Raw genomic sequence first — 115,343 nt, 5'->3', positions numbered from 1 at the left:
CCCGGCGGGGTCCGCGAGGTCGGCGTCGGCCGGGCAGAGGAAGACCGCGCCCACCGGCTCGTCACCGACGGGGGGCGCGGCGGCGTCGGCCCGGTGCCTGCCGGCGCCGGAGGGGCGCTGCACGGTGACCGCCGCGCCGGCGGCGGTCAGCTCCGCGACCAGGCCGGCCAGGTCGGCGCCGGCCGGGGCTACGCCGGCCAGGTCGGCGCCGGCCGGGGCTACGCCGGCCGGGAAGCCGGCGGGCAGCAGCCGGAGCCGGCCGGCGCCGTGCGCGCCGACCAGGTGCCGGGCCAGCGCCGCGCCGGTCGCGGTGTCGGCCCCGGCGATCAGGGCCGGGGCGGCCGGGTCGACGACCCGCGCCGGCCGCGCGGGGGTCCGCGCGGCGACCGGCCCGAGGACCGGGTGCCGGGCGGTGCCGGCGCGGAGGGCCACCTGCGCGGCACCGGCGTCCACGGCGGCGGGCAGCAGGGCCAGCGAGTGGGGGTCGGCGTCGGCGTCGACCAGCACGACCCGGTCCGGGTATGCGGCCTGGAGGCAGCGGCCCACCGCCCAGGCGACGGCGGCGGCCGGGACGAGGTCCGGGTCGTCGGCCAGCTCCGGGGTGGACGCATCCACGGCGCCGGTGGTCAGCAGCACCAGCCGGGCGGCGTCGGACCGGTCGTCGTCGAGCCGGTCGGCGTCGGACCGGCCGGCATCGGACCGGTCGGCATCGGACCGGGCGCGCAGCCGGTCGGCGAGGCCCACTGGGGCGCCGGGGTCGGCGAGGTCCACCGGGGCGGCGTCGGTGAGCAGCAGCGTCACGTCCGGCACGTCCGGGTCCCGGAGCAGGGCGGCGAGGTCGGGGTACGCGTCGAACCGGTCCCCCGACGACGCCGCACGCAGCGGCTCGACCAGTGCCTCGCCGCCCGAGCCGACGACCGCCCAGCGGCGTGCCGGAGCGGGGCCGGCCGGGTCCGCAGCCGGGTTCGCAGTCGGCTCCGCGGCCCGGTCCGCCGTCGCGGCGGGAGCGGCCGGCGGCACGGCGGTCAGGTCCAGCGGTCGCCAGGTCACGGTGCTCAGCGGGTCGTGGTGGCTGCCGTTGACGGCGCGCAACCGGGCCGGCCGGTCCAGCAGCAGCCGCCGGGTGACCTTTCCGGAGGCGGTGCGCGGCACCTGGCCGATCTCGTACAGCTCGTCGGGCACCTTGTAGTAGGAGAGCCGCTCCCGGCAGGCCGCGTACCCGGCGGCGGGGTCGAAGCCCTCCGGCCCGGGGACGACGAACGCCACCGGCACCTCGCCGAGCACCTCGTGCGGCCGACCGGTGACGGCCACGTCGGCGACGCCGGGCACCGAGCGCAGCGCTTCCTCCACCTCGGACGGGTGGATCTTCTCCCCGCCCCGGATGATCAGCTCCTGGTGCCGGCCGGTGACGAACAGGTTGCCGTCGGCGTCCCGGCGGGCCAGGTCACCGGTGCGGTACCAGCCGTCGCGCAGCGCGGCGGCGGTCACGTCGGGCAGGCCGTGGTACCCGAGCATCACGCTCGGCCCGCGTACCCACACCTCGCCCTCGGCGTCGACCGGGACGTCCACGCCGGTCTGTGGGCTGACCAGGCGCACCTCGACGCCGGGCACGGGGCGCCCGCAGGAGCCCTCGACCCGGGGCGAGTCCGGCCGGGTGATGGCGATCGAACCGCAGGTCTCGGTGCTGCCGTACGCGTCGAGCAGCGGCGCGTCGAACACCTCGTCGAACGCCCGGCGCAACGCGCCCGTGGTGATCGCCCCGCCGACCAGGCACATCCGCAGGGCCGGGGCCCGGAAACCGGTGTCCCGGGCGGCGGCGACCAGGTGGTGGTACATGGCCGGCACCCCGGCCAGCACGGTCGCCGCGTCGGAGTCGACGGCGCGCAGCACGTCGTCGGCGGAGAACCCGTCGACGAGCCGGGCGGTGGCCCCGACGGCGGTCACGCTCAGCACGCAGCCGATGTGGGAGAGGCTGTGGAACAGCGGCAGCGGCCACACCACCCGGTCGTCGGGGGTGAGGCCGGGAATCGGTACGTAGCAGGAGGCGACCGACCACAGGCAGGTGCGCTGGGTGGACAGCACGCCCTTGGGCCGGCCGGAGGTGCCCGAGGTGTAGAGCATCCAGGCGACCTCGTCGAGGCCCAGGTCGTCCCGGGCGTCGACGGAGGGCTCGGCGTCGGCCAGGTCCCGCCAGGCGGCGACGCCGTCGGGCGCCGGGTCGTCCCCGACAACCCAGACCCGCAGGTCGGGGCGGTCCGCGCGCAGCCGCACGAGCTGGTCGAGGTGCTCCGGGGCGACGACCACCAGCACCGCGCCGGAGTCGTCGAGCAGGTGGGCCAGCTCCGCGTCGGTGCTGCGCGGGTTCAGCGGTACGCCCACCGCGGCGGCCCGGGTGACGGCGAGCCACGTCTCCACCGTCTCCACCCGGTTGCCGAGGCAGAAGGCCACCCGCTCGCCGCGCTCGACCCCGGCCGCCGCCAGGTGTCCGGCGAGCCGACGGGTTCGTGCCGCCAGATCGGCGTACCCGACCGCGCGGCGGTCGTCGCGGAACGCGACCTTGTCCCCGAACCTCTCGGCGTGGGCCCTCAGCAGATCGGGCAACGGCTGGACCAGGTCGCTCCGAAGCATGTCACCACATTCCGTCCGTCGGCGAGATTCCTCATCCGCGGCGTAGACCTCGCTCGCCGTAACGGCCCAAGTCTTCCGAGCGCCCTGCCGACCACCTACCCCTGTCACCCCCTAAGTCGTCCCCAGTTCCAGGGCCGATCCGCTGGCGGGACGCGCCGCGGGCCGATGATGGGGCGACCCCCGCAGACCGTCGTGCCCGTGTTCCGTCCGCCGTCAGTCGAGGTGCCGTCGTTGGAACGCTCGTGGTTGTTCACCCACCTGGCCGTGCCGGCCGGCGGGTGCCCGGACGCGCGGGTGGCCGAGCTGCTCGGGACGGTGGTCGCCGAACTGGTCACCGCCACCCGCCGGGCCGACCCTCGGGCCGACTGGTTCTTCGACCGGGCCGGGCCGCGGCTGCGCCTCGGCTTCCACGCGACCGGCGCCGGGCTCGACGAGGTTCGACGGCGGCTGCCCGCGAACGACCCGGCGGCCCGCCCCACCGACCCGTACGCGGTGCGCGACGCCGCCCGGGGCGGCCCGCTCGCGCACGCGGGCAGCGACGTCGCCCTGGCCCTGCTCGGCGGGGACGTTCCCTGGCTGGCCGGGGTCGAACTGCCGCTGGCCGTGGCGCACCTGCGGCACCTGACCGGGCTGGTGCCGCAGGCCGACCGGCTGACCTTCCTGTTCCTGCACTGGCAGGACCGTGGCCGGCTGCTCACCGGCACGCAGCGGCGGGACCTGGCCGCGCAGGCGGACGCCGGGGCGGAGAAGATCGTCCTGGCGGCCGGTGACCTGCCGCTGACCGGGGAGGTGGCCACCGCCTGGCGGCGGTACCTGGACCGGGTGACGGACGTGCTCGGCCGGGACCAGTCGGTGCTGACGCCGCCCGGTTTCCTGCTGGCGCAGCACGCCCAGCTCGCCCACGAGCGGTGGGGCATCGGGCCGGACGTCGACGCGCTGGCCGCGCTGGCACTGCGGCTGTCGATGATCCGGGACCACGGTCGGGGTGGTGCCGGTGGTGGCGGAGCGGGAGGCCCTGGTGGCAGCCGCCCGGTGGCCGCCACGGTTGCGGCGACCCCGCCGACGCCCGCCCGCCCCGCCCCCCGCCCACCCCGCCCGCCGGCCCGTAGAGGAGACAGCAGCCGCATGCGCCCGACCCACACCGACCGGCCCGCTCCCGCCGACACCGGCCCCGCCACGCCGACCCGGATCGACCGTCCCGCTTCCGACGCCGCCGCCGCGCCGACCCGGATCGACGTGCCGCTCGGCGAACGCGCGTACCCGGTGCTGATCGGCCCCGGGGTGCGCCACCGGCTGCCGGCGGAGGTGGCGCGGGTCGGCGCGCGGCGGGTCGTGGTGGTCTCGGCCCGGCCGGCACAGTGGACGCCCGACCCGGGCGTGCCGCACCGCGTGGTGCCGGCGCGCGACGGCGAGCACGACAAGAACCTGGCCACGGTGGAGCAGCTCTGCCGGGCGTTCGCCGAGTTCGGGCTGACCCGCGCCGACGCGGTGGTCTCCTGCGGCGGCGGCACCACCACGGACGTGGTCGGGCTGGCCGCCGGCCTCTACCACCGGGGGATCGCGGTGATCCACCTGCCGACCTCGCTGCTCGCCCAGGTCGACGCCAGCGTCGGCGGGAAGACGGCGGTGAACCTGCCCGAGGGCAAGAACCTGGTCGGGGTGTACTGGCAGCCACGCGCCGTGCTCTGCGACACCGAGCACCTGACGACGCTGCCGGAGCGGGAACTGCGCAACGGCTACGGTGAGATCGCCCGGGCCCATTTCATCGGCGCGGGCGACCTACGCGGCCGGCCAGTCGCCGAACAGATCGCCGCCTGCGTGGCACTGAAGGCCCGGGTGGTGGCCGCCGACGAGCGCGACTCGGGGCTGCGGCACATCCTCAACTACGGCCACACGCTGGGGCACGCGCTGGAGCGGGCCACCGACTTCGCGCTCCGGCACGGCGAGGCGGTCGGCGTCGGCACGGTCTTCGCGGGCCGGCTGGCCGGCGTCCTCGGCCGGATCGGGTCCGACCGGGTGGCCGAGCACCACGACGTGGTGGCCGGCTACGGCCTCGACACCGCGCTGCCGGCCGGGGTCGACCACGACGAGCTGATCGCGCTGATGCGGCGGGACAAGAAGGCGACGGCGGGCCTGTCCTTCGTCCTGGACGGCCCGACGGGCCCGGAACTGGTGACGGACGTGGCCGAATCGGCCGTCCGCACCGCCTTGCAACAAGGCAGGACACCGCGTTGACCCATTGGGTTGTGCGTGGCCCCTGGTCAACCCCATAGGTCGACCGCCCCGCCCCTGCCTGTCGCCGGCCTTCAAAGACCTTGGAAGGAAACGGCCCCGCTGGGGGCACTTTTCTTCCAAGATTCACCGCATCTGACCTTCGTCGACCAGTCCGTTACGGGCAGCGATTCCCAGAGAGATCGCACCCGTCGAGGAGACTGGTCCGAGGCTAAAACTCCTTGACCGCCGGGACGCCGGTCGGGTGTGCTCAGGCGGCTATTTCCTGATCCCACTCCAGGCCCTGAGGTAGCTTGTCAGACAAGGACGTCTCGATGAGCGACACACCGCATCTCGGTCCCGTGCCCCAGCGCATTCCGGTCGAGCCGGAACTGGTCAGTCGGCTCGTCGCCGAGCAGTTCCCCCAGTGGGCGGCCCTCCCGGTCAGGCCCGTGGCCGACGGCGGCTGGGACAACTGGACCTTCCACCTCGGCTCCGGGATGTCGGTGCGTATGCCCAGCGCATCCGAGTACGCCCTGGCGGTCGACAAGGAGCACAGGTGGCTTCCGGCGCTCGCCCCCCGACTCCCACTGCCCGTCCCCACCCCGGTGGCGAAGGGTGCCCCCGGCGCGGGCTATCCCTTCTCATGGTCGATCTACTCGTGGCTGGACGGTGAGCCCGCGAGCCCGGACCGCATCGCCGACCCCGTCCGGTTCGCCGCCGACCTGGCCGACTTCCTGTCGGCCCTGCAAAAAATCGATCCCGCCGGCGGCCCCCGCCCCGGGCAGCACAACTGGTACCGGGGCGGCTCGCTGCGCACCTACGACGGGGAATTCCGACGCGCACTCGCGGCGTTGGATGGCCACGTCGGCGTGGACCTGGCCGCCGAGATCTGGAAGACGGCACTGAATGCGCTCTGGGACGGAACGGAAACCTGGTTCCACGGTGACGTCGCCCAGGGAAATCTCCTGCTCGACGACGGGAGGCTAACCGCTGTCATCGACTTCGGGACCTGTGGCGTCGGCGATCCGGCCTGCGACCTGGCGGTCGCCTGGACGTTACTGACCGTCGACGGTCAACAGGCGTTCCGGGAGCGGCTGTCTCCGGGCGAGGAGACCTGGGCGCGGGGGCGCGGCTGGGCCCTCTGGAAGACGCTCGTCACCTGTGCTCGCGCCTTGGAGAGGGCCGACGAGCAGGCCGCGACCGCACAGCGCGTCCTCGACGGAATCTTCGCCGAGTACCTGGCGGACGGCCGGCCCGCCGCACCGGAGGCGGCAGGCCCGTAGACCTGGACGCGAGCGGCGTACAGCGAGCCGGTCCCTGCTGACTGGTGAGCACTGTGCGCTGGCTCCATCGCCCCAGGCCGCACCCGTTCACCCCGGCCGACGGGGTCGGCCTGGTAGAGGCGTGGGCAGGCGCAGGTCGGTGCTCGACGCCGTACCGGAAGTGCCACCTCCACCGAACCAGTGATCGACGCCGGCCCAGAGGGCAGCGGCCATCAGCCCAGGGCCCCGGCAAAGCCGTCAGGTGATGCCGAGTCAGGGCCTCGGCAAGATCGTGAGGGTCTCCGGCTTGGCAGGTCCCAGGGGATACGTGCGCTACCGACATCGTCGGCCCCTGCCGGGTCGGCCTTCGCCGGGTCGGCCCCGTCGGCGAGCCGGTCGAGGTTGGTGCGCGCGGCCGGGGTGCGCGGCCGGTCCGCCCTCCGTCGGGTCGGGGTGCACGCCGTCGGGTCGGTCCACCCTCCGTCGGCTCCCTTTGGAGCTGCCCCGTTTGCGCTACCGATGGAGCGGGCGCGTAAACGGGGCAGCTCCAAAGGGGCCGACAGGCAGGTCCCCGACCGGATGCGGGAGGCAACCGTCCGGCCGCCACCCGGACTGCCCGATGCGCGGGGCGGCATGGGGCAGCGTGGCGGCGACCTCCCGGAGCATTCGCGGGAGCAGAGACAGAGACAGCGCAGGACCGGCGAGACCGTGACCAAGGCCCTGGCCCTGGCCCTGGCCCTGGCCCTGGCCCTGGCCAGGATCTCGGATCATCCTCAAGGAGCGGAACAGGAATCCCCCGGAGGGTGGATGAACCTCGGGCGGGAATCGGACGCCGCGACGTTGCCGGGGCCCCGGCCATCAGCCCGACTTGGGCCACCTCGTACGTTCGGTCGACTGCGTACGACGATCGGCCATTTCCATGTACGCGCGTCTATTCACGGCGACTATCAAGTACGGATGGCCAACGAAGTAACCGTTCCTCTGTTGCCCTGCGCTTCCATCGAGGAGATCGCCGCCTTCTACCGGGTGCTCGGTTTTCGCACCACCTACCAGCAGCGCAAACCCAACCCGTACGTGGCGTTGCAGCGTGAGGACCTACACCTGCACTTCTTCGAGATCGCGGGGTTCGACCCGGAGCAGTCCTACGACTCGTGCCTGGTGTTGACCTCGGACACGGGGGAGCTCCACCGGGCCTTCGCGGCGGGCATGCGGGCCGCATACGGCAAGGTGCTGGTCTCCGGGACGCCGCGGATGACCAGGCCCCGGGCGCGGAGGAACTCCGACGGGCTGAGCGGGTTCAGCGTCATCGACCCGGGTGGCAACTGAGACCGCAGCCGACCTGGCCGTAGCGCTGACCTAGGGCTGGCCGAAGTCGGCCTACCTCGCGCCGGAGACGTGGCCGTGCGTGTCCGGCGCTTCGACATACGCCCCCGCCGCAACCGCGCGGGTCAGGGGACCAGGGCCGCCGGGCAGTACGCCAGCAGGTCACCCGGGGCGTGCGCGACCACGTCCGGCTCGGCGGCCAGCAGGGCTGCCACGTCCCCGCCGTGCCAGGTGGTGGCGACCGTGGTGGCCCCGGCGTCCCGGCCGCTGAGCAGGTCGATCACCGCGTCGCCGACCATCATGGCCTGGGCCGGCAGCACGTCGAGGTGACCGAGCGCCTGGAGCACGATGTCCGGGGCGGGCTTCGGGCGGGCCACCTCGTCGGAGCCGATCACCTGGTCGAACAGGCCCAGCACGCCGAGCGTGTCGAGCAGGGAGCGCGCCCGGGGGCCGCTCTTGCCGGTGGCGATGGCCATCCGGATGCCCCGGGCACGCAGTTCCTCCAGGGTCTCCCGGACGCCGGGGAACAGCGGCACCAGGTGGGCCATCCGGTAGCTCTCCCGGACGAAGGGCTCCTCCATCGCCAGGGGCAGCCCCATCAGCCGCATGATGTCCGGGAAGTACCGGCCCATGTGCCGGTTGTACTCCTCGAACGGAGCGGGCCCGCCGCCCACCACCTCCGCGTACGCGATGCTGAACGCCTCGCGCATGACGGCCGAGCTGTCGACGATGACGCCGTCGAGGTCGAACACGACCGCGCGGATCGGGCCCTGGGAGGGCGGCGGCGCGAGAGACACGTCGACCGGTGCGAGGGACACGTCGACGGTGGACGGTGGTTGGCTCATGGCTGCTCCCCGGAGCGAGTGAGGTCGCCGGTGGTTCTCACCGGTCGCGATGGCCCGCCAGCGCGTGCTCCCGCTCCGGCTCTGTGTGCCGGGCGGAGCGGTAGATCCGTTCGATGATGTCGATGGTCCGCCGTGCCTCGGCGGCGGCCGCTCCCCGGCTGGCCGGGTCGGCGAGCAGCCCGGGCAGGGCGTCGAGCTGGCGGTCGTACTCGGTGCCGATCGGTTCGGCGGGCAGCGGCAGCGGGACGGTCTCGCCGTCGCGGGTGCGGGTCAGCGTCGCCGTGGGCTCCCGGTTCGGGCTGAACCCGAACGTGCAGCGCAGGGTGGCCGACCCGGTGGCGCCCTGCACGGTGATGGTGGTGCGGTCGAGGGCCTCGTGCGACGCCCAGCAGGCGTGCAGGGCGACCGACGCGCCGCCGTCGGTGAGCAGGAACCCCCGGGCGGTGTCCTCGACGTCGCCGCGCGACCGGCCGCCGGTCCCGGCCTCGCTGCGCCAGGCGGCGTGCGCGGCGCTGTCGTTGACGAAGTCGTCGGAGACGCTGCCGATGGCGTGGCTGACCCGGGTGTCCGGGCCGAGCATCGGCAGGACGGTGTCGAGCAGGTGCCAGCCGAGGTCGACCAGCGCGCCGCCGCCGGAGAGGTCGCGGCGGGTGAACCAGCCGCCCGCGTCGGGCACCCCCCGGGCGCGTACCCAGGCCACGTCGACGTGCCGGACGGGGCCCAGGCCACCGGCCGCCTCCGCCAGCGCCCGGACGTCGGCCCGCCACCGGGCGGCGCTGCCGGCCAGCAGCACCGCGCCGCCGCCGCGCTCCGCGTCGGCGAGCAACTCCGCCTCGGCGGAGGTGAGGCAGACCGGCTTCTCCAGGAACACCGGTACGCCCCGGCGCAGCAGCCGGGCGGCGATGGTGGCGTGCAGGTGGTTGGGGACGGCCACCACGACCAGGTCGACCGCGCCGATGGGCAGGTCGTCGACGTCGGCGTACGCGAAGGGCACCGCGTGGGTGTCGCGGGCGGCGTCCCGGACGGCCGGCTGCGGGTCGACCAGGGCGGCCACCTCGAAGGCCGGGTGCGCGGCGAGCCGGGGCAGCCAGATCTCCCGTCCGGCCCAGCCGAGGCCGGCCACCGCGACCCGGACCGGACGGTCGGGCGCGGCGGCCGGGGGCAGCCCGGTCATTCGGCGAGGATGTCGGCCAGCACGGCGGCGATGTCGTGCATCTGCTGCTCGGTGCCGAGCAGGGTGCGGTGGTGCAGCCAGACGCAGTCGGAGTGGATCTGCTCGACGTTGGGGCAGCGGGCGGCGATCGCCTCGATGCTCTCGTCGGGGGCGCCGGCCTCCCAGAAGCCCTCGCACCGGTAGATGGCCCGGAACGCCACGAACGCCGGTACGCCCCGGGCGATGAGCGCGTCGACCACGGCGCGGCGGCGTTCCAGGGTGATCCCCGGGATCCGGAACATGGCCATGTAGTGCGGGTTGCGGTCGGTGCGCGGGTCGATGCCCTGCGGCAGCACGCCGGGGATCTCGGCGAGCAGGCTGGCCAGCAGCGGCCAGCGCTGCTCGCGCACCTCGATCTGGCCGTCGAGGCGGGCGAGCTGGGCGCGCAGCACGGCGGCGGTGAACTCGCTCATCCGGTAGTTGGAGCCGGTGGTGCGGTGCAGGTAGTCCCGGTCGGTGCGGGGCCGGCCGCAGCTGTGCACGAGGAAGGCCCGCTCGCGGGTCTCCTCGTCGGGGAAGAGCACCGCGCCGCCCTCACCGGCGGTCATCAGCTTGCCGTTCTGGAAGCTGAACGCGGCCACCGAGCCGAGCGCTCCGGCCCGCTTGCCCTGCCACTGGGCGCCGTGGGCGTGCGCGGCGTCCTGGAGCAGCGCCACCCCGGCGTCGGCGGCGACCTTGTCGAGCGCGTCCATGTCGGCGAACTGGCCGGCCATGTGCACCGGCATGATGACCTTGGTGCGGTCGGTGATCGCGGCGGCGACGGCGGCCGGGTCGACGCAGTAGGTGTCCAGGTCGACGTCGACCGGCACCGCGACCGCGCCGAGGCGCTGCGCGGCGAGCGACGACGAGATGAAGGTGAAGGCGGGGACGATCACCTCGGTGCCGGCCTTGACGCCGAGCACCTCCAGGGCGACCTCCAGGGCGTGGGTGCCGTTGGTGACGGCGAGCGCGTGCGGCGTGCCGTGGTACGCGCCGAACTCCGCCTCGAAGGTGTCGACCTCGCTCCCGCCCATCCGCCACCACTGACCCTGTTCCAGGGCGCGGACCAGGCCGGCTCGTTCCTCGTCACCGAACTGCGGCCACTCGGGGAACTCCGGCACCGTCGACGGCTGACCACTCATGACTTCCCACTTCCCAATCCAGGAGGACCAGCGGTTCCCGACCGTCCCGCGGCGGCTTCGCGCATCCCCGCGGACCCGGGCTCGCCCGCCTCGGCGGGCCTGCGCCGGTCGGCCGGTCGAGCGGGGACGCCGCCGTGGATCGGGCAGCGTCATCGGCTCGCGGTGGACGCTAACCGACCCGGCAGGACGCTCACCTCCCCTAACAGCCCCTACCCACCCCTTAGTTCGACGGCGGGCCGACGGCCGTCGGAGCGGGCGGGGCCGGCGACGTAGTAAGACTGCGGGGAATCTGTCACCGGCCCGGCGGTGGCCAGCCGCGCGAGGTGGCCGTACCCGGGCGTTCCCCGCGAGGTGAGCTGTGCCCGACGTGCTGCTGTTGAACGGTCCGAACCTCGGCATCCTCGGCCGGCGCGAGCCGGAGATCTACGGCACCGACACCCTCGCCGACATCGAGCGGGCCGTCGGCGAGGAGGTCGCGGCGCGGGGCTGGGGGGTGGTCGCGGTGCAGCACGACTGCGAGGGCGCCCTGGTCCGTACCGTGCAGGAGCACTACGACACGGTGGGCGCGATCGTGAACCCGGGTGCCCTGATGATCGCGGGCTGGAGCCTGCGCGACGCGCTGGCCAACTATCCGCGGCCGTGGATGGAGGTCCACCTGTCCAACGTGTGGGCCCGGGAGAGCTTCCGGCACGACTCGGTGCTCGCCCCGCTGGCCAGCGGGATCATCGTCGGGCTGGGCTCGCTGGGCTACCGGCTGGCCGCCCGCGCGCTGGTCGCCACCCTCGACTGAGGACGCCGTCCGGGTCGGCCCGCCGCCGCGCGTACCGGCCCATCCGGCCGTCCGGCCGATAGGGTCGGCCGGGCTCCGACCCCTCTGAAAAGGAAGAAAACGTGCAGATTCCCATCATCGTCCTCAGCGTCATCCTGGCCACTGTCTTCGCCGCGCTGGCCTTCCCCAAGCTCACCGGCCAGGCGCAGATGCGCGAGCGGATGGCCCACCTCGGCGTCTCCCCCGGGCTCACCAAGGTGATCGGCTATCTGGAGCTGGCTGCGGTCGTCGGCCTGATCCTCGGCCTGTACTGGTCGCCGGCCGGGATCGCGGCGGCGATCGGGCTCACCCTCCAGATGATCGGCGCGGTGATCTTCCACCTCCGCGCCCGGGACCCGATCGCGGTGGCGGCGATGCCGGCCGTGTTCGGGCTGGCGGCAGCCGCGGTCGCGGTGCTGCACGTGCTGCGGGGCTGACCGCCGGTGCCGGAGCGGACCGACACCGCCGTGCTCGGGGTCGACATCGGGGGCACCAAGGTCGCGCTGCGGGCCGAGCGGGCCGCGTCCGCGCCGGGGACCGAGCGGGGCGCGTCCGCGCCAGGGACCGAGCGGGGCGCGTCCGCGCCGGACGTCGGCCCGGGGGCGTACGGGCAGCTCGGGGCCGCCGCGTCGCGGGCGTACGAGCGGACGCTGACCTGGCCCGGCGGCGGCGCCGAGGCGGACGTGGCGGCACTGGCGGACGCGGTCGACGCGCTGCGCGCGGAGTCCGGTTGGCGGCTGGCGGCCGTCGGGGTGGCGATGCCCGGCACCACCGACCCGACCGGCCGGGTGACGGTCTGGCCGGGCCGGCCGAGCTGGGCCGGGCTGCGGCTCGACAAGGCGCTGCGCCGGCTCTTTCCCGGCAGCCGGACCGCCTGGGCCGACGACGGTGACCTCGCGGCGCTCGCCGAGGCCCGGCACATCGGCGCGGACGACGTCGTCTACCTCGGGGTGGGCACCGGGGTGGGCGGGGGCGTGGTGCTCGGCGGACGCCCGCTGCCCGGGGCCGGCCGGGGCTCGCCCGAGGTCGGGCACATGGTCGTCGCCGTCGACGGGCCGCGCTGCGACTGCGGCCGGCACGGTTGCCTCCAGGCGATCGCCTCCGGGCCGGCCACGCTGCGCCGGGCCGCCGCCGGGCGGGGAGCCGCGGTGAGCTTCGCCGAGCTGCGCGACGGGCTGGCGGGCGACCGGCCGTGGGCCCACGACGCGGTCCGGCCGAGCGGTACGGCGCTCGCGGCGGCCGTGGTCAGCCTCGGCGAGTTGGTCGACCCGTCGGTGGCGGTGCTGGGCGGCGGGTTCGCCGCCGGGCTGCCGGGCTTCGTCGGGCTGGTCGAGCGGGAGGTGGCCCGGTTGGCCCGGCCCGGTCGAGCGGCGCCGGTCGTGCGGGCCGCCGCCCTGGGCGGGCTCTCCTCGCTGCACGGCGCCGTGGCGCTGGCCCGGAACCTGACCGCGCCCTGCCGCGCCTGAACCCGCCGCTGCCGCCGTCGCTGGCCCCGTCGTGTCCGGGCTCGTTGTGTCCGGGCTGGCCCCGTCGAGCGGCCCGGCGGTGCGCCGGTGGCGCGCTGCGCGCCCTGCTCGGGCCCGACCCCACCCCAGCACCCCGCGGGTACGCGCCGACGCGAAGATCACCGGCCTGTCCGACCTGCGGGGCCGGCGGGTCTCCACGGGCTCTCCCCGGTCGGGCACCGACGTCATCGCCGGTCGGCTGCTCATCGGCCGGGATCGACCCGGAGCGGGACGTCCGCCGGGCCCGGCTCTCGCTGCCGGACACCGCCGCCCGGATGCGGGCCGGCACGCTCGACGCGATGTTCTTCTCCGGCGGGCTGCCCACGCCCGGCATCACCGACCTGCTCGCCGCCGCGCCGGGCAGGTTCCGGTTCCTGCCGATCGCCGACCTGATCGAGCCGCTGACCGCCGTGTACGGGCCGGTCTACACCACCACCGACCTGCCGAAGGAGGCGGATGGGACGCCGGGGGCGGTGCCGCCGGTGGCATGGGCCGGCGGCATGGGCCGGGCGGCTGCACGTTGCGGCTGCCTGCGGGGGGAACCCCGCCGCACCGCATGCGACCGCCCGGCCCGCCGGCTCACGGGATCGTCACCCCGTACGCGGCCAGGATCTCGCTGATCGGCTGGTAGTAGGTGGTGCCGCCGCTGGTGCAGTTGCCGCTGCCGCCCGAGAGGATGCCGAGGATCCGGCCGGTGGCGGCGACGTAGAGCGGGCCGCCGCTGTCCCCGGGCTCGGCGCAGATGTTGGTGCGGATCAGCCCGTGGACCGAGCCCTCGGCGTAGTTGACCGTGGTGTTGAGGGCGGTGATCGTGCCGCACCGCACGCCCGTGGTGGAGCCGCTGCGGCAGACGGCCAAGCCGATGACCGGCGTTGCGGTGCCGGTGACGGTCAGCATCCCGGGGTACGTGTAGACGGCGCTCGGGTGCGGGATCGTCGACGAGGTGTAGCGGACGATCCCGTAGTCGTTGCCGGGGAAGCTGGTGCCGGTGCGGGACCCGAGGGCCGTCGTGTTGGCGCTATCGGCGTACCAGGTGGTGGCGGTCGACGTGCAGTGGCCGGCGGTGAGGAAGTAGTACGTGCTGCCGCTGCGGACGTTGGCGCCCAGCGAGCAGCGGCCCCCGCCGCCGCCGGCGTAGATGGCCTGCCCGCCGGCGATCAGGGTGCTGAGCCGGCCGGGCTCCCGGCGGACCACGGCGTCGGTGCCGGCCAGCCGGGTGCGCAGCGCGGCCAGTTGGCTCTCGCTCACCGTGTCGTCCACCGCGACGGTGGTCCGGCCGGTGGCCGGGTCCACGGCCCACGCGGTGCCGGCCGGAGCGGTGGCGGCCATGGCGATCGACGCGGCGGCGACCGGAGCGGCGGCTGGAGCGGCGGCCCGGGCGACCGCCGGTGGTGCAGCCAGGGGGACGACGAGCAGGAGGGCGAGCAGGGGGAAGCGACGCATTCGAGCCTCCATACATCGGTGACAATGGATGCTTTACAGCATCCGCGTCCCGCCCGCCCGGTTCAATACGCCAAACCGGGTCGATGCGTCGAGGGCTAGCGGCCGATGGCCAGGTACCGGGCCTCGGTGGCGTCCTTCTGCGGCCTCCACCACCACTCGTTACACCGGTACCAGTCGATCGTCCGGGCCAGCCCCTCGGGGAGGTCCGGGTGCCGGGGGCGCCAGCCCAGCTCGCGCCGGATCCGGCCGCTGTCGACGGCGTACCGCAGGTCGTGGCCCGGCCGGTCGGGCACCGTGTCGTAGTCGTCGACCGGCCGCCCGAGCAGCGACAGCGTCAGCTCCAGCAGGGCCCGGTTGCTCCACTGCGCGCCCGAGCCGATCAGGTACGTCTCCCCCGGCCGACCGTCCGCGACGATCCGCAGGACCGCGTCGTTGTGGTCGTCGACGTGGGTCCACTCGCGGACGTTCTCGCCAGTGCCGTAGAGCTTCGGCCGCCTCCCGAGCAGGACGTTGGTGATCTGCCGGGGCAGGAACTTCTCCACGTTCTGGTACGGCCCGTAGTTGTTCGCGCAGTACGAGAGGGTGGCCCGCACCCCGTACGCCCGGACCCAGGCCCGCACCAGCATGTCGGCCGCCGCCTTGGTGGCCGAGTACGGGCTCGACGGGTCGTACCGGCTGTCCTCGGTGAACCGTTCCGAGCCGTGCAGCGGCAGGCTGCCGAACACCTCGTCGGTGGAGATGTGATGCAGCCGGCGGTCGTGCCGGCGCACCGCCTCCAGCAGCACGAACGTCCCCTCCACGTTGCTGCGTAGGAACGGGCGCGGATCGTGCAGCGAGTTGTCCACGTGGGACTCGGCGGCGAAGTGGACCACGACGTCGCAGTCGCGCACCAGGCCGTCGACCAGCTCGGCGTCGCAGACGTCGCCGGGCACGAACCTGATCCGGTCGGCGACCTCGGCGAGGTTGGCCCGGTTGCCGGCGTAGGTGAGCGCGTCGAGCACCGTCAGTCGGCCGCCCGGGTCGGCCGCCAGGGCCCGCCGGACGAAGTTCGCCCCGATGAAGCCGGCGCCGCCGGTGACCAGCAGATGAGCCATGCCGTGACGCTAGCCCACGCCCCGCCCCGACGGCGGAGGTCACCGACCTGGCCGGCACGAACCACCGGCGCCGGCTCACGCGGCACTGGCCGACTGCTGACGCCGCCGGGTCGCGAAGAAGAGCGCGGCGGCTTGCCGGACGACGGTGGGCCGCCGCGGGTCGACGGCGACCTCGCGGAGCAGTTCCCGGTTCACCGTGGCGGCGGTCAGCGTGGTGAGCAGCGCGAAGCACTCCTGCCGCACGTCGCGCACCGGCGGCGGGCCGGCGACGTCGACCGCCGGGCCCGGGCGGGGCGACCAGTGGGTCAGCAGCGCCGCCAGCACGTCCGAGCGGACCACCGGGCCGGCGGCGCCGCCCGCAGCCAGGTAGTGCCCGGCGGCGACCGCCCCGGCCGGGTCCCGCGCCACGTCCCGGAGGAACCCCGGCGCGACCGTGGCCCGACTCATCGCCCACAGCCCGACTCCCCGCTGGGGGGTGCTGGTCATCGCCGTGATCCAGCGCTGCGCGCTCCAGTCCCGGGCGAGCGGGCCCGCCGCCAGGTGCTCGACCAGGCCGGGCCAGGTCGCGGCCAGCGCTGCGGACGCCGGGGCCGGCCTGCCCGCCGCACCTGACCGGGCGGTCGGAGCGCGGCCGGCCCCGGCGTCGGAGAACAGGCCGGTGGCGAGCAGGACCAGGCGCACGTGCCGGTCCCAGTCCGGCAGCACCCGGTCCGGCTGGTACGGCGCCTGCCCCGCCGACCAGTCGACCACCGCCGCGACCGGGTCGACGCCGGTCACCACGGCGGCCGCCGCCACCTCGACCAGCTCGGTGTGGCGTTCGGTCAGCCAGTCGGCGACCGGCCCGCCCCGCACCGCCCGGCGCAGCGCGTCGCACGTCGCGTCGAAGCTGGCCCGCCCGCCGCCGAGCAGGGCGCCGACGAACCGGTCCAGCAGCACCGCCGGTTCGGCCACCGGGTCCGGGCCGGCCAGCCCGGCCTGCCAGACCGCGGCGGCGATGGTGGCGGTGAGGGGGTTGCGCAGCGCGGGGCGGGCCCGCTGGTGGTCGACCCAGCTCAGAAAGCGCCGCGCGGCCACCGCGTTCGGGAACCAGCGGTGCGCGAACCGCCCGACGTCCGGGTCGGTGAACGGCGCCAGGTGGTACGCGGCGTACCCGGGGCCCAGGACCGCCAGCTCGTTCTCCGCGAGCTGGCGGGTCGTCACCAGGACCCGCCACGGCCCGGCCCCCGGCGCGGCGCGGGCCAGCGCGGCGAGGCGGTTGAGCACCTCCGCCCGGTCGTCCGGGTCCGCCACCGCGTCGACCCCGTCGACGCAGACCAGCCACGTCCGACCCGGCGCGGGCTCCCGCGCGAAGTCCAGGCCGGGCACCAGGTCGCGGTACGCCTCGGCGAGCGCGGCGGGCAGCGGCTGGTGCACCAGCGCGGTCGCCGGCAGGCCCACCACCACCGGGCCGGCAGGGGTTTGGCGCAACCGCCCCCGCCCGGCGAGCCACCACCGCGCCGAGCTCGCGTACGCCTGCCGGACCAGCGCCGACTTCCCGCTGCCCGGCTCGCCGATCAGCAGCACGTGCCCGGCGCCGGTGAGCAGCGAATCGACGGTGACGGGGCCGGCGGCGGGGTCGAGCCGGGAGACGACCCGGCGGGCGACGTACACCTCCGACAGGGGGCGGACGTACCCGCCGGCGATCCGGTGCGGGTGGACGATCGCCCCCTCCGACTGGGCCCTCCACAGCGGGTTCAAAGCGGCCCACCAGCCGCGCCCGCGCCGGCCGCTCAGGTGGCGGCGGACCGCCAGGATCGCGGCGGTCAGCGCCAGCAGCCCGCTGACAACGCTGGCCACCTTGTCGGAGTAGTCCCAGGTCACACGCCCACCCGGGCCGGTCCGCCCGGCGACTCGTGGTAGGCGCCGCACCCACCGCAGTACGGGCGGGTGTGCAGTTCGCCGCAGTGCTCCCACGGCGGCACCCGCTGCTCGGGGGCCGGGTGCGGCCGGGGGCCGGACCGGCCCGGCGCGTCCCCCGCCCCGCCGGACACCCAGGAGGACGTCTGCGGCGCGACCGCCGCGGAGTACTGCCAGCGCCGCAGGTCGACGTGGGGCTTGAGGCGTACGTCGCCGACGGCTGCGTCCCGCACGTCCACGATCCGGTCGAGCTGCCGCAGCTTGTCCTCGTGGCCGCCGGCGTGGGCGAGCGCCACGGCCCGCCCGAGGTGCTGCTCCGCGTCGGTGAGCCGGCCGACGCCGGCCGCCGTCAGCGCCAGCCGCACCTGTTCGGCGTACCCCTGCTGGTGGGTGTAGTGGGCGACGGTCTCGTGCACCCGGGAGAACAGCTCGATCTCGTCGGTCCACTCCACGTCGACGGGCACCTCGGCGGTGCCCGGGGCCGCGTCGACCCACACGCCCAGCCAGCCGATCCGCCGCCGTGCCTGCGGGGTCATCGGGTCCACCTCCAGTGCGACGTGGTAGTCGCGCCGGTCTGCCGGGCTCCACGCCCCGACGGGGAAGTCGGTGGTGAGGTCGCCGGCGGCCACGCCCCGGCCGGTGAGGTCGGCGATGGTCGGGTACACCTGCTTGACGAAGCGGATCCGGGCCAGCGCGCTGGTACGCACCCGCAGCCGGGCGTCGGCGGTCCGGCGGGCCAGCGCGCGGTCCAGCACCGCCGCGAACTCGGCGGCGAGGCCGTCGAGGTCCTCCACCGGCACGACGGGGTTGGCGCCCAGCGCGTCGGCGATGCCGAGCAGCTCCGGGCCGTCCCAGTCGTGCACCCCGTCCGCCGAGCCGATGGCCCGGCAGTCCACGGTGAACCGGCCCGCGCAGGCGTCCACCGCCGCCCTCAGCTCGGCGGGCCGCTGGGACTCGTTGCGGCCGTCGGTCAGCAGAATGGCGTGCCCGATCGCGTCGGGCCGGGTTCCGAGCAGTTCCCGGGCCAGCAGCAGCCACTTGCCGATGGCGGTGCCGCCGTGCGGCGACGCCCTGCGTACCGCCCGCCGGGCCGCGGCCCGGGTGCTCTCGTCCGAGACCGCGAGCCGCCGCTCACCGGGGTAGATCATCGCGGCTCCGCTGGTGCCCTCCACCACGGCGAACGCCACCCCGTCGGGCAGCGCGTCGACGGCCGCGAGGGTGGCCGCGCGGGCGGCCCGCATCTTGGCCTGCGGCGCGCCCATCGAGCCGGAGCAGTCGAGCAGGATCACCTCGGCGAGCCCGTCGTGACGCGTGTCGCCCCCGGCCGGTCCGGCCCGCACCGCGGCGACGATGTCGACGGTCCCGCCGTCGGTCGGCAGGTACTCGCTGTGGTGGGCGGTCAGGTCGAGCCGCAGCCCGTCCGGTGCCGTCACGCGGGGCTCCTTTCGTCGGGTCCGCCGGCCGGGGGCAGTGCGGCCCCCGGTTCGCCGCCGGCCGGCGGCGGGCCGGCCCCCGGCTCGGCGGGCCTGCCGGGGATCACCACCAGGTCACCGGCCGGTGCGTGTTGGCGAGGTCCACCAGCGCGATCCGCTCCCGCCGGTCGCCGGTGTGCCCGGCCAGGGACCGGCAGGTGCGTTCGAAGGCGCGGCGCAGGGTGTCCGGGTCGAGCCGGTGGCCGAACAGTCGCCGGTCGGCGTACCGCCCGTCGGCCAGGTCGCTGCCGAGGGCGATCCGCAGGATGTGCGCCTCGACCAGGTCGCGTTCGGCGAACGCGGGCAGCTTCTCCACGACGGCTGCGGCGTCGAGCGCGGCGTCGAGCCGGTGGCCGTCCTCCGGCGCCTCCAGCAGCATCCGTACCGCGCAGGTCGCCGCCACCGTCGAGGCGCGGGAGGACTCCGGCACGGCGAGCAGGACGGCGGCGGCGGCGCGCGGGCCCTCGATGACGAACAGGCAGCGGGCCAGCCCGAAGGCGGCGGCGACCACGCCCTGGTCGGTCTCCCACACCCCCCGGTAGTGCGCGGCGGCCGTCGGATGGTCGCCGGCGACCTCGCAGGCCACCGCGTACGCCAGGCGCGCGGACACCTCGCCGGGCAGCCACCCGTACACCCGCCTGAACCGGTCCCGGGCGGCGGCGCCGTCGGTGTCCACCAGGGCGACCAGGCCCTGGTGCCACCACAGTGACCAGTCCCGCCGGTCGTCGGGGATGCCGGCGAGCAGCGGCCCCGCCTCGTCCGCCCGGCCGGCCGCGAGGTACGCCCGCACCATCCGGTACGTGACCTCGGCGGTGTGCTCGGGCGCGGCGCCGAGCAGGGCGATCAGCTCGGCGGGCTCGGCCGGGCCGAGCGAGGCGAGGAAACCGGCCGCCGGGTCGTTGCCGTCGACCAGCGGCATCGGCAGACCGAGCACGATCTCCACCACGTCGAGGGCGTCGACGTCGGCGTGCAGGGCGAACGCGCACGCCGCCGGGCTGAACAGGGTGGACCGGGTGGGCCGGGGAATGCCGTCGGCGGCCGAGCGCACCTGCCGGCGCACCCCCCTGACCTGCTCGCGCATCTCGGCGGCGGAGCCGAACCGCTCCTCGGGTTCGACGGCGGTGGCGCGGGCCAGCAGCCGCGCGAACGGGTCGAGCGGGGCCGGCAGCGGCAGCCGCAGCAGGTCCTGCCCCACCGGCAGGGGACGCAGGTCGGCCGAGCTGACCGCCAGGGTCAGCGCGGCGAGGGTACGGCCGACCGTGTAGACGTCGGAGCGCACGCTCGGCCCCGCCGGGCCGAGCCGCTGCACCTCGGGGGCCTCGAAGCCGGCCGTGCCCCAGGGCGGGCTGACGGTGTTGTCGATCCGCCGGGCCGCGCCGAAGTCGACGAGCTTGAGCGGGCCGTCCGGGCCGTACCCGCCGATCAGCATGACGTTCTCGGGCTTCAGGTCGCAGTACAACCAGCCCTGGTCGTGCAGGTACTCGAAGGCGTCGAGGATCTGCACCCCGTACCCCAGCGCCTGCGGCACGTCCACGGCCGACGGGCCGCCGTCCGGGCCGATGGTGCGGCGGGCGTCCTCCAGGGTGCCGCCGTTGACGTACTCCATCACCAGGTACCCGACGTCGGAGTCGGACTCGGGGCGCAGCGCGTGGGTGATCGTCACGATGCGGGGGTGGTTGAGCGCGATCAGCGCCTGCCGTTCCCCGACGAACGCCGCCGCGGCCTCCCGGTCCTCGGGGTTGCGCTGCCCCTTCAGCACCCGCCAACTGCCGTCCATGTCCTCGTCGCGGGCGAGGAACACCCAGCCCACGCCGCCGTGCCCCAGGCAGCCCTCGATCCGGTACCGGCCGGCCCGCACGTCGCCCTTGGCCAGCGGCGGGGTGAACGAGTAGCGGGAGCCGCAGTTCGGGCAGTACCCGCTGACCCGGGGCACCCTGCGCCGGCACGTCGTCTGCGGGCAGTAGCGGGAGTGCTCGGGCACGACGGCCTGGGACAGCACCGCCTCCAGCGGGTCCCGGGCCCGGGCCGGCGGGATGAGCGCCGGGCTCTCCCACGGCCGGGCCCGGGGACGCCACGGCTCTCGGGACTGCACCGGGACGGGCCGTGGGACGCGGGACGACGGCGGCGGCACCACCGACGACGGCGACGGCCGGACTACCGACGACGGTTGCGGGACCACCGACGACGACGGTTGCGGGTCCGCGCCCGGCGGGCCGCCGTCGCACGGGTGGCCCCACAGCCGGCAGAAGCCGTCCTGGTCCACCGCCCCGGGGCAGTTGCGTTCCGCGCAGGGGCGGTTCGTCGGCGTCATCGGGTCACCTCGTTCACGGCCTGCTGGTAGGCGCGGACCGCCCGGCTCGCGGCGGTCACGGCGAAGCGGTCGGGGCGCAGCCTGTCCCGCGCCTCGCGGTAGCTCTGCTCCAGGTCCGGGTGCTCGGCCCGGCCCTCGTCGGCGGCGCGCTGCCGGTACGCCTCCAGCCGCCCGCCGAGTTCCAGGTGGCAGCGGCCGCGTAGCCGCCGCCGGGCGGCGTCGACCTGGTCGGCGGCCCCGTCGAGGGCGGCCTCCAGCTCGCCGGGCGGGCCCGCCGGGCCCACCGAGCCGACGGGGCCGACGGGGCCGACGGGGCCCGCCGAGCCGTTGGGCGACGCGGTGCGGGCCGCGGCTGCCCGGGCGAGCAGCCCGTCGACGTCGAGGGCGGCCACCGGATCGCCGCCGTCGCCCAGCCCCTCCCGGGCCGCCTCGGCCGCGAGCCCCCGCAGGCGTTCCACCGACGAGCGCAGCCGCCGCTCCCCGGACGTCAACCGGTCCGGGTCGTCGGTGGCCGGGGCGAGCGCCCGGCGTACGGCGGCGAGGTCGTCCGCGAGGCCGGCCAGCGCGTCGCGCCAGGGGCCGGGACGGGCGCAGCCCACCGGGTCCGCCGCGGCCTCCCGCTCCAGCCCGGCGAGCCGGACGGCGGGTACGTCCGGCGCCGTCGCGCCCCGGTCGGCCGCCCCGGCCCGGAGCCGAGGGTCCGCGACGTCCCTGCGCAGCCGGTCGAGGTCCGCCTCCACGAACCGCACGGCCGCCCGGTACGCGTCGACGAGCCGGCGGATCGTGGCCCGGTGCTCCCGGGCCGCCGCGACGATCTCGTCGAGGCACAACCGCTCGATCCGGGGCGCCTCCCCCGTGGCCGAGGTGAACGCGACCTCGATCGGGTCGGTGAGCAGCCGGGCGAGGCGGTCGTTCCGCCGCGCCGCCGGGTCGGGGCCGTCGTCCATCGGGTCGAGGGCCAGCGACAGGCAGCCGAGCACGTGCAGCTCGTCCCAGGCCGCGGTCTCCGTCCCGGCGGTGACGCCGGTGACCGGGGCGCGGAACTCCCCGGTGATCAGCGCCTGCGCCTCCAGCAGCCACTCGGCGGCCAGGCCGTGCGCGGCCCGCACCGCGTCGAGCCGATCGCCGTCCGGCATCACGCCCCGCCCCTCACCCGGGCGGCCACGACGTGACCGGCGATCCCGGTGTCGGCTGCCCCCGGTCGGGGTGGTCGGCGAGCCACTGCCGGTGGGCCGCCGCCCACACCCCGGAGGCGCGGATGGACTCCAGGACGTGGTTGACGAACCGGGCCAGCTCGAGGCTGTCCGGGTTGTCCCGGGCGAACGCGAACGCGTGCGGCTCATCGGTGAACCAGGTGCACGGCCGCCGGCCGTCGTGGTAGCGGCAGAACCGGGCGTTGTCCCGGGGCGGCTCGGTGACGAGCACGGTGTCGGGCGTCATCCGGGTGAAGCCCAGCAGGATGTTCTCGTCCGTGCTGACCGCGTCGACCTGCCCCTGACGCAGCATGACCAGGCAGTCGATCGGATGGGCGGCCTGCACCGGCACCGGGAGGGTGCCGTCGGCCGTGCGGTAGGCGGCGATCGCCGCGAGCGAGGTGGTCCGCGCCGCCGCGCAGACCCGACGGCCGCCCAGCTGCTCGATGCCCGCGTACTCCGGCCGGCCGTCGACGCGTCGGACCAGCGCGGTCTGCCCGGAGTCGAGGTAGTCGTTGGAGAAGATGACCTGCTTCGCCCGCTCGCAGCTCGCCGTCAGCGAGGTGGCGATGAGGTCGACCCGGTCCGGGTGGTCCGGCGCCAGCATCTCGAAGGCGCCCTGCCCGGGCGGCACCACTTTGAAGGTGATCCGCTTGCGCGGCTCCTCCCCCGGCCAGATGGCCCGGGCCACCGCCAGCAACAAATCGATGTTGAAGCCCTCGAACTGCTGCGTCTCGGCGTTCCAGTGGCTCATCGTGGCGTCCGACGGGTCGACGCCCGCGACCAGGCCCTGCCCCGGCCCCCGGTCGCGGATCACCCGCGGCGGGACGCCGCTCGGGGCGAAGCTGCTGCGCACCGTGCAGAAGGCGTTGGCCGGCTCACCGCCGGCGGCGATCTGCCGCACGTCCGGGGGCCCGGGGGTGGGCACGGCGGCGGAGTCCGGCGGGACCGCCGTGCACGCCGCCACCGCCAGCAGCAGTACGCCGGCCAGCGCGGCCCGGGCGGCCACCGGCCCGCCGCCGGGGCGGGCCGCCCAGCGCCTCGCCACCTGTGTCGTCATCGGTCCCCCGTCCGTCTCACCGGTACTCGGCCAGGCGTTGCCGCAACCCGACGACGACTGCGGCGCCGGCGAGCAACGTGACCCACGCGGCGAGCCCACCGAACTGGCGCGGCGTCGCCGGCAGGCGCTCGACGTGCCCGGCGACCACCTTGTCTCCCTCGTCGAGCCGGTTGGTGAGGGCGGTGGTCGCCGCGTCGAAGGACTTTCCGGCGGGCCCCGCGTCCAGCACCGCGTCCATGGCCCGGCGGAACGCGTCCGGCTCCTGGCTCTGCCGGGCGGTCCACACGGCGGTCAGGGTGGCGCAGTCCACCCCGTCCGGGCCGCCGCAGAGCTGCCGGCTGTCGAAGTCCTCGTGGTGGCCCACCGGGTCGACGCTGGCGCCGAGCCCCAGGTAGACGTCCGCGCGGCCGGCCAGCAACGTGCCGAGCCGCTGCTGGGTGGCGCTCTGTGCGTCCACGGCCCGCGCCAGCTCGGGGAACCGGCTGTCGGCCGCCGGCCAATGCGACCACGAGGCGACGGCCAGGGCCAGGACGGCCACGACGCCCGCCGAGGCGACGAGCAGGCCGGCGTTGAGCCGGCGGCGGGTGCGCCGCCACAGCCACCACTGGACGGCCCCGAGCGCCGCCAGCGTCAGCAGCGGCATCAGCAGGGAGGCCGCCACCCACCACCGGGCGTCGACCCGGGCCTCCCGCAGCAGCCTGGTGTCGTAGTCCCACAGGGTCTGGGCGGCGGTCAGCAGCTGGTGGGACAGGTAGTGGGAAGCCTCCCGCGCGTACGCGGAGGCGAGCACCCCCTGGTTGGCTGCGGTTCCCGGCCCCTCGGCCACCGTCAGCGCGTCGGCGATGATGCGCTGGTAGACCTGCAACCGGGCGGCGATCGCGGCCAGCTTCGCCAGCCGGTCCGGGTCGTCGACCGCCGCGCCCATCGAGGCGTTCAGCGCGTGCTCGACCTCGTGGATCTTCCGCTGGTAGTCGGCCTTCAGGCCGGCCGCCCGGTCCTCGCCGGGCGGCAGCAGGAAGACTGCGCTGGCGGCGACGTCGGCGTCGGCCAGGCCGACGTAGATCTGGCGGGCGCTCGTGCCGGTCCGCGCGGCGGTCGCGGCGGACCGTTCGCCCAGCGTGGTCGCCGGCCCGCCCGCGCGCAGGGCGACCACGGCTGTGGCGACGAGCAGGGCCGCGAGGAGGAGCCCGTGGACGACGATCCGCGCGGGGGTCGTGCGGAGCGGGTCCCGCCAGCGCGCCGGGCCGCCCCGGTCCGGCTGGGCCGCGCCCCGGGTCAGCGTCGTGGTCGACGTCTCGGCCCTGCGGCCGGCTTCCACACGTACGGTCATCCGCGCCCCCGTCCGCCCCGCCGCGCGCCGCCTCCGGCTCGCCGGACGGGTCCGGCCGGCGCGGATGGACACCGGCGGGGAAGATCCAGGATGGCAGAGCAGCCGGGCGGCCGGCCGCACCATGTCCGGTATCCGACCGGACCGACAAAGTGGACGACAGCCGGCGCCGCTATCCGGCGTCGTCGGGGCCCGAGCGGTTTGGTTCGGCCGACGCCGAACGCTTGGCGACGATCACCGCGACGCCGTCGAGCACCCGCTGGAGGCCGAACTCGAACGCGTACTCCGGCCCGTACGCCGCGCCGTGCGCCTCCCCGGCCGCCGAGCCCACCCGGGAGGCCGTCGGGTAGCTGCCCGACTTCATGAACCTCTCCAGCCAGGGGGCGTGCGACTGCCACCACTGGCCGTCCGTCATGCCGGTCTCGCGCTCCAGGTCGACCACGTCCAGCGCGGCCCGCGCCGCGCTCTTGACGTGCCCGAGGACCAGGGTGAGCACGGCGTCCATCTCCACGTCGTCGAGGCCGATGCCGGCCACGGCCCCCAACTCGTAGTCGTACTTGGCGAACAGGTTCGGGCCGAGCACGGGCCGGCTGGTCTCGGCGCGCAGCAGCCACGGGTGGGCGCGGTAGAGCTCCAGGTTCTCCCGGGCGATCTGTTCGAGCCGGGCCTGCCAGCCGCCGGGGACGTCAGCCGGGCGCCTCATCTCGCCGTAGAGCGTGTCGACCATGACGTCGAGCAGCTCGGCCTTGCCCGGCACGTACGTGTAGACCGACATCGTCCCGACGCCCAGCGCCTCGCTGACCCGGCGCATGGTGAGCGCGTCGATCCCCTCGGCGTCGGCGACCTCGATCGCCGCCCGGACGATCCGGTCGACGCTGAGCCCCGGCCCGGCGCTGCGGCTGGTCGGCTCCCGGGTGCGCCAGAGGATGGCCAGGCTGCGGGCGGGGTCGATCTTGCCCTTGCGCTCGTTCGGCATAGTGCCCTCATCCTAACGATGGATACCGTACCGCGTACGGACCGATCGATATACAAGTCACCTGCATATAGAGGCGGTCTACGGTTAAGGCCATGACGATGCAGGAGCCGACGTTCTTCATCCTGACCGCGCTGGTGCGCGCCACCCCGCTACACGGCTACGGGATCATTCAGGCCGTCGAGCAGTTGTCCGGCGGGCGGGTCAAGCTCAAGGCCGGGACGCTGTACGCGGCGCTGGACCGGCTCAGCACGGAGGGCCTGATTGTCCTCGACCGGGAAGAGGCCGTGGGCGGCCGACTGCGCCGCTACTACACCCTGTCCGACGACGGCCGCGCGGCGCTCGAAGCCGCAGTGGAGCGGCTCCAGTCGAACGCAAAGGTGGCCGCCTCCCGGCTGCGCGAGGCGTTCGGCTTCATCGGGGGAGTTCAGCATGCCTGACCTGGAGCGCTCCTACCGCCGTCTACTCTGGGCGTACCCCGGCTTCTACCGGCGCGAACGCGGGCCGGAAATCCTCACCACCCTGCTCGACGCCGCCGAGCCGGGACAGGTCCGGCCATCGCGCGACGAGGCGGTCCACCTGTTGGTGAACGGCCTCCGGTACCGGTTCGTGCCGCCCACCTGGATCGGTAGGCTCGCGGCCGGCCTCGTAGCGATCTGGGCGGCCGTGGTGCTCAGCGGGGCCGGCGCCCTGGCAGTCTGGGGACTCGCCAACCCCGAAGACCCCAACCTTGCCGCCTTCAGCGACGACCTGGTCGGCCGTCCGGCCTCGCTCGTCTACGAACTCCCGGACGACAACCCGCTCAACATGGCCTACGCCTACCGGACGTACGGCGAGTTCCAGGATTTCGCCGAGGAGGGCTGGGACGGCGGGCGGCCGGCGCCGATGGGCCAGAGCCGGGTCTACGAGCAGGTCGCCGAGACACCGACCGTCCTGGCCGATGCCTACCAGCACCTGACGAGCGCGGGCTGGCGGACCGGCGCCCTGAGCCCGGGTGGCGTCAACAGCCGGGCCGGCGGAAACAGCCCGAACGAGGTGTTCTGGGCGTACCGGCACGGGGTGCTGTTACGCGTCTCCGAATACGACAACCAGACCGGCATGACGATCAGCGCCTATCCGATCGAGCCCCGCGGCGTGCTCGCCGGCGCGGTCGCCGGGTTCGTCATCGGGCTGATCGTGGTGTGGCAGGGGATGACCTGGACGGCTCACCGGGTCGCCCGGACCCCACGGCCGATCCGGTGGCTGAGCCTGCTGCTCGGCCTGCCGGCCCTCATCGCCTGCGGGGTGAACACCCTGGACAACGTGCTGAGCACGATCCCGGACCCGGGCAGCGCCAACGTGCTGTTCGCCGCCGACTACATGTACCCGCTGGCCAACCAGATCGCCAACCCGCTGGCGGCCAGCGTCATCGCGCTCACGCTTACCGGCAGCCTGGGCCTGATCGCCGGGGCAGCCCGAATGAGCCGGCTTCGACCCGCGAACGCGGCGGCGTCGACCGGTGGAGTCGCCGAGCGCTGAGCCGGAATTCCCGCTGACAGGGTCAGTAGCCTTCGGATTCGCTCACGGCGTCGGGGTGGGCGAAGAAGGCGCCGGGATAGCGCGGCGGGTACCGCAGGGCGACGTCGCGGTCATCGGGCGGAAAGGCCCGATTGATGCCGAGTGCCACCTCGTGGCCGCCGTGGACAAGTAGCTCTTTCGCTCCCGGAATGTACTCGTTCTCGACCAGGTACCGCAGCTCGGTGAACTTGGCCCGCACCGCGTCGCCGAGCGCCACCAGATTCAGGGCCTCGGGACCGCCGTCGACCCCTGCCTGAAGCGCTTTGGTGAGGGTGCTCGTGAACGGGTCGATCTCGCTCCCGAACAGCATCACCCGGCCAGCGCCCAGCAGCGACAACTGTGCGCCGTGCCGGTGACCGGCCGGTGGGTCCGGCCGGGTGAAGTGCCGCGCGGCGATCTGCGCGGAACCGCAGTCCAGCAGGACGACGAGTCGGGTGGCCGCGCTGTCCCGCATCAGGTCGGCGACCCTCCCGAGCACGGACCGCCGACTGTCCGGCTCCTCGGTCCACCGCTCCGCGCCCTCGGGGGTCTCCCAGTGTTCCGGGCCGGTCGCGGCGTAGGAGAACAGCAACGTGTCCGACGCCGCTGCGGCGGCCCGGCGCACGGCCTCGATCACCGCCTCGGGGGACTCCCCGCGCACGAGCTGTTCGGTGTGCGCTTCGAGGAGGGGCGTACCGATGTTCGGGGAGACGAGGGTACGGGCCAACGCCCTGGTCGCCTCCACCGCCGACTCGTAGCCGTGGCCGAAGCCGTAGTCGGCGTCGGGGTCGGGGGTGTCCCGGCCGACGAGGACGGCTCGGGAACCGGCGAGGACGGGCAGGAGCGGGTGTCGCTGGGGAGTCGCGTCGACTGTCATCACTCCATTCTGGAAGATCGAGGGCCGGTCAGTCGATGTCCCGGCCGCGTCACCGCCGTCGAGAGTGAGCGCGGCCTGCGTGACGGCGCCGAAATCTGCGAACTCACCGGCCTGGCCGACACCAGCGGCTTCCCGGCCGGAACCCGCCTGATCGAGCCCCGCACCTACAACAGCTCCGAGGAACCCGGCCACACGTCGGGCCCAAACCGTACCTACCAGCAGAAACACCGCCAGCCGCACCCACAACATCAAGATCAATCACTCATGACAGACCGAGGTTGGAGCCGCTACGCGACCACCAGCGGGAACAGTGCTCGGGGGCGGCGCCCACGTACCGGATCAGCGACGGTGCCCCTGGCCGGATTCGAGGCCCACTATCGGCGTGGTAGCACCGTCGGTGCTACCGGCGCGGTAGGCTCGACCCATGACCGCGAAACGCTCCATCAGCGTCCCCGACGACGTCGCCCAGTGGCTCGACGGCCAGCCCAACGTCAGCGCCGCGATCACCTCAGCGGTCCGCGCGCAGATGGCCGGCGCCCAGCTCGACGAGGTGCTGCGCCGCGCCGGCATCGAGGTCACCGACGCCGGCAAGGCCCGCTGGCGTGACCGCCTGGCCACTCCCATCCCCGACGCGGCCCTCGCCGAGGGGCGCCGGATGCTCGACGAGGCCGCGTGAGCGGCGGCCCGATCGCCGTGGTCCTGGACGCCACCGTGCTCGCCGCGTACGTCGATGGCCAGGTAGCCGTCGGCGAGCTGATCGCCGAGGTCGCCGACGAAGATCGCCAGGTCGGTGTACCGGCCGTCTGCCTCACCACCGCCCACGCCGCCACCAGCGGTGAGGTCGGCGCCGCCCTGCTCACCCTCCTGACCACCACGCCCGCCGTCACCGTGCTGCCTCTGGGAGCCGAGCCCGGCGTCGACGACGCCCGCCAGGCCGGCGTCCTCGCCCGCGCCGCTGGCGGCGACATCGCCCTCGGCCACGCTGCCCGCGCCGCGATCGCCCACCAGGCGCACCTGGCGACCACCGAGCCCAAGCCCGCCGCCGCCGTCATGCCGGCCCGATGGAGCATCCTCGACCTCAGTCAGGCGTAGATCACCCCGTAGCGGGTCAGCCCCGGGGCAGGTCGAGCAGGCGTCCGCCGGGTCCGGATTCGGCGGCCCCGCCGGCCACCGTCGACGGCCCGCCCTCGGTCAGCGCACTGGAACCCCGCCGGAATCGTGCCCGGCCGGGCACCCGCCGGCCCCGGTCGGGTGGCCGGCCGGGGTCGGGTGGCCGGCCGGGGTCGTCAGGCCGCCGGGGTGCTCCCGCTGCGGGTGTAGCCGTTGAGCAGGGCGTAGTCGCGGCACTGGCCGCCGCCGCCACCGGCCCCGTCGAGCGTGGTGCCCGCCTTCCGGCAGGTGGCTCGTAGGCTGATCACCCGGCCGGCGCGGACCTCGATCGGCGAGACCATGTGGTAGTCGAGGTCCCGGAAGTTGTTCAGCGCCACCGTGAGCACCGTCGTCCCGTCCACCACCAGTTCCAGCCGCCCCTCGTCGCCCTGCGGGTTCTGCAGGAAGATGTCGGTCAGCACGAACACCCGCCGGGACGCCACGGTGTACTGGTCGGTGCGGGTGGCGCCCTTCGGGGCGGTGACCGCGAGCCGACGGCTGAAGGACTGCCCGCCCGCCGGGATACCCGGCACGAGCGCGCTGGGCGTCGCCGACGGCGGCAGCGGCGGGTTGCTCGGGGTCGGCCCCGACGGGCGAGGGCTGGCTGACGCGCCGCCGAGCGCCCGCTGGGCCTTGTCGTCGGCCTGCTTGGCCCGGCTGTCGGCGGCGCTGGCCTGCTGCGCCACCGGGGCCACCTGCTCCTGGGCGACCTCCTCGGCCAGGGACTTCACCGACGGCCGGAGCAGCGCGTACCACAGGCCGGCGCCGAGCAGCGCGAGGACCACCAGCGCGGCGATGATCCGACCCACCCCCTGCGGCAGCAACGGCTCCTGCACGGTCGCCGCGTCCAGGGTGGCCGGGGGCGTCTCCTCCGAGGAGACCGCGACCTGGAAGGGCAGCGTCACCGGGTGGCCGCGCCACCGCAGCCGGCGCGCGCGGACCCGCACCTGGACGAAGGCCGCCTCGCCGGGGGCCACCGAGAGCTGCGGCGGGCGGACCGTGACACGGAGCCGGTTGTCCGGGTCACCGCCGGCCAACGCCAGCCCGAGCGGCGCGTTGCCCAGGTTGGACACCGACAGCTCGTGCCGGCCGCCCCAGCGCCCCCGCGAGGTGCGCGGCAGGATCTCGGGGGCGATCTCGGCGAACGGCAGCACCCGCACCGTGGCCTCCGGCACGACCTGGCCGTCCGGGTTCTCGGCCGGGGTGACCCGCACCCCGAAGGGCCGCTCGCCGGCCACCACCTGCGGCGACCGGGGCGGCTGGAAGCGGATCGCGACCGTCTCGGCCGAGCCGGGGTAGACCGAGACGGTGGGCGGGTCGGCGTGGGCCCAACCGGCGGCGTCGCCCAGCACCTCGAGCACGTACGACTCGACGATCTGGCCGGCGTTGCGAATCTCCAGCCGGCAGCTCGCCTCGCTGCCCGGGCTGACCTCGACGAGGTCGGTGTCCAGGTTCGCGTCGGTGGTCATGGCGCGACTCTAGGTGGATGCCCGCCCGTTCAATCCGCCGTGGAGGAAGACCTTGGGGCAACGCGGGAGGGCCGTTGAGCCCACGTTGACTGCACGATTGGTGCGGCGAGCGATACTCGGCGTCACCGATCGTTCGACCGAGCGCACTCGGGGGTGCTCATGCGACGCGTACCAGTCCACCTGTCCTCCACCGATGTCATCTCGCGCGCCGGGGTGGTCAGTCAGCTTCGGCCCCGGCCGGAGGTGCTGCTGCTCGACGACGCCGAGGCCGACCGGGCCGAGGTGGCGGTGATCATCACCGACGGCATCGACGAGTCGTCCCTGCGGACCCTGCGCGCGACGCGCAGCCGGGGCACGCCCGCGCTGGTGCTGGTGGTGACCCAGGTCGACGACGCCGGGCTGGTCGCCGCCGTGGAGCACGGCGTCGCGGGGATCGTCCGCCGGTCGGAGGCCAGCGCGGACCGCCTCGTCGCGGTGGTCCGGGCCGCCGCGGCGGGCGAGGGCGCCGTCCCGCCGGACCTGCTCGGCCGGCTGCTCCAGCAGGTCGGTGCGCTGCAACGGGAGGTGCTCGGGCCGCGCGGGCTGACCTTCGCCGGGCTGGCCGACCGGGAGGTGGAGGTGCTGCGCCTGGTCGCCGACGGCTTCGACACCGCCGAGATCGCCGCGAAGCTCTCCTACTCGCAGCGGACCATCAAAAACATCCTGCACGACGTGACGAATCGGCTGCACCTGCGCAACCGCTGCCACGCGGTGGCGTACGCGCTGCGCAACGGCCTGATCTGAGCCGCGCTGCCCCAACGGGCAGGCCGCACTGCCCGCAGGCCGGCACCGACCGCCGCTACCAGCCCCGCCGGGGATCGCCACGGTGGGGACAGAGGTGACCACGGGGAGGTGTCGTGCGCTGGGGCAACCGCCGCTGGGGTGTCATGGTGCTCGGGCTGGTAGCCGGGCCGACCCTCGTCGCGCCCGCGCCACCCGCGCCACCCGCGCCACCCGCCCCCACGCCGCCCGCCCCGGCGCCGGCCCCGCCGGCCGCCGAGGTGGGCTACCGGCTGGGCTACCGCAGCCAGGAGCGCCCGACCCTGGTGGTGAGCGCGGGCGCCACCGCCGGGCCCCGTCCGCTGCTGGCCGAGGGCGAGCGCGGCGACGCCGAGCGGGACGTCGACGCGCGCGCCGGCCGGCTGGTCTGGGTCGGGCGGCGGGCCGACCCCGGCGGCGCCGACCGGGGCGGGGGGCTTTATCTGCGCCGCCCGGGAGAGTCGCCGGTGCGACTGGTCGGCGGCCCCGGCACGGTCGCCCACCCCGCGCTGTCCCCCGACGGCCGGCAGGTCGCGTTCACCAGCGACCGGGCCGGCAACGCCGACATCTGGGTGGTCCGGGTCGACGGCACCGGGCTGCGTCGGCTCACCGACCATCCGGCCGAGGACAGCTGGCCGACCTGGTCGCCGGACGGGGCCCGGATCGCCTTCGGCAGCACCCGGGGCGACCCCGCCGGGGACGTCTGGGTGCTGCCGGCCGGGGGCGGTGCCGCGGTCCGGGTGACCGACGGCCCGGCCGCCGAGGGGCAGCCCGCGTGGTCCCCGGACGGCGGCCGGATCGCCTTCACCACCACCCGGTTCGCGCCGGTCGGCGACCCGGCCTTCCGTACGGTGGCCACCGTGGCCCCCGGCGGCGGCCCGGTGACCCGCGCGGTGCCGGGCCCCCGGGACGCCGCGGAGCCGGCCTGGGCCCCCGACGGCACCCGGATCGCTTTCACCTCCGTCCGCGACGACCCCGCCGGGGACGTGTACGTCGGCCGGGCTGGCCGGGTGACCCCGGTCGCCACCGGCCCGCTGCCCGAGCACGAGCCTGCCTGGCGGGGCGGCGACCTGATCTGGACCGCCACCGAGCTGGCCGACACCAGCGACGTGTGGACCGCCGACGCCACCGGCGGGGACCGCCGCGACCACACCGCCCGGCCCGGTCTGTCGGAGACCGGGCCGGCGTTCAGCCCCGACGGCACCCGGCTCGCCTACAGCGCCGACCAGCCCGGCGGCGGGGCCCGGGTCGTCGTCGCCGACGCCTCGGGCGCCGACCCGCGCGCCCTCGCCCCGCCGGGCACCGCCGAGGGGGACCGGGACACCGACCCGACCTGGTCCCCGACCGGCGAGGCGGTCGCGTTCACCCGGCAGCCGTCGGACAACGACGCCCCCTCGCGGGTCCTGGTCGTCGCGGTCGCCGACGGGAGGCTGCTCGCCGAGGTGCCGATGCCCCCGCACCTGATCGGCCGCGACGCCGAGCCGTCCTGGTCGCCGGACGGCCTGCGGCTCGCGTTCTCCCGGCTGGCCACCCCCCGCCGCAGCGACCTGGCGGTGCCCAGGGTGGACCGGCCGGCGCTGCCGGGCACCTCGTTCACCGTGGAGCAGTCGCTGCCCACCCCGCCGATCCCGCCCCGACCGGACATCGTCTTCCTCGTCGACGACACCGCCTCGATGTCCCAGCCCGGGGAGGGCGGGGACAGCGTGATCAGCCAGCTCAGGAGCCGGCTGCCCGAGGTGATCGGGAACGTGCGGGCGAGCCAGCCGGACGCGCGGTTCGGCCTGGCCACGTTCAGCGGGCGCGGCGGCGAGGGGGAGTACGACCCGGACATGTACCTGCCCCGCCAGTCGCTGACCGCCGACGACACGGCCGTGAACGACGCCGTGCAAAAGCTCATCGCGCAGAGCCCGTACGGCACGGAGAACTGGTTCTACGCGTTGCGGCAGCTCGCCGGCAACGACCGGATCGGGTTCCGCCCGGACAGCAGCCGGATCGTCGTGCTGATCAGCGACACCGACAGCGTGGACAAGACCCTCCCGCCGCCCGAGGAGGGCGCGATCGACGAGGGGGACCTCACCAGCGCGCTCCGGGCCGCCGGGATCGCCCTGATCGGGGTGCCCATCGCCGGCGCGGACTTCGAGCGCGGGCTGAACTTCGACGGCGCGGCCGGCCGGCTGGCCGAGGCCACCGGCGGCCTGCTCACGGCCAACAGCGACCCGGGGCAGATGATCACGGCCATCATCGAGGCCATCGGGAAGCTGAAGGTCACCGTCAGGCCGAGCGCCATCTGCGACGACGGCCTCTCCGTCGCCTTCGACCCGGACCCGGCGAGGGTGGACGCCGGCACGCCGGCCAGGTTCACCGAGACGGTCTCCGTCGCGCCCGGGGCGGTCCCCGGGTCCGTGCTGCGCTGCACGCTGCGCTTCGACCTCGACCCCCCGGAGGCCGGGTCGGACGCCGTGCAGGAGCTGATCGTCCGGGTCGCCCAGCCCGGCCTGCCTCTGGTCCGGGTCGACGACGTTCAGGTCGCCCCGACCGGGCCGGCCGGCGCCCAGGTGACCTACCAGGCCACGGCCGTGGACGCGGCGGACCGCCCGCTGCCCGTGCGCTGCGAGCCGCCGTCGGGCTCGCAGTTCCCGATCGGGCAGACCGTGGTGACCTGCCGGGCCACCGACCGGGCCGGCCGCACCGGCGCCGACACTGCGCTGATCATCGTGTCCGACCCGCAGCTCACCGGCACCCGGATCTGGCTCGCCCGGCTCGACGGCACCGGCACCGGCACCGGCACCCTGACCGTCACCGACCAGACCGACCTCAGCGCCCGGATCGGCGACGGTTGCCCGGCCCGCGAGACGGACCGCGCGCCGGCGTGGTCCCCGGACGGGGCCGGGATCGCCTTCGCCGACAGCAGCCGTGTCGCCGACCTGTGCGTGGTCGCGCCCGACGGCTCCGCCGCCCGGCACCCGCTCGCCGCCGGAGACCGGGACGGCCGTTCGGTGGCGGACCCGGCGTGGTCCCCGGACGGCCGGCGGATCGCGGTGACCCTCCAGGGGTCCGAGGAGCCGCCGGACATCGTCGTCCTGCCCGGCGCGGGCGGCCCACCGGCGACGGTCGTCCGGCAGGTCGGGTCGGAGCCGGCGTTCCAGCGCCTGCCGTCGCCGGACCTCGCCCTCACCGTCTCGGTCGGCAACCAGCCGGCCTACCTGGGCGGCGACCCGATTCCCGTCACCTTCACCGTGCGTAACGCCGGCCGCCTGCCGGCCGACAACGTCTGGCTGGACGTCACCCCGCCCGCCCCGCTGCTGCCGCCGGTCAGCGCCGACCCGCGCTGCGGGGTGGGCCGCCGGCTCTGCCTGCTCGGCACGCTCGGCCCCGGCGGGCAGCAGGTGGTCAGGGTCGTGCTGCCCGCGCGGGCGGCGGTCGTCGCGGCGGTCGCCGGGCGGCTCACCGCGACCGTGCGGGAGGTGTCGGCGACCCGCACGGCGCAGGCGCCGGTGCAGGTGATCGCGCCGCAGCTGCGCGTCGACCCGGCGATCGGGCCGCCCGGGTTCGTGACCGCCGCCGTGGGCACCGGCTTCCCGCCCGGGGCGACGGTACGGCTGCGCTGGCAGCCGGGAATCACCGCCACCCCGGACACGGTGACCGTCGCCGCGGACGGCAGCTTCCGTACCCAGGTGCTGGTGCTGCGCAAGGACGAGCTGGGCCCGCGCGACCTCACAGCCGCGCGGGTCTCGGGAGGCCGCGCCTTCGGGTCGGTACGCGCTGCCGAGCCGTTCCTGGTGGTGCCGCGCGGGCTCGACCCGCCCTTCCGGGGCAGGTGGTGAGCGGGTGATCCACGAGGTCGACGACGCGCTGCGCCGGCTGGTCCGCGACGAGGCCCTGCCCGGGTCCGGCGTGGACATCGTGCTGGAGGCGCCGACGAAGGAGTGGGCGGCCCGACGCAACGCCCCCACCGTCAACGTCTACCTCTACGACATTCGGGAGGACCTGCGCCGCCGGTCCCGGGGCCTGATCAACGAGTACGACGAGCGCGGCCAGGTGGCCCGGCGGGTCGCCCCGCCCCGCTACATCAAGCTGTCCTACCTGGTCACCGCGTGGACCCAGCGCCCCGAGGACGAGCACCGGCTGCTCTCGTCGCTGCTGCTGTGCTTCCTGCGCCTCGACGCGCTGCCGCCGGCGGTGCTGACCGGCTCGGTGGCCGCGATCGGCATGCCGGTGCCGATGACCGTGGCGCTGCCGCCGCCGGAGGACCGGGCGTTCGCCGACGTGTGGACCGCGCTCGGCGGGGAGCTGAAGCCCTCGCTCGACGTGGTGATCAGCACGCCGGTGGACAGCGGCCGGGTGGTCGAGGCCGGCCCGCCGGCCCGCGAGGGGATGGCCGCCGAGGTCGGCGACCTCGCCCGTGACGCCGCCTCCGACCGGGTCCGGCACCGCCCGGCCCGGGCGGGAAGCTGAGCCGTGGCTGAGGGCTCGCCGGCACTGCTGCGCCGCCTCCAGCGGGTGGAGCTGGCGGTACGCGCTGCGGTGGCGGCCCGCCGGGAGGCCGACCCGCAGCCCGACGACCCCTTCCGGGGGTTGTACCTGTCGGACGAGGCGGTCGACGCCGCCCTCGCCGCCGGCCGGGTGCCTTTCCACCCGTGGCCGGGCGATCCGGCCGACGCCTCGGCAAGGGCGTCGGCCGGATCGGGGCCGGCAGCCGGGGCTGGGCCGACGCCGGCCGGGATGCCGGCGGAGACGCCGACCGGTCCCGAGGGACCCGGGTGGGAGCCCGGGTCGGATCGGCTGGCGGCACTGGCCCGGGCAGCGGGGCTGACCCCGCTGGACGAGGCGCTGCTGCTGGTGGCCCTCGCCCCGGACGTGGACAGCCGGTTCGAGCTGTTCTACGGGTACCTCAACGACGACGTGACCCGTCGACGCCCCTCGGTCGGGCTGGCGCTGCGGCTGTGCGGGCTGCCCGAGGCCGCCGCCCCGGCCCGGCTCCGGCTCACCGCCGGGGCGCCGCTGATCGACCTGGCCCTGCTGCGCGTGGACTCCCCCGACCGGCCGGTGCTCAGCCGGGGGCTGTGGGTGCCCGACCGGGTAAGTGGCTGGCTGCTCGGCGCCGACGCCCCCGAGCCGTCGCTGGTCGGGTTCGCCGAGCCGGTCGACGCGGCCGGGCCGCCGCCGCCCGGCGCCGAGCAGCTCGGCCGGTCCGGGGCGCGGCTGGCGTACCTGCGGGAGAAGCCGGGCGGCAGCGCGACGGCCCTCGCGGTGGCCGCCCTCGGCCGCACCCGGCGCGGCGCGCTCGCCGTCGACCTGCCCCGGCTCGCGGCCGACCCGCAGGCGGCGGAGCTGGCCACCGTGCTGGTCCGGGAGGCCCTGCTCACCGGGGCGGGACTGGTCGTCGGGCCGGTGCGGGGCGACGAGCCGTGGGCGGTCTGGTCCCGGCTCACCGCCGGTGAGGTTCCGGTGCTGGCGTACGGGACGCAGCCGTGGGACCCGGCGTGGACGGCCAGCGCGCCGGTGCAGGTCGACGTGGTGCCGTTGAGCGCCGCCGAACGGGCGGCCGTGTGGCGGGCCGCCCTGCCCGGCCGGCTGGCCGACGGGCTCGACCCGGCCGCCGCCACCGCGCACTTCGTCCTCGGCGCCCCGGCGATCCGGCGGGCCGCCTCGGTGGCCGTCCAGCTCGCCGCCGCCACGGGCGAGCCGGTCGACGCGGCGCACCTGCGCGCGGGCGCGCGTACCCAGAACGCGGCCGGGCTGGAGCGGCTGGCCCGGCGGATCGTCCCGGAGGTCGGCTGGGACGACCTGGTGCTGCCGCCGGCGACGCTGTCGCTGCTGCACGAGCTGGCCGGCCGGGCCCGGCACCGGGACCGGGTGCTGCGCGAGTGGCGGATGCGCCCCGGCGGCGGGCGCGGGCACGGGGTGGCCGCGCTGTTCGCTGGGGACTCGGGCACCGGCAAGACGATGTCAGCCGAGGTGGTGGCGGGCAGCCTCGGGCTGGACCTGTACACGGTCAACCTGGCCACGGTGGTGGACAAGTACGTCGGCGAGACCGAGAAGAACCTGGAGCGGATCTTCGGCGAGGCGGCCGGGGTGAACGGGGTGCTGCTCTTCGACGAGGCGGACGCGATCTTCGGCAAGCGCTCCGAGGTCCGCGACGCCCACGACCGGTACGCCAACATCGAGAGCGCGTACCTGCTGCAACGGATGGAGACCTTCGACGGGCTGGCGGTGCTGGCCACGAACCTGCGGGCCAACCTGGACGAGGCGTTCACCCGCCGCCTCGACGTGGTGGTCGACTTCCCGGTGCCCGACGAGGCGGCCCGGAAGGCGCTGTGGGACCGCTGCCTCGGCGACCGGGTGCCCCGCGCCCCCGACGTGGACCTGGGTTTCCTGGCCGAGGCGTTCGAGCTGGCCGGCGGGCACATCCGGTCGGCTGCGGTGACCGCCGGGTACCTGGCCGCCGGGGCGGGCCGGCCGGTGGGGATGGCCGAGCTGATCGGCGCCGTCGGCCGGGAGTACCGCAAGCTCGGCCGGCTCACTCTGGAGAGCGAGTTCGGCCCCTACCTGCGGCTGGCCGTGTGAGGCCGCCACCCGGCGACGGGAGATCGTCGCCGGGCGCGGGAACGTCACTCCCAGACGGTGACCCGGACGGTGAGCTGCTTCTCGACCGCCCGGCTCACCACCAGCAGCGCGTAGCGCCCCGCCGAGGTGACCACGCAGATGCCCCGGCGCTCCAGCAGCCGATCCCCGACGGGGCGGGCGGACGGCTGCCCGTACCCCGCCCGGACGCAGTCGGCGCGCTGCCAGGGGCCGGTGCCCGGCAGCGACGCCGCGTACCTCGGGTCCTCACGGCTGACGACGGCGTCGTTGCTGGCGTCGGGCCACCACGAGGCGTACCCGACGTCGCGGCTGGAGCCCCAGTCGTCCTTGGTCGGGTTCCAGTCGGCGGCCGTCGAGTCCAGGTCGTACGCCGTGTAGTCGGCCATGACCAGCGTTCCGCTCCGCCGCACCCGCGCGGAGACAGCCGCCTCGTCGCTCGGCGGGGGCGGTTTCGGCTTCGACGTCGGGTCGGGCCTCGACGTGGGTCCGTCGGACGGGGGGCCGGTCGGGTCCCAGGTCGGCTCGGGAGGCAGCGGCGGAACGCCCGACGGCGAGCCGTCCGGAGCCGGGCCGACCGGCGAGGGGCTGGCCGACGGCACCGGGGCCTGACCACCGGCGGCCGCCACGGGCGTCACGGACCCGGAGACGCTCGGGGCGGGACTGACCCAGCGATCCACCAGCCCGGCGCCCTTCGCCCACAGCGCGGCGACGACGAGCGGGACGACCGCCGAGATGACGGCCGCCTTGACCCCCCAGCCCTGCATCCAGGACCGGCGACCCGGTTCGCGGGCGCCCGGGCGCGGTCGCCGCGACAACATGCGACGCCCCGATCGGCGTAGGACCATGAGCCCCCCGTCCAACGTAGACAGCTGCCCGGACCGCCGATGTTAGGTCCGTCCGGCAAGGCGCGGCCGGCCCCGCGACCGCATCTGGACGGTCGGCCGCGATCGGTGTCCGTGAGTGCGTCGACGTGGGTCGCCAGGGCGCTGCGGACTGCCCGGGTGGGCAACCCGGGCTGCCTCTACGGCTGCCCCGGATCGCCCTGCGCCGGGGCGGCCCGACACGAGACGGTCGATACGGGAGACCCTGCCGTCATCGCGCCGGGTCGGCCCGGCGAGGAGGCCCGCCATGCGCGGACAACGCGAGTTCGACTCGGACGCGGCGGCACGCCCCGCCGGTGACCGGCCGTCCGGCCCCGAGCGCGACACCGACCACCTCATGTACGCCGCCGCCACCACCGGCCGATCCGACGTGCTCGGCGCGTCCGGGCTGCTCGGCCTGCAACGGGCGGTCGGCAACCAGGCCGTCGGGGAGCTGCTGGAGCCGGATCGTTCCCCGGTGCACTCGGTGGTGAACTCCGGCGGCGGGGCGCCGCTCGCCCCCGACGTGCGGGCCGACATGGAGGCCCGGTTCGGCGGGCAGGACTTCGGCGACGTACGCGTGCACGCCGACGGGGCCGCGCACGAGTCGGCGAAGTCGGTCAACGCGCAGGCCTACACCGTCGGGTCGAACATCGTGTTCCAGCGCGACAGCTACGACCCGGCGTCATCGGCCGGGCAGCACATGCTCGCCCACGAGCTGACCCACGTGGTGCAGCAGCGCAGCGGCCCCGTCGACGGCACCGACCAGGGCGGCGGGGTGAAGGTCAGCGACCCGTCCGACCGGTTCGAGCGCGAGGCTGTCGCCAACGCCGACCGGCTGATGTCCGCCCCGGCCACTCCCGCCGCCGCGCCGGCCCCGGCCGCCCCCGTCCAGCGGGCCGTCGACCACGACGGGCACGACCACCCGCAGGTGCAGCGCGCCGAGGAGATGTCCGAGGAGGACGAGTCGGCGCAGACGTACGTGCAGCGACAGCAGGCGGGCGAAGAGGAAGAGGAGTCCGCCGAGCAGTAGCACCGCACCCGCTGAACCCCTCCGACCAGCGCGTCCTCACGCGACGGCGGCTCGTTGGGCCACTGGTGAGCCGCCCGACCGGGAGGTGTGAGGTGAAGGCACCGGCCGAGGAGCGGGGCGAGGCCCGCCGCGCTCCCGCTCCGCCGTCACGCGCGGTCGCCGACCCCGAGCCCACCACCACGGGGGTACGCGAGCCGAGCGCCCGGCCGTTGAGCCGGGCGGCCGTGCAGCGGTTGCAGTCGGGGGCGGGCAACCGGGCGGTGTCCGCGCTGGTCGCCCAGCGGCGCGCGGCGTCGACGCGTACCCCCGCTGCGAAGCGGCCCGGTGCCGGCGGTGGCGGGCGTGGCCCGGCCGCGTCGGTGTCCGCCCAGCGCTCGGCCGCCGCGCCGGCTGCCGCGACCGCCGGCCCCTCGGCCTCCGCCGGTCCCACCGCCTCCGTCGGTCCTTCCGCCTCCGTCGGTCCGGTCGAGGCCGCGGCGGTGCAGCGGCTGGCGACCGACGCGGGTCCCGTCCACCGTCCCGGGCCGCAGGCCGACCCGAAGTTCGCCGCGCTGAAGGCGGACGTGCGGGGCAAGCAGCAGGTGCTCGGCGCGCACCCGCCGGCAACCTCTGAGGCGTCGAAGGCGCAGGGCGCGGCGAAGGCGCCGCAGGACGACAAGGAGGCCCAGGGCAAGGCGGCGAACGCGGAGAAGATGAATGCCGCCAAGCCCGGCGAGTTCGACAAGGCCGCGTTCGTGCGCGCGGTCAACGAGGCGATCGCGGCGCAGGCGCCGAAGAACCTGGACGAGGCCGATAAGTTCGGCGACTCGGGCAAGGCGGACGCGGTCAAGGGCCAGGTGCAGGGCCAGGTCGGCGACGGCAAGAAGGCCTCGGCCAACGCGATCGAGACCACGACGAAGGCCCCACCGGACACGTCACAGGCCAAGGACAAGCAGGTCACGCCCCTGGTGGCGGAAAAGCCTCCCGCCACCCCGGGAACGCCGGACCCGGCGAAGGCCGTGCCGGACAAGGCACCGCCTGCGGCGACGGACCTCTCCGGCGGGCCGAAGCAGGTCGACCAGCAGATGGCCGAGGCGCAGGTCACCGAGGAGCAGCTCGCGAAGTCCAACGAGCCGGAGTTCACCGGGGCGCTGAAGGAGAAAGACGCCGTCGAGCAGCACGCAGCCACCGCCCCGGGCCAGGTGCGCGCCGCCGAGGCGCAGACCCTGACCGGCGCGAAGGCGGCTGCGGGAGCCGCCGGGGCGACGGCGATGACCGCCCTCGCCGGGGACCGCAAGCAGGCGGGGCAGGCGGTCGGGGCGGGCAAGGAGCAGGCGAAGTCCGCCGACGAGACCAAGCGGGCTCAGGTCACCGCGACGTTGCAGAAGGTCTTCGACGCCACGAAGAAAGACGTCGAGGAAGTCCTGTCCGGCCTGGACAAGAAGGTCGACGAGAGGTTCAGCACGGGCGAGAAGGCGGCCCGGGACGCGTTCACCGCCGAACACACCCGGCTGATGGACGCCTACAAGGACAAGCGGTACTCGGGGCTGCTCGGCAAGGGCCGGTGGATCAAGGACAAGTTCGCCGGGCTGCCCGAGGAGGCCAACCAGATCTTCGTCACCGCCCGCAAGGGCTACGTCGACCGGATGCAGCAGGTCATCTCCGGGGTGGCCGATGTGATCGGCGCGGAGCTGACCCGGGCCAAGCAGCGCATCGCCACCGGCCGCACCGAGTTGCAGGCGGCGGTGAAGGGTCTCGCGCCGGAGTTGCAGGCGATCGGCAAGGAGGCGGCCGGGGAGTTCGCCGGGAAGTTCGACGAGCTGACCGAGTCGGTGAACAGCAAGGGCACCGAGCTGGTGCAGACCCTCGCGACGAAGTACAACGAGGCGCTCAAATCGGTCGACGAGGAGATCGCGGCCGAGAAGGAGAAGAACAAGGGCCTCGTCGCCAAGGCCGTCGACGCCGTCGCCGGGGTCATCAAGACGATCATGCAGCTCAAGGACATGCTGATGGGCGTCCTCGCCAAGGCCGCACAGGCGGTCATGGCGATCATCAAGGACCCGATCGGCTTCCTCGGCAACCTGGTCAGCGCGGTCGGTGCGGGCCTGAAGCAGTTCATGGCCAACATCGGCGAGCACCTGAAGAAGGGCCTCGTCGGCTGGCTCACCGGGGCGATGGCCGGCGCGGGGCTGGAGCTGCCGGCGAAGTTCGACCTGCGCGGCATCGTCATGATGGTCGGCTCCCTGCTGGGGCTGACCTGGGCGTCCATCCGGGGCCTGATCATCAAGCGTGGGGTGCCCGAGCCGGCGATGGGCGCGGTCGAGAAGTCCGTGCCCATCGTCCAGAAGGTGCAGGCGCAGGGCCTCGGCGGGTTGTGGGAGGAGATCCAGGACAAGGTCGGCGACCTCAAGGCCAACCTTTTCTCGAAGATCAGCGAGTACCTGATCCCGACCGTGCTGATGGCCGGCATCACCTGGATCATCTCGCTGCTCAACCCCGCGTCGGCCTTCGTCCGCGCGGTCAAGATGATCATCGACTTCGTCACGTTCATCGTGACCCAGGGCGCGCAGATCCTGGAGTTCGTCAACTCCGTCCTCGACGCCATCATCGCCATCGCGGGCGGCGGGACGGGTGGGGTGCCGGGGCTGATTGAGAAGGCCCTCGCGCGGTCGGTGCCCGTGCTCATCGGGGTGCTCGCGGCGGTGCTCGGCGTCGGTGGGATCGCGCAGAAAGTCCAGAAGTTCTTCAAGTCGCTGAGCGCGCCCGTCATGAAGGCCGTCCACTGGGTCGCCGACAAGATCGCCGCCATCGGCAAGAAGTTGTGGGCCAAGGTCCGCAATAAGCGGCAGAAGGAAGCAAGCGATCGAGGCGGCCCACGCGGTGATCGCAGCGCCTTGGCGCTACGCGCAGCCGTGTCACTCGTGAAGCCTGGCATCGCCGTACCCGAGATCAAGAAGCAACTGCCCGCGATCCGCAAGAAGTACGAACTGAAGCAACTCACACTGATCACCGACACGGTAGAGCAAGAAAAGACCGTAATCCATTTCCGAGCCGTCAACAGCCCGGGAGTCGACAGCGAACAGGTCGTGGTATCGGGTGATGAGTCCAACAAAGAGAAGCTCGACGAGATAAAAGCGGCGATGCCGGCACACGTGGACAGATTTGTCGGCACCGTGCACGAATTCTGGTGGAAGACCTACATCAGCAAGGTTCGCCAGGGAACCGATGAGGGTTCTCCAGCCCTCTGGACGAAGGACGACATTAGGAACACTGACGGGGAGGCCCGCTCAAAAGCGACTTCACCGGAGTTTATCCGCCCGCTCGTAACGTACTTCGACTCAAACAATAAAAGGGCAAACACGACTCCCTTCTACGAATACGTCTTCCAGAATTCGGGAAGTGCGGCGAAGCGCACAATCTTGCAGGAACTCGGCATTCCAGTACCCGACCGACTCAAGACAGAAGGTCTGGCCCGGGTGCCTTCACTTGAGGCGGAACAAGGCTACAAGGATCGCCTGGCCAAGGGGCTGCAGAAGCTGGGTCCAACATCCTACAAGGTCGACATCCTTCCGTACGGGCAGCTAAATCTGCCAACGCCACGGCCTACGGAACATTCCGACTTCTTCCCGACCAACATCAAGATCAGAGATGACGGAACGAAGCGGATTACCACATACACGACCCTGGCGGGTAAGAGCTTCGAGGTGGTCGAGTCGGACGCCCTTCGAAGCATGTCACTGCGTGTTAAGGGAATCGATCTGCGCCTGAAGACGGGCGGCGGACCTCGGGGCGTCACGCAGGACAGCCCAGGATTTGTCACCAACATGAACCTCAACCGCGCACACGGCATCGCGGACATGTTCGGCGGGTCCGGCTTCGAGGAGGCTCGCAATCTGGTGACCACAAGCGACCACTACAACCAGGTGGTCATGAGCGAAGTGGAAACCGCCATAGCGAACCGAATCAAGTTGTTTGCACGTACTCACCAGAGGGCAGCCGAGGATGTGGCGTTGAACCTCACGGTCACGGTGCGCTTCGGGGAACTGGTCAGTGAGTTGCTCAAACAGAGGATCACTCATCAACCGTGGTACCAGGCCGGAGACGCCGAGGCAACGAAAAGACTTCAGGAAATTCTAAAAATCATGCTTAACCCTCCAATTCGAAGAGCCGCAGAGGTGATCTACGAGTACGAGATCGCTTCCGGTGAACATTCGATCAAGGATCGAGCGCGTATCGGGGCAGACGAGTGGCTGTTTGTGGAGAGAGAGGCAGGATGACATGAATCTGGACAACGCAGTGGATTTCTTCAATGAATTTCTCGATGCTGAGCACCAGCAGGCCATGGCAGCGCTCACGGAGCCGGACGATGTCCTTGAGGAGCGCCGCGACATCACACAGGGCCTAATGCACTCCCCGCCGGGCACTATAATGGCGTCCCCAATCGGGCGTGCTCTGGGCCATTCAGTCGAGGAGTTGGTGGAGTTCTCGGCGAACGCCAGTCGACCACAGCGCCGCACACTCTTCCTCGTCGCGGAATATCGCAATACCACCTGGCAAGCATTGTTTGCCGGGTACACCAGCGGGGCGCATCCCGACACCTCGCTCGCCTACGAGCGACTCTATTATGCGAGGGAGGTCGAAGGAGCGCCGAAGATGATCTCGGAGTACCTGATCGAGATCGAATTCGAAACGGATGCGGAGGTGCAGTGGCGCCACGCACAAGGAGTGAAGGTCCCAAACCCCGGGCAGCTTGTCGCCGCGCAGGCAATCCGGGAGCCCGTGCTTGAGGAGCAACGGCGAAGCTGGGAGAACATCGTCCAGCAGGCCAACCAAAACCGGCAGCCGGATTAACCCGGTGAATCTCCAGGGGCAATTGAACTGGCGGCACCACCCAATCGCCCACGCGGCAGGAGTAAGACCGATCCGCACTGTCGTCGACGGACCACAGGGCAAGCTTAATCTCTGACGCCGCCTACGCCTTGGGGTCTATCAGCCAAGCGTCACCAGCAGCCACGTAGATTCCTTTTCCCTGATGACGGTAGATCAGGTGGCGAGACTCCAGCCAGACGAGGGCGAACTTGATCGTCGTCTCGCTGACGCCGTACGCCTGCTTCAGCTCAAGCAGCGTGGGCAGCTTGCTGTGCGGCTCGCGGGCTCCCGACCTGATCGACGTCTCGATCTCGTGGGCGATCCTCGCGTAATCAGAGGTCACGGGCATGCTCAGGTCCTTCTCTTGCGTGGCATGTCCATCTGATCACGGCGACTTCAACAAACTCAAGACACTGTGGCACCCCAGTTCTTGACTTCTGCCTCTGTGGAACCCAGGTTTCAGGTCGAACCTCCTCTTGCGTGGCAGCCAGACGAAGGTTCACCCGCACGGGCAGGTGGCCGGCTGAAGGCGGCCACCTGCCCGGATCCCGCGTCGGCAGGTCCGCAACCTGCCCGTCCGACCTGTTCCTCAGGCTCACGAGCGGAAGGCAGGAGAACCAGGTCGCCGCGCTACGGGACTCTCTCGGTCACGTCGACACGCTCGACTTCGGCGAGGCCACCCTTTCCGCCGAGGACGACCAGTCGACACGTACCCGAATCTGGTGTGACACCCGGATCGACGGTGCTGGCCGCTGCCGGCTACCGCAGAGCCACCCTGGGCCATGCGGGCCGGCCACTCCACCCGACTGTTGACAGGGGCCCTTCTACGACAGGAAGCGTTAACAAGTGCCCCTCCTTAGGTCGGTGCGCCAAAGGGCAGCCAGGGGTTCCCGATCAATCGGCCCACCGGACGTTTAACCCGTCGCCCGTACGCGGGACGCTCGACTCGATCCCCGAGGGACGAGGAGGCGGGATGCCCAACTACCTGGCGCCGGGCGTGTACGTCGAGGAGGTGGCCGGCTCCCGCCCGATCGAGGGCGTCGGCACGGCGGTCGCCGCGTTCGTCGGCTTCGCCGCGCAGGGGCCGTTCAACACCCCGACCCTGGTGACGAACTGGAGCCAGTACTCGCAGACCTTCGGCGAGTTCGCCCCGGACTGCTACCTCGGCCACGCCGTGTACGGGTACTTCATGCAGGGCGGCGGGGCGGCGTACATCGTGCGGGTCGGTGGCGACCGGGCCAGCGACGAGGCCCTGCCGGCGGCGCCCGAGCCGACCGCGATCCTCGGCACGTACCGGGTGGTGGCCCGCGCCCTGCCCGAGGGCATGCCGGACGACGTGACGGTCGAGGTGGCCGACCCGCCGGAGGGCGCGGGCGAGGACCGCTTCAACCTCGTCGTCAAGCGCGGCGGCCAGGTGGTCGAGACGTTCGAGTCGGTGACCACCAAGCGCAGCAAGGACAACGTGGTGACGGTGGTCCGCGAGCGGTCCAAGCTGATCACCATCGAGGAGGCCGCACCGACCGGCCAACTGGCCCGTCCCCGCGGCGGCGAGGTGGCGCTGAGCGCCCCGCCTGCGGTCGGCGCACCGGAGTCCGTGTCCGCCGACGAGTACGTGGGCGACGCGGCGGAGCGCACCGGGTTCGGCGGCCTGGAGGCGGTCGACGAGGTGACCATGGTCGCGGTGCCCGACCTGATGGGGGCCTACCAGCGCGGCGCGATCGACCTGGAGTCGGTGAAGACGGTGCAGTCGGCGATGATCGCGCACTGCGAGCTGATGGGCGACCGGATGGCCATCCTGGACCCGCCGCCGGGGCTGTCCCCGCAGCAGGTCAAGGAGTGGCGCACCGACCAGGCCGGCTACGACTCGAAGTACGCCACGCTCTACTACCCGTGGATCAAGGTGTTCGACCCGGTGACCGGCACCAACCGGTTCATGCCGCCGTCGGGTCACCTGGCCGGGGTCTGGGCGCGCAGCGACGGCGCGCGGGGCGTGCACAAGGCCCCCGCGAACGAGACGATCCGGGGCGCGGTCGCCCTGGAGACCCAGCTGACCCGCGCGGAGCAGGAACTACTCAACCCGATCGGCGTCAACTGCATCCGCTCGTTCCCCGGCCGGGGCATCCTCGTGTGGGGCGCGCGCACCCTGTCGTCCGACCCGGCGTGGCGGTACCTCAACGTGCGGCGGCTCTTCAACTACCTGGAGGAGTCGATCCTCAACGGCACCCAGTGGGTGGTGTTCGAGCCGAACGACGACGCCCTGTGGGCCCGCATCCGCCGCACCATCAGCGCGTTCCTGGTCAACGAGTGGCGGCGGGGCGCGCTGTTCGGGCTCACCCCCGACGAGGCGTTCTACGTCAAGTGCGACCGGGAGACCAACCCCGCCGAGGGCATCGACGCCGGCCAGGTGGTCTGCCAGATCGGCGTGGCCCCGGTGAAGCCCGCCGAGTTCGTCATCTTCCAGCTGGCGCAGATGTCCGGCGGCACCAGCCTGGTCAACGAGTAGTCCCCGTAGCGTCAGGAGGCAGTCGTGCCGCTCCCCGATTTCGACTCCGCCGTCGGCCACTCGTTCGGCCTGGAGGTGGACTCCATCATCATCCGCCAGATCACCGAGGTCAGCGGCCTGAAGATGGAGCAGGACGTCATCGAGTACAAGTCGAACACCGCCGACGGCAAGTTCGTCGTACGCAAGGCGCCGGGCGCGCCGAAGGCCGGCGAGGTCACGCTGACCCGGGGCCTGACCTCGGACAACAGCTTCGAGCGGTGGGTCAAGGACTGCCGCTTCGGAAAGATGAGCGACGCCCGCAAGGGCGGCGCGATCATCGTCTTCGACTACGAGGGCATGCCGATCAAGCGGTACAAGCTCACCAACGCGTGGGCGAAGAGCCTGGAGATCAGCTCACTCAAGGCCGGCGACACCAGCGTGCTCACCGAGAAGCTCGTGGTGACGTACGAGTCGATGGAGGTCGAGTAGCCCCATGCGCCGCACGTCGTCCCTGGTCCCGTTGCCCGGCACGGAACCGGCCGAGCCGCCCGCCGTCGCCCCGCGCCGCGAGACGCTGCGCACGGAGTTCCCGTTCGAGCTGCCGCGCGGCTACGTCGACGGCTCGGGCACGGTGCACCGGGACGGGGTGATGCGGCTGGCGACCGCCCGCGACGAGCTGGTGCCGCTGCGCGACGACCGGGTGCGGGAGAACCCGCCGTACCTCACGGTGGTGCTGCTCAGCCGGGTGGTCACCCGGATCGGCACGGTGCTGGACGTGCATCCGGGAGTGGTGGAGGACCTGTTCGCCTCCGACCTGGCGTTCCTCCAGGACATGTACCGGCGGATCAACAGCGAGGGGCACACCCGAGCGAGCGTGGTGTGCCCGGAGTGCGAGCACCGCTTCGCCGTCGACCTCGCCGGTGGGCGCCTGGGGGAATCGTGACGTACGCGGCCGACCGCATCTACTCCGAGGTCGCGTACGTCGCCTACCACTTCCACTGGTCGCTGGACGAGATCCTCGACCTCGAACACGGCGAGCGCCTGCGCTACGTGGCGGAAATCGCCAGCATCAACACCCGCATCAGCCAGGGACGGTGACCCGATGTGGCCGTGGCGCCGGCGTACGCAGGAGACCGCACAGCGGTCCACCGCGGACGTCCCCGCCCCGCCCACCGACAGTTCCCCGGCGCGAACCCGGAGCGAACCGCCTGCGTGGCAGAGCCTCCCGCCGCTCCAGCGGGTCACCCCGGACGAGCCACGGCTGAACCTGCCCGACACGTTCACGGGGTCGCTGGCCGCGTGGCGCGACCCGTCGTACCTGGCGCCCCTCGGTCACCTCGTCGGTGCCGCCGAGCCGGCGGGGGTACTGCACGAGACGGCCGTGCCGGTGAGCGAGCCGCACCGGTCCGTTCCGGAACCCGTCGGCCGGACGCACGGCGACCACCCCGAGCCGCTGCCGCTCGCGACGCCGTCGGCGGACAGCCGCCCGCCGGCACCGTCCCTGCAACGGCAGGCCGCCGGCCCGCCGGGAACCACACCGGTGCCGGAACATCCGCTGGCCGTGCCGGCCCAGGGCCGGGCGGTGCCCGTGGAGCCGGTGACGGTCAGCCGGCTGCTGACCGCGCCGCCGCCGCCGGAGGAACTGCTCCTGCCCGCCGTCGACCGCCCGGTCGACCCGACGCCGAGGGCCGCCCGACCCGACGCCGCCTCGCCCGAGACACCCACCCTCGGGTCGGCGGCGGCTGCCGGGCCCCTCACACCGGGCAGCACGGGGACCCTCACGCCGGGCAGCGCCGGGCCGTCCGCACCGGACCTGCCCGTGCAGCGACTCGTCGGGGACGGCCCGAGGCCACCCCGCCGGCTCGGGCTGGGCGAGCCGATCGTGTCCCCCGTGCTCCCCCCGGTGCCCCGCCCGACCGGCGACGCCGCTCCCCCGTCAGTGCAACGCTCCACGGCCGGGCAGGGTCCCGAGCAGGTGCGACGCTCCGCCGCCGGAGAGGGCCAGGCGGGCAGCCCGCTCCCACCGGCCGCCGCGCCGCCGGTCCAGCGGTCGCCGGCCGGCGGGAGCGGGCCGGTCACCGAACCCGGGGCCACCGGCCGACCGGCCGACGCGAGTGACGCGGGAAATGCGGGCGACGCGGGAGACGCAGGCGACACGGGCGGCGTGGCGCCGGCGAGCGACTCGACCACGCTCGTGGGCTCCAGGGCCGTCACCGTCTCCCGGCTCGACACGGAAGCCTTTCCCATCGGTCTCGGCCCCTCCCCCGTGGGGCCGCAGGCCGAGGCGGGGACCGCCGACGGGGGCGAGAACCTCGTCGGCGGTCCTCCGCCGCCCGTCGAGGGCCTGCCACTCGCCGGTACGCCGCGCGGCGACGCCCCACCCGCCCGTTGGGCCGGCGGCGCGGCGGACCCGGGTACGGGCGGACCAGCACCCGTCCAGACATTCGTCCCACCCGCCGGAGAGACGACGGCCGGTGGAGAGACGCCGCCCAGTGGGGACACGCCGCCCAGTGGGGAGACGACGGCCAGTGGGGACACGCCGCCCAGTGGGGAGACGACGGCCGGCGGAGACGTGCCGGCGGGGGCGGCGGGCATGGCCCCGCTGCTGGGCGGGCCGCCCGCGTCGGTGCCCTCGGGCGGCGCCTCCTCAGCGGGCGGGCCGGCGGCGGGCGCTCAGGCGGTGGAGCCGGCCGGCGGCCCGGGGGCGGGCTCCGGCGGCCCCGACCTGCCGGTGGTGGCGCGCCTGGCGACGTCGGGCACCCCGACCGGCCCCCGCGCCGAGGGGCCGTCGGCCGGCACCGGACCGGTCTCCCTCACCGAGGCGTCGGCCGGCACCGGACCGGTCCCCCACACCGAGGCGTCGGCCGGCACCGGACCGGTCCCCCACAGCGGGGCGTCGGCCGGCACCGTCGACCCGTACGACGGAGGACCGAGCCCGGTCGGTGGCGGCGCGGCCGGCTGGGAGGCCGTCACCGACGGCGGACCGGAAGTCGCCGGCCTCGTCGGCGGAGACGGCGGCGCGGCGGCCGGGCCGGCCGGCCCCGAAGGGGTGGACGCGGGCGGGAGCCCGTCCCCTCCCCTGCCCCTGGTCGTGGCCCGACTCGTCGGTGACCGCCCGCCCGCGCTGCTGACCGGGGCCGGGCCCGTCGCGCCGTTGCCCGACCGGCCGGCCGTGCAGCGGGTGACCTGGCAGCGGGACGAGCCACCGGCCGATGGCGGGCGGGCCGGCACCACAGCCGACCCGGAGCGGGCCGTCCCCGTGGACCTGTACCCGCCCCCGGCCGCCCCGGACCCGAGTACCGCGCCGGGCACGGTGCCGGGCATCGCGCCGGGCACGGCGGCGTCGACCGGCGCAGCCCGTTCGACCAGCGCGGAGGCCGGTGGCGGGCTTCCGCCCGTCCAGCGGTGGGTGGGCGCGATTCCCGGAACGCCGTCGGCCCGCCGGCCCCAGGGGCGGGACACCGCGCCGCCCGGGCCGCCGCTGTCCGCGTACACCATGGGTGAGCTGTCGGGTCCGGTCGTGCAGCGGGCCGAGCCGGCCGACGACGCCGCCCCGCCGCCCCTGGTCGACGCGCCCGCGCCGCCCGCGGCGGCCCCGCCGCCCGACAGTGGCGGGGCGGCGGCCGGTCGACCGGCGGCGCCGGGTGCCGCGCCGGGCGGCGGGGCCGAACCGGAGGAGCTGCTGAAAAAGCTGTACGACCCGCTGCTACGCCGGCTCAAGACCGAGCTGCGCCTCGACCGGGAGCGGCACGGGGCACTCGGCGGGCCGGGCTGACCGGGGCCGGGAGCCCACGCCGCAGACCAGGGGACACACGCCAGGACCAGGAGGGACGAATGGCCAAGGACGAGGTCGCCGTCGCGATCGCCTTCGTCGTCAGGATCGACGACCAGGATCTCGGCGCGTTCAACACCTGCGACGGGCTGGGCTGCGAGGTCGTCGTCGAGCAGCGCGAGGAGGGCGGCAACAACGGGCACGTGTGGCAGCTACCGACCCGGATGAAGTTCTCCAACGTCAAGCTGTCCCGCCCGGTCACCGCCGACAGCACGAAGCTGATGCGCTGGTTCTCGGGCATGGCGAGCGGGATCACCCGCAAGACCGCCACCATCGAGGCCCGCACCCTGGAGGGCACGGTGATCGCCCGCTGGGGGCTGCTCGACGTCATCCCCGTCAAGTGGACAGGGCCACAGCTCAGCCCGGACAGCCCGAAGGTGGCCGTCGAGACCCTCGAACTGGCGCACCACGGCTTCTTCGGCCCCGGGACCGGGGGGTGACCCGTGAGCGCCTCCCCGGTCACCTTCACCGCCGCCGGCAGCCCCGCCGGGCGGGGTGGCGGCGCGCCGCCGCAGCTCACCCACGCCTACCTGCAACTGCACGAGCCGCCCCGCAACGGCGGCACCGCCGCGCCGGGCCCGAAGCTGGGCCAGATCCCGTTCCAGTTCAACCCGAAGGAGCTGGCGCTGACGAAGACCGCCAAGTGGAAGCGGGACGCGCAGCGCAACGCGAAGAAGAGCGGCGTGCCGGAGTTCACCGGCTCGGATCCGGCCAAGCTGACCCTGGAGATGTTCTTCGACGCCACCGCCACCATGGACAGCTCGGTGGTGAAGCGGGTGGAGGAGCTGTTCGCCTGCTGCGTGCCGACCGATGCGAGCCGGCAGCAGAAGAAGGGCTCCCCGCCATGGGTGGTGTTCCACTGGGGCGGAATGGTCGGCTTCCCGGCGTTCGTGGCCAGCGTCAACGCGAAGTACACCCTGTTCACCCCGGGCGGCACGCCGGTGCGGGCGCTGTGCACGGTCGCCCTGGAGGAGATCTCCGGGGAGCAGCCCGGCCAGAACCCGACCTCGGGTGCGCTCGCGGCCCGGGACGTCCACGTGGTGGTCGCCGGGGACACCCTGCACTCGGTGGCCCACCACGCGTACGGGCGGGCGGGGCTGTGGCGGCAGATCGCCGAGGCCAACGACATCGACGACCCGATGCGCCTGCGGCCCGGCACCGTCCTGCTGGTGCCCGCCCTCGAGGAGCTGACGGACGGTGCCCGTGGCGAATGAGCAGTTCGCCAACGCGCTCCTCGTCGAGGTGGGCGGCAGCCCGCTGCCCGCGGAGATCGCCGCGCTGCTGACGTACGCGGCGGTCGACGACAGCCGCAACCTGCCCGACCGGTTCGTGCTGCGGTACCGGGACCCGGGCCGGACGGTGCTGGCCAAGGGCGGCTTCACCATCGGCGCCCCGGTGAAGTTGACCGTGCAGACCTCCGACCCGGGCGGCCCCGCGCCGCTGCTCACCGGCGAGGTCACCGCCGTGGAGTGCGAGCTGGACGCCACCGGCACGTTCACCGAGGTCCGCGGCCTGGACCTGGCCCACCGGCTGCTGCGCGGCCGGCGGGTGGCCGCGTACCCGGGGATGAGCGTGCCGGACATCGTGCGGAAGGTGGCGCAGCGGGCCGGGCTGAAGGCGGGCCGGATCGACCCGGTGACCGGCATCGGCGGCGAGCCGGAGGGGCAGCTCAGCCAGGACAATGTCAGCGACTGGGCGTTCCTGCACCGGCTCGCGGCACTGGTCGGCGCGCAGGTGATGGTGCTCGACGGCGCGCTGCACCTGCGGATGCCGGAGCCGCCGGCGGGCGCGCCCGACCCGTCCGCGCGGGCCACCCAGGACCCGCTGGTGCTGGAGGTCAACCGGAACCTGATCGCGCTGCGCGCCGGGGTGACCGCCACCGCGCAGGTGCCCGAGGTGGCCGCCCGGGGCTGGGACCCGGCGACGAAGCGGGCGGTCAGCGCGACCGCCACCCCGAAGGTGCCGGGCGCGGACGGCATCGGCGCCGACCCGGCCGAGCTGGGAAAAAAGGTGGGCAGCCCGCCGTACCTGGTCGCCGACCCCACCCTGGGCTCGGACGCGGCGGTACGGGCGGTGGCCGGGGCCCTCGCCGGCGACCTCGGCGGCGGCTGCGCGGAGATCGAGGGGGTGGCGAAGGGCAACGCCCGGCTGCGGGCGGGCGCGGCGGTGGCGCTGGCGAACATCGGCGAGCCGTTCCAGGGAAAGTACGTGCTGACCAGCACCCGGCACGTGTTCAGTGAGCAGGCCGGCTACACCACGGCGTTCACCGTCTCCGGCCGCTCCGACCGCTCCCTGTACGGGCTGACCGCCGGCGCGGCGGCGGCCGACCGGGCCGGCGACGGCCTGGTCCCGGCGGTGGTCAGCGACGTGAAGGACCCGAAGAAGCTGGGCCGGGTCCGGCTCACCCTGCCGTGGCTGGACGAGAGGTACACCACCGGCTGGGCGCGGGTGGTGCAGCCCGGCGCGGGCGCTGGCCGGGGGGCGGTGCTGCTGCCGGAGGTCGGCGACGAGGTGCTGGTCGGGTTCACCGGCGGCAGCCTCGACGCCGCGTACGTCCTCGGCGGGCTGCACAACGGCACCGACGCGCCGCCGAAGCTGGACACCGATCTGGTGGACGGCAGCAGCGGCCGGATCGCGGCGCGGGCCCTGGTCTCCCGCACCGGCCACCGGCTGGAGCTGCTGGAGGCCGGCAGCGGGCCCGACGGGATCCTGCTGGCCACCGGGGACCGGAAGTTCACCCTGCGGCTCGACAGGACCGGCCGGCAGATCGAGATCGTCAGCGACGGCAAGGTGAGCGTCCGGGCCAAGGACGGGATCAGCTTCGACGCCGGCTCCGGCCCCCTGGAGCTGGCCGGGCAGAAGGTCACCGTCACCTCGAAGGGCGACGTCGGCATCGAGGGCCAGGGGCAGGTGCGGGTGAAGGGCACGGCCGGCGCGTCCGTGGAGGGCGCGACGGTGAAGGTCACCGGGCAGGGCGGCGCGGAGCTGACCGCCAGCGGCCCGGTCACCGTCCGCGGCGGCGTCGTCCGGATCAACTAACGGTACGTGAGTGAAGGGAGAGCGCCGTGCCACCAGCAGCTCGCGTCGGTGACCCCACCGCGCATCCGGGCATGGTCGGCGGCCCCGGGGCGCCCACCGTCCTCATCGGCGGGCAGCCCGCCGCCACCGTGGGCACGATGCACGCCTGTTCCTTCCCGGGCACCCCGCCGCATCCCCCGTCGCCGCTGCTGCCGCCCGGCTGCCCGACGGTGCTCATCGGCGGCCGGCCCGCCGCCCGCCTCGGCGACCTGACCGGCTGCGGGGCGCCGATCATCGCCGGCTGCCCGACCGTGCTGATCGGCGGGTGACTCCGATGGCCACGGATTTCGTCGGCGCCGGTTGGGCGTTCCCGCTGCGCACCGACCCCACCGGCGGGATCGCCCTGGTCCGGGGGGACCGGGAGGTGGTGGAGAGCATCCGGCTGATCCTCGGCACGGCACCGGGCGAGCGGCCGGGCCGCCCCGAGTTCGGGTGCGCGATCCACGAGCTGGCGTTCGCCCCGGCCGACCCGTCCACGGCCGGCCAGGTGGCGTACCAGGTGCGCCTGGCGCTGGAGCGGTGGGAGCCGCGCGTCGAGCTGGACGACGTGCTGGTCGACTTCGCCGACGCGGCCCGGGGCACCCTCTACATCGACATCCGGTACCGGCTGCGCCAGGACAACGACCCGCGCAACCTGGTCTTCCCGTTCTACGTCATCCCCGCGCACGACCCGGGAGCCGAGTGATGGCCCTGCCCGCCCCCCACCTCGACGACCGCCGCTTCCAGGACCTGGTGGACGACGCGAAGCGCCTGGTGCAGCGGCGCTGCCCGGAGTGGACCGACCACAACGTGTCCGACCCGGGGGTGACCCTGATCGAGACGTTCGCGTACATGGTGGACCAGCTGTTGTACCGGCTCAACCGGGTGCCGGACCGGCACTACGTGAAGTTCCTGGACCTGCTCGGCATCGCCCCGTTCCCGCCGGCGGTGGCGTCGACGGACGTGACGTTCTGGCTGTCCGCGCCCCGCGACGCCCCGGTCGTCGTCCCGGCCGGCACGCACGTGGCGACAGTGCGCGCGGAGAGCGCGGAGCCGGTGACCTTCGAGACGCTGCACGAGCTGGCCGTGCCGCCGTGCCGGCTGGCCCGGGTGCTGACCGTGCCGGCCGGGGGGCGGGCGACGGACCGGACCGGGGACCTGGGCGGCGCGGACCGGATCCCGGCGTTCGCGGACCCGCCGGTGGCCGGCGACGCGGTGCTGTTCGGCCTGGACGGGGCGGTGCCGGGCTGCGCCGTGCTGCTCACCATGGACTGGGTTGTCGCCGGGCGCGGGGTGGACCCGACGAACCCGCCGCTGGTGTGGGAGGCGTGGACCGAGGGCGGCTGGGAGGAGTGCCCGGTGGAGCGGGACACCACGGGCGCGCTGAACCGGGCCGGCGAGGTGGTGCTGCACGTCCCGGCGCGGCACGCGGCGTCGGTGGAGGCCCGCCACCGCGCCGGCTGGCTGCGCTGCCGGCTGCGCGAGCCTGTCGCCGGGCAGCCGTTCTTCCACGCCCCGCCCCGGCTGGGCCGGGCGGAGGCGGTCACCATCGGCGGCACGGTGAGCGCCTGCCACGCCGAGCTGATCGGCGGGGAGACCCTGGGCGCGTCCGAGGGGGTGCCGGGGCAGCGGTTCACGGTGCAGCGGGCGCCGATCGTGGCCGCAGACGGCGCGATCGGCATCGAGGTGGGCGCCGCCGAGGGCTGGCAGACCTGGCGCGAGGTGGCGAGCTTCGCCGACTCCGGGCCGGAGGACCGGCACGTGTGCGTCGACCGGTCCAGCGGGGAGATCGGCTTCGGCCCGGCCGTCCGGCAGGCCGACGGCACGGTACGCCGGTACGGGGCGGTGCCGCCGAAGGGCGCGGTGGTCCGGATCCCGGCCTACCGCACGGGCGGCGGGAGGCAGGGCAACGTGGCCGCCCGCGCGCTGAGTGTGCTGCGGGACCCGGTGCCGTTCGTGTCCACGGTGACCAACCGGGCGGCGGCCACCGGCGGCGTCGACGGCGAGTCGCTGGCCGAGACGTCGGTGCGGGGGCCGCTGAGCCTGCGTACCCGGGAACGGGCGGTCACCGCCGAGGACTACGAGCAGTTGGCCCGGGAGGCGGCGCCGGAGGTGCTGCGGGTGAAGTGCGTGCCGGCGGGCGACGGCTCGGCGGCGGTGCGGGTGCTGGTGGTGCCGGCGCTGGGCGAGCACGGCGACGCCGAGGACGACGCGGCCCGGTTCGCCGCGCTGCGGCCCCGCGACGAGGTCCTGGACCGGATCCGGGCCTTCCTCGACGCGCGCCGCTGCGTGGGCGCGCGGGTGCTGGTGGAGCCGCCGTTCTACCAGGGGGTGACGGTGGTCGCCCGGGTCCGCGCCCGGCCGCGGGTGAGCACGTCCGCCGCCGAGCTGCGCCGTCGGGCGCTGCGCGCCCTGTACGACTACCTCGACCCGGTGCGGGGCGGGCCCGACGGCGACGGGTGGCCCTTCGGCCGGCCGATCCAGTCGGGTGAGCTGCACGCCGTGTTGCAGCGGGTCGACGGGGTGGACCTGGTGGAGGAGGTCCGGTTGTTCGGGGCCGATCCGACGACCGGGGAACGTGGCGAGGCCGTGCAGCGCATCGAGCTGGACGTCAACGCCATCGCGTTCTCGTACGCCCACCAGGTGCGGGTCACCGGATGAGCGGGCGCGTCACCGAGGTCAGGAGGGGATGATGCGGGGTGCGGTGCCGGGGCTGGCGAGCCCTCACCCGATCGGGCAGGAGCTGCCCGCGGTGTACCTGGAGGACGATTTCGCGCAGCGGTTCACCGGCGGGCTGGACGAGGTGCTGGCGCCGGTCCTGCTGACACTCGACTGCCTGGACGCGTACTTCGACCTGGACCTGGCCCCGCCGGACTTCCTTGACTGGCTGGCCGGCTGGGTGGCCGCGCCGGTCGACGGGGACCGGGCGCTGGACGTGCGCCGGGAGGTGGTCCGGCACGCGGTGCAGGCGCACCGGTGGCGCGGGACGGCCCGGGGCGTCGAGCTGGCGGTGCGGGTGGCCACCGGGGCGCGGGTGGAGGTCACCGACAACGGCGGGGTGACCTGCTCGGCGACGCCGACCGGCGGGCCCCCGCCGGACGAGGTGCCGGAGGTGCGGGTCCGGGTCGCCGCAGCGGCCGACGAGGCGCTGGTGCGGCGGGTCGTCGCGTCCGCCGTGCCGGCCCACGTCCGGCTGACGCTGGAGATCGAGTCATGATCACCTGTGCGAGCTGCGGCGCCTCCAACCCCGACGGCAGGCAGTTCTGCGCCGCCTGCGGCGAGTACCTGTGGGACGAGGGCATCGCACGGCCCGCCGCCGGGCCCGCCGTCACCCGGGGCCGGCCGGAGACCGACCGGGCCACCGACGCGCCGACGAATCCCGCCGTCCCGGCCCCACCGGCCCCCGGCCCGTCCGCCGCCGGCAGCCCGTCCACCGCCAGCGGCCCGTCTCCCGTCGTGCGGCCGTTCGGCCCGGCCGAGCCCGCCCCGGGTGGGAACGGGCCGGGCAGGGACAAGCCGGGCGGAGACAAGCCGGGCAGGGACGAGCCGGGCGGGGATGAACCGGTGCGTGCGCGCGACGGCACGCCCCAGGCACTGCAGCCCGGGTTGCCGAGCACCACCCGGGAGGCGCCGAGACCGGTCGACCCGGTCGACCCGGCACCCCGGCCGCCGGAGCCGATCTGCCCCCACTGCGGCCGGATCAACCCGCCCGGCCGCCGGATCTGCCGGTTCTGCGGGGAACCGCTGACCGCCCCGGTCGCGCCGGAGCCGGAGCGCGCCACCTGGTGGGAACGGCTGCGGGGCCGGTGCAGCCGGCTGTGGAACCGGTTGCGCCGCCGGGGGCCCCGCCGCTCCGCCCCGAAGGACCGCCGGGCCGCCGGGGCGGCCCGCCGGCTGCTGCTGCTCGTGCTCGGGCTCTGCCTCGTCGGCGTGCTGGCGGTGGCCGGGCCGCCCCTGGTGCGGCGGGCCGTGGAGGCGGTGCGCGACCGCACCGAGGACCCGACGTCGCTCGTCCCGGCGGCGATGAGCGCGTCGTCGGAGCGGGTCGGCGCTGGCGCCGCCCGGCTCACCGACGGGGCGAACAACCGCTACTGGGCGCCGGTCGGCACGCCCGCCGACGCCTGGGTGGAGGGCCGGTTCACCGAGCCGGTGCGGCTGCTCACCGTCATCATCACCCCGGGCGTCGGCCCCCGGCGGCAGGCGTTCCTCGAAGCCGGTCGGCCGCGCGGGCTCACCGTGGTCACCGTCGACGCCGGCGGGAAGCAGAAGAAGACCGACATCGAGCTGCGCGACGAACCCGGGGAGCAGCACTTCCCCGTCGAGGCGTCGAACGTGGTGCGGATCAGGCTGGTGGTCCGCTCGACGTACGGGCCCGGCTTGGATCCGGCCGTGGCGATCGGGGAGGCGGAGTTCTTTGGGCGACGTTGACCGTGGGCCCCGGTGGCGCGGTCTCGGCGGGTGCCGGGTCGAGGCCGAGGGAGACGAGCACGTCGGCGTACCGGCGGCGGGCGTGCTCGGCCGCGGCGGCGTTGCCGGCCCGGTCGTGCGCCGCGATCAGCAGCCGCCAGCCGGCGTCGTGACACGGATCGATCTCGACGCATCGGGCCGCCGTCGCGACCGCCCCCTCGGCGCCGGCGCGCAGGGCGGCCTCGGCGAGTTGCGCCGCCGCGTCCGCGGCCTGCCTGCGCAGCGTCTCCCGCTCGGCCACCACCCACTCCGCCGGGCCGTCCTCCGGCAGCAGCTCTCCGGTGTACGCGGCCACGGCCACCCGCAGGTCGTCGAGCGCGCGCGGGTCCCCGGTCGCCCCGGGGCGGGATGCCCGCTCCAGCGCGAGCCGGAACTCGGTGACGTCGCACGAGCTTCCCGGGGGCAGCGCCAGCAGGTACGCGTCGCCGTCGCGGTGCAGCAGGCTCCACCCGTCGCCGGCGGGCAGGTGGGTGTCGAGGAACCGGCGCAGGCTGGACAGGGCGACGTGCAGGGTGCGGGTGGCGGTGACCGGATCGGTGTCCGGCCACAGCGCGTCCAGGAGCCGGTCGCGGTGCACGGCCCGGCCGGCGTGCATGGCGAGGATCCGGGCCACGGCCCGGGCCCGGGGGCGCAGCGGCGACCAGTTCAGCGGCTCGCCGTCGAGGCAGATCCGGAAGCCGCCGAAGCACCGTACGGTCAGCGGGGCGATGTCCGGCGCGGTGCCGCGCTCGGGGGTGACCCAGGCCGTCACCACCGCCCGGGGCAGCCCGGCGTGCTCGGCGGCGGTGTGGACGGCGGACAGGCCCACCGCGCGGCCGGGCCCGGCGGGCACGCCAGCGGCGAGGGCGAGCACCCGCGCCCCCGGCACCCCGGCGGCCCGGGCGGTGCTCTCCGCGCGGCGCACCTCGACCTCGGCGTCGGGCAGCCGGGCGCGCACGGCTGCGAGCGCGAGCAGGGACTGCGCCCAGGCTGCGAGCACCCCGCTGTCCACGTCCCGGGCCCGGTCGAGCAACCGGCCGGCCTCCTCCGCGTCCGGCCCGCCGTGCAGGGAGCGGGCCAGCGCGGCGCAGCCGGCCGCGAGCAGGGCGCCCCACCGGTCCTCGAGCCGGTCGCACTCCTCGACGACGGAGGCGGCCTCCTTGAGGTCGGCCTCCGCCCCGGACAGCGCGGGCACCGCCCGGGCGAGGCGGGCCAGCCAGGGCAGTCCGGACCGGTCGGCGTCCAGGCCGACGGCGACGACCGCGACGGGTGCCTGCGGGTCCCCGCCGGCCAGCGCGACGGCGGCGCGCAGCAGCCGGCAGGCCAGCCCGACCAGCCCGACGTCGGACGGCACCCACCGGTCCAGCACGCGCGCCGCCTCTCCGGCGTGCCCGGCCAGCAGCAACGCGCCCGCCCGCACCAGCGGGTCGGCCGCCCCGGTCAGCCGTTCCGCCTCGCCGACGACCACCATCGGGTGCCGCCGGGTGGCCGTGCGCAGCCAGCCGGACCAGTGTCCGCGCCAGTGCGGGCCGTCGGGCAGCCAGGTCGTCACGTCGGCTCGCAGGGACCGGCATTGTGACCGGGCCGGCTCGCCGCCGAACATCTCCTCGGCCCGGCGCAGCAGCGGCACCGCCGCCGCCAACTGGCCCTCGTTGATCCGGTGCCGGGCGTCGGCGAGCACCAGCCACGGGTCCTCGGCGATGAACCAGGCGGGCAGCACGTCCGACCACGGGTCGAGGCCCCGCACGGCGACGTCGCCGCCGGCGGTGTCGAGCAGCCGGTGCACCTCGGGCCACTGCTGGGCGCGGGCGAAGCACCGGGCCGCCTCCAGCGCGGCCCTCTCCGCGGCGAGCAGCCGCCCCGCGTGGGCGTGCCAGGCCCGCGCCTCGCGCTCCCCCAACTCCTCGGCGAGGGCGGCGATCAGGTGGGCGCGCAGCACCTCGTGGTACGCGAAGGTCCGGCCGCCGTCGTGGGAGACGGTGAACGCCTGCCGGCGCTCCAGTTCCTCCAGCGCGGCCTGCCCGTCGCCGCCGCCGAGCAGCCGGTCGCACCGCTGTGCAGTGAGCACCTCGAACACGCAGGTGCGGACGAGGAACCGGCGCAGGTCGGGGGCGAGCTCCGCCAGCACCGTACGGGCGAGGTAGTCCCGGGACAGCGCCGAGCGCACGCCCAGCGAGGCCACCGCGCGGCGCCGGTCGGCCAGCGGCTGGCTGCGGGTGGACAGGTAGTAGAGCTTCAGGCCAGCCGCCCAGCCGCCGAGCCGCCGGGCCAGGGCCGCCACGTCGTCGGCCGGCAGCGGCTCCCGATAGACGTCGCGCAACAGCCGCTCCACCTCCCAGGTGCGGAACCGTAGCTGTTCGGCGTCGACGACGACGCTGTCGGAGAACTCGTGCCGGGTCAGGATGAGCGGCGGCATGCGGCGGGTGCCGACCAGCACCCGAACGCCCTCGCGGGCCAGGGCGAGGGCCCGGTCCAGCAGCACGGACTCCCCGGGCGTTCCCTCGACCAGGTGCAGGTCGTCGACGACGAGCAGGCCGGCATCGACGTCGGGCAGTGTCGCCTCCACGCGCTCCAGCGCCCGCGCCGGTTCCGCGTCGGACGGCACGACGCGCAGCCAGCCCACCGGGCCGCGACCGGTGGCCGCGTACTGGGCGAGCAGAGTGGTCTTGCCGGACCCGGCGGGGGCGACCACCAGGCCGAGGGAGCGGGGCCGGACGTCCAGCGCGGCGATGAGCCTCGACCGGGTGAGGCTCAGCGAAGGGCTGCGGGCGGGTTCCGCCGGCATCGCGCACACCTCCCCGAGGTAGACGGCCGTCGAGCCGGCCCGGGACGAGCGATGCCACTGATGGTAGTCATCGATACGCCCTGGTAGCTGCCCCCGATCGGACACCTCGGTCGGATTTCGGCAGGGCGCCGCCCCCTCACACCGAACGGTCGCATCGTGCCCGGCGGGCGCTGCGCCTAGGCCGACGCGCACTCCGGCGACCAGGGCCGGGTCAGCCGTCCCGGACCGTCCGCAGCGCCTCGTACAGCGCGCCGGCGACCATGGCGGGCACGTCCTCGGCCCGGGCGCTGTCGATGTACACGACCCGGTACCCCTCGGCCGTGTACAGCGTCCCGCCGCCCTCGACCAGCCGGCGCTGGTTCTCCCCGGACATGGCCTGACCCGGGTTGGCGACCAGCCAGCGCAGCGCCGGGTCCACCCGGAAGGCGTCCCGGACGCCGGGGAGCAGGGCCAGGTAGGAGTCGCCGCCCTTCGGCTCCGGCGCGGAGAACGGGTAGATGGTGACGATGCTCTTGCCGCCGGCCGCCCGCACCAGCGGGGAGTCGGTGACGAGCCGGGCGTACTCGGCCCGGGACAGCACCGTCTTCAGCATGGTGAGCGCGAACCCGGCCTGCCGGGTGGACGGGTAGCTCTTGACCGTCTCGTCGTCGGGGATCAGCCGGCCGAAGGGCTGCCGGGCTCCGGTCAGCGGCATCGTGTCGAGGCTCTCGTCGTTGCCCATCAGCGGATCCAGCAGGTACTCCTCGCCGACGACGGCACGGGGCAGGGCCGGCCGGATGTCGGGGTGGCCGTTGTCCCGGGCCCAGGCGAGGAACGCGGCCATCTCGATCCGCATCGCGACCCTGGCCCTGGCTGCGGCCGCCTCGTCGTCGTACGCCATGGTGTTGGTCGGGGTGAAGCGGAACGCGCTGCGGTAGCCGGCGAGCCGGTCGATCAGGGCGCCGGCGGCACCCGGCGACGCGCCGGACCCGGCGGTCGGCAGGGGCGCGTCCCCGACGGGCCGCGCGGCGTCGTCGCCGCATCCGACGAGCATCCCGGCCAGACCGGCACCTGCCAGCCGGAGGGCGTGACGCCGGCTCAGCGCCCGGCCGGCGGGACGCCCGGTCACCGGTCACCGCCGAACTGCCGCCGGATCAGCGCGGCGTACGCGGCCTCGGCGAGCACGGCGGCCCGGCGGCGGGACACTCCCGCGCCCGGTGCGCTGGCCAGGATCGCGTCGCGGACCGTCTCGGCCTGCTCGACGAGTTCGCGGGGGATCACGACGTCGGTGCGCCGCCGGGGGCGTCGCCACCGGTCGGACAGCCGCCGCCAGCCCCGTTCGGCGGCCGGGACGACGAGTGAGGTGAGTGCCGCCGCCAGCACCGGGTAGACGACCGTGACCAGCAGCGGCGCGTCCAGGCCGAGGCCGATCGCCGCGCCCCGCCGACGCCCCCTCCGGCCGGGCCCGGCAGCGAGGTCACCGGCGAGCCAGGCTGCGGACACCTCGGGCAGCAGGCCGGCCTCCTCCGGCGCGGCGGCCTCGATCACCTCCCGGGCGAGATCGCTGAGGTGCAGCAGGCCCGACTCGGACCGGGCCGTCGAATCCACCATGGCGCGTCACCGATCGTTTCGTCCGCTGTGGAGCGGGAAGCCGGCGGAGGTACCTGGAACCTGTGTAGCAGACCAGTCACAGCCCGCTTTCGGGGATCGGCCGAGCGGCCGGGCCGGGTGGCCGTCCGTACGCATCCGGATGCCCTCAGGAGTCGAGGGCGTTCACGATCAGCCGGGCCGCCACGACCGCGAGGTCGTCGAGCAGGCCCTGCTCCTTCTGCTCCAACTGGTCCCGGAAGGGCCGCCCGTACGCGATCTCCGCCACCGCCACGTTGTGGCCGATCCCCACCACGACCATCGCCCCGCCGGTCACCGCGGGAAGACCGCCGACGGACGAGGACTCGGTGATCCTGGTCCGGCAGGCGTCGTACGGCAGGTCCGGCGCCGGCATGGCGACGGCCCACCGGCGGGACACCCCGTCGTCGGCGAGCGGGGCCGGCACCGACCAGCGGGGGCAGGCCGCCACGGTGTCCCTGGCCTCGGCGACGACCTGCTCCCCCGCGTCGGCCGACGGGTACGACGTCAGCCGCAGGTTCAGCGTGGCGCCCAGCGGTGGCAGGACGCCGGCCGGCACCTCCAGCCTGACCTCGCGGACGGTCGCCGCTTCGCGCCGCTCCTCGGCCTGCCGGACGGCGGCGAACCGGTCCGCACACGAACTCGGCCGTACGGTCGCCGGGTCGTCCGCGCCGGTCCACGCCACCGTGCGGGTCGGCGGCCAGGCCGACGGCAGGCCGCGTCGCGCCTCGGCCAGCACGGCGTCCGCCCCCTGCCGGGTGAGCGGCCGGCCGGGGGCGGTGCCAGCGGGACGGCCCCGGGCGCCGTCCGCCGCGGCGGGTTTTACGCGCGCCGCCAGGAGCCGGGCCAGGTCGCCCTGCCGGCCGGTGACCGGCATGCTCCAGCCGAGCGCCACGACGCAGGTCACCGCGACGGCTCCGGCGAGGGTCGCCACGGGTACCGGCCAGGCCCGGCGAGGCACCGGCGGGCGTCCGACCCGCTCCCGCCGCGCCGCCACGACGTCCCGGACCAGCACCGCGGCCGGGGCCGAGAAGAGCACCAGGGCCGTCAGCAGCCACCACGGCCGCTGCACGAAGGCGAGCGGGTGGGCCGGGGCGCGGCCGGCGAGCACCTCCCCGGCGTACCGGACGACGCCGCTCACGGCCGTGACGCCCGCGCCGGCCAGCCAGGCGACGGCCACCCCGCCGTCTGGGCCGCGCGCGCCGAGCGACAGCAGGATCGCCAGCGCCACCGCCCACCCCGCCGCCGCGCACGCCCACCAGCCGGTGGACAGCAGGAAGAACGCGGCGTCGTCGCCGACGACGCGGTCGGCGAGCGGCGCGGCGGCGGCCGTGCCGACGAGTCCCGCCACGATCCCGGCGACCGCCGCCAGCAGGGCGAGCCGCCACACCGACCACCGGCCCTCTCGGCCGCTCCCCCCGCCCGGCACCACCCCGCCCGGCACCTGCCCACCCGGGATCTCCCCGGCCGGCGGGGCGGTGGGCGGGCGGGTCGGGGCCGTGGACCTCGCGACGACCGGCAGGACGCAGGCCGCCACCAGCGCCACGGCCGCCCAGCTCTGGAAGCGTCCCGGCGTGCTCCACAGGACCCGGTCGATGGCCACGCTGCGCCACGCCCAGTGCCCGTACAGCAGCAGCGTGGCGGTGAGCGCGACCGAGGTCAGCAGCACCGCCGCGCCGAGCACCGACAGGAGCGCCGCCACGACGCGGCGGGCACCGCTGGGCAGAGCCGCCACCGCGTCGGCCAGCCCGGCGGCGAGCGCGGCGACGCCGACGAGCGCCGGTACCAGCCAGGCGAGCGCGGCCGGCCCGAAACCGGCCGTGAACGTGGCGTAGATCGACGCGGTCGTCCCGACGCTGGGCAGGGCGCACCCGGCCGCCAGACCGACGGCGGCGCCGAGCACCCGGGCCCACCAGCGGCGTCGGGTGGACGCGGGATGGCGGATCCAGATCGACACGGTCGCCGCCGCCCAGACGAGCGCGGCGACCGCCACGGCGAGGTCCTCCTTGTCCACGCCGAGCGGGAGGGTCGCGTCCGGGGTGTGCAGCAGCACGCGGCGGGCGCTCTGCAGGGCGGACATCACCGCCAGCCCGACGACGGCCGCGACGGCGAAGCCGCCCTCCCACCGGTCGTCACGCTCCAGCGCCGCGACCCGGCCGGACGGGTCCGGATGGGTCGCGAACAGCCGACCCGGCCTCCACCGCGCCGGACGGCCGGCGATTTCCCCGTCGTCGTCGGCGGCGGCGACCAGCGCGTCCCGCAGGTCCCCCCGGTCGACGGCGAACCGGTCGGCGGCGTGCTCGCGGCGGCGCAGCACGGCGGCGCGCAGGATCAGCATCGCGGTCGCCGCCCCGGCCGCGATCGACAGCGAGACGGCGTAGGGGCCGGTCACGGCGGCCGGCGCGACCAGCACCGGGGCCATGGCCGACAGGAGCGCCGGCACGACGAGCCACCCCGCCCACCACGTCGCCGACGCCCACGACACCTCCCTGGCCCGGACGTGGGCCAGCTCGTGCAGCACCACCAGGTCGAGGACGTCCCGGCGTCCGTACGCGTGGGCGACGGGCACCACGACGACGGCCCGGCCGTACGGGACGGCGGTCGTGTACGCCTGAGCGTCGGCTGCCCCGACCGGCGCGACGACCACCCTCGGGCGGCCCCGGCCACGCAGCCCCAACTCGTCGCACCAGAATTCGAACCGCTGCCCGATCCGCGCCACCGCGTCCCCGTCGGGGGGTCGGCGCCGCCCCCGGCGGGACAGCCCCAGCCGCACCGACAGGCCGTCGAGGAACACGACCAGCCCCGCCAGCACCAGCATCGCCGTCCCACCGGCGAGCTGCGCCGCCTGGCGGGTGGCCTCGAACCCGGTGGCGCAGCGGTCGTACTCGGCACCGCGGCCCACCAGGCGGGCGACCTGCCCGCCGTCGGTCGGCAGGTCGTGCAGGGCGGCGCACGCCTGCACCTCACCCCAGTGCCCGAGGTTGTGGACGACGAACACCACGTCGCCGGCGCCCACCCCCACGGCCACGAGGGCGAGCAGCACCAGCAGGTGCAGCCAGCGCAGACCGCGCTCGGCCCCGGCGGCGGAAGAGGGCTGTCCCACCACGCCTCACCATCCGCTCCACGGTCGACGGTGGTCAGCTGAGCGTAGGTGGACGAGGAGGAGATAGCTGTCGGGTCCGCGATCGCCGGCGCTGGAGGTGGGGCCCGGCGCGGCGGCGCGGGTGGACCTCAGTCCTCGGCGCGCCAGCGGTAGAACTCCTTGGCCACCGCGTCCTCCGGGCCGCGCCAGGTCTCCGGGTTGTACGGGGTGATGAACGTGTTCAGGTCCTCCATGATCTTGGCGAAGGCCGGCTTGGCGTGGCTCTCCCGCATGGCCTGGGCGAACGCCGCGTCGGTGCGCTCCAGCAGGTGCAGGTAGACGTCGTCGATGGAGTACAGCCAGCGCCCGGTGACGCCCAGCTCGACCGGCAGCGACCCCTCGTCGGACTCGGCGAACACGCGGGCGACGTTGGGCTCCGCCCCGGGCTTGATCCGGGCGACGATGACGGTCATGTTCCCGTCGTCCGACTCCGACGCGGGCACCGAGCCCTCGGCCGGGGCCCAGCTGTAGAACTCCTTGGCGACGGAGTCGGACGGGTTCTGCCAGTTCTTCGGATACGGCGTGACGTACGGGGCGATGGCCTCGGCGATCTGCTGGAACGCGGGCAGTCCCCGGGCCTTGCCCAGCGACGCCTTCGGGTCCACGTTGCGCTCGATCACGTGGATGTACAGGTCGTCCAGCGACAGCAGGGTCCGGCCGATCACGCCGAGATCCTGCGGTCGGGTCGTCTTGTCGTAGTAGCCGAAGACGTCGCCGACGATGCCCTCACTGCCGGGGACGATGTGGCAGACGATCACGGACCGGTAGATCATGGCTGCTCCTCAGGTGGGTGGTCGTGAACCGGGCGAGCCCGGCCGGACGAACATGATTCGGGCGGGTAGGGCCACCGGGCGGGTCAGGCGGCGAACCGGACCGGCAGCTCCAGCAGGCCGCGGAACGGCGACGCCGCCGGCAGTCGGCGCAGCTCGGCGACCGGCACCCCGAGCCGCAGCCCGGGTAGCCGGCGCAGCAGCGCCCCCATGCCGATCTGCGCCTCCATCCGGGCCAGCGAGACGCCCAGGCAGTAGTGCACGCCGTAGCCGAACCCGATGTGCGGGGCGCGCTCGCGGCGGACGTCCAGCCGGTCCGGGTCGGCGAAGTGCTCCGGGTCGTGGTTCGCCGAGTTGATCGCCACGCCGACGACCGACCCGCGCGGGATGCACACGCCCTGGTACTCGATGTCCTCGGTGGCGACCCTGGGGCTGGCCACCGGCAGCGGGCCGTCGAACCGCAGCAGTTCCTCGATCGCCGACGGCAGCAGCTCCGGCCTGGCCCGCAGCAGTTCGAGCTGGTCGGGGTGGGTGAGCAGGGCCACCGTCGCGTTGCCGATGAAGTCCGCGGTGGTCTGGTGCCCGGCGAACAACAGCAGGAAGGTGGTGGTCACCAGTTCCTGCTCGGACAGCTCCCCGTCGCGGTCGCAGGCGTCGACCAGCGCGCCGATCATGTCGTCGGCGGGGTGCGCGCGCTTGTCCTGCACCAGGTCGGTGAGGTAGTGGTACAGGCGTAGCTGGGCCTCCTGCACGGCGGCCCGGTCCTTCTCGGGGCTGCGGTTGGCGGACCCGGACGTCCTGATCACCTGCGTCCAGTCGAGGACCCGCTCGTGGTCGGACTCCGGGATCCCGAGCAGGTCACTGATCACCAGCATCGGCAGCGGGATGGCGAAGTCCCGCATCAGGTCGCACCCGCCCTGCGGGACGATCCGGTCGAGCAGCGTGTCCACGAACTCCGCCACGCGGGGGCGCAGCGCCTCGATCCGGCGCGGCGCGAACGCCTGCGACACGATCCGGCGCAGCCTGGTGTGCTCCGGCGGATCCGAGTTGAGCATGTTCTTGTTCAACCCCTCCGAGTTCGGCCCGAAGATCCGCAGGTAGTGCTGGCCGGGCCCGTAGAGGTCCTTGGACAACCTCGGGTCGGTCAGCGCCTTCCGGGCGTCGTCGAACGTGCTGATCAGGTACGAGTCGAACCGCGGCGAGCTGACCGGGCAGACGGGCCGGTCCGCCCGCAACCGGGCGTAGCTGGGGTACGGGTCGGCGGCGAACTCGTCGGTGTAGAGCTCCGACGCGGGGACGGGCTGCTCGGTCATCGCGACTCCTCGGGCTCGTTCCGCAGGACGTGCAGGACCTGGTACGTGTGCCGCTGCGCCGACTCGCGAAGCTCACGGACCACGCGCAGCAGCCGGTCCCGTTGCTCGCTGCGGCCGAACGCGTCCAACCGCTCCCGGTCCGCCCAGTCGCTGATGATCAGATAGCTGCGCGGGTCCTCGGCGTCGCGGACCAGGTCCTGACGCAGGCACCCGTCGAGCATGCGGATCTGCTCGGCGGCCGAGAGCCACTCGGCCTCGAACCGCTGCTCGCAGCCTTCCCTGGTGCGCATCGCGAGCACCGTGCGTACGCCCGTCATCCCGTGCCTCCGGGCACCCGCCGCAAACCGATCATGAGGTCTCCTTCGCCGGCCCTGTGCGAATGGAGTCTGCGGGGCCGGGCGTCACCCCAGCGTCACGGTGCGCCGGGAACTGTGGGCCACCGGTGACAGCCCGTTGACGCCCGGCCGCCGCACGCCCCGGCCGACGGCTCGCGAATCAGTGACCGGCGCAGCGGCGCGCGGGACGTTCCCGCGCGCCGGGCCCGCCCCTCACCCGCGGCTGGGATAGCGGCAGGCGGACCCGGCCGCCTCGGCCTGCTGCCGCTGGTCGAGCGTCACCGGCACCGGCTCGCGCGGGCCATCCGGCCGAACCTGACTGGCCCGCACCAGACCGGTCGGGCTGTCCCCGCCGAGGCAGGCGGCAGCGACCAGGACGACCGGCCCACGGGAAGAGAGGCCCGGCAGCGCGTCGAGCCGGACGCTCGCCCCGACGGTAGGCTCCCGCACGTCGACCAGCCTGACCTGCCGCCAGGTGCGCTCGCCGGACGCCCCCGGATCTCCCACGGAGGTGGCGAAGCCCACGACGTACAGGTCCCTGCCGGTGGCCCGCAACGTCACGATCCCGGAGCGGCCCGCCCCGGTGACGACGGACAGTTCGAGGCTGGTCGAGGTCGGACGGCCGTTGCGACAGTCCGACGCCCGCAGGTCACGCGGTGGGTTGCCGTGCACGACCGCGGAGGAGACGACCCCGCCGCCGGCCACCTTGAACCAGCGCACGTCCGGCATGCCGCCGGTGTTGTCGTAGACCTTCTCACCGACACAGAAGCCGGTGAAGCCGACCGTGCAGTCCGGCGGGATGGTGGTCAGCACGGCTTCGTCCCGGCCCGCCCCGTCGCGCACGTGGGCGCCGCCCCCGTAGGTCACCGCGGTGAAGGCGGTCCCGTCCGGCACGGAGGGACAGCGCGCCGTGCCGGGTGCCGTCGGACCGCCGTCCGGCAGCTTGACCACCGTGCCGACGGCCACGACGGTGACGATCGCGGCGGCGACCGCGACGACGGGTACGACCCACCGCGGGCGCGGCGGCCGGGGCAACGCTCTCCGGGGCCGCCGCACACCGGACGGCGCAACCGCCGGCAGGTCGCGGCCCGCCGGGCCCACGCCGCCGCCCCGCTCCGAGTCGCCGCCCCCTTCCCCGGCGACCTGCCGAACGGGCTCCGCCGGGCGCATCCGCTCCGCCGTCTCGTGCCAGCGCCGCCGCCACTCGTCGGGGTCGCCCCCACACGCGCCGACGTAGGCCAGCAGTACCTCCAGGGTCGGCAGGCGGGCTCCGCCGGCCGCCTCCGACAGCGTCGTCGCGCCGTAGCCGGCGGATCTGGCGAGCTGACGGTAGGTGGGGTTGCCCGCCTCCGCGCGGAGCTTGCGCAACTCGTAGGCGAGGGCCTGCACCGGGCCGGCAGTCGGATCGACGGGTCTCTCCTGACGAGCCACTCAACTCCCCTTCACTCAGCACTTCGAGCAACTCCGACTCATCGTTACCCACGCCGTCCAGCCCAGCCACGCATTGTCCGGAGTTGATTGACCCAGGCCCTTGGGCGTCCCGATCAACCGGGCCGGCGACTAGCAATGGACACGGGACGTCATCGACGGTCCGCACCCGTTTTCGAGACGAAGGAGAAGACCATGAAGGCACGAATGGCCACCATGGCCGGCACAGCCCTCGGCACCCTGGGCCTGCTCGGCACGTTCGCCGCGCCCGCCGCCGCAGCGCCGCAGCGCAACTGCGCGGTCAACCTCGACAGCGGGGCGGTGACCTGCGCGAGCAGCGAGGACCGGGCGCTGCGCGCGGTCGGCGCCCAGGCCAGTCTGGTCATCGCCCGCACCTACACCGGGGCGAACTACACCGGTACGGTGCTGGCCTGGGTCCAGAACCAGGAGTGCACGCCGGCCTACGACGCCGAGTTGCAGTGGGACGACCTGCGCAGCACTGCGGCGGGCGACCTGAACAACAAGATCAGCTCGGTGCACACCTATCACCAGTGCGACGTGAAGCTCTTCGACGGCATCAACTTCACCGGGGCGTCGTCGACCTGGATCGACCAGGCGCCCGTGCTCGGCAACATCGGCGACGGGTGGGGCAACCGGGCGGGTTCGATCAAGTTCTCCTGACCGGCCGGCAGCCGGTCGGCGACCGCTGAATTCGCGCCACCACAGTTGGATCACCAAGCGGGCTCCCGGACGGATTCGTATCCGTCCGGGAGCCCGCCGTTGCCTGCCGTCCGTCAGGTCCAGTCGTCGGGGCGGAGCGGGGCGAGGGGGAACGCGTGGACGAGGCGGCCGGCGTCACCGAACGGTGTGTCGCCATCAGCCGGGCGGCCTTCGGGCGGGGCGACCTGGACGCGGCGGTCGCCGACCTGCACCGGCTCCCCGCCGGGCTGGCCGTCCGGGGCGTCCTGGCGGCCGACCTGCTGCCCGCGCTCCTGCGCTCCATGTCGCTGGCAGACCGGGACCGGATCCGGCAGATCGCCGCCCTGCTGGAGATCGCCGAACGAAACCCGCCCGACACGGCGGAGTGGCCACAGGTGCGCGCGGGCGCCCGCTCCGTGGCGCTGCTGCAGGCCGGCGTCGACGGGGAGGTGGCGGACGACCGGGCGATGCTCGCGGAACTGGGCTCCCTCCTCGACGAGGTCGGCGGTGACGACAACCCGGCGACCGCGCCGCTGATCGGCTCGGTCCGGAGCATGCTCACGTACCTGCAGGCTGTCGAGAGCGGCGACGAGGCCGCGCTGCGGCGCTTCCCGGACGAGGCGCGCCGGATCCGGGACCGGCTGGCCGGCAACCCCGCCATGTCGCACCTCGCGGACACCTTCGCCGGTCTCGTGGACGTCATCGGGGCAAACCATCGCAACGAGGACCTGCGGCCGTCCATCGACCGGCTCCGGCAGTCCGTCGAGCACCTGCCACCGGACGACCCGCTGCGGAGCGCCTTCGAGGAGATGGCGATCGTCGCCGGCCCGCTCGCCGGACTGTACGGCGACGGCCCGGACGCCCTCACCGACGAGCAACTCGCCGCCATGGCCAGCGTGACGCTGCGGCCGGGACTCGGCGCGGAGGGCCAAGCGTCGTACCACGGGGGCGTCGGCGGGGCGGCCGTCAACTCCGGCTGGGGGGCCGATCCGGCCCGCGTCGAGCAGGGCATCGAGCATCTCCGCACGGCGGTGGCCCTCGTCGGCCCCGACAGCCCCAAGCGCCCGCTCCATCTGTTGGGGCTCGCGGTCGCCCTGTACCACCACGGCGAACTCACCAGCTCCACCGGGGACGTCGAGGAGGCGGACGGGCTGCTCGAACAGGCACGAACGCTGGCCGGCGGGCCGGCGCACCCGATGTGGGGGGCCATCAACGAGATGCTGTCGCACACCCGGCGGCGGCGCGGGGCCGCGCCGGACCCGCACAGGGTGGCCCTGGAGGGGCTCCAGGAACACGCCTGGAAGGTGCTGCTCCAGTCCGACCTGCCGGCCGCGAACCGTGCCGCGCGGCGGGCGGCACGGGACGCGGTCGACGTCGCCCGGCAATGCCTCATCTTCAACGACCCGGCCGACGCCATCCGGGCCCTCGACGCCGGCCGGGGGCTCGCCCTCCACGCGGCCACCGAGGTCCGTAACATCCCCCGTCGCCTCGACGACGCCGGCCGGCCCGACCTCGCGGGCCGCTGGCGGGAAGCCGCGGCGACCGGCTCAGCGGAGAGCCTCCCGACCGGCCTGCGCCACGAGGTGCTGACCGTGCTCGCCGCCCCGGGTGGCGGCGGGGCACCGCTCGACGTGCCGGGGCTCGACGAGATCCGCGCCGCCCTGGCCGCCCTCGACGCCGACGCACTCGTCTACCTGGTGCCGGGGGACGGGCCGGTGCCGGGCTTCGCGGTCATCGCGCCGCAGCGGGGACCGGCCGGCTACATCCCCCTCGCCAACCTGCACGTCCGCGACGACCTCGACGTCGAGCGGTATCTCAGGGCCCTGGCCCGGCGGGACGCGGCCGTCGCGGACCCGGGCCGGGACCTGACCGCCCTCGACGACCCGACCGACTTCGCCGCCAGCCTCGACTCGATGTGCGACTGGGCCTGGCGGGCGGCGATCGGCCCACTGGTGGAGCGGTACCTGCCCACGCTCGCCCGTCCCGACGCCGGCCGGCCGCCACGGGTGGTCCTGGTGCCGATGGGGGAACTCGCCCGGTTCCCGTGGCAGGCGGCCCGCCGGTCGGACGGCACCTACGCGGTGCAACTGGTCGCGTTCTCGCAGGCCGCCTCCGCGCGCATGCTGTGCCACTCGGCCGCCCTCGCCCCCGTGCCGTCCGCACCGGTCGGCCTGGTGGTGGGGGACCCGGACACCGGCCGGGTGGCGCCGGACCTGGCCGCTGCCCGGGCCGAGGCGTACGCCATCCACCGGTCCTTCTACCCCGGCGGGAAGTACGTCGGCCGACGGGTGGACGGCTCGACGAGCAGATCCGGGCCCGGCGGCGTCGACGAGGTCCGGGACTGGCTGACCAGCACCAGCCCGGGCTCCGGCGCCATGCTGCACCTCGCCTGCCACGGCGTCATCAACACCGACCCGGAGTCCGCCACCTCCTACCTCCTGCTGGACGGCGGCGGGCGGTTGACCGCCGAGGAGCTGGTCGAGCTGACGGCACGGTCGCCGGACCGCGACATCGGCCTGGTCGTGCTCGCCGCCTGCCGCACCGGCCTGGCGATCAACGGGTACGACGAGGCGTACAGCCTGGGCACCGCGTTCCTCGCCGGCGGGGTCCGGTCGGTGCTCTCGACCCAGTGGGCGATCCCCGACCGGGCCACCTCGGTGCTGATGTACATGTTCCACCACCACGTGATGGCCGAGGGGCTACCCGCGTGGGAGGCGCTGCGGCGGGCGCAGATCTGGATGCTCGACCCCGAACGGTCGCTCCCGGACGGTATGCCGGCGCGGCTACGCCAGCAGTTGCACCACGAGGAGCTCGCCCATGTCGCCGCCTGGGCCGGCTTCGTCCACTGGGGATGGTGAGCCGCCGGCTGGTGGCCCCGAGCAGGAGAGGGAGACCGTGCACGAGGACACCGAGAAGGAGCTGAGGGCCCGGCTGACCCGGCTGACCGGAGCCGCCCGCACGCGCCCGCTGCTCGAGCTCTTCCAGATCCTCGCCGACCGGTACTGGCGTGCCGGCCCCGGCCGGCCGGCCGCCCTGCCCGCGCTCGACGAGGCGATCGACTGCCTGGCCGAGGCGTACGGCCATCTCCGGCCCGGCGACCCGATGCGGGCACAGGCCGCCGGCCACCTGGGATGGTTCCTCGGCACGCGGCAGATCGCGCACGGCGGGCCGGAGAGCGACCGGCCGCGGGCGATCGGGCTGCTGGAGGAGGCACTCGCAGCGACCAACCTGCCACCCATGTTCACGTTCATCGCGCGGCTGACCCTGGGCCAGCTCCACCTGACCTCGGTGGTCCGTGGGTTCCAGTCGCTCGACATGTCGACGCTGCTGGCGGGAACGGGACACCGGCCCGACCTCACCGAGGCTGACCGGGCCATCGACTGTTTTCAGCAGGTGCTGGCCGGTCACCTGCTCAGCACCGAGATGGCCGAGGGGACGCAGGCCATGCTGACGTGTGCCGAGACGGTACGGGACCTGTTCGTCGGGCTCGACGCCGGCACCGGCATCGACTTCGAGCCGATGATGCGGGCGATGGCCACGCTGCAGGAGGTGCAGCGACGGACTGCGGACGGGGTGAACGCCGGCACGATGCCGCGGCTGCCGAACCTCCTCGGCGGGCGGTCGACGGCCACCGTGGACACGCTGGACTTCCCCGTCACGGTCCTGCACGGGCCGGAGCCCGTCCTCCTGCACGGGCCGGAGCCCGTCCCCGGCGCCGGCGACCGCGTCAGGCCGTCGGCGGCACCCGTCGACCCGGCGGCGCTGCGGCGCGCCCTGCGGGAGCGGGTGGCGGGCGGCGGCGACCCGCACGCCGCCCTCGCGGCCCTGCTGCGCCCGGACGCGCCGCCGCCACCGGCCGGGCTGGTCGACGACCTGGTGGGACTGGCCACCTCCGTCACCCACGCGGCGGGCGCCACCGCCACCGCCGCCGACCGGATCGTGCTGGCCGTGGCGCTGTACCTGCGCGGTCGCGACGACGCCGACGACGGGTGGGGGGACGCCGACGACGACGCCGGGGCCGCCGCCGTGGCGTTGTCGGCCGCCGCGGACGCCCTCCCCGCCGACCCGTCCGGCGCCGTTCCGCTCGCCGTCGACCTGGCGAGGCTCCTCGACGGGCGCAACCCCGAGGGGCGGGTCTGCGACGCCCTCCACGACCGGTTCGCCCCGGTGGCGCAGGCGCTGCGCGGCGTCCGGGTCCAGGCGCTGGCCTGGCCTCGGCCGGACGGGACGCGCCTGCTGCTGCACACCGACGACGGCAGGTTCCGCGACGGCCGCCCCGACGGGGCCCTGCCGCCCCGGGTCGTGGTCGTCGGCACCGAGCCCCTGCCCGACGACGACGCGGTGATCTCCCACGTCACCTCCGCCCGGCAGGCGGGCGAGCTGGCCGGCCGTGTCCCGCTCCGGGTCACCGAGGCCCCGGTGCTCGTGGTGGACCCCCGGGGCGGCCACGACGAGGCGAGCCTCGTGCGCCTGTGCCGCCGCCTCTACCCCCGGGCGGTCGTCCTGGGCCGCGCCGACGGAGGCAGCGACGGCCCCGGCACGCCGGAAGAGGTGCGGCGCCGCCTCGACGCGTCGATGCTGCACCTGACCTGCGGCGTCAGCGCCACCGGGACGCTGGAGCTGGCCGGGTCGACCGACCTGGACATCGCCGCGATCACCGGGCGGACGACGCGCACCGCGACCGAGGGCGGCCTGGTCGTCCTGCCGCCCACCGGCAGCGGGTCCGGGCCGCTCGCCGAGGCGTTCCTGGCGGCCGGCTTCACCGGGGTGGTGGGCTGGGCCCGGCCGGTGCCCCGCCCGGTCGCCACGCTGATGCTGGCCGTCCTGCACACCGGGCTGGTCCGCGGCGGGCTGCGGCCGGCCGCCGCCGTCCGCTCGGTGCGCCGGTGGCTGGCGTCACCGGACCGCAGGACGCCGGCCGGGCTGGCACCGGCCCCCATGGACGTCACCGGCCCGGCCCTCGCGGACCCTGGGTACCGCAGCGCCATGGTGTACCACGGGATCTGAGCCGCCATGGTGTACCACGGGATCTGAGCCGCCATGGGGTACCACGGGATCTGAGCCGGACGGCGCCCCGGCTCAGTTCCCGGGCCCGGGAACCTCGATCACGAGGGGGACGGTGACGGTCGCCCAGTCGTACGCGCCGTCCTCGGCGGACGCCACCAGGTCGCGGTGCTGGACGGCGCGACCGACCCGGTCGAGGAAGCCCCGGACGGCGAACGGCCCCCGAGACCCGCCGCGCGGGTCGCCCAGCGCCGGCATCTCGAACGGCTCCGGGCTGAACTGCTCCTCCGCCACCACCAGCTTCAGCCAGTCCCGCGCCCGCCTCCCCGGTTCGGGCACGGAGCCGGCCGGCAGGGACGCCACCACCCGGCGTCCCCGCAGGGCCGCCGTGCGCCCGCCCGGGACGACGTGGTCGCCCGGAAACAGGTCGGCGTGGACCCGGAACCGCTCGGTCAGGTCCAGCAGGACGCAGAACAGCCGGCGGTCGCTGCGGTTGTGCAGCCGGACGAAGAATTTGGGCGGCACCCACCCGGCCGGGCCGGGCTCGTAGCGGAGCCTCACCACGCCGTCGGCGTCCGCCTCGACGGGCGCACGGGTGAGCGGCGCGATCGTCTCCCCCGGTCGGGCCGCGACCACCTCGACGGCCACCGCGCCCGCCAAACCGGTCACCGGGTTGGTGAGGTCGCGCAGTTGCCGCCACCGGGCGATGTGCTCCAACTCCCGGACGGCCCGCCGCGCCCCGCCGCCGACGACGACGGTCAGGTCGCCGGTCAACCGGACGCCCTGCCGGTCCTCCACCCGGGCCACGCCCGGGCGCGGCGTCCGTACCCGCAGCTCCGGGACCGTGTCGGTGCCCGCCGGGTCGACCGGGCGCAGGTACGCCGACGGCCCGCCGTCCGGCCCGGCCGTGCCGAGCGCGGCGAGCACGGCGGCGGCGGTGGCGCGGTCCTGGTCCGCGCCGCCCACCGCCACGGTGGTGGCGGGCAACGGCACCCGGCTGAGCACCACCCGGTACTGCCTGTCCGGCTCGGGCCGCCACCTGACCGGCTCCACCAGGCTCCGCTCGGCGAGCACCTGGACGACCTCGGCCTCCCGCACCGGCGACCCGCCGACGACGGCGACGCGGACCGCGCCCGCCGTGGCGTCGGGGGGCGGGAGCAGACCGTGGCAGCTTCCGGCGTTGACCTCCCACCCGTCGCGGGCGTACCGCAGCACCAGGCCGGACTGCGGCGGCGCGAGGCGTCCACCGAGGAACGGCCGGTCGGCGATGCCGCGACCGGGCGGAACGAGCTGCGGCACCTGCTGGTACGCGTTCTGCTCCACCTCGACCTGGGCGGCGATCAGCAGGTCCCGGTACGTCGCCGTCGGCCCGAGCCGGCCGAGGGCGCGCAGCAGCGCCCAGCTGAACAGCCCTCGCCGCCGGCCGCCCAGGTCCATCTCCTGGGCCGCCTCGTGGGACCGGCTGGCGGCCAGGACGACGTGGTCCGGCGCGGGCGGCGACGGGCGCTCGTCGACCGCCAGCTCCGGCAGCAGCAGCTCCCGCGCCGGCGGCGCCGGCATCGGCTCCACCGCGCGGGCCCGCGCGCCCGGTTCCCGGTCCTCAAGCTCCCGGGTGGCGCCCGCGGAATGGCAGCTGTCGAGCACCACGGCCACGTGTCCCGCCCGGCGGGCCACCTCGTCGAGCAGGATCGACAGCTCCTTGTCCAGCAGGTCGGGCACGCCGCCGTGGCGGCTGTCCGCGCAGACCAGGGTCTGCACCAGGTGGGACGGTTCGGCGTACCACCACTGCGGGGCGGAGGCCTGCGACCCGTGGCCGCTGAACCAGAACAGGGCGGTGTCCCCGGAGCGGGCCCGACCGAGATGGGACCGCAGCGCCCCGATCACCGCCTCCCGGGTGGCCTGCCCATCCGACAGCACGAGCGCGTCGAGGTCGACGCCGGGGGCCGTGCGGGTCTGTAGGTAGGCCAGGGCATCGTCGATGTCGGTGCGGCACCCGCGCAGGTCGGGCACCGCCGGTGAGCGGTACCTGTCGATGCCGACCAGCAGGGCGTACAGGGTGCTCATCCGGTCTCTCCCGGGCCGACGTACAGCCAGCCGTGTTCGACGAAGTCCTTGGCCGGCAGGTCCACCGTGACCGGGGCGAAGTCCGCCGGCAGGGGTGGTCGGGTCGCGTGCGCGATGACGTCCTGGAACAGCACGTCGGGCAGCCCGAGGACGAAGTCGACCGCCGGTCGCGCGGCCAACGCCTCCCGCAGGGGCGGGCTGTCGAGGATGCGGTGCACCGCGACGGCCGCCACGCCGACCCAGCCGTTGGCCGCCGCCTTGACCAGTCCCCGGTGCAGCGCGACCCGCAGCCGCAGCCGGTCCGCCGGTTCCCGGCCGGCGTTCAGCTCCCGCAGGTGCCGCTCCAGGCCGCGCACCAGACGGGAGATCACCACGGCCTCGTCGATGCCGACCGGCAGCACGGTGAACTGGCCGTCGCCCTGCGGTTGGGGGGTGACGTCGGAGTCCGACACCCCGGCCGCCCGCCGGGCCAGTGACAGCAGCGCGACCAGGTCCCGCTGGACCTGCTCGGCGGCGGCGGTGCTGCGTCTGCTGTAGCCGGACACGTCGGCGGCCATGCACAGCCGGACCGCCGCGCCGTCCACGGGGCAGCCCGGGGAGAGCGTCTCGTCGAACCTCACCGACTCGCGCAGGCCGGCGCTGTACCGCTCCCGGCCACCGGCGACCCGCACCCGGACGTCGAGGGTCCCGGCGACCCGCGTCGTCCCGGCCGGCAGCTCCAGCAGCGCGTGCATGCCGTGGGCGCGGGGCACCAGCAGCTCGCCGCGCGGGTCCTCGTACGTCCAGCCGAACTCGTGGCGGTGGATTCCGAAGACGTGGGCCCGGGGCGTCGCCGCCCGGCTCGCCAGCCGGCGCAGCCAGCCCGGACGGGTCCGGGTCGCCGCCACGACGTGCGCCGCGGTCGCCGACGCCGGCTCGGCCTCGCCGGCCGGATAGGTCGGGTAGGTCGGGCCGAGCGCGCCGCCTGCGTCACCAGCCGGATAGGTCAGGCCGAGCGCGCCGCCGTCGCCGTCCAGCCGCGCGGCCAGCGCCCGCACGTCGGCCAGCGTCACCTCGAAGCACGCGGCCGTGTACCGCTGCCCCCTCGGCAGGGCGTCCAGGTCGAAGGCGAACAGCGCCCCGACGTACGACCCACCCGTCGCCTCGGCCCGGCGGCGCAGGTACACCGGCAGGTCCCGGACGGGCACGGGGTACAGCAGGGGCCGCCCGCAGCGCACCGGGATCGGGGCGGTGGCCGGCCCCCCGTCCGGGGTTCGGTCCCCGGTCGGGACCAGTTCGCCGTGGGCGAGCAGGTCGGCTTCCCGCAACTCGTCGACCGCGTCCTCGCGCTGGTCGTCCGGCCCGGTCACCGTGCCGCCCCCGAGACCCTCGCGACCCCGCCGCGTCGCACGGGTGCGGGGTGCCGCCAGGTGAACGCCGCACCGCCCAGCTCCACGGTCTCGCCCGGGCCGCAGGTGCCGGCCTGCCGGCCGGCGGCCGAGCCGTCCGGGGAGTAGCGGATCACCAGGCGGATCTCGGAGGACGCGGCGGAGCTACGGGACGCGGTCACCTCGCCGTACCCGGGCAGCCCCGCCGATCCGGCGGTGAGCGCGGCCCGACGGCCCGCCAGCGGCAGCTCGTGCTCCTCCCCGCCGGGTGGCCGTACCCGCAGCGTCCCGGCGAGGGACGGGGCCAGCCGCCGCCGGCGCATCCACCACCCGACCCCGGCCAGGGCCAGCAGCAGGACGCCGCCGGCGGCCCACCACCTGAGGCTGCCGCGCTCGGCGGAGAGGGACACCGGGGCCGCCCCGTCGTCCAGTCGCGGCGCGAAGGTCAGCCCGAGGTCACCGGTCAGCACGCCCGCCCACGGTGAACCCACGTCGCCGCTGAGGGTCAGCGTCGTGTTCGCCGTGACCTGGGACAGTGGGGCCACCCGGCGGGGGCCGGCGTCCCACTCGACGGTCACCGGCACGGTCGCGGTGCCGCCGGCGGGCAGCTCGACCGGGCCGGCCGGCACCGTGACCCGGACGTCCGGCCGGTCACTGCGCACGGCGAGGTGATCGACCACCAACGGGATTCTCGTGGCGGTCGACCGGAGCCGGACCTCCAGCCGGGTCCGGCCGGCGGCGATTTGGCCGGTGGCGGCGGGCCAGGTCACCTCGATGCCGTGGGTCACGTCGTCGCCGAGCACGCTGCGGGCCTTCGCCGCGCGGGCTGCGGACTTGGGCTGCTCCAGTTGCTCGCCCAGCCGGTCGATCGACGCGGGCGCGAGAATCCGGGCACCCGGGTAGACCCTGGCCAGCAGCGGCGCGCCGGTCGACCCCGCCAGCGGCACGGCGTACGCGTTCAGGGAGGTCCTCCGCAGCGACCGGCCGGCCCCGGCCAGCTGGTTCCACGCGTACCCCTGCTCGAACGGGTACGCGCTGCCGGCCGGCGGTTCGTGCCGCCCGTCGGTGAGCAGGACGACCGTGGCGATCTGCGGCCTGCCCTGGCGGTTCAGCAGCCGCAGGCTCGTCTCGATCGCCGCGCCGATGTCGGTGTGCTGCCCGTCGGCGGTGGGCGGCAGCTTGCCGACGACCTGGTCGGGAGAACGGCCGGCCGGGCCGTCGTGGACCACCCTCGCCGCGTCCGCGAAGGTCACCAGGGCGATCCGGTCGTCCGGCGCGAGCGCGGCGAGGAACGACCGCAGCGACGCCTTCACCCGCTCGTACCGCCGGCCCTCGCGCATCGACCGGGACACGTCCACCAGCACCACGTAGTCGCCCGCCACCCGGTTGACGCCGAGCGCCGAGTACACCTCGTCGCCGGTCGCCGGGGCCGCCGCCGCCGGGCCGCCGGGCAGGCCCACGGCGGCCAGCGCCGCGAGCGCCGCCAGGAAACCCGCGGCCGTACGTCGAACACTGCCCACTGTTCGTCCTCCGCCCGTGCCGTCCGTCGCCTGTGCCTGACGGACGGGACCGCCCGGCGCGGGCGACGCGGTCCGTCAGACATGACCGAGACGCCCGCCGCAGCGGCGGAAGGGACCAGGGAGGGAGCACGGGGTGCACGAGGAACCGCAGGGTCCCGCCGAGGAGGAACCCGCCGTCGGGGCGGGCCCGCAGGCGGTCGCCCCGGAACCCGCCACGGGCCCGGACCGGCTGGACGAACTGGCGCAGCGGCTGGGCGACGAACTGGCCGGGCTCCGGGCCGAGGTCGCCCGCGAACACCACCGCGCGGCGGCCCGCGAGCAGGTCATCGACCGGCTGCACGAGGAGAACCAGCGCCTGCGGGCCGGCGAGCGGCTGCTCCTGCTCCGCCCGTTGCTGACCGACCTCCAGCGGCTGCGCCACGACCTGCTGCGCACCGCCGCGGGACTGCCCGCCGGGTTCGACACCGCCGCGGCGGCGGACATGCTGCGCAGCTATGCCGCCAGCCTTGAGCTGACCCTCGAACGGGGCGGTGTCACCGTGCTGGTCCCGGTGCCCGGCGCCGCGTTCGATCCGTCGACGCAGCGGGCCGCCGGGACGGTGCCGGCCGTCGACCCCGGCCAGGAGGGAACCGTCGCCGAGGTCGTCCTGGACGGCTACCACGACGTCGAGGCCGGGCGCACGGTCGTGCCCGCCGCGGTCAGGGTCCACCGCTGGCTCCCCGACCCGGCTCCCGTACCGGCCGGCACCGGGCCGGGGCCCGCGAGCGCCACCCAGCCCACGCCCAACCCGTGACAGCCCAGCGGAACAGCGGACAGGAGCACCATGTCGGACGAGAACCTGACCTTCTTCGGCATCGACCTGGGTACGACGTACTCGGTCGTGTCGTACATCGACGAGACCGGCCGGCCCGCCGTCGTCCGCAACGTCATCACGAACGACGAGACCACCCCGTCGGTCGTCTACTTCGAGGAGGGCGCCGGCGAGGTGGTGGTGGGCGAGGCCGCCAAACGCGTGTCCCGGCTCTACCCGTCCCGGGTGGTCGAACGGGTCAAGCGGAGCATGGGCAGGGAGGCGCAGTGGGAGTTCGACGGCACCACGTACACCCCTGAGTCGATCTCCGCGCTGATCCTCAAGCAGCTCGCCCAGGACGCCGAGTACTACACGAAGCGCCCGGTGCGCCAGGTGGTGATCACGGTGCCGGCGTACTTCGGCCTGCTGGAGCGGGACGCCACCCGCAACGCCGGCAGGATCGCCGGACTGGACGTCGTCGAGGTCGTGCCCGAGCCGGTCGCCGCCGCCCTGCAGTACGACCTCGACGGCGAGGCCACCCGGACGGTCCTGGTGTACGACCTGGGCGGCGGCACCTTCGACACCACGGTCATCCGGATCGACGCGGACGCCGTCGAGGTGCTCTGCACCGACGGCGACCAGCAGCTCGGTGGCGCCGACTGGGACGCGCGCCTGGTCCAGTACCTGGTCGACGAGTTCGTGGGCCACGCCGGGCCGGCCGACGATCCGACCCTGGACGAGGAGTTCATGCAGGACCTCGCGCTGACCGCGGAGGAGGTCAAGCGGCAACTGTCGACCGTGACGTCACGCCGGGTCCCGATGCGCTACGCGGGCGCGTCCACGTCGGTGGAGGTCACCCGGGAGACGTTCGAGGACGTCACGCGGGACCTGCTCGACCGGACCGTCGAGTACACCGAGCGCACCCTGCACACGCTGGGCGACAAGCTGGGGATCGCCGATCCGGCGGCGGCCGTCGACGAGGTGTTGCTGGTCGGTGGCTCCAGCAAGATGCCGGCGGTGGCCCGGCGGCTGGCCGAGAAGTGGGGCTGGACGGCCCGCCTGCACGACCCCGACCTGGCGGTGGCCAAGGGCGCGGCCCGGTTCGCCCTCAGCCGGGCGCTGTGGGCGTGGGACGGGCAGGGCGCGGCGCCGACCGCCGAGGAGAAGCAGCAGCGGGCGTCGGCGCTGGCGCTGGCGCTCGGGATGGACGAGGAGTCGCTGACCGCCAGCGCCAACAGGCGGATCGTCACCGTCCTGCCGAAGTCCTTCGGCGTGAAGTTGCAGGACACCTCGGCGCCCGACTGGCGGTCGCAGCCGGAGAAGATGTACGTCGAGCACCTCATCCACGCGAACGAGGCGCTGCCCATCGAGGGCCGCGAGTTGGACGCCCGCACCATCGAAGACGGCCAGACCGCCGTGCGGATCGAGATCTACGAGCAGGCCGGCGCCGCCGAGAGCCCCGACCTGGCGGCGAACAAGCCGGTGGACCGGGGCGCGGGGGTCATCGGCGGCCTGCCGCCGCTGCCGAGGCACTCGCCCGTCGCCATCAGCATGGGCGTGAGCGTGGGGGGAGAGCTGAGACTGCACGCGGTCGAGCCGGGCTCCGGGCAGGAACTCACCATCGAGGTCCAGGTCAGCGTCCTCAGCGAGGACGAGGTGCACCAGGCCCGGGAGGTCGTCGCGGCGCTCACGGTGCGGGGCTGAGCTGATGGCGTTCGACCAGCGCAGGTACCTACAGGACGTGATCATGCCGCTGCGGGACCAGCCCGGCGGGCTGTCGCCCACGGACCTGGCCCGGCACTACGCGGTCACCCCGGACATGTCCCCGGCCCAGCTCCGAGACCACCTGACGGCGATCCGGCGGCTGTGGAACCAGCGTTCGGGCGGCGTCGACGCGGGGGCCCGGGTCTGCGCGCAGCTGTTCAGCCGGGACGAGCAACTGCGCGCCCAGCACGGCGCGGACATGTTCGAGCCACGGTGGTGGCGGGAGCGGGCCGAGGATCACGACCGGGGATCCCGCGCCGAGTCCGAGCGCTTCGCCCGGGACCTCGCCCGGGCGTACGGCGCGCTGGGCCGGATCACCCGGGGCCAGCTCAAGGAGATCGCCGGGCACTGGCCGGGCCTGGACCCGGGCCAGATCGACGAGGCGGTCCGGCGCGCCGGCCTGGCGGTGGTGGATCCGGTCGAGCTGCCCGCCGGCTCCGGCATGGAACGCACGGCGTACCGCGCCCTGGTCCGGCTCCAGGACCTGCTCGGCGTGCCCACCGTCGTCCAGGTGGTGCACCCCGACGGCGCACCGTTCCGGTTGCTCGGTCCGGAGGCGGTGGCGCTCGACGCGGCCACGGTGCGCGCCCGCGCGCAGGAGGCGAACCGGTTGGCCGACGCCACTGCGGTCCGTACCCGCAAGGAGGCACTGGGTCTGCTGGAGCGGGCCGTGGGCGACGGCGTGGACCTGCGGGCGCTCGCGGTGTTCCAGGTCGTCGAGCGGCTCCGGGCCGGACGGGCCAGGGGAATCGCGGACGGCATGCTGGTGCCGATCGCCACCGACGCCGGACTGGAGCAGGGCGACGCCCAGTCGGTGGTCGCCAGCCTGCCGGTCGACGCGGACCCCGAGGCCGGCCCGGCGGACAGGATCCGTGACCTGGTCGCCGACGGGCGGCTCCTCGCGGCCCGGCAGGCCCTGGCGGTGCTGTCGGCCGACGACCCGCACCGCGAGGAGCTGCAGAGCCAGGTCGATGCCCTGCTGAGCGAGGTCGATTCGCTGCGGCGGGCGGCCGACGAGGCGGCCCGGACGGAGCGCGAGGAGGAGGCGGCCCGGCTGCTGCGCTCGGCGCTGCGCATCGCCGGTGACGACGACGGTCTCGCCGACCGGCTCGGCGCGCTCGCGCCGCCGCCCCCGCGCGACCTGTCCGCGCGGGCGGTGGACACCGGTGTCCGCCTGACCTGGACGGCACCGCCCACCCCGGCGGTGGAGGTGCGTTACCGGGTGGTCCGCGCCGACCGGCCGCCCCGCTCCTCGGCCGACGGCGAGACGGTCGTGGAGGGCTCCCTGACGGATGCGACGGACGGTTCCCCGCCGCCCGCCCGGCCCCTGCACTACGGCGTCTTCGCCAGCGTCGGCGGGGACTGGTCACGACCGGCGACGGTGCGGATCCTGGTGGTGCCGCCCGTGGTGGCCGTGCGGGTGTGGGTGCGCCCCGACGAGATCTCCTGCGCCTGGCGGGCGCACCCGGCCGCGGAGGGCGTGCGGGTGCGACGCACCCTCGGCCGGCCGCCGGCCTCCCCGCAGGACGGGGAGCCGGTGGCCGCGGGCCGCACCGGGCTCTCGGACGACACCGGCGACGGCAGGACCGACCGGTACTACGGCATCGTCGCGGTCTACCGCGACGAACACGGCGAGGAGGTCGCCTCGCCGCTCGTGGTGGCCCGCGCGGCGCTGCGCGACACGGCCCCACCGCACGTGGAGCGGCTGCGGGCCCACGTCACCGCGGTCGACACGCAGACCGCGACGGCCCACCTCGCCTGGCTCACCCCCTCCGGCGGCACGGTGTCGGTCCGCCGGTCCGAGCTGGCCCCGTCGTGGGCGGCGGGCGAGCGGATCCGCCGCGACGAGCTGGAGGGGTACGGCGAGGCGCTGGTCAGCGACCGGCTGGAGCAGGGGGCGGAGACCCTGCTGGAGGTGACCGTCCCGAGTGGTCGGTTCGTGTACGTGCCGTTCACGGTCGACGCGGCGACCGGTACCGCCGTGGTGGGCGAGCCGGTCCTGCTCGGGGTGGCCGAACCGGTCCAGCAGCTCGTCGCCCGCCGCACCGGCGACGAGGTCAACATCGCCTGGGTGTGGCCGCCCTCGGTGCATCTGGCGGAGGTCACCTTCACGCCACCGCACGGCCCGCCGGTGGTCCGGCGGCTGACCCGTGGCCAGTTCACCGAGTCGGGCTGCCGCGTCCCGGTCTCCTCCGGCGGCGGCCGAATCTCCGTCCGGTCGGTCGAGCGCGGCCCGGCCGGGGAGACGTTCTCCGTCCCCGAGTCCGTCCCGGTCGACCGCGTCCCCGTGGCGGTCGGGTACCACCTCCAGCGCGCCGGCGGGCCCTTCAGCCGCAAGCGGCTGCTGAGCGTCGACGTCGACCGGCCGTGCGAGGGGGTGGAGCTGCTCCTCGTGGCCGCGCCGGGCCTGGCCATGCCGGTACGGCCGGAGCAGGGCACCGTGGTGGCCCGGGTGACCGGTCTCTGCCTCCAACCGGACGCGCCGTGGCGGATGCCCTTCACGATGCCCTCCGGCCTGGCCAGGCCGTACTGGCTGCGTTGCTTCGTGATCCGGCCGACCGGGGTCCGGGTCACCGACCCGATCCACGAGATGAAGGTGTCCTGAGATGACCACCCCCTCCTGCCCGTACTGCTACGCCAAGATCGACCTACGGGCGCCGTGGTTCCGCTGCACGGGGCGCCGGGCACCGGGCAAGGAGCCCTGCAAGCCGCATTGGGACGTGGCCCGCGAGCAGGCGATCGGCATCAAGGAGATGGTGCTGCCGTCGTTCGCGGGGCCGCGTCGCGCCCTGCGGGCGGTGACCGCCGCGGCCTGCCCGGACTGCGGCGCCGAGTCCGCCGTGAAGGTCTGCCCGACCTGCCACAGCCGGCTGCCGGCGACGTTCGGCGAGGGGCGCAGCCCGCTCATCGCGATGGCGGGCGCGCGGCACACCGGCAAGAGCGTCTACCTCAAGGTGCTGTCGTACCAGTTGCGACACGGCATGGGGCAGCGCTTCGGCGCCGACGTCCGCCTCGTCGGCGACAGCCAGTTCCGGGCCGAGACCGGCGGCGGCAAGGACTTCCTCGACCCGGCCGGCGCGCTCTTCCCCGACGGCGGGCTCTACCAGCGCACCAACCAGGCGGAGTTCGGCCGACGCGAGCCGATCGTGTTCGCCTGGCGGCAGAACCGGGGGATCACCGGCTACGAGACGACCTTCCTGTCCTTCTTCGACACCGCCGGGGAGGACCTGATCGACCAGGAGACGGTCGACAACCTGCGCTACCTCGGCGCGGCCGACGCCCTCATCCTGCTGCTCGACCCGTTCATGATCCCGCAGGCCCGGGACCTGATCGACCTGCCGGACTCGGCGGTCGAGAAGCACGCCAGCACCATCGACGTGGTCAACCGGGTGACCGAGAACCTCCGGATCAGCCACCGCCTCGGCGGCCGGCGGAACATCCCGATCCCGGTGGCCGTGGCGTTCGCGAAGATCGACGCCTTCTTCGACGTGCTGGGCCCGGACCACCCCCTGGTCCGCCGTCCGGCGCCCGGTCCCTGCTACGACGAGCAGGCCGGACGGGTCACCCACGAGCACGTCCGCGCGCTGCTGCACGAATGGGGGGCCGACGACATCGACGCCCACCTCACCCTCAACTACCGCAACTTCCGCTACTTCACCGTCTCGGCGCTCGGGGCCGAGCCGGACTACGACAAGAACGAGGTCGACGCGCGCGGGGTCCGGCCGTTCCGGGTCGACGAGCCGCTGCTGTGGCTGCTCAGCAAGTTCAACGTGGTGCCGCGCAGCAGGGCCGCCCGATGACGGGGCGGTTCGAGACCCTGGTCTACACCGACTGCCGCCCCGGGCAGGGGCTCAAGGGCGTCGCCGGGCTGCAGTTCCAGGCCCGGTCCTCCGACGAGGCCGCCGCCGGACAGGACCTGGTCCGCAACAACCTGCTCTACGAGCCGCCGTCGTCGTGGATGGCCGACCGGCGGCCCGTCGCGCAGTACCCGCCCTCGTTCGCGCACATCCGGTCCGGTGGTCTCCTGGCCACGGCAGCGGGGGTCTACCTGGGCCGCGAGGCCAACGGCACCCGGGAGGGCAACCAGCTCACCCACGCCGTCGTCACCACCGACGCCGCCAGCTACGACGACCTGCGGCCGGCGCAGCTGTTCCGCGCGGCGTTCTGGTCGACAGAGCCGGCACCGACGACCCGCAGCGCGCCGGTGGAACTCACCGGCGGGATGGGTGCCGCCCTCTCCCCCGCCCACGCGCGGGACTTCGTGCTCGCCCAGCCGAACGGGCCGGTGACGCTGCTCGCCCTGGTCTCCGCCCTCGCCGAGGCCGGGCAGCCCGGCCGGCGGCGGGTGCTCTTCGTCGGCGACGACACGGCGTCGGTCGTGTCGTGGATCGTCGCGGGCACCCTCCTCGTGCCGCGTGAGCGGGCACTGGAGTTGGGGTTCAAGGTGTTCTCGACCGACCCGGCGCGTTCCGCGCTGCCGATCGTCGCGGTGCTGCCGGAGTTCGCCGGCTCGGCCGGCCGGGTCGACAACGAGCTCGGCTACGCGGTGTTCGACCTGTGCCGACACGCGCACACCCCGGTGGCGCCGACCGCCGCCGCCCGCCGCTGGGTGGACCTGTTCCTGGCCGAGGACCCCCGGGACGTGGTGGACGCCCTGCACGTCGCCACGGAGTCCGGGATGACCGTCGGCGGCGAGCCGTCGGAGGAGGCCGCCGCCGCGCTCGGGCTGGCCGCCATCCTGCACCGGAGGCCGGACCCCCGGCACGCCGAGGCCATCGTGGGCTGGTTGCGCACCGGGCCGGCGCGGATGCGCCGCGCGTACGGCGTCGACGTCGCCGACCTGTTCGCCGAGACCCCCGAGCGGTGGCCGCAGGAGGTGCTGGTGCTGCTCGACGAGGTCGGCTGCGACGGCCTCGTGCCCGGCCGGGCCGCCGAGGTCCGGCTCGCTCTCATGATCAGCGAGGTTGCGGCCGCCCGGACCCGGGGCGTGGTGACGGATCGGCCGCTGCCCGCGCTGCCGGCCGGCGAGTGGAACGCGGACCACGACGAGCACGCTCGGCAGATCCTCACCGAGGCCCTCGCCTCAGGGGTGCCGCCGCTGCGGTTCGCCGCCCTGCTGCGGGTGGCCGCCCGGTTCCGCGTCGACGTGCGGTGGGACGACATCCAGGACGCCGCCGAGCCGTTCGTCGGGTACTGGGCGGATCATCCCCGGGAGATCCGTCCTCGCGACTGGCCGTGCGCCGCCAGGCTGCGCGACCGGCTCATCGCTGTGCTGGGCGAACGCGCCCTGCTCGGCGGAGCGGCGCAGGCCGAGATCGGCGACACCTGGCGGGAGACGCTGCTCCCCCACGTCAGCATGTTGCTGCCGCAACTGGCGGAGGCGGTGCTGGGCGCGACGGTGCGACACGGCGAGAACCGGGCCGCCCTCGTCGAGCGCCATCTCCGCGAGACCCGGCACGAGCCCGGGTGGTTTACCTGGACGGCGGGTGCGCTGTGGAGCCAGGCCCCGCCCACGACCGCCGAGCTGGAGCTGATGCGGGACCTCGCGCCGGATGGCGCCCGACCGCCCGAGCGGGTGTACCGCCGGCTCGTCGCGCAGGTCACCGGCAGCGCGGTGCCGACCCCACGGCTGCTCGACCTCTGCCGGGCGCTGCTCGCCTGCGGGTTGATGACGGCCACCCCGCAGGTGCGCGGGGAACTGGAGGACGACGACACGCTGACAACCATCGTCGCCGAGCTGCGCCGGGTCCCGGGCGGTGAGCGCACCGCGACGCTGCTGCGGCACCTGCGCGGGTGCTCGCCCCGCCTCGTGGAGATGCGGCAGGCCGACGTCGCGTCGGCGCTGGCCCGGGCGGTCGCCTTCCAGGCCCTCGACGCGGTGCTCGACCGGCACCCGGCCCTGCTGCTGCCCCTCGTCACCCGGCTGGCCGAGACGCTGCACCACGAGGACGCCGTGGCGCCCGCCGCCCTGTCCTACTACCTGCTCGCGGGCGCGGGCCAGCTCGCGCCCCCGCAGGTGACGCTGCTCGAACAAGCCCTCGGTCACTGGCTGACCCGGGCCCAAGACGAGCAGATCGAGCGCGCCGGCCGACACTTCGGCCAACTCGGCAGCGACTGGCGGGACGGCTGGCAGCGACACGTCGAGGCGTACCGCCACCGGCGCCGCCGCTACCGGCTGACCCACCCGTTCGGGCGCCGGTGACCGATGCTGTACATCTGGCTCCTCATCTACCTGGCGGCCTGCGTGGCCTGCCTGGTCTTCGTCTCCGCGCCGCTGGCCATCGTCGCGATGGGCGCCGCCCTGGTCGTCGGCCTGGCCCTCGCGCTCGGGCTCGCCGGCGTCGTCCTGCTCGGCCGGGCGTCCTGGGCCCGGGTTCGCACCCCCGAGCAGGTCCGCCAGGCCCTGCCGGGGCGGGTCGCGCCGGCCTTCGTCCGCCGCGATCGGGCCTGGCCACAGTACTTCGCCGCCCAGGTGCTGCTCGACGTCCGCGCCGTGGCGGAGCGGACCCTCGCGATCACCGGTCAGGTCTGGACCCGGCCGCTGCCCTGGGCGCGGGCCCACCTGGTCTGGTGGCCGCTGTACGTACCGGTCGTCGCCGTCCAGCTCGGCGTGTCGCTGGGCGCCGCCGCCGGGGTCCTGGGCGTCGCGCTGGTCGCGGCTGGTGTCACGGCGGCGGCCTGGCTGGTCGGCGGGGCCGTGGTCTGGCTGCTGCGCGGGGCGGACGCGGGCTGGCAGGCGGTGCGGCACTCCCGGGCCAGTTGCCGGCACTGCTACGAGCTGGCGGCCGTGCCCGCGTACCGGTGCCTCGGGCCGCACCCGACCGGTGACCGGCTGGCGGGCGACGACCTGCACCGGGACCTGCGGCCCGGCCGGCTCGGCGTGCTGTGGCGGCGCTGCGGCTGCGGCTGGCTGCTGCCGACCACCGTCCTGCGTGCCGCCTCCAGCCACCGGCTGGAGGCCCGCTGCCCGAGCTGCGGGGAGGCCCTGCTGCCGGGTGCCGGGGTGGTCACCGACGTCCGGATGCCCGTGTTCGGTCCCGCGTCGGCCGGCAAGACCCAGCTGATCATGTCGGCGCTGGTGGGGCTGCACCACGGCGGGGAGGACGCCGGCGGCGAGGTGTCCCTCCCCGACGAGCGCGACCGGCAGCGGCACGAGATGTACGCCCGGCTCATGCGGGACGGCGGCTCACCGGCGAAGACGGATGCCGGCGGCCCGCCCGTCGCCGTCACGCTCCGGCTGGCCCTCCGATCGCGGGTCGCGCTGGTGCACCTCTTCGACGCGGCGGGCGAGAACCTCGTCGACCGGGAGCAGAACGCCCGGCTGTCCTACCTCGACCACGCCCGCTCGCTGGTCTACGTCCTCGACCCGTTCTCGGTGCGGCGGGTGCGCGACGAGTACGCCGAGGGCGCGCCGGACGTCTTCGCCGCGGCGAACCCGGCGGCGCACGACCCGGAGGACGCGTACAACGCCACCGTGCAGCGGTTGCAGGAGTACGGGGTCCGCACCCGCCGCCGGCGGCTGGCGTTCGTCGTGTCCAAGGCGGACCTGCTCGGGAAGCTGTCGGCCGGCCCGGTGGAACCGGACGGGGTGCGGACGTGGCTGGTGGACAACGGGCTGAGCAACCTCGTCCTGGCAGCCGAGCGCGACTTCGGCGAGGTGCGCTTCTTCCTGGTCTCCGGTCGACACCCCGGCCGGGAGGGCGGTTTCGGGCCGGCGAGTTGGATCCTGGCACGGGAATGGGGAAGCCTTGACTGACGGCGGACGGCAGCAACTCCCACCGGCCCACCGTGCCGCGCGGCTGACGGTCCTCGTCGCCCTGGCCGGCGTGTTGGTCGCCGGCCTGCTCGCGGACGGCCTGACCGGCGTCGTCGGCGCGGCCTGCCGGCGCGGCGCCGAGGTCATCGCCCAGCTCTGGGCGCCGCTGACCGAGTGACGTCAGGCGTCCCGGATCACCGTGCCGCGCGGCCCGACCGACAGGTGCAGGGAGACCTGCCCGGGATGGTCGAAGACGTGCCCCACCAGAGGGTCCCGCACCAGGCGGTCCAGGGCGTCGCGGATGCTGCGCACCCCGAGCCGCAGCGCCTCCGGCCGGCGCATCACCTCCTGCACCCGCAGCACGACGGCCTCTTCGTCGACGGTCAGTCGCACGCCCTGGCGGCCGGCGCTGGCGGTGAGCTGCGCCAGCAGCTTGCGGACGATGCGATCGACGAACTCCGGTCGCAGGATGTCGAAGACGGTGATCCCGCCGCCCAGCCGGCCGAGCAGCTCGGGCCGCCCGAGCCCGGTGGTGAAGTGCTCGCGGACGGCGCGTTCGAAGTGCGTGGTGACCGTGTCGTAGTCGGGCAGTTCACCGCCGTCGGGCCAGCCGTACGTCTCGGCGGCCCCCAGGTTCGACGTGAAGATGATGATCGTCTCGGAGAAGTAGGCGGTGTTGCCCAGCGCGTCCGTGAGCCGACCGTCGTCGAGCACCTGGAGGAACTTGTCGAACACCGAGGCGTGCGCCTTCTCGATCTCGTCGAAGAGCAGCACGCTGAACGGGCGCTGGCTCACCCGGTTCGTGAGCTCCCCGCCGCGTTCGTGGCCGACGTACCCGGGTGGCGCTCCGGTCAGCCGCTCCGCGGAGTGCGACTCGGCGAACGTCGACATGTCGAACCGGGCCAGCGCGGTCTCGTCGTCGAAGACGAACTCGCTCAGCGCCCGGGCGAGCTCCGTCTTGCCGACACCGGTGGGCCCGACGAAGAAGAAGATCCCCTTGGGGCGCGACTCGGAGCTGTGCGGGTCGGCCACGAAGTCGATGCCGACGGTGGCCGCCGTCAGCGCCCGGCGGACCCGTTCGACCGCGACGGGCTGGCCGATGACCCGGCCCTCGACCATGGGGGCGAACCGGGTGAGCCGGTCCCGGACCTGCCGCCAGGGGTCCCGCCGGGGGCCGAAGAGGGTGCGTTTCATCAGCGTCCGGGGCTCGTCCAGCGGGACGCGCTGGAGCTTGCTCATCCGCCACAGGCCGTCCAGTTCGGTGATCGCCATGCCCTCGCTGAGGTTGGCCAGCACCCTCAGGTCGTCGGAGGGCCGCCGGGCGTCGGCCGCCTGGTGGAAGTGGCGGGCCTGCTGGTGCAGGTACACGTGCCGCTCGTCGAAGGTCGGCAGCGCCGCCTCGACCACCTGGACGTACGGCCGGTCCCGGTAGAGCCAGGCCGGCAGGGTGCCCAGGTCGTCGGCGACCAGCACGAGCAGGTTACGCACCGGGCCGGTCTGGGCCGCTTCGGTCATCGCCTTGGCCATGGTGCCCAACAGGCGGCGCTCGGCGTCCCCGCCGCGATCGGGCGGCGCGAGCATGAGATCGACCAGGTCGACGATGAACGCCGACGAGGTGGCGCCCTGCCGCAGCACCGTACGGATCGCGGCCAGCGCGTCGTACGGGTTGCTCAACGTCGGCGCCGGGGCGTCCCGCAGGGCTGCGGCGAACCGGTTCCGGACCGCGCCGGCCCGGTCGGTCGACGCTGCCGGCTCGGGCGCGGCGGGGCGCTCGCCGCCTGCGGCGGTCAGCCGCTGGAACTCCCGCTCGTCGTCCGGGCCCGCGAAGCTCAACCCGTCGATCAGGTCGTAGTAGCCGGTCAGCTGGTAGCCGAAGACCGACAGCAGCCCGGTGACCGCGTTGCGCAACGGCTGGAACGACCGGTCCCACCGGACCAGGTCGCGGACGTTGCCGTGGATGATCACGTGCCGGCCCCGGGCGATCTCCGCGGTGACCCGCTCCAGCCAGGCCGCGGCCGGCCGGGCCGTGGGCCGGTCTGTCGAGCCGTCGCTCACTGCCGGCTCCGGTCGTCGTGGCCGGCGCGCTCCCGGGCCTGGCGGGCGGGCGGCCGGGGCTGGCCGGGTTTGCCCTCCCAGTGCAGGCCGTCGGCGGTCACGCCCTGCCGGTCGAGCTCGACGTGGAAGCGTTCGAGCAGTTCCTCGGTCAGGTCGCAACGGGAGGTCCCGCCGTCCGGCGAGGTCTCCACCACCGTGTCGATCCCGTCGCTGCGGTACTCCAGCCGGTCCCCCCGGCCGTCATCGGCGTGCACGGTGAGCTCGATGGCCGACCCGTCGGCGCGCTGGGCGAGGAAGACCACCGTCGCGTCCCGCTCCGCCAGGCTGCCCGGCACCACCCGCAGGCCGGCGGCGGGCAGCGCGGCGCTGGCCGCCTCCACGATGACCGCCATCCGCTCCAGCTGGTCGAGGCGGGCGTCGACGTCGGCCGTCACCGCCTCGACGCGGCGGCGCAGCCCGTCCGCCCGGTGCTCCCAGCGGCTCAGGTTCCCGGCGTCCCGTTCCCCGCGCAGGTCGGCCACCTCTGCGCGCAGCTCGGCCGCCCCGGTCACCGCGACGCCCGCCGCCTCGGCGTCGGTCAGCACGACGGCCAGCCGGCCGGCGAGTTCGTCGGTCTCCGTGGCCAGCCGCAGCAGCTGGCCCTGCCGGTCGCGGACCGTCTCCAGGTGCGCCCCGACGGCCGCGCCGAGCCGCTGGTGGGTCTCGGCGAATCGCCGGGCGTCCCCGGTGCGGTCCTGCGCCTCGGCCCGCAGCGCCGCGACGGACCGGTGCCCGGCCGGGTCGAGGCGTTCGCGGTCGACCAGCTCACCGAGCGGTTCGAGGATGAGGTCCAGGGCGCGGCCGTGCTCCCGGCGGGTCAGCTCCCCCGCCACGGCGGCGGTCAACGCGTCCGCGCGGCGCTCCGCGCGGCGCAGCTCCCCGCCGGCTCGGGCGAGGCCGGCCTCGTCTGCGGGCTGGGGCAGCGCGGCGAGCCGGGCGACCTCCGCGGTCACCTCGGTGCCCTGGGGCAGCGCCCGGGCCGTGTCGGCGAGGTGGCGCAGCCGCGCCGTCAGGGCGTCCCTGCGCGCGGTCGCGGCTGCGATGCCGGCGTCGAGCCGCCGCCGGCGGGCCTCCTCCCGGCGTCGCCGACGTTCCTCCTCGCGCCGCCGGCGGGCGGCCTCCACCTGGGCCTGGCGGGCGGCGTCGAGCGCGACGGTCGTGTACTTCGGGCTTCCGGACATCATCGGCCTCTCTCGTCGGGCAGCGCGGAATCGTCGGGCAGCGCGGAACCGCCGGGCAGCGCGGAATCGCCAGGCGGCGCGGAACCGCCAGGCGGCGCGGAATCGTCCGGCGGTGGCGCAGCGTCACCGGGCGGCGCGAGCACGACTCCCCGGGCCGCCATGGCGGCCTCGAACCCGGCGCGGAAGTCGGCCACCGGCGGAACACCGATCCACTCGACGCCGTCGCCGGTCAGGTGCAGCTCGATCCCCGCCGAGCCGTCCCGGTCCGGCGGCGCGTGCCGGTCGGTGAGGAAGTGCAGCCGCTGGTTCGCGGAGCCGCGCCACCTCAGGTCGGCGTGCCGGGCCGCCACGTAGGGACCGTCCACGAGGATGTCGAGCTGCCCCAGCAGCCGCCGCTGGGCCGAGTCGCCGTGCCGGCGCAGGTGCTCGATCGGGTATCCGCTGAACGACATCACCGACCAGTCGCGGCCGGCCCGGATCCGGTCCACCAGCGCGCCGAGCCCCGCCGCCTGCGCCATCGGCTCGCCACCGGAGAACGTCACACCGGTGATCTCCGGCGGCAGGCCGCCGAGCCAGCCGGCCAGGTCGTCGACGGTGCGGGTGGTCCCGCCGGTGAAGGGGAGGTCCTCGGGCGCGACGCACCCCGCGCACCGCAGCGGGCAGCCCCGGACCCAGACGACCGCGCGCAGACCGGGACCGAGCACGGCGGTACGGTCGGCGACCCGGCTGATCTCGATCGTCGTCGTCATCGTCCACCTCCGGGGAACGGGTCGGATGCTCCGGCCCCGACCATCCGGCACCAGGGGCAGTGCCGGCCCTCGCGCGGGTACACGTGGGTCGCCACGGCGGGGCAGGGCACCAGGCTGTCCCTGGCGTACGCGAGGGCCGCCGCCCAGGACTGCGGGCCGGGGCGGGCGGCGGGCGTGGTGTGCCCGGCGTCGAGGGCATCGCCGAGCCTGCGGCGCAGCACCCCGGGCAGGGCCTCCGGCGGGAGGGCGGCGGCGGGCACCCGGACGTCGGCGCCGAGCAGCCGGCACCGGCGGAGCCGGACGTTGTCGACCTCCTCGACCGGCCCGGCGGCCTCCCGGGGCACGCCACCGAAGGGATGGAAGCCGAGGCAGGCGAGCTGAGCCACCAGCACGGCCAGGGCCCAGTGGTCACTGGCCGGTTCCCGCCGGCGCGACGGCTCGTCCAGGTGCTCGGGCGCCGTGTACTCCGGCCGGGAGAACGGGCACGTCAGGTCCGACCCGGTCACCGGGTCGCGCAGCTGCCAGCCGTCCGCGTCGATGAGGCAGACGCCCCCGGACGCGGAGACGAAGACGTTCGCCGGTGCGAGGTCACCGACCACGTGCCCGCGCTGGTGCACGACGTGGACGACACGTGCCAGCTCCTCCGCCACGGTCAGCCACCAGGACCACGTCGCGCCGGGCAGCATCCGGGCCCGGACGGCCGGGTTGAACAGGGTCGGCAGCGGGGCGAAGCGCGGGTGGGCGAGCCGGGGCGCGGCGTAGCCGAGCAGCCGGCCGTCGTCGCGCCGGTGCACCGCGGCGCTCGGCCAGGCCACCAGCGGCTGCCCGGACCCACCGACCCATCCGGCCGGGTCGGCGAGCATGACCCGCAGCCGGTCGGCCAGGTGCACCCGGTCCGCGCGGTGCAGCACCTTCACCACCGTGTCCGGCCGGTCCCGCAGCCCGAAGACCCGCCCCTGGGAGCCGGCCGACCCGACCGGTGCGCCCAGGCTGGCGGCCGACCGGCGTCCGTCCGGGGCGATCAGCCACACGTCGAGGCTCATCGGGGCACCGCCAGCACGAGGGTGCGGTCGTCGTCGGTGAGCGCGCCGACCCGCCGGCCGCAGAGCAGCCGGGTCAGCGCCGTCGGGTCCGGGTCGGCCGCCTCGACCAGCGCGAAGAGCTGCCCGAAGGCGGCGGCGCCCGGCCGGCTGGGCCGGGTCCCGTCGTACTCGACGAGGAGGCTGTCCAGGCCGTCGGTGCACACGGCGAGCCCGGTCAGGTCGGGCAGCCGCGCGACCAGCCGGCGGGTGTCCGCCTCGGCCCGCGCCGTCGGCAGCAGCGCCGTCGCGCCGGGTGGCCGACCGGCGGCGTCCGGCGGGGCGGCCAGCAGGGCGAGGTCGCCACCGTCGGTGCGGACCACGACCACCCCGTCGCCGACGGCGAGCACGCCGACCCACGGCGGGTGGGCGACCACCACGGTCACCGTCGTGGCGAGGTCCTCGGGGCGGAACCCGCCGGCGGCCCGCGCCAGGGCCCGCGCCGCCCGCCGGAACCGCCGGAAGAGCTGGTCCCGCGCGGCGTCCAGCAGGGCGGACCAGGCGACGGCGGTCCCCGGTGGCCGGTCCCGGACGAGGGCGACGAGCACCTGCGTCGCCAACGCCACGACCAACGACGCGCCGACTGCGGCGCAGCGACGCCCGCCGGCTCCGTCGGCGACGACCAGCAGCAGGACGCCGTCGACCTCCCGCACCGCGTACGCGTCCTGCCCGCTCACCCCGGCGCGGGCGTGCGCCCCGCCCGCGACGCTGCCGGCCAGGACCGACCACCGCGCCGTCACCAGAACTCGTCCCCGTACACCTGGCTGCGCACCTGCTCGAAGTCGACGTGTTCGGACGTGGCCACGAGGATCAGGTCGAGCAGCTTCCTCAGGTCGAGGTCCGCCAGGGGGAAGTAGCCGCTGGGGGTGGCGAGTGCCCGCATCACCTCGTCGTCGACGCCCGGCACACCGAACGCGAACAGCCGCATCCGCCCCGTCGAGCGCCACTGTTCCAGCCGTCGGGCGAGCGGCCGCCAGTCGTCCGTCGGGTTGCCCTCGGCGTCGGTCGGCGCCCCGTCGCTGACCAGGATCAGCCGTGGGCCGCCGGTCTGCTGGGCGTGGACCGTCTGCACGTGCCGCCGCCGTTGCTCCACGAGGGTCAGCGCCAGCTCCACCGCCTCCACCATGGGCGTCGCGCCTCCCGCCACCAGCGGCGCCAACTCCAGCCGCGACGCGGGCACGAAGGCCCCGCCGTCCTCGGCCGACGGCGTGCCGTCGCCGGACACCACGCCCACCCCACCCGCGCCGAAGGTGACGACCACGAACTCGACGTCCCGGAGCGGACCGCGGCCCTCGGCGCGCACTGTCGGCAGCCAGCGGGCCAGCTCCCGGTTGAGCGCGTCGATGGCCACCACCCCGTTGCTCTGGGTGGCGGCCATCGAGCGTGAGGTGTCGATCAGCAGGGCCACGAACCGGCGCCGGTGCGTGTCGGTGACGAAGTCGATCTCGTCCGGCTCGTCCGTGTCGTCCTCGAACAGCGCGAAGGGGTTCACCGGGGGGTCGCCCCCTCGGCCGGGCCGGGCGGCGTCGCCGTGGGTCGCCGGACCACGTTTCGGGCACGGGACCCGCCTGCCCGCGACCGGGTGGGAAAGCTCTCCACGTCCCTACCTGACGGACCGCGCCGCCGTCCCGCCCGCACGTCGTCGCCGCCCGGACGCCCCGTCAGCCGTCCGGGCCGGCGGCGGCCCAGGCCACGCCGTACGCGTACCCCTGTTGCAGGCCCTCGAAGGCCGACCACACCTCGCCGATGGCGTCCGGGCTGAGCCGGTCCCCGCCCGGCGCACGGTCGTCCACGGAACGCGGCGGCACGCCGTCCAGGCGCCAGACCAGCGCGGGGCCGCCGCCGGGCGGGAACCGCAGCCGTACGGTGCAACGGGCGCACGGCGCGAGCGGCTGGAAGACGTAGTGCTCCCGGATCGGCTGACCTGCCGGAACGCGGTAGTGCAGGCACAGCTCGTGCCGCTCCCCGGCTGCCAGGACCCGGGGCAGGGTGAGCACGAGCCGGAAGAACTGCCCGTCGTTGTGCCGGGTCACCTCCCGGATCCGGGCTCCGTAGAGGACGTCGACGGCGACGTCGTGCTCCGGGCGGTCGTCGCCCGGTCGCCGGGGCAGGCTGAACTGCACGGTGATCTCCCCGATCGGCCGGATCGCCACGACGTCCCGCGTCTCGTAGAGCTCGGGTGACGGCGTGTCGAGCCGCAGCAGCGCGTGCATGCCGTGCAGGTGCCAGGACGGGCCCGTGTCGGACGGGGCGTCCGCGACGGCGGCGCGCACCAGCCGGGCCACCGCCTCGTCGATCCGGCGGCGTGCCGTGCGCTGCTGGCACGACAGCTCGCGCGCGAGCTGGTCCGTCCGCCGGTCCAGCCGCAGGTAGGAGTGCTCGGGATCGAGCGCGTACGCCAGCACGAGGGCCCGACGCAGATCGGTGGGCAGGTCGGCGGAGAGGGCCAGCAGGGTGGCCCGCACCTTCGCGCGTACCACCGGGTCCGGCTCCGCCGGCGAGATGCCACACAGGTCGGCCAGTCGCGGCCCCAGGCGACGGAGCAGGGGGCTGCTCTGCAGACCGGGCCCCCGACGCAGCTCCAGCAGTTCCTGCCGGAGCCCGTCCTCGTACGAGGGGCGGGGTTCGCTCCCGGGGCGCAGGGCCGTCTCCTCTCTGCGGATGGTCCGTCAGGACGGTGGGGAGGCTACCGGTTCGCAACCGGCGGCGCGGCCCGTCCGGCTCCGGCTGTCCACTTCACGACCATTATCTGACCAGCACATTGGCAATCGTCTGGCCAGTGCCGATCGGCGAGTGGCACGAGTATTGGGCGCATCACGTCGTATTCCAGCGAGCAGATCGTGGTGCCACCCGGCGGGTGCCACAGGCGTTCCGCCGCACCGGCACCCACCCGGACCGGAAGCGTCGTCCATGGGCCGCGAACCGCCTCTTCACCGGCCGGGGACAACTTCCGGCGCGCGCATCCGACACATTGTAATCGATCACCGACGAACCCCTTTCCGTCTGCAAATTGCAGATGGCAACCCCCGTAGCTCGGCACCTGTTCCGGGAGGAGCGTCATGACGTACGCGAATGACACGGCCTCGCTGCCGTCCCCGCGCGCCGCCACCGACAACGCGGCGGTGGTGGGCAGGACAACTCGCGCGCCGCTGCCGTCCCGCCCCCGGTCCGAGGTGAGGGAACTGCGCGACCTGGCCCGCCGGGGGGACCTGGCGGCCCGCGCGGCGTCCGCGCCGCCCGCGGCCCGCGCCCGGCTCGTCAGCGCCGCGTACGACATCGTCTGGCCGATCGTCTTCCACCGGGTGACCCGGCCGGTCGAACGCCGGCGGGGCCACTGGGCCTGCGCGAGCGCGGTCCAGATGCTCGCCGACGACTGCCTCGACCGCCACCACGACGACGTGGAGGCCGTCGTCACCGACCTGATCGCCAACGCCAGGGTGCCGATCATCGACGTGGAGCGCTGGGTGGCCGCCCGGCTCACCGCCGCCACCGTCGACGGTCACCGCCGCCGGCGCGGCCGGCGGGGTGCGCTGCAACGCCCCCGGGTGCCGGGCTGGCTCGCCGCCGAACTCGGCGAGGACCCCTGGCTGACCGACCTCGCCGTGCAGATCCTCACCTGGGTCGGCGTGGCCACCACCGCCGGCACCCAACTCTGGCCGTTGGACAGCTGGGCGCAGCGGCGGGAGTCGGTGACCGGCGACCTGACGGGCAGCGACGGCCCGACGGTGTCCCGGGAGGTCGACCAGGTGCTGGCCGCCATGCGGCGGCGACCGCGCTGGTACGCCGACTACGTGGAACGGCCGCTCGGCAGCAAGCGCCCCCCGGTCCTCGCCGCAGCGGGCGACGGGGTGGCGGACCCCCGCCCGCTGCTGCCCGTCGGCCCGCAGGAGCGCGCCGAGGCCCAACTCGCCGACCTCGCGTCCGCCGCCGTGGCGGCGATCAGCCGAGGGCTGCGGTCCGGAGCGGACCCGGTCGCCACGGTGGTAGGGGTCCTCGGCACAGTTTTCGGCCCGGACACGGGCACCGGGAGCGAGGAGATCGACCGGACGCCCGACGGCGCACCGCGCCCCGACGAGTGGGTCTCAGCCCTGCTCGACGACGCCGACGCCGTCCGGCGCGTCGTCGACGAGGTGCTGCGCGTCATCGGTGAGGCCCCCCAGTAGCCAGAGCGTCCAGGCCCGGTCGGTCACCAGGGCCGCGAGGGCCGGCGGGGGAGCCCCCGACGCCCGCGCGGCGTGCCACGCCCCGGCGAGTTCCCGCTCCAGGAGCCGCCGGAGGCTGTCCCGCTGCCGGGGCGAGAGCTCCCCCGGCGCCCGGGCAGGTTCGGGGCCTGCCGGATCGTCGGGGCTCACCGCCTCACCGCCCGCCGGCCGTGACCCCGGCCCGGCAGCCGCCCGCCGGCCGTCGCGCCCCGGTCCGCCCGCTCGACCGGGCGGTCGGACGGTCCTCGCCATCTCTCCTCCGATCCGTGCCACCCGGCCTGCGTCACCCGCCCTCATCTGACGGACGGCCGGCCCACGGGCGCAGCCAGCCGGCCCGCCGGTCATCGGGGGCGTCCCGGGACCGGCGGGCTGATGTGCGACAGCTGTCAGCGGCAGGACCGCCCTAGGTGTGATTCCACGTCCCCTCCCCTCGACGTGCCGGACTGTCCGATGCGGGTATTGCATCCCCGCCAGGCGAGCGGTATTCCGGGAAAGGACGGGATCACTCTTTCGCCAGGCCTCAGGAGGACATCGCATGTCTGCCGCACCGCCGGACGACGACGCAGCCTGGTCCGTTGGGTCGTTCATGGACCAACTCGCCCCCACCACGCGCCGGGAACTGCTGGCCCTCGGCGTCACCCGCACGGTGTCCGCCGGCCGACGCCTGCTGACCGAGGGGGCGCGGGACACCCACGTCGAGGTGATCCGGCGCGGCTTCGTCAAGGTCACCGCGGCCGTGGACGGGACGGAGCGGCTGCTGGCGATCCGCCTGCCCGGCGACCTCGTCGGCGAGTTGGCGGCCATGACCGGTCATGGCCGCACCGCGACCGCGACCGCGTGCGGCGACGTGGTGTCCACCGTCATCAGACAGGCGGACTTCCTCGCCTACCTGGGCGGCCACCCCACGGTGGCCGCCCAGGTCACGGCCACCGTGGGCGAGCGGCTCCGGTGGGCGAACACCCGCCGGGTGGACTTCGCCGCCTACCCGGTGCACGTCAGGCTCGCCCGGGTGCTCGCCGACATCGCGGCGCACTGCGGCCGGGCCGACGACGACGAACTCGTCATCGGGGTCGAGCTGAGCCACACCGAACTCGCGACCCTGGTCGGAGCGGCGACGGACACGACCCAGCGGGCGTTGCGGACCCTGCGGGCAGATGGACTGATCCGCACCGGGTACCGCCGGATCGCGGTCCTCGACCTGACGGGCCTCCGCGCGCTCGCCGCCCCCCGATGAGCAGGCCGCTGCCGGAGACCTCGCCGTCCACCGATCACCGACGCCGGATCAAACGATCTTCACAACGCCTGGTCAGCGGGGGTGACCGCTGACGTCGCGGTCTTGAGGCGTTCACCGAACGCTCGGCAGGCGGCGGTGAACTGTTCGCCCTCGTCGATCCGGAAGTCCGCGTCGAGGAAGGCGAGGTTCAGCACCAGCCACTGCCACGAGTCCAGGTTGAGGAGGACCTCGGTCTGCTGGTCGTCCACGGGACGGATCTCGGCATCCTGGTGTCTCAGGGCGTCGACGACGCGGGTGGCCGGGGCCTTCACCAGGAGCCTGACCGGTTGCCCGCCCCGGTCGAGTCCCTGTCGCAGGTATGCCAGGGCCGACTCGGCAGGCAGCGGCCGTGGCACGTGGTGGGTGCCGGTTCGTACCGGGTCGGTGACGCGGTCCAGGCGGAACACGCGCCAGTCCGCACGCCCGGTGTCCCAGCCCAACAGGTACCAGCGCAGCAGGTGATGGACCTGCCGGTACGGCTCCACGCGTCGATCCGTTCGCTCGCCCCGGGCGTCGGCGTAGCTGAACGAGATCGTCTCGTGCTGCGCGATGGCCTCGGCGATGAGGCTGAGCTGGCGGGTGGACACGCTCGGAGCCGGTCGGGCACCCGTCTCCAGACTGGCGCGGACGGAGGCCACGCGGGGACGCAGTCGAGCGGGGAGGAACTGGTCCAGCTTTCCGTAGGCGCGGGTCGCGGCGTCGTCGAGTCCCCCGTTCCCGGCTGCCCCGGTGGCCGCGAGCGAGGCGAGCCCGAGCAGGGTCGCGACCGCCTCGTCGTCGTCGAGGACGAGCGGGGGCATCGTGCGACCGGCCGTGAGCTGGTAGTAGCCGCCCGGCCCCGGGTGGGTCTCGACGGGGTAGCCGTACCTTCGTAGCCGGTCGACGTCGCGGCGCAGGGTGCGGGGGCTGACGCTCAGCCGCCGGGCCAGTTCGTCGCCGCTGAACGACCGGCCGGTCTGCAGGATCGACAACAGGGCCAGTGCGCGTTCCGTGACGTCCGCCATCACCCCATTCTCCCTGCGGTTGCGGCCAAGATGTGACCACATCTGCTCGTAGCGTCGTGGTCATGAAGCAGCGAAACGTCAGCATTCGCGGGGCCCGCACGAACAACCTGCGCGACGTGGATCTCGACATCCCCCGCAACCAGTTGGTCGTCCTCGTCGGCGTATCCGGCTCGGGGAAGTCCTCGCTGGTGTTCGACACGATCGCGGCGGAGGCGGGGTACCAGCTCAACGAGACCTTCCCGCCCTTCGCCAGGAACCGGCTGCCGAAGTGGACCCGCCCGGACGTGGAGCACATCCAGGGCCTGACTCCGGTGATCGTCATCGACCAGCGCCGGATCGGCGGCAACACCCGCTCGACCGTCGGCACGATCACCGACGCCTGGACCTACCTGCGGCTCCTGTTCTCCCGCCTCGGTCAGCCCCACGTGGGCGAGTCGAACCGCTTCTCCTTCAACGATCCGGCCGGCATGTGTCCGACCTGCTCCGGGCTCGGCGAGGTGGTCGTCAGCGCGGTCGAGCGCTTCCTGGACCTGGACATGTCCCTCGCGCAGGGTGCGATCCGGCTACCCGGGTTCGGCAAAGGCAACTACTGGTACGCCCAGTACGCCGACATCGGCGTCTTCGACGCCGACACCCCGCTGCGGCAATGGTCCCCCTTGGAACGGGAAGCGCTGCTGCGCGGCGGGCAGGCGGCGGCCGGGCTGGGCCGCAAGCCCCCCAGGGGGTACGAGGGGATCGTCGAGCGGTTCGAGCGGATCTACCTGCACACCTCGGACAACCTGTCAGAACGCAAGCAGGGCGTCATCCGCCAGTTCACCCGGGCGCGGACCTGCCCCGAGTGCGCCGGCGACCGACTCAACGAGGCCGCGCGAACGGCCACCGTGCTCGACCACACCATCGGCGAGATGTCCCGCCTGGAGATCAACGAACTCGTGCGCCTCGTCCAGACGATCACGTCCGTCCGCGTCGCGCCCGTGGTGGCGGCCCTGACCGCCCGGCTGGAGGCGATGAGCACGATCGGGCTCGGCTACCTCACGCTCTCCCGGGCGACGACCACCCTCTCCGGGGGAGAGTCGCAACGGATCAAGACGGTCAAGCACCTCGGCTCCAGCCTCACCGAGATGACCTACGTCGTCGACGAACCGACCGTGGGACTGCACCCCACCGACGTGGAATCCGTCATCAAGCTTATGAAGCGGCTCCGTGACAGCGGGAACAACGTCCTCGTCGTCGAGCACGACCCCGCCGTGATGGCCCACGCGGACCAGGTCATCGAGGTCGGCCCCGGCGCTGGTGCCGCCGGCGGGCAGCTCGTGTTCCAGGGCACCTTCGCCCGGCTCCGCGAGGCCGACACACCGACCGGGCGAGCCCTGGCCCAGCACCGGCCGGCGAAGCCCACCCCACGTTCCGCCACGGGGAGCCTCACCGTCGCCGACGCCAGCCGCAACAACCTGCGGAACGTCACCGTGCGAATCCCGACCGGCGTGATGACGGTCCTCACCGGCGTCGCCGGCTCCGGCAAGTCCAGCCTCGCCGACGAGCTGGCGGCCCAGCACCAGGCGACGGTGATCGATCAGAAACCGGTCAGCACCAACCGCCGATCCACCCCGATCACCTACACCGGCATCGCCCCCGCGATCCGCAAGCTGTTCGCCCGGCACAACCACGTGCCGGCCGGCCTGTTCAGCGCCAACTCCGACGGCGCCTGCCCCGACTGCGCCGGGCTCGGCGTCATCCACACCGACCTCGCGTTCATGGACGGCCAGGAGATCGTCTGCGAGACCTGCCACGGCCGCCGCTTCAGCCCGAAGGTCCTCGCCCACACCGTGAACGGGCTGTCGATCGCCGACGTCGACGACCTCACCGTCGACCAGGCCATGGCGCGACTGCCCGACCCGGGCATCTCCCACGCCCTACGTCAGCTCGGTGCCGTCGGCCTGGGTTACCTGCGCCTGGGACAGTCCTTGAGCACCCTCTCCGGTGGGGAGTGCCAGCGGGCGAAGATCGCCAAGGAACTCCGCCAGACCGAGCAGCCCACCACGTACGTGCTCGACGAGCCCACCACCGGGCTGCACCTGAACGACATCGACACGCTGCTGCACGTCCTCGACGGCCTGGTCGATCAGGGTCACACGGTCGTCGTCATCGAGCACAACCTCGATGTCATCCGCCAGGCCGACTGGCTGATCGACCTCGGCCCCGGGCCCGGCAGGCACGGCGGAACCATCCTGTTCGAGGGCCACGCCGCCGACTACACGGGCCGGGCCACCCCTACGTGTCAGGCCCTCACCCACGGCGCACCGGCGGCGGCTGCCCGCCCGCGCTGAGCCGCACACCGCGATCCCCGCGTCCGTACCGCCGGCACCACCGCCGCGGCCAAGCCACGCAGCACATCACTGCGGGGCCCTCCTCACCCGGTCACTCCCGCCAGCCGGCCAGCTCGACCCCCTTGGCGAGTTCGACCCGGAAGCCCATGGTGATCTCGCCGCTCTCCCCCGGCGCGAGCCGCAGCCGCCAGGTCAGCTCGCCCAGCTCGGTGCGCTCGGCCGGCGGCGGGACGAGGGTGGGTTCCCGCACGACCACCGCCTCGTCGCGGGACACCGGCAGTTGGTCGCGCACCTCCACGCTCGCCGGCCGGGGCGTGTGGTTGGCCACGCTGATCCGGTACTCCACGTCCCGCCGCCGGGTCGAGCCGAGCGTGGCCCGGGTGTCGGCCCGCCGGCCCAGCTTCCGCTCCACCCGCACCCGGTCGTCCACCCCGAGCGCCAGTTCGGTCTCCTCACCGGGCGCCCACACCGGCAGCCGGGTGGCCGCGACGAAGTCGGCGCCGTGGAAGACCGCCGCCGCGCCGGGGAGCAGCGTGTGTGCCGAGGTGTTGCGTACCGTCGCGCGCAGGTGCGCCTCGGCCGCGCGGACCGGCACGGTCACGTGGTCCAGCCGGGCCGGCAGGTCCAGCACGGCGATGGTGGCCCGGTGCGCGCTGCCGTCCGCCGGCACGGCGACCGGGCGGGCCGGCCGGTAGGTGGCCGCGGTGACCCCCTGCTCGACCGCGGCGACGCTCTCCCGCACGCTGGGGCGCGGTGCGCCGGACCGGGCCGCACCGCCCGTGATGGCCGGCGCCGCGCCGGGCGGCGAGGGTGCCGGCCGCGCGTCGAAGCTGGCCGCTGGCTTGGGCATGGGCGGCGGCACCGGCCGGACCCGGTCGAGATACCAGGGCGACAGCTCGGGTACGCCGGCCGCCGCCGCCGGGCGGGCGGTCGAGAGCTGGAGTACGCACTCCGGCCAGTCCTCGCCGGTGTTCTGGCTGACCAGGCCGAACCAGGTGACGTTCATGGTGTCGTCGACCAGCCGCAGGTCGTAGGAGGGCTGCCAGTAGGCCCCGTCGACCAGGTAGGTCAGCTCCAGGTCCAGCTCGGCGTCGTCGGCGTCCACCGACACGGTCACCTCGGCGGCCAGCCGGTCCGGCTCGCGCTTGCCGTTCGCGGCGTCCAGCTGCCGCTCGACAGCGGCCAGTTCCTCGGTCAGCTCGGTGCGCCGCCGGGCCAGCCCGCGCCGGCGGGTCTGGGAGTCGGCGAGCTGGCCGGCCATCGAGTCGGCGAAGGTGGCCACGTCGGTCGGGCCGGCGTCGCCGGAGGCCAGCGCCCGCGCGTACGTGCCGCCGGCCCGCTCGGCCAGCCGGGCGAGGAACTGCCCCCGCTGCTCCTCGATCTCGTCCGTGTCGTTGGCCTCGGCCAGCTCGTCGGCAAGCTCCCGGCTCCGCTGCTCCAGTTCGCGGACCTGTCCGTCGGTGCTGCGCGCCTGCCGCCACGTCGTCACGTCCACACCGAGCACGGTGGCCGCGCCCCGGCCGCCGACCCGTAGCGAGTCCCGCCGCAGGCCCAGCGGCAACGGCGCGATGCGTACCCGGTGCTCACCGGCGGCCAACCGGGTGCTGCCCCGGCGGGTGACCCGGGCCCGGTCCGGATAGACGGTGACGCCGACGATGGGTGCTTCGATCTCCGTTGCCTTCACGGCGGCGAGGGTAGTCGGACCGTGCTCGTAACCCCAGCCCCTCGTCGCGGGGCGCGAGGCCCTGCCCCGCCGGCGGCCGACGTGATGGCCGGCACTTCCCACCCGACTCTCCCCTTACGGAAGGGTAGCCTCCGCCGAGGTCGCCGAGGTACGGCGAGCAGCCCGACCGTTCCGTAGCCGCCCGCCCCGACCACGGGGACGGTGGTTCGCGCCCTCGCTGAGCGCGCCTGAGTGGAAATGACCGCATGTCTTCTGCGTTTTCTCCGGTCACCCGGCCGCGTCTGTCCCGTCCGTCCTGGCTGTCACCGAAGGTGTTCCGCACCGAGGTCCTCGCCGGCCTGGTCGTCGCACTCGCGCTGATCCCCGAGGCGATCTCCTTCTCGATCCTGGCCGGGGTCGACCCCCGCGTCGGCCTGTTCACCTCGTTCACCATGGCTGTGGTCATCGCGATCTGCGGCGGACGTCCAGCGATGATCTCCGCCGCCACGGGCGCTGTCGCCCTCGTCGTCGCCCCACTGGTGAAGGAGCACGGCCTGGACCACCTGATCGCGGCGGTGATCCTCGGTGGGGTGATCCAGGTCCTTCTCGCGGTGCTGGGCGTGGCGAAGCTGATGCGGTTCATCCCGCGCAGCGTCATGGTCGGCTTCGTCAACGCCCTGGCCATTCTCATCTTCGCCGCGCAGATCCCGCACCTGATCGGCGTGCCGTGGCTGGTCTATCCGCTCGTCGCGGTCGCGTTGGCGATCATGGTGGGGCTGCCCCGGCTCACCCGCGCGATTCCCGCACCGCTGGTCGCGATCGTCGTGCTGACCGTCGTCACGGTGGTCGCCGGCGTGGCCGTGCCGACTGTCGGCGACGAAGGCGCTCTGCCGGACAGCCTGCCCACCCTCGGCGTGCCGCAGGTTCCCTGGACCCTCGGCACTCTCGGCCTGATCGCCCCTTACGCGTTGGGGATAGCGCTGGTCGGGCTGATGGAATCACTGATGACCGCCAAGCTCGTCGACGACCTCACCGACACCCACTCCAACAAGACCCGCGAGTCCTGGGGCCAGGGCGTCGCCAACATCGTCACTGGTTTCTTCGGCGGCATGGGCGGCTGCGCGATGATCGGCCAGACGATGATCAACGTGAAGGCGTCCGGTGCCCGTACCCGATTGTCGACCTTCCTGGCCGGCGTGTTCCTGCTCGTCCTGGTCGTCGCGCTCGGTGACGTGGTCGCGGTCATCCCGATGGCCGCCCTGGTCGCCGTGATGGTCATCGTTGCGGTGTCGACGTTCGACTGGCACTCCGTCACGCCGGGGACGCTCAGGCGGATGCCGTACGGCGAGACCGTCGTCATGCTGGCCACCGTCGCGACCACCCTGGCCACCCGCAACCTCGCCGTCGGTGTTGTCGTCGGCGTGCTCACCGCCATGGTGATCTTCGCCCGCCGGGTCGCCCATCTGGTCGAGGTCACCAGCGTCCTCGACCCGGACGGCACGACCCGGGTCTACTCCGTGCGTGGTGAGCTGTTCTTCGCCTCCAGCAACGACCTCGTCGGTCAGTTCGACTTCGCGAACGACCCCGACCGCGTGGTCATCGACATGACCCACGCCCACGTCTGGGACGCCTCCTCCGTCGCCGCCCTGGATGCGATCAGCACCAGGTACGCCGCCCGGGGCAAGACCGTCGAGATCATCGAGCTGAACAAGCCCAGCGCCCGAATCCACGACACCCTCGCCGGTCAGCTCGGCGTCGGCCACTGATGGCCGCCACCAGCCGCAGCACCGGGCCGGAGCACGCCTCCGGCCCGGTGCCCGGCCCAGTCTCCGGCCGGTTGATGCAGATCGGGGAGGCCGCCGACCGGGTCGGGCTGAGCATCCGCACCATCCGCCACTACGAGGAAGTCGGCCTGATCGTCCCCTCCGCGCGCAGCGAGGGCGGCTTCCGCCTCTACACCGAACCCGACCTCGACCGGCTCGCCGTGGTCAGACGGATGAAACCCCTCGGCTTCACCCTCGACGAGATGCGCGACCTCCTCGACGTCCTCGACGCCCTCGACGCCCGCCACGCCGCCACCGGCACCGGCACCGACCGTCACGAACTGCTCGACCGGCTCGGCATGTTCCACACCGCCGCCGTCGCCCGCGTCAGCGCACTACGCGACCAGCTCGACATGGCCGAAGGCTTCGCCGGCACGCTCCGCGACAAACTCGACCACCACGGCGACCCAACCGTTTGATCTCCCGTCTGGGAACAGGCGGCCGGCTGTCCGGGATCTCGACCGGATGGATGCGGCGCCGCCACTCGGCGTCGGCCATGGCTGTCGGTGGGGTCCGTTAGCCTCCGCCTGCCATCGATCGTGGAAGGGGCAGACATGGGCGCCTCCGGCTGGAGCTACTTCGTCACCTATCAGCCCGACCTACAGGGCGCCCTAGACGACCTGCGGGCGCGGGTGTTCGCGGACGGGGACTACTGGTGGGCCCGTGGTGAGATTGGCACTGCGGCGAGCGACTACCGCGACCGCCCGCAGACGCTCGACGAGCTCTACGGCGACGAGTGGGTCCAGGAATCCGGCACGCACTCCATCCTGGACATGATCCGGGTGGTCACCGAGAGCGAGAAGCCGGACTACGGCACGGTGCAGCCGGTGACCACCCGCGAGGCCCGGCGCTGCGCGGGAACCGAGGTGTTGACCCGCGAGCACGTGGAGGCCATAGTCGGGTTGGCCGAACAAAGCTGGTTCGGCCGGTGCGCGGTCCTGCACGACGCCACCGGCCGACCCGACGAGATCTACTTCTGGGGCCGGTCCGGCGACTAAATATCATCTTTCGCAGCCTCCTCGCTTGTCCGCCGTGGTCGTCATCCCGGCCTTCCTCGTGCAGCAGCCGGTTCAGCGCCGACAGTTGGGCGTGTATGGCGGTTGCGGTCAGTTCGCGTCCCACTCGGTGGCGAGTAGCCCGAGAATGACCTCATCAGCGAAGTCCCCATTCACCCATGCTGCCCGGCGCAGGGTGCCTTCGGGCACGAACCCTGCCTGGGTGGCTGCTCGTATCATCGCGGCATTGTCGGCCAGCGTCTCGATCTGCAACCGATGCAGACCGCGCACCACGAGGCCGTAGTGGCACAGCACCCGGATGACGTCGGTGCCCAGCCCACGGCTGCGGAAGGCCGGCCGCAGCGAGATTCCGATGTGAGCCATTCTGTTATGCAGGTCGATGCCCCACAACAACGCCTCGCCCGCCAGTTCGTCATCGGCGAGCTGAACCACCGAGAAGCACGCGGCATCGTCGGTGGGGTCGGAAACCGTGTATGGCGACGCGGCGGAGCCGGGTGCGATCGGACGCCATGGACGGGGGTCGGCCTTTGACCGGATCGCGACGTCGTCGTAGAGCTCAGATTGCAGGACGGGAACGTCGGTTTCGTGTCGGGCCCGCAGCCCGATCTTGTCGCCACGTAGCATGCCGTGTTCCTACCCGACGCGACCTATCGTGATCAACCTGGTTGTTCGCCGGACACGGTCGGATCGGGTGTCGTCCGAGGTCATCCGCCCTGCTGTGGGTCGTCCCGGTCGGGTGCGGTCGGCTCGGTTGCTGTACTCCACAGCTGCACTTCCTTGGCCGCGCGCAGGACGTCACGGGCGGCGGCGGCCACCGGGCAGTTTGCCGTCCGGCAGATCGGGCAGCGGCCGTCGGGTCCGGGTTGATGGTCGCGGAGGACCCAGCGGGCGGTGAGGATCAGCCGGTTGCGGATCTGGGCCAGGGACAGGAACGGCGCGGTCATCCTCAGCCCACCCCGAGGGTCGCGGCGAGATGGATAAGCGTCGTCGGGGCGCGCGGGTCCCGGGTTACCTGGGCGAGCACGTCCCGTCCGGCCGGCCGGTGGCGAATCTCGGCCGGCGCAACGCGGTCGGCCTCCATCAGTGCCCGGCCGGCGCTGATCGGATCGCCGGTCTGGAGGTAGGCGCGGGCGGCGTCGACCAGGTGCGCGGCGCGGTACTCGGCGGATAGCCACCGCCAGCCGTCCCGGGTGGTCGCCTTCTCGTGCCAGGCCACGGCGTCGCCTCCGTCGCCCAACTCCACCGCTGCGGTGACCCGGGCCAACTCCACGGCCGTCGGCCCGAACCCGGTGTGGTGGTGGTCGTGCCCGTCGCCGACCCGGGCGGCCAGGGCGGCGGCCTCGCCGAGCAGCTCGGCAACCGCCGCGTCGTCACCCTGACGGGCGGCGGCCAACGCCGCCTGGAGGAGCAGCGTCCCGCACAGGGACAACTCCGGAGGCAGCCCGACCTCGATCACCGGCGGGGCGATCCGGTAGGCGGCGGCCAGCATCGCCGACTTCGCCACCCGCACCTGCCCCGACGCGCGCAGCACCTCACCGAGCTGCACCGCTGCGGCGGCCACCAACACCCGGTCACCCGTGGCAGCGATCATCGCCCGATCGACAGCAAGCCACGCCAGGTCCGGGGCACCCAGCTTGACCAACAGCGACGCGGTAATCCGGTACGCCCCCACCAGCGGCACCCGACCCGCCACCGGGTCAGCGGCGTGAGCGCGCTCCACGTCGGCCAGCAACTCCGGCAGCAGGTCGACCACGCGGGGATATTGGGCGTGCTGAAAGGTCGTCCAGGCGTGCGCGACCTGGCGGGCCATCTCGTCGATTGGCCGCACCGGCCGGCTGCCTGCCGGTCGGCCGAGGGGAATCTCGTACCGGGACAGCGCCGCCCGCATCCGCTCGACCTCTGCGCTCCGCTCGATCACCTCGGCGGGCTGGACATCCCGACCGAGCAGCACCGCCGTGTCGATACGCAGGACCGTGGCGACCTCCTGGAGGGTCGACACCTTGTCCAGAGAGCGGACACCGCGCTCGACCTTGTCCACCCAGCTCTTCGACTTGCCCAAACGGTCGGCGAACACCTGCTGAGACAGCTTCCGCCGCCCCCGCCAGTACGCCACCCGCCGCCCCACCGGCTCACTGCCGCCCACGACGCCACCGCCGCCCCGGCACCGCCGGATTCGTCTTCTCGCCGGGCCATCGCCATCACCCTGCATCCCCACCTCCGTCAGCAGAAGCGCGGCGGCAAGCTCGACCGCCGCATGCTGTCCACACTGACGCTGAGATGTCACCGCCCGCGACGACACAAGACACGACAACTCGGTCACATTGCCGGCGACATTTCGGCGACATACCGCTATGGTGACGTTCATGACGGTCCCGAACACCGCCCTACGCGCAGTCCGTACCGGGATGCGCATGAGCCAGGACGACTTCGCTCGCGCGCTGCAGGCCGCCGGCCACCGCGTCGGCGAACCCAACGACGCCAACAAGAGGCTCGTCCAGCGATGGGAGTCCGGCGCGATCACCGCGCCGCGACCCGTCTACGCCCGCGCGCTGGAGGTCGCCACCGGCCTACCCATCTCACTGCTCGGCTTCGCCGCAGTGCCCGAAGGGCAGATCGCCGATGACCAGCACGGTGGACACGACCTGACATCTCCCATGTCCAGCCTGGCCACACCGACGCCCACGTCCAGGCCAGCCACGGCCCACCGGTCGTACGAGGGCGTATGGCTCAGCCGCTACCAGTTTTACTCCAGCGGCCGGGGAGACTCCTTCGCCGGGCAGCACTTCCTGGTCATGCTTCAACACGGCGACCGGCTGACCGCGCGCAGCCTGCCCGGCTCGGCGGCATCATCTCTGTCACTCGACCTGACCGTGGACGGTGCCGTTGTCACTGGCACCTGGGTGGAACAGACCGACTCGGCCGGCTACTACCGAGGCGCCCGCTATCACGGCGCGATCCAACTCCTGGCCGAGCCCACGGGCCGACGGATGGCCGGAAAGTGGATCGGGTTCGGCAAGGACATGGACGTCAACACTGGCCCGTGGGAGCTGATTTTCCGGGATGCCTCGACCTCCAAAGCGACGCTCGATCGGTACAACACGTCGACGACGTAGCGCGCGGGCTTTTCCTGCCCTGCTCCGCAGGAGTTCCGATTCCTCCACTACCCGAAGGCAGCAGCGACTCATGGGCGACTCATGATCTTCGGCTGAGAAGATCAGAGGCCGATCGGAACCTTCTCCGATCGGCCTCTGACCTTGCTATATAGAGGTGGGCAATGCTGGTATCGAACCAGCGACCTCTTCGGTGTGAACTCTCGGCGAGGCGGTCGGATTGGGTGTCGTCCGAGGTCATCCGGCGTGCTGGGGTCGCTCGGGGTCGGGTTCGGTGGGTGGGGTTGCTGTACTTCGCTGCTGTACCGCCCGTCGACGAGGAACCGCCCGAAGTGGGCCCGCATCCGTAGCCAGTGCTGGCGGTCGTCGCAGGGGTGGGGTCGGCCGCACCGGCACAGGCTCAGGGCCGACTCGGAGTGCTTGGTCAGCAGGATGTCCGCGTAGGCCACCTGCGCCTTGGCGTACTACCGAAATGCTGCCGAGGTGTAGAGGGCTCCCACCGGTCACCGCCTCGCCCTGGGAGTGTGGCGGCGGTGCCAGAGGGCTTCGGCGACGGCGGCGTCCACGGGGCCGAAAAGCCCCCCCCCACGACGCTGACCCCTACAACTCCCCCCGAGCCCTCCGCGCCACCAGCTCCAGCACGGCAATCACCGTGCCGGCACCGACAATCTCACCCCGGGACACCAGCCCGTACGCCTCGTCGAGCGGAATCCAGGCCACCTGCTCAGCCTCGTTCACGTCCACGGGCGTGCCGACGTGCTCGGCCTGCCGGGCCAGGAACAGCAGATTCTCGGCGTCCGCAGTGCCGACCCATGGTTGGAAGGACAGCAACGGCTCGACCCCCTGGGGCCGCCAGCCGGTCTCCTCCTCGACCTCCCGCACCGCGCACTGCGCCGGCTGCTCGTCGCCGTCGACGTAGCCGCCGGGCAGCTCCCACACCCACCGGTCGAACACGAACCGGTGCCGCCGCATCAACAGCAGGCGCTCCCGATCGTCGAGTACGGCGACCATGGCCGATCGGGGAGCCCGGATCACGTACTGCTCGAAGCGAACCCCGTCCGGCAACTCCACCTCGGCGATGCTCAGCCGCGCTCGGCGGGAGTCGTCCACCACCCGCTCGCCGTGAACGGTCCACCGGGTCAACTCCGTCGCCTGCTTCTCCACCACCCCGCCAGTATCCGCGCCGAACCTCACCACGCGCCGGAGGCGACGCCTCTTGGGAGCACTGTTCGGGCTGTCGCCCAGACGAACACCCAACACCGACCCCCGTCGGGGGGATGCGGTCTGAAGCTGTCGGCCGCTGTCGACTGGTGCTGCTTCGCGTTGCTGAGCAGGTGCCGAACGCCGTCGGTTCAGGTTCATGGTCGACCTGTGTCGACGCTCGCGCTGCCTTCCTGCTGCTTCGTTGCCTGCCACCTCGCTTGCAAAGTTCTGGGCGCTCCGTCCGGGCACGTCCGCGTACGTCTCTGACGTCGGGCGTTGATCCGCCGCCGGCTGGCTTCGGCTCGCGCTGTTCGGCCTTGTTGCTGTCACCGTTGCTGTCGACAACAACAGGGCTGACTGCTTCGGTGGAACGCGACTGCGGCGCATCTCCTGCTGCCATCGGTTGCCATCCCGTACCTGTCAGCTCAGCTACGGCCCCTGTCATCGGTCGATGAGCAGCTTGGAAGACACCGAGCTGCTGTGTGGCGAGTCCCCACCGTCATGGTCTCCCGTGGATTGCGAGGTTACCCTGGCGAGCGTTAAGCGTTGATCGCCATCTAGCATCACCTCGTGGTTCCCACTAGCACGAACTCAGCTGGCGGGCTGCCGCCTCGGCGTCTCCCGCTGGGAGTCAACATCGCAAGCGCATTGTTGATTCTTCAGGCGTCGTTGCTAATATTCGCGGCGATTTCCGCCGCATATTCTCAAGGAGAGATCAACGCTGCTGTAAACGATGCAGCGACTCGTTCCAGCGCCCCGATGGACAGCGGTTCGGTCGCACTCAAGGCGTCCTACTTCCATTTCCAAGTGCGGCTTACCCTGTGGTATGCACTTCTCTTCGCGCCTGCATTGGCTGGCGTCGCGTTGTGGGTCAGGACGGGTCAACAGAGTGCTCGAGTAGCCACCCTCACGACGAGCCTGCTAAGCGTGCTTTGCTGTTGCGGGGCCGGGGGATGGCTATGGCTATCTGACGAACCAACAGGGATTGATGAAGCGTTGCCGGCCGCATTCGGTCGAATATATCCAGCATGGGTTGAAATGGGTCAGCTCGGGCTGGCAGCGTCCTCCGTGCCCGCATTTATCGCAGCCGCACTGGTCTTTAATGCGCGTGCCGCTGCCTGGACCTCGCCAGAATCGAACCAGTGACTTCTCCGGTGTGAAGAAGTGATTGGCGGGCGATGAACTGGACGGGTCGTGGCGTTGGGCTGTCCACACAGTTGCTCTACTTCGCTGCTGCACCGACAGCAGAAAGGCCACCTCCCGTTTTGGGTCTGTAGAGCTTAGCGAGGCAGGCCCCCCGTTTCCGGGAAGTGGCCTTTGACCTGCGTGGGCGATGCTGGTATCGAACCAGCGACCTCTTCGGTGTGAACTCTCGGCGAGGCGGTCGGATTGGGTGTCGTCCGAGGTCATCCGGTCTGCTGGGGGTCGTCCCGGTCGGGTGTGGTCGGCTCGGTTGCTGTACTCCGCTGCTGTACTTCCTCGGCGGCGTCGAGGACGTTGCGGGCGGCGGTGGCCACCGGGCAGTCTGCTGTCCGGCAGATCGGGCAGTGGCCGTCGGGTCGGGGTTGGTGGTCGCGGAGGACCCAGCGGGCGGTGAGGATCAGTCGGTTGCGGATC

At 74.3% G+C, this 115,343-nt stretch carries 92 protein-coding genes and 1 pseudogene (1 of these 93 running past the window's edge); 50 read left to right on the top strand and 43 right to left on the bottom strand.

The features are described from left to right. Positions 1-2,628, bottom strand: partial view of a type I polyketide synthase gene (locus tag GVV04_RS29210; protein WP_161692232.1) — the start only. Its footprint begins 12,456 nt before the window's first position; the window shows 2,628 of its 15,084 coding nt (coding positions 1-2,628); the start codon lies at positions 2,626-2,628; its stop codon lies beyond the left edge, outside the window. A 1,230-nt stretch (positions 2,629-3,858) separates the two neighbouring features. On the opposite strand from GVV04_RS29210, the gene GVV04_RS29200 reads away from it, so the two are divergent. The 3 genes and pseudogenes from GVV04_RS29200 to GVV04_RS29190 form a co-directional block, all read left to right on the top strand. Then, positions 3,859-4,863, top strand: a complete 1,005-nt coding sequence (locus GVV04_RS29200) for a 3-dehydroquinate synthase family protein (protein WP_328822640.1) — start codon at positions 3,859-3,861, stop codon at positions 4,861-4,863. A gap of 311 nt (positions 4,864-5,174) precedes the next feature. Beyond that, complete coding sequence (locus tag GVV04_RS29195) at positions 5,175-6,125, top strand: aminoglycoside phosphotransferase family protein (RefSeq protein WP_161692231.1); 951 nt, start codon at positions 5,175-5,177, stop codon at positions 6,123-6,125. Positions 6,126-7,061: 936 nt separating this feature from the next. Next, positions 7,062-7,427 (top strand): annotated as a pseudogene (locus GVV04_RS29190) (VOC family protein); the annotation flags it as partial. Positions 7,428-7,552: 125 nt separating this feature from the next. Here GVV04_RS29190 and GVV04_RS29185 read toward each other — a convergent pair. Genes GVV04_RS29185 through GVV04_RS29175 form a run of 3 tightly spaced genes read right to left on the bottom strand, consistent with a single transcriptional unit; the run spans position 7,553 to position 10,606 of the window. Continuing rightward, the gene (locus GVV04_RS29185; RefSeq protein WP_161692230.1) at positions 7,553-8,272 is read right to left on the bottom strand and encodes an HAD-IA family hydrolase; all 720 of its coding nucleotides are present in this window, start codon (positions 8,270-8,272) and stop codon (positions 7,553-7,555) included. A gap of 37 nt (positions 8,273-8,309) precedes the next feature. Further along, positions 8,310-9,446, bottom strand: a complete 1,137-nt coding sequence (locus tag GVV04_RS29180; protein ID WP_161692229.1) for a Gfo/Idh/MocA family protein — start codon at positions 9,444-9,446, stop codon at positions 8,310-8,312. Continuing rightward, positions 9,443-10,606, bottom strand: a complete 1,164-nt coding sequence (locus GVV04_RS29175) for a DegT/DnrJ/EryC1/StrS family aminotransferase (RefSeq protein WP_161692228.1) — start codon at positions 10,604-10,606, stop codon at positions 9,443-9,445. The genes GVV04_RS29180 and GVV04_RS29175 overlap by 4 nt, the downstream gene beginning before the upstream one ends. 358 nt (positions 10,607-10,964) lie before the next feature. Here GVV04_RS29175 and GVV04_RS29170 point away from each other — a divergent pair, with 358 nt between their 5' ends. The 4 genes from GVV04_RS29170 (at position 10,965) to GVV04_RS29155 (ending at position 13,539) form a co-directional block, all read left to right on the top strand. Next, positions 10,965-11,396, top strand: a complete 432-nt coding sequence (locus GVV04_RS29170; protein WP_161692227.1) for a type II 3-dehydroquinate dehydratase — start codon at positions 10,965-10,967, stop codon at positions 11,394-11,396. A 101-nt stretch (positions 11,397-11,497) separates the two neighbouring features. Further along, positions 11,498-11,851 (top strand): DoxX family protein, encoded by a 354-nt coding sequence (locus GVV04_RS29165; RefSeq protein WP_161692226.1) that lies wholly within the window; start codon positions 11,498-11,500, stop codon positions 11,849-11,851. A 6-nt stretch (positions 11,852-11,857) separates the two neighbouring features. Then, positions 11,858-12,880, top strand: coding sequence for an ROK family protein (locus tag GVV04_RS29160; protein ID WP_161692225.1), 1,023 nt, complete (start codon positions 11,858-11,860; stop codon positions 12,878-12,880). A 314-nt stretch (positions 12,881-13,194) separates the two neighbouring features. Continuing rightward, positions 13,195-13,539, top strand: coding sequence for a type 2 periplasmic-binding domain-containing protein (locus GVV04_RS29155; protein WP_161692224.1), 345 nt, complete (start codon positions 13,195-13,197; stop codon positions 13,537-13,539). Here GVV04_RS29155 and GVV04_RS29150 read toward each other — a convergent pair. The 9 genes from GVV04_RS29150 to GVV04_RS29110 all read right to left on the bottom strand — a co-directional run bounded on the left by GVV04_RS29150 (position 13,499) and on the right by GVV04_RS29110 (position 25,691). Further along, complete coding sequence (locus GVV04_RS29150; RefSeq protein WP_161692223.1) at positions 13,499-14,362, bottom strand: S1 family peptidase; 864 nt, start codon at positions 14,360-14,362, stop codon at positions 13,499-13,501. The genes GVV04_RS29155 and GVV04_RS29150 overlap by 41 nt on opposite strands. A gap of 95 nt (positions 14,363-14,457) precedes the next feature. Further along, positions 14,458-15,456, bottom strand: coding sequence for a dTDP-glucose 4,6-dehydratase (gene rfbB / locus GVV04_RS29145; protein ID WP_161692222.1), 999 nt, complete (start codon positions 15,454-15,456; stop codon positions 14,458-14,460). A gap of 75 nt (positions 15,457-15,531) precedes the next feature. Beyond that, a complete protein-coding gene (locus GVV04_RS29140) occupies positions 15,532-17,316 on the bottom strand; it encodes an NACHT domain-containing protein (RefSeq protein WP_161692221.1) in 1,785 nt (594 codons plus the stop codon). After that, positions 17,313-18,785 carry a VWA domain-containing protein gene (locus tag GVV04_RS29135; RefSeq protein WP_161692220.1) on the bottom strand — a complete coding sequence of 491 codons (1,473 nt, stop codon included), beginning with the start codon at positions 18,783-18,785 and terminating at the stop codon, positions 17,313-17,315. Before GVV04_RS29135 ends, GVV04_RS29140 begins: the two co-directional genes overlap by 4 nt. 103 nt (positions 18,786-18,888) lie before the next feature. Continuing rightward, positions 18,889-21,135 (bottom strand): serine/threonine-protein kinase, encoded by a 2,247-nt coding sequence (locus tag GVV04_RS29130; RefSeq protein WP_161692219.1) that lies wholly within the window; start codon positions 21,133-21,135, stop codon positions 18,889-18,891. Continuing rightward, complete coding sequence (locus GVV04_RS29125) at positions 21,132-22,271, bottom strand: hypothetical protein (protein ID WP_161692218.1); 1,140 nt, start codon at positions 22,269-22,271, stop codon at positions 21,132-21,134. Before GVV04_RS29125 ends, GVV04_RS29130 begins: the two co-directional genes overlap by 4 nt. A 13-nt stretch (positions 22,272-22,284) precedes the next feature. Next, positions 22,285-23,388, bottom strand: a complete 1,104-nt coding sequence (locus GVV04_RS29120) for a transporter substrate-binding domain-containing protein (protein ID WP_161692217.1) — start codon at positions 23,386-23,388, stop codon at positions 22,285-22,287. A 16-nt stretch (positions 23,389-23,404) separates the two neighbouring features. Next, positions 23,405-24,718 (bottom strand): hypothetical protein, encoded by a 1,314-nt coding sequence (locus GVV04_RS29115; protein WP_161692216.1) that lies wholly within the window; start codon positions 24,716-24,718, stop codon positions 23,405-23,407. A gap of 169 nt (positions 24,719-24,887) precedes the next feature. Further along, on the bottom strand, positions 24,888-25,691 hold the full coding sequence (locus GVV04_RS29110) for a TetR/AcrR family transcriptional regulator (protein ID WP_161692215.1): 804 nt from the start codon (positions 25,689-25,691) through the stop codon (positions 24,888-24,890). A gap of 92 nt (positions 25,692-25,783) precedes the next feature. Between GVV04_RS29110 and GVV04_RS29105 the strand changes: the two genes are divergently transcribed. Both GVV04_RS29105 and GVV04_RS29100 read left to right on the top strand, forming a co-directional pair. Then, positions 25,784-26,128, top strand: coding sequence for a PadR family transcriptional regulator (locus GVV04_RS29105; protein WP_328822636.1), 345 nt, complete (start codon positions 25,784-25,786; stop codon positions 26,126-26,128). Beyond that, positions 26,121-27,206, top strand: coding sequence for a hypothetical protein (locus GVV04_RS29100; protein WP_161692214.1), 1,086 nt, complete (start codon positions 26,121-26,123; stop codon positions 27,204-27,206). The genes GVV04_RS29105 and GVV04_RS29100 overlap by 8 nt, the downstream gene beginning before the upstream one ends. Before the next feature lie 22 nt (positions 27,207-27,228). Here GVV04_RS29100 and GVV04_RS29095 read toward each other — a convergent pair whose 3' ends face one another. Then, entirely contained in the window at positions 27,229-28,101 is an 873-nt protein-coding gene (locus GVV04_RS29095; protein WP_161692213.1) for a hypothetical protein, read from the bottom strand. Between the two features lie 424 nt (positions 28,102-28,525). Here GVV04_RS29095 and GVV04_RS29090 point away from each other — a divergent pair, with 424 nt between their 5' ends. After that, positions 28,526-28,777, top strand: coding sequence for a hypothetical protein (locus tag GVV04_RS29090; protein ID WP_161692212.1), 252 nt, complete (start codon positions 28,526-28,528; stop codon positions 28,775-28,777). Further along, the gene (locus tag GVV04_RS29085; protein WP_161692211.1) at positions 28,774-29,193 is read left to right on the top strand and encodes a hypothetical protein; all 420 of its coding nucleotides are present in this window, start codon (positions 28,774-28,776) and stop codon (positions 29,191-29,193) included. The genes GVV04_RS29090 and GVV04_RS29085 overlap by 4 nt, the downstream gene beginning before the upstream one ends. Before the next feature lie 194 nt (positions 29,194-29,387). Here GVV04_RS29085 and GVV04_RS29080 read toward each other — a convergent pair whose 3' ends face one another. Then, positions 29,388-30,719: a COG1470 family protein gene (locus GVV04_RS29080; RefSeq protein WP_161692210.1), complete on the bottom strand. Its 1,332-nt coding sequence runs from the start codon at positions 30,717-30,719 to the stop codon at positions 29,388-29,390. A 159-nt stretch (positions 30,720-30,878) separates the two neighbouring features. On the opposite strand from GVV04_RS29080, the gene GVV04_RS29075 reads away from it, so the two are divergent. The 4 genes from GVV04_RS29075 (at position 30,879) to GVV04_RS29060 (ending at position 38,084) form a co-directional block, all read left to right on the top strand. Then, positions 30,879-31,502: a helix-turn-helix transcriptional regulator gene (locus GVV04_RS29075; protein WP_161692209.1), complete on the top strand. Its 624-nt coding sequence runs from the start codon at positions 30,879-30,881 to the stop codon at positions 31,500-31,502. A 113-nt stretch (positions 31,503-31,615) separates the two neighbouring features. Continuing rightward, positions 31,616-35,341 (top strand): VWA domain-containing protein, encoded by a 3,726-nt coding sequence (locus GVV04_RS34630; RefSeq protein ID WP_161692208.1) that lies wholly within the window; start codon positions 31,616-31,618, stop codon positions 35,339-35,341. A 4-nt stretch (positions 35,342-35,345) separates the two neighbouring features. After that, positions 35,346-35,972, top strand: a complete 627-nt coding sequence (locus GVV04_RS29065; protein WP_161692207.1) for a DUF4255 domain-containing protein — start codon at positions 35,346-35,348, stop codon at positions 35,970-35,972. 3 nt (positions 35,973-35,975) lie between these two features. After that, the gene (locus GVV04_RS29060; protein WP_328822635.1) at positions 35,976-38,084 is read left to right on the top strand and encodes an ATP-binding protein; all 2,109 of its coding nucleotides are present in this window, start codon (positions 35,976-35,978) and stop codon (positions 38,082-38,084) included. 44 nt (positions 38,085-38,128) lie between these two features. Here the strand turns inward: GVV04_RS29060 and GVV04_RS29055 are convergent, their stop codons facing one another. Beyond that, on the bottom strand, positions 38,129-38,488 hold the full coding sequence (locus GVV04_RS29055) for a hypothetical protein (RefSeq protein WP_161692206.1): 360 nt from the start codon (positions 38,486-38,488) through the stop codon (positions 38,129-38,131). Between GVV04_RS29055 and GVV04_RS29050 the strand changes: the two genes are divergently transcribed. From GVV04_RS29050 to GVV04_RS29035, 4 genes are all read left to right on the top strand, one after another. Continuing rightward, a complete protein-coding gene (locus GVV04_RS29050) occupies positions 38,487-38,711 on the top strand; it encodes a hypothetical protein (RefSeq protein WP_161692205.1) in 225 nt (74 codons plus the stop codon). The genes GVV04_RS29055 and GVV04_RS29050 overlap by 2 nt on opposite strands. 519 nt (positions 38,712-39,230) lie before the next feature. Further along, complete coding sequence (locus GVV04_RS29045) at positions 39,231-39,995, top strand: eCIS core domain-containing protein (RefSeq protein WP_161692204.1); 765 nt, start codon at positions 39,231-39,233, stop codon at positions 39,993-39,995. 92 nt (positions 39,996-40,087) lie between these two features. Beyond that, the gene (locus GVV04_RS29040; RefSeq protein WP_161692203.1) at positions 40,088-44,251 is read left to right on the top strand and encodes a hypothetical protein; all 4,164 of its coding nucleotides are present in this window, start codon (positions 40,088-40,090) and stop codon (positions 44,249-44,251) included. Position 44,252: 1 nt separating this feature from the next. After that, positions 44,253-44,825, top strand: coding sequence for a hypothetical protein (locus tag GVV04_RS29035; RefSeq protein ID WP_161692202.1), 573 nt, complete (start codon positions 44,253-44,255; stop codon positions 44,823-44,825). A gap of 121 nt (positions 44,826-44,946) precedes the next feature. Here GVV04_RS29035 and GVV04_RS29030 read toward each other — a convergent pair whose 3' ends face one another. Continuing rightward, positions 44,947-45,192 carry a winged helix-turn-helix domain-containing protein gene (locus GVV04_RS29030; protein ID WP_161692201.1) on the bottom strand — a complete coding sequence of 82 codons (246 nt, stop codon included), beginning with the start codon at positions 45,190-45,192 and terminating at the stop codon, positions 44,947-44,949. Positions 45,193-45,816: 624 nt separating this feature from the next. Here GVV04_RS29030 and GVV04_RS29025 point away from each other — a divergent pair. From GVV04_RS29025 to GVV04_RS28965, 13 genes are read left to right on the top strand one after another with little or no spacing between them, the layout of a single operon-like run. After that, complete coding sequence (locus tag GVV04_RS29025; protein WP_161692200.1) at positions 45,817-47,346, top strand: phage tail sheath family protein; 1,530 nt, start codon at positions 45,817-45,819, stop codon at positions 47,344-47,346. A 24-nt stretch (positions 47,347-47,370) separates the two neighbouring features. After that, entirely contained in the window at positions 47,371-47,814 is a 444-nt protein-coding gene (locus GVV04_RS29020) for a phage tail protein (RefSeq protein WP_161692199.1), read from the top strand. Between the two features lie 4 nt (positions 47,815-47,818). Next, the gene (locus GVV04_RS29015; RefSeq protein ID WP_161692198.1) at positions 47,819-48,268 is read left to right on the top strand and encodes a hypothetical protein; all 450 of its coding nucleotides are present in this window, start codon (positions 47,819-47,821) and stop codon (positions 48,266-48,268) included. Next, a complete protein-coding gene (locus GVV04_RS29010) occupies positions 48,265-48,423 on the top strand; it encodes a DUF6760 family protein (protein WP_089006791.1) in 159 nt (52 codons plus the stop codon). Before GVV04_RS29015 ends, GVV04_RS29010 begins: the two co-directional genes overlap by 4 nt. 4 nt (positions 48,424-48,427) lie before the next feature. Continuing rightward, a complete protein-coding gene (locus GVV04_RS29005; RefSeq protein ID WP_161692197.1) occupies positions 48,428-51,100 on the top strand; it encodes a hypothetical protein in 2,673 nt (890 codons plus the stop codon). A gap of 59 nt (positions 51,101-51,159) precedes the next feature. Then, complete coding sequence (locus GVV04_RS29000; protein WP_161692196.1) at positions 51,160-51,597, top strand: phage tail protein; 438 nt, start codon at positions 51,160-51,162, stop codon at positions 51,595-51,597. A 3-nt stretch (positions 51,598-51,600) separates the two neighbouring features. Next, a complete protein-coding gene (locus tag GVV04_RS28995; protein WP_161692195.1) occupies positions 51,601-52,371 on the top strand; it encodes a CIS tube protein in 771 nt (256 codons plus the stop codon). Further along, entirely contained in the window at positions 52,355-54,196 is a 1,842-nt protein-coding gene (locus GVV04_RS28990; RefSeq protein ID WP_328822634.1) for a VgrG-related protein, read from the top strand. The genes GVV04_RS28995 and GVV04_RS28990 overlap by 17 nt, the downstream gene beginning before the upstream one ends. A gap of 26 nt (positions 54,197-54,222) precedes the next feature. After that, positions 54,223-54,504: a PAAR domain-containing protein gene (locus GVV04_RS28985; RefSeq protein ID WP_161692194.1), complete on the top strand. Its 282-nt coding sequence runs from the start codon at positions 54,223-54,225 to the stop codon at positions 54,502-54,504. A gap of 5 nt (positions 54,505-54,509) precedes the next feature. After that, on the top strand, positions 54,510-54,920 hold the full coding sequence (locus tag GVV04_RS28980) for a GPW/gp25 family protein (RefSeq protein ID WP_161692193.1): 411 nt from the start codon (positions 54,510-54,512) through the stop codon (positions 54,918-54,920). Beyond that, a complete protein-coding gene (locus tag GVV04_RS28975; RefSeq protein WP_161692192.1) occupies positions 54,920-56,875 on the top strand; it encodes a putative baseplate assembly protein in 1,956 nt (651 codons plus the stop codon). The genes GVV04_RS28980 and GVV04_RS28975 overlap by 1 nt, the downstream gene beginning before the upstream one ends. Before the next feature lie 31 nt (positions 56,876-56,906). After that, positions 56,907-57,431 (top strand): phage tail protein, encoded by a 525-nt coding sequence (locus GVV04_RS28970; RefSeq protein ID WP_235967180.1) that lies wholly within the window; start codon positions 56,907-56,909, stop codon positions 57,429-57,431. Continuing rightward, the gene (locus GVV04_RS28965) at positions 57,428-58,642 is read left to right on the top strand and encodes an NADase-type glycan-binding domain-containing protein (RefSeq protein ID WP_161692190.1); all 1,215 of its coding nucleotides are present in this window, start codon (positions 57,428-57,430) and stop codon (positions 58,640-58,642) included. The genes GVV04_RS28970 and GVV04_RS28965 overlap by 4 nt, the downstream gene beginning before the upstream one ends. Here GVV04_RS28965 and GVV04_RS28960 read toward each other — a convergent pair. From GVV04_RS28960 to GVV04_RS32455, 8 genes are all read right to left on the bottom strand, one after another. After that, a complete protein-coding gene (locus GVV04_RS28960; RefSeq protein ID WP_161692189.1) occupies positions 58,557-61,445 on the bottom strand; it encodes a BTAD domain-containing putative transcriptional regulator in 2,889 nt (962 codons plus the stop codon). The two genes, GVV04_RS28965 and GVV04_RS28960, sit on opposite strands and share 86 nt — an antisense overlap. A gap of 211 nt (positions 61,446-61,656) precedes the next feature. Beyond that, positions 61,657-62,553, bottom strand: a complete 897-nt coding sequence (locus GVV04_RS28955) for a hypothetical protein (RefSeq protein ID WP_161692188.1) — start codon at positions 62,551-62,553, stop codon at positions 61,657-61,659. Further along, positions 62,550-63,035: a hypothetical protein gene (locus GVV04_RS28950; protein WP_161692187.1), complete on the bottom strand. Its 486-nt coding sequence runs from the start codon at positions 63,033-63,035 to the stop codon at positions 62,550-62,552. The genes GVV04_RS28955 and GVV04_RS28950 overlap by 4 nt, the downstream gene beginning before the upstream one ends. A gap of 145 nt (positions 63,036-63,180) precedes the next feature. Further along, a complete protein-coding gene (locus tag GVV04_RS28945) occupies positions 63,181-66,153 on the bottom strand; it encodes a M48 family metalloprotease (protein WP_161692186.1) in 2,973 nt (990 codons plus the stop codon). A 128-nt stretch (positions 66,154-66,281) separates the two neighbouring features. Next, positions 66,282-66,965: a TcmI family type II polyketide cyclase gene (locus GVV04_RS28940; protein WP_161692185.1), complete on the bottom strand. Its 684-nt coding sequence runs from the start codon at positions 66,963-66,965 to the stop codon at positions 66,282-66,284. 83 nt (positions 66,966-67,048) lie between these two features. Continuing rightward, positions 67,049-68,275, bottom strand: coding sequence for a cytochrome P450 family protein (locus GVV04_RS28935; RefSeq protein WP_161692184.1), 1,227 nt, complete (start codon positions 68,273-68,275; stop codon positions 67,049-67,051). Next, complete coding sequence (locus GVV04_RS28930; RefSeq protein ID WP_161692183.1) at positions 68,272-68,592, bottom strand: putative quinol monooxygenase; 321 nt, start codon at positions 68,590-68,592, stop codon at positions 68,272-68,274. Before GVV04_RS28930 ends, GVV04_RS28935 begins: the two co-directional genes overlap by 4 nt. Before the next feature lie 231 nt (positions 68,593-68,823). Further along, the gene (locus GVV04_RS32455) at positions 68,824-70,041 is read right to left on the bottom strand and encodes a helix-turn-helix domain-containing protein (RefSeq protein WP_328822633.1); all 1,218 of its coding nucleotides are present in this window, start codon (positions 70,039-70,041) and stop codon (positions 68,824-68,826) included. A 192-nt stretch (positions 70,042-70,233) separates the two neighbouring features. On the opposite strand from GVV04_RS32455, the gene GVV04_RS28920 reads away from it, so the two are divergent. The 3 genes from GVV04_RS28920 to GVV04_RS28910 all read left to right on the top strand — a co-directional run bounded on the left by GVV04_RS28920 (position 70,234) and on the right by GVV04_RS28910 (position 75,744). Then, entirely contained in the window at positions 70,234-70,719 is a 486-nt protein-coding gene (locus tag GVV04_RS28920) for a peptidase inhibitor family I36 protein (protein WP_161692182.1), read from the top strand. A 155-nt stretch (positions 70,720-70,874) separates the two neighbouring features. Next, a complete protein-coding gene (locus GVV04_RS34625) occupies positions 70,875-73,595 on the top strand; it encodes a CHAT domain-containing protein (RefSeq protein WP_161692181.1) in 2,721 nt (906 codons plus the stop codon). Between the two features lie 37 nt (positions 73,596-73,632). Next, positions 73,633-75,744, top strand: coding sequence for a CHAT domain-containing protein (locus GVV04_RS28910; RefSeq protein ID WP_161692180.1), 2,112 nt, complete (start codon positions 73,633-73,635; stop codon positions 75,742-75,744). 72 nt (positions 75,745-75,816) lie between these two features. Here the strand turns inward: GVV04_RS28910 and GVV04_RS28905 are convergent, their stop codons facing one another. The 3 genes from GVV04_RS28905 to GVV04_RS28895 are packed head-to-tail and all read right to left on the bottom strand — an operon-like array spanning position 75,817 to position 80,692. Next, positions 75,817-77,805 carry a caspase family protein gene (locus tag GVV04_RS28905; RefSeq protein ID WP_161692179.1) on the bottom strand — a complete coding sequence of 663 codons (1,989 nt, stop codon included), beginning with the start codon at positions 77,803-77,805 and terminating at the stop codon, positions 75,817-75,819. After that, positions 77,802-79,154 carry a hypothetical protein gene (locus GVV04_RS28900; protein WP_161692178.1) on the bottom strand — a complete coding sequence of 451 codons (1,353 nt, stop codon included), beginning with the start codon at positions 79,152-79,154 and terminating at the stop codon, positions 77,802-77,804. The genes GVV04_RS28905 and GVV04_RS28900 overlap by 4 nt, the downstream gene beginning before the upstream one ends. Then, positions 79,151-80,692, bottom strand: a complete 1,542-nt coding sequence (locus GVV04_RS28895) for a VWA domain-containing protein (RefSeq protein ID WP_161692177.1) — start codon at positions 80,690-80,692, stop codon at positions 79,151-79,153. The genes GVV04_RS28900 and GVV04_RS28895 overlap by 4 nt, the downstream gene beginning before the upstream one ends. A gap of 133 nt (positions 80,693-80,825) precedes the next feature. On the opposite strand from GVV04_RS28895, the gene grpE reads away from it, so the two are divergent. From grpE to GVV04_RS28860, 7 genes are read left to right on the top strand one after another with little or no spacing between them, the layout of a single operon-like run. Next, entirely contained in the window at positions 80,826-81,485 is a 660-nt protein-coding gene (gene grpE, locus GVV04_RS34620; RefSeq protein WP_161692176.1) for a nucleotide exchange factor GrpE, read from the top strand. Between the two features lie 30 nt (positions 81,486-81,515). Then, entirely contained in the window at positions 81,516-83,186 is a 1,671-nt protein-coding gene (locus tag GVV04_RS28885) for an Hsp70 family protein (protein ID WP_161692175.1), read from the top strand. A gap of 4 nt (positions 83,187-83,190) precedes the next feature. Further along, positions 83,191-85,851, top strand: a complete 2,661-nt coding sequence (locus GVV04_RS28880) for a hypothetical protein (protein ID WP_161692174.1) — start codon at positions 83,191-83,193, stop codon at positions 85,849-85,851. Position 85,852: 1 nt separating this feature from the next. Then, positions 85,853-87,046, top strand: a complete 1,194-nt coding sequence (locus GVV04_RS28875; protein WP_201754340.1) for a hypothetical protein — start codon at positions 85,853-85,855, stop codon at positions 87,044-87,046. Then, positions 87,043-89,448 (top strand): GTPase-associated protein 1-related protein, encoded by a 2,406-nt coding sequence (locus GVV04_RS28870; RefSeq protein WP_161692173.1) that lies wholly within the window; start codon positions 87,043-87,045, stop codon positions 89,446-89,448. Before GVV04_RS28875 ends, GVV04_RS28870 begins: the two co-directional genes overlap by 4 nt. A gap of 3 nt (positions 89,449-89,451) precedes the next feature. Further along, on the top strand, positions 89,452-91,002 hold the full coding sequence (locus GVV04_RS28865) for a TRAFAC clade GTPase domain-containing protein (protein ID WP_161692172.1): 1,551 nt from the start codon (positions 89,452-89,454) through the stop codon (positions 91,000-91,002). Then, on the top strand, positions 90,995-91,180 hold the full coding sequence (locus tag GVV04_RS28860; protein ID WP_161692171.1) for a hypothetical protein: 186 nt from the start codon (positions 90,995-90,997) through the stop codon (positions 91,178-91,180). The genes GVV04_RS28865 and GVV04_RS28860 overlap by 8 nt, the downstream gene beginning before the upstream one ends. 2 nt (positions 91,181-91,182) lie before the next feature. Here the strand turns inward: GVV04_RS28860 and GVV04_RS34890 are convergent, their stop codons facing one another. The 7 genes from GVV04_RS34890 to GVV04_RS28825 form a co-directional block, all read right to left on the bottom strand. Beyond that, positions 91,183-93,057 (bottom strand): AAA family ATPase, encoded by a 1,875-nt coding sequence (locus GVV04_RS34890; RefSeq protein WP_161692170.1) that lies wholly within the window; start codon positions 93,055-93,057, stop codon positions 91,183-91,185. Beyond that, positions 93,054-94,280: a hypothetical protein gene (locus GVV04_RS28850; protein WP_161692169.1), complete on the bottom strand. Its 1,227-nt coding sequence runs from the start codon at positions 94,278-94,280 to the stop codon at positions 93,054-93,056. Before GVV04_RS28850 ends, GVV04_RS34890 begins: the two co-directional genes overlap by 4 nt. Then, positions 94,277-95,026: a 4Fe-4S single cluster domain-containing protein gene (locus tag GVV04_RS28845; protein WP_161692168.1), complete on the bottom strand. Its 750-nt coding sequence runs from the start codon at positions 95,024-95,026 to the stop codon at positions 94,277-94,279. The genes GVV04_RS28850 and GVV04_RS28845 overlap by 4 nt, the downstream gene beginning before the upstream one ends. Next, a complete protein-coding gene (locus GVV04_RS28840; RefSeq protein ID WP_161692167.1) occupies positions 95,023-96,069 on the bottom strand; it encodes a hypothetical protein in 1,047 nt (348 codons plus the stop codon). The genes GVV04_RS28845 and GVV04_RS28840 overlap by 4 nt, the downstream gene beginning before the upstream one ends. Beyond that, positions 96,066-96,845 (bottom strand): protein phosphatase 2C domain-containing protein, encoded by a 780-nt coding sequence (locus GVV04_RS28835; protein WP_161692166.1) that lies wholly within the window; start codon positions 96,843-96,845, stop codon positions 96,066-96,068. The genes GVV04_RS28840 and GVV04_RS28835 overlap by 4 nt, the downstream gene beginning before the upstream one ends. Then, on the bottom strand, positions 96,842-97,597 hold the full coding sequence (locus GVV04_RS28830; RefSeq protein ID WP_161692165.1) for a vWA domain-containing protein: 756 nt from the start codon (positions 97,595-97,597) through the stop codon (positions 96,842-96,844). The genes GVV04_RS28835 and GVV04_RS28830 overlap by 4 nt, the downstream gene beginning before the upstream one ends. A 169-nt stretch (positions 97,598-97,766) precedes the next feature. Beyond that, complete coding sequence (locus GVV04_RS28825) at positions 97,767-98,585, bottom strand: hypothetical protein (protein WP_161692164.1); 819 nt, start codon at positions 98,583-98,585, stop codon at positions 97,767-97,769. A gap of 579 nt (positions 98,586-99,164) precedes the next feature. Here GVV04_RS28825 and GVV04_RS28820 point away from each other — a divergent pair. Next, positions 99,165-100,268 carry a hypothetical protein gene (locus tag GVV04_RS28820; RefSeq protein ID WP_201754339.1) on the top strand — a complete coding sequence of 368 codons (1,104 nt, stop codon included), beginning with the start codon at positions 99,165-99,167 and terminating at the stop codon, positions 100,266-100,268. Here GVV04_RS28820 and GVV04_RS28815 read toward each other — a convergent pair. Continuing rightward, positions 100,188-100,457: a hypothetical protein gene (locus GVV04_RS28815; protein WP_161692163.1), complete on the bottom strand. Its 270-nt coding sequence runs from the start codon at positions 100,455-100,457 to the stop codon at positions 100,188-100,190. The genes GVV04_RS28820 and GVV04_RS28815 overlap by 81 nt on opposite strands. Before the next feature lie 385 nt (positions 100,458-100,842). Between GVV04_RS28815 and GVV04_RS28810 the strand changes: the two genes are divergently transcribed. Next, positions 100,843-101,541, top strand: coding sequence for a Crp/Fnr family transcriptional regulator (locus GVV04_RS28810; RefSeq protein ID WP_161692162.1), 699 nt, complete (start codon positions 100,843-100,845; stop codon positions 101,539-101,541). A gap of 59 nt (positions 101,542-101,600) precedes the next feature. On the opposite strand, the gene GVV04_RS28805 is transcribed toward GVV04_RS28810, so the two are convergent. Continuing rightward, positions 101,601-102,584 carry a helix-turn-helix transcriptional regulator gene (locus tag GVV04_RS28805; RefSeq protein WP_161692161.1) on the bottom strand — a complete coding sequence of 328 codons (984 nt, stop codon included), beginning with the start codon at positions 102,582-102,584 and terminating at the stop codon, positions 101,601-101,603. A gap of 62 nt (positions 102,585-102,646) precedes the next feature. On the opposite strand from GVV04_RS28805, the gene GVV04_RS28800 reads away from it, so the two are divergent. Next, positions 102,647-104,911 (top strand): ATP-binding cassette domain-containing protein, encoded by a 2,265-nt coding sequence (locus GVV04_RS28800; RefSeq protein WP_161692160.1) that lies wholly within the window; start codon positions 102,647-102,649, stop codon positions 104,909-104,911. 91 nt (positions 104,912-105,002) lie between these two features. On the opposite strand, the gene GVV04_RS28795 is transcribed toward GVV04_RS28800, so the two are convergent. Then, positions 105,003-106,595 (bottom strand): mucoidy inhibitor MuiA family protein, encoded by a 1,593-nt coding sequence (locus tag GVV04_RS28795; RefSeq protein WP_161692159.1) that lies wholly within the window; start codon positions 106,593-106,595, stop codon positions 105,003-105,005. Positions 106,596-106,840: 245 nt separating this feature from the next. Here GVV04_RS28795 and GVV04_RS28790 point away from each other — a divergent pair, with 245 nt between their 5' ends. The 3 genes from GVV04_RS28790 (at position 106,841) to GVV04_RS28780 (ending at position 109,395) form a co-directional block, all read left to right on the top strand. Then, positions 106,841-108,340, top strand: coding sequence for a SulP family inorganic anion transporter (locus GVV04_RS28790; RefSeq protein WP_161692158.1), 1,500 nt, complete (start codon positions 106,841-106,843; stop codon positions 108,338-108,340). After that, the gene (locus GVV04_RS28785; protein WP_161692157.1) at positions 108,340-108,816 is read left to right on the top strand and encodes a MerR family transcriptional regulator; all 477 of its coding nucleotides are present in this window, start codon (positions 108,340-108,342) and stop codon (positions 108,814-108,816) included. The genes GVV04_RS28790 and GVV04_RS28785 overlap by 1 nt, the downstream gene beginning before the upstream one ends. Positions 108,817-108,951: 135 nt before the next feature. Beyond that, the gene (locus GVV04_RS28780) at positions 108,952-109,395 is read left to right on the top strand and encodes a hypothetical protein (RefSeq protein ID WP_161692156.1); all 444 of its coding nucleotides are present in this window, start codon (positions 108,952-108,954) and stop codon (positions 109,393-109,395) included. 108 nt (positions 109,396-109,503) lie between these two features. On the opposite strand, the gene GVV04_RS28775 is transcribed toward GVV04_RS28780, so the two are convergent. The 3 genes from GVV04_RS28775 to GVV04_RS28765 all read right to left on the bottom strand — a co-directional run bounded on the left by GVV04_RS28775 (position 109,504) and on the right by GVV04_RS28765 (position 111,556). Further along, positions 109,504-110,037 (bottom strand): GNAT family N-acetyltransferase, encoded by a 534-nt coding sequence (locus tag GVV04_RS28775; RefSeq protein WP_161692155.1) that lies wholly within the window; start codon positions 110,035-110,037, stop codon positions 109,504-109,506. 80 nt (positions 110,038-110,117) lie between these two features. Continuing rightward, positions 110,118-110,357 carry a hypothetical protein gene (locus tag GVV04_RS28770; RefSeq protein WP_161692154.1) on the bottom strand — a complete coding sequence of 80 codons (240 nt, stop codon included), beginning with the start codon at positions 110,355-110,357 and terminating at the stop codon, positions 110,118-110,120. Positions 110,358-110,359: 2 nt separating this feature from the next. Further along, the gene (locus GVV04_RS28765) at positions 110,360-111,556 is read right to left on the bottom strand and encodes a helix-turn-helix domain-containing protein (protein WP_328822632.1); all 1,197 of its coding nucleotides are present in this window, start codon (positions 111,554-111,556) and stop codon (positions 110,360-110,362) included. Positions 111,557-111,764: 208 nt separating this feature from the next. Between GVV04_RS28765 and GVV04_RS28760 the strand changes: the two genes are divergently transcribed. Continuing rightward, positions 111,765-112,526 (top strand): helix-turn-helix domain-containing protein, encoded by a 762-nt coding sequence (locus tag GVV04_RS28760; protein WP_161692152.1) that lies wholly within the window; start codon positions 111,765-111,767, stop codon positions 112,524-112,526. 597 nt (positions 112,527-113,123) lie between these two features. Here the strand turns inward: GVV04_RS28760 and GVV04_RS28750 are convergent. Further along, positions 113,124-113,690 (bottom strand): NUDIX hydrolase, encoded by a 567-nt coding sequence (locus tag GVV04_RS28750; RefSeq protein WP_161692241.1) that lies wholly within the window; start codon positions 113,688-113,690, stop codon positions 113,124-113,126. Between the two features lie 684 nt (positions 113,691-114,374). Here GVV04_RS28750 and GVV04_RS28745 point away from each other — a divergent pair. Continuing rightward, the gene (locus GVV04_RS28745) at positions 114,375-114,872 is read left to right on the top strand and encodes a hypothetical protein (protein WP_161692151.1); all 498 of its coding nucleotides are present in this window, start codon (positions 114,375-114,377) and stop codon (positions 114,870-114,872) included. Positions 114,873-115,132: 260 nt separating this feature from the next. On the opposite strand, the gene GVV04_RS28740 is transcribed toward GVV04_RS28745, so the two are convergent. Continuing rightward, positions 115,133-115,342, bottom strand: a complete 210-nt coding sequence (locus GVV04_RS28740) for a hypothetical protein (RefSeq protein WP_407938854.1) — start codon at positions 115,340-115,342, stop codon at positions 115,133-115,135. Position 115,343: the final 1 nt, after the last annotated feature.

Origin of the sequence: Micromonospora rubida, assembly GCF_009908295.1 — a bacterium.
Classification (GTDB): domain Bacteria; phylum Actinomycetota; class Actinomycetes; order Mycobacteriales; family Micromonosporaceae; genus Micromonospora; species Micromonospora rubida.
Note: the sequence above shows the minus strand (reverse complement) of the source record. Positions and strands in the feature narration are given on the sequence as shown.

What these genes read in the sequence shown, in the direction of transcription:
- GVV04_RS29005 (WP_161692197.1), top strand. Translation starts at nt 48,428, where the DNA reads ATGTGGCCGTGGCGCCGGCGTACGCAGGAGACCGCACAGCGGTCCACC.
- GVV04_RS28845 (WP_161692168.1), bottom strand. Translation starts at nt 95,026, where the DNA reads ATGACGACGACGATCGAGATCAGCCGGGTCGCCGACCGTACCGCCGTG.
- GVV04_RS28870 (WP_161692173.1), top strand. Translation starts at nt 87,043, where the DNA reads ATGACGGGGCGGTTCGAGACCCTGGTCTACACCGACTGCCGCCCCGGG.
- GVV04_RS29180 (WP_161692229.1), bottom strand. Translation starts at nt 9,446, where the DNA reads ATGACCGGGCTGCCCCCGGCCGCCGCGCCCGACCGTCCGGTCCGGGTC.
- GVV04_RS29195 (WP_161692231.1), top strand. Translation starts at nt 5,175, where the DNA reads ATGAGCGACACACCGCATCTCGGTCCCGTGCCCCAGCGCATTCCGGTC.
- GVV04_RS29030 (WP_161692201.1), bottom strand. Translation starts at nt 45,192, where the DNA reads ATGCCCGTGACCTCTGATTACGCGAGGATCGCCCACGAGATCGAGACG.
- GVV04_RS29000 (WP_161692196.1), top strand. Translation starts at nt 51,160, where the DNA reads ATGGCCAAGGACGAGGTCGCCGTCGCGATCGCCTTCGTCGTCAGGATC.
- GVV04_RS29155 (WP_161692224.1), top strand. Translation starts at nt 13,195, where the DNA reads ATGCGGGCCGGCACGCTCGACGCGATGTTCTTCTCCGGCGGGCTGCCC.
- GVV04_RS28790 (WP_161692158.1), top strand. Translation starts at nt 106,841, where the DNA reads ATGTCTTCTGCGTTTTCTCCGGTCACCCGGCCGCGTCTGTCCCGTCCG.
- GVV04_RS29075 (WP_161692209.1), top strand. Translation starts at nt 30,879, where the DNA reads ATGCGACGCGTACCAGTCCACCTGTCCTCCACCGATGTCATCTCGCGC.
- GVV04_RS28770 (WP_161692154.1), bottom strand. Translation starts at nt 110,357, where the DNA reads ATGACCGCGCCGTTCCTGTCCCTGGCCCAGATCCGCAACCGGCTGATC.
- GVV04_RS29130 (WP_161692219.1), bottom strand. Translation starts at nt 21,135, where the DNA reads ATGACGCCGACGAACCGCCCCTGCGCGGAACGCAACTGCCCCGGGGCG.
- GVV04_RS28960 (WP_161692189.1), bottom strand. Translation starts at nt 61,445, where the DNA reads ATGCCGGCGGAACCCGCCCGCAGCCCTTCGCTGAGCCTCACCCGGTCG.
- rfbB (WP_161692222.1), bottom strand. Translation starts at nt 15,456, where the DNA reads ATGGCTCATCTGCTGGTCACCGGCGGCGCCGGCTTCATCGGGGCGAAC.
- GVV04_RS28775 (WP_161692155.1), bottom strand. Translation starts at nt 110,037, where the DNA reads ATGCTACGTGGCGACAAGATCGGGCTGCGGGCCCGACACGAAACCGAC.
- GVV04_RS29185 (WP_161692230.1), bottom strand. Translation starts at nt 8,272, where the DNA reads ATGAGCCAACCACCGTCCACCGTCGACGTGTCCCTCGCACCGGTCGAC.
- GVV04_RS28805 (WP_161692161.1), bottom strand. Translation starts at nt 102,584, where the DNA reads ATGGCGGACGTCACGGAACGCGCACTGGCCCTGTTGTCGATCCTGCAG.
- GVV04_RS28980 (WP_161692193.1), top strand. Translation starts at nt 54,510, where the DNA reads ATGGCCACGGATTTCGTCGGCGCCGGTTGGGCGTTCCCGCTGCGCACC.
- GVV04_RS29035 (WP_161692202.1), top strand. Translation starts at nt 44,253, where the DNA reads ATGAATCTGGACAACGCAGTGGATTTCTTCAATGAATTTCTCGATGCT.
- GVV04_RS29015 (WP_161692198.1), top strand. Translation starts at nt 47,819, where the DNA reads ATGCGCCGCACGTCGTCCCTGGTCCCGTTGCCCGGCACGGAACCGGCC.
- GVV04_RS28840 (WP_161692167.1), bottom strand. Translation starts at nt 96,069, where the DNA reads ATGAGCCTCGACGTGTGGCTGATCGCCCCGGACGGACGCCGGTCGGCC.
- GVV04_RS28875 (WP_201754340.1), top strand. Translation starts at nt 85,853, where the DNA reads ATGACCACCCCCTCCTGCCCGTACTGCTACGCCAAGATCGACCTACGG.
- GVV04_RS29095 (WP_161692213.1), bottom strand. Translation starts at nt 28,101, where the DNA reads ATGACAGTCGACGCGACTCCCCAGCGACACCCGCTCCTGCCCGTCCTC.
- GVV04_RS28865 (WP_161692172.1), top strand. Translation starts at nt 89,452, where the DNA reads ATGCTGTACATCTGGCTCCTCATCTACCTGGCGGCCTGCGTGGCCTGC.
- GVV04_RS28940 (WP_161692185.1), bottom strand. Translation starts at nt 66,965, where the DNA reads ATGATCTACCGGTCCGTGATCGTCTGCCACATCGTCCCCGGCAGTGAG.
- GVV04_RS28820 (WP_201754339.1), top strand. Translation starts at nt 99,165, where the DNA reads ATGACGTACGCGAATGACACGGCCTCGCTGCCGTCCCCGCGCGCCGCC.
- GVV04_RS29080 (WP_161692210.1), bottom strand. Translation starts at nt 30,719, where the DNA reads ATGACCACCGACGCGAACCTGGACACCGACCTCGTCGAGGTCAGCCCG.
- GVV04_RS29025 (WP_161692200.1), top strand. Translation starts at nt 45,817, where the DNA reads ATGCCCAACTACCTGGCGCCGGGCGTGTACGTCGAGGAGGTGGCCGGC.
- GVV04_RS29055 (WP_161692206.1), bottom strand. Translation starts at nt 38,488, where the DNA reads ATGGCCGACTACACGGCGTACGACCTGGACTCGACGGCCGCCGACTGG.
- GVV04_RS28785 (WP_161692157.1), top strand. Translation starts at nt 108,340, where the DNA reads ATGGCCGCCACCAGCCGCAGCACCGGGCCGGAGCACGCCTCCGGCCCG.
- GVV04_RS29100 (WP_161692214.1), top strand. Translation starts at nt 26,121, where the DNA reads ATGCCTGACCTGGAGCGCTCCTACCGCCGTCTACTCTGGGCGTACCCC.
- GVV04_RS28800 (WP_161692160.1), top strand. Translation starts at nt 102,647, where the DNA reads ATGAAGCAGCGAAACGTCAGCATTCGCGGGGCCCGCACGAACAACCTG.
- GVV04_RS28975 (WP_161692192.1), top strand. Translation starts at nt 54,920, where the DNA reads ATGGCCCTGCCCGCCCCCCACCTCGACGACCGCCGCTTCCAGGACCTG.
- GVV04_RS28780 (WP_161692156.1), top strand. Translation starts at nt 108,952, where the DNA reads ATGGGCGCCTCCGGCTGGAGCTACTTCGTCACCTATCAGCCCGACCTA.
- GVV04_RS28970 (WP_235967180.1), top strand. Translation starts at nt 56,907, where the DNA reads ATGCGGGGTGCGGTGCCGGGGCTGGCGAGCCCTCACCCGATCGGGCAG.
- GVV04_RS28965 (WP_161692190.1), top strand. Translation starts at nt 57,428, where the DNA reads ATGATCACCTGTGCGAGCTGCGGCGCCTCCAACCCCGACGGCAGGCAG.
- GVV04_RS28930 (WP_161692183.1), bottom strand. Translation starts at nt 68,592, where the DNA reads ATGACGGGCGTACGCACGGTGCTCGCGATGCGCACCAGGGAAGGCTGC.
- GVV04_RS28935 (WP_161692184.1), bottom strand. Translation starts at nt 68,275, where the DNA reads ATGACCGAGCAGCCCGTCCCCGCGTCGGAGCTCTACACCGACGAGTTC.
- GVV04_RS28950 (WP_161692187.1), bottom strand. Translation starts at nt 63,035, where the DNA reads ATGGTGGATTCGACGGCCCGGTCCGAGTCGGGCCTGCTGCACCTCAGC.
- GVV04_RS29150 (WP_161692223.1), bottom strand. Translation starts at nt 14,362, where the DNA reads ATGCGTCGCTTCCCCCTGCTCGCCCTCCTGCTCGTCGTCCCCCTGGCT.
- GVV04_RS29120 (WP_161692217.1), bottom strand. Translation starts at nt 23,388, where the DNA reads ATGACGACACAGGTGGCGAGGCGCTGGGCGGCCCGCCCCGGCGGCGGG.
- GVV04_RS29125 (WP_161692218.1), bottom strand. Translation starts at nt 22,271, where the DNA reads ATGCCGGACGGCGATCGGCTCGACGCGGTGCGGGCCGCGCACGGCCTG.
- GVV04_RS28905 (WP_161692179.1), bottom strand. Translation starts at nt 77,805, where the DNA reads ATGAGCACCCTGTACGCCCTGCTGGTCGGCATCGACAGGTACCGCTCA.
- GVV04_RS29050 (WP_161692205.1), top strand. Translation starts at nt 38,487, where the DNA reads ATGACCAGCGTTCCGCTCCGCCGCACCCGCGCGGAGACAGCCGCCTCG.
- GVV04_RS29115 (WP_161692216.1), bottom strand. Translation starts at nt 24,718, where the DNA reads ATGACCGTACGTGTGGAAGCCGGCCGCAGGGCCGAGACGTCGACCACG.
- GVV04_RS28810 (WP_161692162.1), top strand. Translation starts at nt 100,843, where the DNA reads ATGTCTGCCGCACCGCCGGACGACGACGCAGCCTGGTCCGTTGGGTCG.
- GVV04_RS28760 (WP_161692152.1), top strand. Translation starts at nt 111,765, where the DNA reads ATGGTGACGTTCATGACGGTCCCGAACACCGCCCTACGCGCAGTCCGT.
- GVV04_RS28885 (WP_161692175.1), top strand. Translation starts at nt 81,516, where the DNA reads ATGTCGGACGAGAACCTGACCTTCTTCGGCATCGACCTGGGTACGACG.
- GVV04_RS28850 (WP_161692169.1), bottom strand. Translation starts at nt 94,280, where the DNA reads ATGATGTCCGGAAGCCCGAAGTACACGACCGTCGCGCTCGACGCCGCC.
- GVV04_RS29110 (WP_161692215.1), bottom strand. Translation starts at nt 25,691, where the DNA reads ATGCCGAACGAGCGCAAGGGCAAGATCGACCCCGCCCGCAGCCTGGCC.
- GVV04_RS29175 (WP_161692228.1), bottom strand. Translation starts at nt 10,606, where the DNA reads ATGAGTGGTCAGCCGTCGACGGTGCCGGAGTTCCCCGAGTGGCCGCAG.
- GVV04_RS29105 (WP_328822636.1), top strand. Translation starts at nt 25,784, where the DNA reads ATGACGATGCAGGAGCCGACGTTCTTCATCCTGACCGCGCTGGTGCGC.
- GVV04_RS28880 (WP_161692174.1), top strand. Translation starts at nt 83,191, where the DNA reads ATGGCGTTCGACCAGCGCAGGTACCTACAGGACGTGATCATGCCGCTG.
- GVV04_RS29045 (WP_161692204.1), top strand. Translation starts at nt 39,231, where the DNA reads ATGCGCGGACAACGCGAGTTCGACTCGGACGCGGCGGCACGCCCCGCC.
- GVV04_RS29090 (WP_161692212.1), top strand. Translation starts at nt 28,526, where the DNA reads ATGACCGCGAAACGCTCCATCAGCGTCCCCGACGACGTCGCCCAGTGG.
- GVV04_RS28920 (WP_161692182.1), top strand. Translation starts at nt 70,234, where the DNA reads ATGAAGGCACGAATGGCCACCATGGCCGGCACAGCCCTCGGCACCCTG.